The sequence below is a fragment of the Massilia aerilata genome (assembly GCF_042656905.1).
Lineage (GTDB): Bacteria > Pseudomonadota > Gammaproteobacteria > Burkholderiales > Burkholderiaceae_D > Telluria > Telluria aerilata.
The window spans coordinates 112,044-224,203 of record NZ_JBHSMZ010000005.1; the positions used below are offsets into that span (position 1 = coordinate 112,044).

A 112,160-nucleotide genomic window follows, 5' to 3' on the forward strand; every position below is an offset into this window, starting at 1 on the left:
CTGGATCGACCGTGTCATCTCGGCGGCCGGCCATTGCACCGCGCTCAGGCGCGCCGGCCCCGTGAAGCGTGCACGGCACAGCACTTCGGACGAGGCGGTGAGCGGACGCAGGGCGAAGCCGGCCTTGGCGGCCGACAGCACGCCATTGGCCGCCTCATGGGAGGCGCTGCCCAGCGATGCCAGGCTGGCGGCATCCCAGCAGCTGATATCGATCGCGTGACGCGAAGGGAACTCGATGACCTGGGGGCCGCCCGGCAGGTCGCGGGGCCGCACCGCAAACCAGACAGGCGTTTCGGCCAGGTGGGTGTCGTAGCGCTCGACCGCGGGCACGCCGGCCAGTTCGCGCAGTGCGGATGCGGGGTCGAGCGGGCCGCCGCTCTCGGCGAGTACACGCACCGGCAGCGCGACATCGCCGCTGGCCACGTAATGGTTATTCCAGGAAGCGTAGGCCAGCACGGAAACCAGCAGCACGCCGACCGGCACGAAGTAGACCGAGAGCAGGCGCATCATGGCCCGCAGCAGGCGGTCAGGATAGGCGGAGATCGGTATTCGTGCTGGACTGGGCGGCTGGGGCATAAACTGTATCGGTCGGACGAACGGACGCCGGCTTTGTGCCGGCGCCTGGCATTTCCGTAAGGATACAGCCTGCCGCTAATGCGGTCAGCAATATTTTGTTCAGGCAGCTGCGAACTGGGTCAGCGGCATTGCCGCGGGCGCGCGCATGGCGCTTTGTGTGGTGGGCAGACCACGCTGCGGCAAGACCAGGCCGATGTCGATGTCCGGGTGATGGGTCTCGCGGAAAAACTTCAGCAGCGGGTGATTGGCGGCGCGCCAGCGTTCCTCGGCAGTGGCGATCTCGAAGGCCATGACGCGGTGCGGGATATTGCCCGTATTGCGCAGCGGGACCATTTCATTTTCGCCGAAAACATCCTTGAACAGCAGTTGCTCGTACTGGCGGTCGACCGGATTGCGGCCGGCGACCACGGCGAAATCGGTGCCGCTCTGTTCCCAGAAGTCGAAAAAGGCTTTCATCAACGCGACTTTGACCATATGGCCGATGCGCCCTTCACCCACGCCCAGGCGCTCGACTTCGCACAGGGCACGGCCCTGCAGCCAGTCCGGCAGTTGCACCGACTCTTCCAGATGCAGCGGACGGTAGATATTGGTTTGCAGGCGCGCGGTGCCGATCGCCGTGCCATCGAGCTTGGACTCCGCCAGCAGCACGACGGTATCTTCTTCGTAATCGCAGGCTTCCGGCACCATCAGGGTGCGCGCGAATTCGGGGACATGGCGCGCATAGGCCGCATGGCGGATCGCGACGGCCTTCTTCAATGCGGCCTCGGTTTCGACGCGGCGGACCGTGAACGGCAGGCGTTCAGTCTTCATGCCTTCGCGGAGAAAATTTGCGGACAGGGCGGCGGGTGGGCGCATTTCCATGGCGGGCTTCCTTGAGTAATTGAATAACGTTTTCTCGTTAAGAGAATTATCAAACCTTCAAATGAAAACCTAAGCTTTAAGGAAAGGCGCTTTTTACCCCCTATTCATGAATTTCCGAACATCCGTACGTTTAGTTTCCAGGCATTACATGAAGCGCGCCGTGCCCGCCACCCGGATCGAGCCGCCCTTCGTCGCGCCGATCTCCGCGCGCAGGCGCGAACGCATGCCCATGTCCTCGCCCTGCACCACGTCGATGGCGCCGCCGTGCGGCCAGCCGAGGTCGCGCAGATAGCCGGCCAGGGCGGCGGTGCCGGAACCGGTGGCCGGGTCCTCGTAGACGCCGCCGAAGGCGAAGGGGTTACGGGTATGGAACAGGCGCGCGCTCTCCGCCCAGGCCAGCACGATGGTCGGCATGTTCCAGGTTCGCATCAATGTGCGGCCCGCCTCCAGGTCGTAGCGCATCGCGGCTAGCAGCTCGCGGCTTTGCAGGGCCAGCACCAGGTGGTCATTGCCGGCATGCGCCAGGCCGGGCGGCAACCGCGAATCGAGGTCGGCCTCCCGATAGCCGAACAGGTCCAGCGCCTCGGCCACCAGTCGCGGATCCGCCGGCGCACTGCGGGTCGGCGGCGACTGCAGGGCGGCGGCGCTCAGGCCGCCCTCGCGCCGGCCCTCGACGGTGATGGCGGCCTGGTTCAGGGCCAGCGGATAGACGCCGTCGCCGGCTTCGCGCGCCAGCGCGGCGCCGAGGGCGATGGTGGCATGGCCGCAGAACGGCACCTCGGCCTCGGGCGAGAAGTAACGCACGCGGAACCCCTCCCCGCTGCGCGCGGCGAAGGCGGTTTCGGAAAAGCCCACGGCATGCGCCAGGCGCTGCATCTCCGCCTCGGGCGGCAGCGCAGGACCGATCCAGACCCCGGCCGGATTGCCGCCCCGGTCGCCGTCGGAAAAGGCGGCGATGCGCAGGACCTCGGTGATTGATATGGTCATGGAAGACGCCTCGATCTATTGAAAAGAAAAACATGATAATGCCGCGCTGAAAACCTTGCCGATGGCTTGACGAGGCCGGACTTCATGCCTATAGTTAGACAATCATCTAATTAGAAAAGAATCGAATATGACGGGCAAGCTTACCGGCGCCTTCAAAGCCATCGCCGATCCGACGCGCCGCGAGATCCTGCATCTGCTGCGCAAGGAAGAGATGACGGCCGGCGACGTCGCCGCCCGCTTCGACATGACCAAGCCGACCATGTCGCACCATTTCTCGGTGCTGAAGGAAGCCGGCCTGGTCAGCAGCCGGCGCGAGGGCCAGACCATCTGGTACGCGCTGAACACGACGGTCCTGGAGGATGTGCTGGCCTGGACCCTGGACATGGCGCGTGGCGCCAAAGGAGAAAAAGAATGACGAAGCAAGGTTTCATGTGGTGGTCGGTTCCGCTGTTCCTGCTGGTCCTGGCGGCGACCATCTTCGTGTACCCCGACCTGCCCGCCACCATTCCCACGCACTGGGACGCAGCCGGCCAGGTCAACGGCCACGGCCCGCGCGCCACGGTCTTCCTCGAGCCGCTGATCATGGGGCTGATGATCCTGTTGTGGCCGGGGCTGCCGCGGGTGTCGCCGGACAGGTATCGGGTCGAAGGCTTCAGCGGCAGCTGGTGGTTCAGCGGCCTGGTGACGGTCGGGCTGCTGGCCTACGTCCAGTGCATCCTGCTGGCGGTGCTGCGCGACGGATCGCTGGACATCGGCCGCGCCCTGTTCGGCGGCATCGGCGTCGCCATCGTCCTGCTGGGGAATGTGCTGGGCAAGGTCAAGCGCAATTTCTGGCTCGGCGTGCGCACCCCGTGGACCCTGGCCAGCGACCGGGTCTGGTATGCGACGCACCGGCTGGCCGGCAAGAGCATGGTCGCGGGCGGACTGGTGGTGGTGTTGTCCGCGCTGCTTGGCTTGCCCGGGTATGTGGCGACTGCGGCGCTGCTGGCGGGGGCCTTGGCGCCGGTGGTGTTTTCGCTGGTGTATTACAAGCGGCTGGAGCGGACTGGCGGGGCGTGATTTAAAACCCCGGCGGCCTTTCGCCCGCCACACCCGCCACCTTCTCCAGCGCCAGCCCCACGCGCCCTATCGTCCCCTCATCGAACAGGCGCCCGATCAGGGTCACGCCATGCGGCACGCGGCGCGGCGGCGAGAAGCCCGGTAGCGGCTGCGCCGGGTTCGGCGCCCAGTCGGACCTGGCCTGCGCCACCTCCACCGACCCCGTGCGCAGGGTCAGCGACGGATGGCCCGTGAAATTCGAGATCGTCAGCATCTCGTCGCGCAGCGAGGGCACCAGCAGCAGGTCGACCTGCTGGAAGATGCGCGACATCTCCAGCGCCACCTTGCGCCGCATGCGGTCGCCCTGCACGAAGTCGACCGCCGACAGGAAGCGGGCTTCGCGGAACAGGTTCGGCCAGGCATCCGGCACCTGGGCCTTCAGGCGGTCGACGCGGTGGTCCAGCGTGATCTCCTCGAAAGCCGCCGCCGCTTCCGCGAACAGCACCGCATTCAGCGACTGGTACGGCCAGTCCGGCAGGCTCACCGGCACCGGCGCCAGGCCCAGCTTCTTCAGGCTTTCCAGCGCGGCGCGGTCGACGTCGGTGGCCGGGGCTTCCTTCATCCAGTCGGCAAAGTAGCCGACCTTCAAACCGGCCAGCTTGGCATTCGCGTCGTAATCCAGCCTGGCCGGCACGCTCGCGGCATCGCCCGCGTCGACGCCGGAAATCGCCTTCAGCACCAGCATCGCATCCTCGACGCTGCGCGTCATCGGGCCGAGTTTATCCAGCGACCAGCACAAGGTCATGGCGCCGGTGCGCGGCACCCGGCCATAGGTCGGACGCAGGCCGGTCACGCCGCAGCGCATCGCCGGGCTGACGATGCTGCCGCCGGTCTCGCTGCCGATCGAGAAGCCGACCAGGCCCGCGGCCGTAGCCGCGCCCGGGCCGGCGCTCGAGCCAGAGGCGCCCTCTTCCAGCAGCCAAGGATTCATCGTTTGACCGCCGAACCAGATGTCGTTCAGCGCCAGCGCGCCCAGGCTCAGCTTCGCGAGCAGCACGGCGCCGGCGGCGTCCAGCTTCGCCACCACCGCGGCATCCCGGGCCGGCACGCGGTCCTGGTAGAAGTCCGCGCCCCAGGTGGTGCGGATGTCCTTGGTGTCCAGCAAGTCCTTCACGCCATACGGGATGCCGTGCAGCGGGCCGCGGTATTTGCCGGCGGCGATCTCCTTGTCGGCCAGGCGGGCGCGCGCCAATGCATGTTCCCCGGTGAGGGTGATCACGCTGCGCAGCTTGCCGTCAAGGCGCTTGATGCGCTCCATATAGATGCGGGTCAGGCGCTCGGACGTGATGGCGCGGCTCTCGATCCAGCGCGAGAGCCTGGTGACCGGGGCGAAGGCGATGTCTTCGTCCTTCTTCGGCAGCGGACCGGCGTCGTTGCGGCTGCGGACGAAGCGCTCCTGCGCAGGACCGGCCGGTGCGCCCACCGCGGCAGCGGGATGCCAGACCGTGGCCGGGGCCACGCTGTCCCCGATCGCCAGCTTGCGCGGGCCGGTGCGGCGCTCCATCGTCGATGCCAGCGACACGCGCCAGCTGCCGGCCGCCATCTGGCGCTCGGCCGGGCTCAATCGAACCTGCATCAGCTTTTCGGCTTCCGCGAAGGTCGCGGGCGTGACCTCCGGACCGACCGCCGGGGTGGCGCCGAAAGTGGGTGGGGCGCCGGGCGTGTCGGCGACCTGGGGGACGGGTTCGGCGCCGAATGTGGACGATGAGGCCCCGGCCACGGCGAGCAGGCCGAGCGGCGCATTGATCAGGAACTGGCGGCGTTGTGTCATGGATCCTCTGCTGGTTGGCATATTGGTCTGGCCAAAGGATGCTAACCCATGCATGAGCAAAACAACAAGCCGCCGTTCAGCGCGTTTCCAGCACGGCCGACAGGCGCTGCGCCAGGAAGTCGACCAGGGCCGCCACGCGCGGCGCCAGCGCCTCCTGCTTGTAGAACACCGCCCACACCGGCTGGCGCCAGGGCAGCGCGCACTGCTCCAGCACCGGCACCAGGCGGCCGGCGGCCACGTCCGCCTTGGTCAGGAAGTCCGACAGGCTGACGATGCCGGCCCCTTCCAGTGCCAGGTGGCGCAGGGTCTCGCCGCTGGACACCGTCACCTTCGGCCTGGCGGCCCAGCCTTCGTGCCCGCCGTCGCTCAGCGGCCAGGTATTCAGCGTGGCCGGCGACGTGAAGCCCAGCAGGCGGTGTGCGGCCAGGTCGGCCACCTTGCCGGGGCGGCCGTGGCGTTCGAGGTAGGAAGGCGCGGCCAGCACGCGGATGCGGCTATGGCCCAGCAGGCGCGCGTTCAGGCTGGAGTCGGGCAGGATGCCGATGCGGATCGCGACGTCGACTTTTTCCTCGATCAGGTCGACGTAGGTCTCGCCGCTGGTGAGCTCCAGCGACACTTGCGGGTACTGGTCGAGGAAGTCCGCCACCAGCGGCGCAATCAAATGGTCGAGCGTCGGCGTGGCGGCGTTCACGCGCACCAGTCCCGCCGGATGGCCGCGCCTTGCCGCCGCCTGGGCCTCGGTATCTTCCAGTTCCCCCAGCACCCGGCGCGCGCGCTCCAGCAGCCAGGCCCCTTCAGCGGTCAGGTCGAGGCGCCGCGTGGTGCGGTGCATGAGCGTCATCCCCAGCTCTTTTTCAAGCCGCGAGACGGTACGCGAGACGCCCGAGGGCGTCTGCCCCAGCTGCTGGGCGGCGGTCGAGAACGAGCCCGTTTCCGTGACGGTGACGAAGGTAATCAAGGCGCCGACATCGAGCATTTGTGACTCCGAGTCAAAAGTCTATTGTACGACGGCATGTTTTTCTTGCACGCCGCGGTCGGCAGAATGCTGGTTTCGATCAAAGGCAACAGGAGAATCCACCATGCCACTCGCACTCTGGGCGCTGACACTCAGCGCCTTCGCCATCGGGACCACCGAATTCGTGATCGTCGGCCTGATCCCCACCATCGCCGCCAGCCTGCAGGTGTCCGTGCCCTCGGCCGGCCTGCTGGTCAGCCTGTATGCGCTGGGCGTCGCCATCGGCGCGCCGGTGCTGACCGCCCTCACCGGCCGCGTGCCGCGCAAGCTGCTGCTGCTCGGCCTGATGCTGCTGTTCACGGCCGGGAACCTGGTCGCCTGGATGGCGCCCGGCTACGAAGCGCTGATGGCCGCGCGCGTGCTGACCGGCCTGGCGCACGGCGTGTTCTTCTCGATCGGCTCGACCATCGCCACCAGCCTGGTGCCGAAAGAGAAAGCGGCCAGCGCGATCGCCCTGATGTTCAGCGGCCTGACCGTCGCCCTGGTGACAGGCGTGCCGCTCGGGACCTTCATCGGCCAGCACTTCGGCTGGCAGATGACCTTCCTGGCGGTGGCCATGCTGGGCGTGATCGCCTTCATCGGCATCGCTTTGCTGGTCCCTCGCGCGATCGCCGGCAGCAAGCCATCCTCGCTGCTCACGCAAATGTCGGTGCTGAAGAAACCGCGCCTGCTGCTGGTGTATGCCATGACCACGCTGGGCTACGGCGGCACCTTCGTCGCCTTTACTTACCTGGCGCCGATCCTGCAGCAGGTGGCCGGCTTCTCGGCCGGTGCGGTCGGGCTGGTGATGCTGGTGTACGGCGTCTCGGTCGCCTTCGGGAATATCTGGGGCGGCAAGCTGGCCGACCGCAAGGGCCCGGTGCGCGCGCTCCAGATCGTGTTCGCGCTGCTGGCCGCCGTGCTGCTGGTGCTGCAGTTCACCGCCGCCAACAAGATCGCGGTACTCGTCACCGTGCTGGCCTGGGGCGCGGTCGCCTTCGGCAATGTGCCGGGCCTGCAGGTGTATGTGGTGCAGCGCGCCGGCCGCGATGCGCCGCAGGCGGTGGACGTGGCCTCGGGCCTGAACATCGCCGCCTTCAACGTCGGCATCGCGCTGGGCGCCTGGGGCGGCGGCATCATCGTCGACCGCATCGGCCTGATGGCCACGCCCTGGATCGGCGCCCTGGTGGTGCTGGGCGCGCTGCTTCTCACCACCCTGGCCGGCCGCCTGGACCGGCGCGACGCGGCGCGCGGCATCGCGGCGCCTGCCGCTTCGGACACCGCCGTCCTTACCCACTAAATTCTTCTCGGGAGATTAGTCATGAACACCATTCCGCAACTCGGCCTCGGCACCTTCCGCCTGCAGGGCCAGCAAGCCATCGATTCCGTCAGTAACGGCCTGGAACTGGGCTACCGCCACGTCGACACCGCCCAGATCTACGGCAACGAGGCCGAGGTCGGCGCGGCGCTGCAGGCCGCCGAGGTGCCGCGCCGCGAGGTCTTCGTCACCACCAAGATCTGGACCGAGAACCTGGGCGGCGACAAGCTGATTGCCAGCCTGAAGGACAGCCTGCACAAGCTGCGCCTCGAGCAGGTCGACCTGACCCTGATCCACTGGCCTTCGCCGCAGGGCGCGGTGCCGGTGGCCGAATCGATGCAGGCTTTACTTGAAGCGCGCGCGCAGGGGCTGAGCGCTGCGGTCGGCGTGTCGAATTTTACGAAGGCGCTGCTGGCGCAGGCGATCGACGCCGTCGGCGCGTCGAACATCGCCACCAATCAGGTGGAGCTGCATCCGTTCCTGCAGAACCGTGGCGTGGCCGGTTTTGCGCGCGAACACGGGATTCATGTGACGGCCTACATGCCGCTGGCGTACGGGAAGGTGCTGGCCGATCCTGCGGTCCTGTCGATTGCCGCGCGCTTGAACGCGACGCCGGCGCAGGCGGCGCTGGCGTGGTCGATGGCGAAGGGGTATGCGGTGATTCCTTCGTCGACGAAGCGGGAGAACCTGGCCGCCAATCTGGGGGCATTGGCGCTTCGCTTGTCGGCGGAGGATATCGCCGCGATCGATGGGCTGGAGCGTGGTGAACGCTTGGTCAGCCCGGACTTTGCGCCAGCCTGGGACCGCTAAACCGTCATTCCCGCGCTTGCTCGTCGTTCCCGCGCAGGCGGGAAACCAAGTTTGTGTGCGTACTGTTGGCGCAAGCAGGACTTGGGTCCCCGCCTTCGCGGGAACAAAGGCTAAAAAGCAGGAATGAGGTGCTACTTCTCCTGCTGCTCCAACTCCGGATAATGCCGGAAAATCCCCTCCTCATTGAACGCGATCCGCCGCTTCGATTTCAGGTAAGCCGCAATCCGCGGCCTCGCCGCCACGCGGTCGCGCAAGGCCCCGAGCAGCGGATAGCCCGCATCGATCCGCCCCATGGTCGCCGGGAAGGCATAGCGCAAACCCTCGACCAGCTGGAACAGCGACAGGTCGGCATAGGTGAGCGTATCGCCCGTCAAATAATCCTTGGGCTCGGGCCGCGCCAGGATCCCTTCGAAGTAATCGAGGAATTTCGGGATGCGGGTCTCGATGAAGTCGGCCGAACGGCGCTTGGCTTCCGGGCGCTGGTCCTCGTAGTACAGCGAAGTCGCGATCGGATGGTGGGTCTCGTGCACTTCGGCGACCAGGTCGGCGATCGTCAGCTGCAGCTGGTGCACCCACAGGCCGCCGGCCTCCTCGCTGGGCGCCAGCCCATGATGCTGGCCGAGGAACAGCAGGATGTTGGCGGTCTGGCCGATCGTCAGTCCGTTCGCCTTCAGGAAGGGCGGCGCAAAGGGCGGATGATCCGGGCCGTCCATCGCCGCCATCAGTCGCGCCATGCCGCCCGGCTCGCGGGCCACGTCGATGTAGTCGACGCCGGCTTCTTCCAGCGCCAGCCGGACGAATTCGCCACGCCCCTGGATCGTCGGCCAGTAAAAAAGTTCGTAGGGTCGCACCATGATGAAATTCTTCCTCGTATGGTTGAAGGGCTATAGTAGACCGCTCTACCGTTTTGCGAGGCACGACAGGCTTGAGATCGATGCAAGTGGTTTGCTAAAAAAAGGTGGAAACGGGACACTTTCCGGGCAGCTCATTGAATCTCGTTGAAGCAGACTCAGGTGACAGATGAGTGGTCAGAGCAAAGGCGGAACACCTGACGCGCGAAAACTCAGACGGCCACCTGGTCGTTGGCAAAAAGTTTCTTCAGGGGTAGCATGAAGGGCGGCGTAAGCTGCCTTTTTACAATGAACAAAATTCTGCAGATTACCGTCGCCTGCGGATTAACGCTATGGATGTAACGACTGCCGATCCGACAAATGCGGCGCAAAGGATGTTGAAGGCCTTTTCTGCATACATAGTCGGCGCCAGGAGGAGCATCGCCAAATAGGTAATCACAGCCATCAGAAAGGCAGCACCAAGAGAAATGAGGGCTGTCCGCATCATGCAAAAGCCTCCGCTCGAGGGCAGTTAAGATACATGCCTGCGTTGCTCCCACCGGCCTTCATGACTTCCTCAACAAACGAAGCACAATTGTGAGGCAAAACACCCCATAACCACGGCTTTTTCATCAGTTCATGCAACTTTAGATGAGCGCCTACAGGGTCAGCCAGTTTGACAATCCACCGTCGAATTTCGCGCTTACCGTTCTCCTTCAAGTATCGCTGATAACCGCTCTCATGCATGAATTTGGGTAGGTCGTAAACGCCTGCCACGTGGGAGTACCAGGCATCGCCCACGTGAAGGAGCGCATGACCGCAAGCATTGATGCCGTCACCCGATACGATGACAGCACAAGTGCGTTTAAAGTCGGTAAAGTCGAGCGGGCAGACGACCATGTCATCGCCGTGATAGGGTTCGGCCATGTTCGCCTCCGCTTAGCACACTTTGTTAGCGTTACAGTCCCAGCCGCCCGACGAATTGCCCTGCGCACCGCCCTTGATGCTTTGGCGGGTGTAAGTCCACTTGATCTTTGCATAGGCTAGTTGCACTCGTTCGCTTATGAGTCCGCCCTCACCGCTATCCGGCGTCATGTTCGCGATCATCAAATGTTCAAGTTCGATCTTGAAGTAAGGGATGGGCTTGCCTTCACCGTCAGCCCGCATGAACTCAAAAGTAGCTTTGGGGATCGTTTTGCCAGCTGCGCAGGTTTGCAGCAGAACCGGGGACGCGATATCGGCCAACTTCCTGAAGGTGAGCGGGTACAGCTCTGCCCTTCCACTCGTCATCCCGCCAGCAGTCGATATGCTTTCGGCTCTGGGCTGATTGACCGCGTAAAGGACGTTGAAAACCTCGATCCAGTCCTTATGGCGTTCATCGGTCGATTCCCCATTGATGCCCTCAATTTTGAGGTAAGCGTCTACAGCCATGTTTCTCTCCGTGCGGATTGAGCAAGGGGGGATTCTTGCTCGACTGCACAGGGGCAGCGTTGGCAGATGTCAGAAGCTTGAGGGAACTAGATCAACAGTCCGCTCCAACGGAATAACTCGCGTTGAGGTACCTCGCCATGACCCTTGCCAAGAATGGCTGACGGCAACAGTTAATAAGAGTTCTCGCTAGGCCTCATTGCCCATGATTCCGGCCCAGTAAAAAAGTTCGTACATCATTCCCCACTTCTCAACTTATTCAGGATGACTCAATTATTCATGAGGTTTTCGATGTTCGGCGCGGCAATCGTGCTAGTCTTGCAAATGGCGATATTTGCCTGACAAAAAATCAACAAGAGACATCGTGATCACAAAGAAAAATACAAAAGGGATGCGTTATCGAGCGTGCCGATCTTGACCTGCCCAGCATTTTATTTCCGTTGAGCAATATCACCGTGCCGACCGGGCCGGTGAGTCAAGATAGAACCACCCCGATAATGAACGCCCGGAGCGCACCATGATTTTCGCTCACCTCAGCAAGCACTGGATGGCCCGCCGCAGCCAGTACAGCCTCACTTCCTGGATCCTGTGCATCGCACGCAGCCTGCGCGTGCTGGCCTACATGCGCGACCACCGCGCCCTGTGCCAGCTCGGCGTCTACCGCAATCACGTGGCGCTGCCGCCGAACGACGACGCCTTCCACCACCTGAGTCACCGCGACTACCTGGTCAAGGGCATGTCGGCGCGCCGGCGCGTGCAGGCGGTCCTGAGCCACTACCGCTTCGAGGAAACCACCTTCAACGAAGCCTACAAGCAGGCCGTCTACGGCGCCCGCTGCCTGCCGCTGTGGCAGATTGATGCCGAAGGCAGCAGCTTCATGATCCAGCTCGAAATGGCCTCGCGCAGCAATGCCGAGGGCGACCTGACCCTGGCCCTGGTCGCCGACGGCAAATGCCTGCACCGCCTTTCCTTCAGCTGGCTCGAAGGCCACATGGTCGGCGTCGACGCGCCTGTGGTCCCCTTCATCGCCCGTAACCAGGGCCGCTGGATCGATTCCGGCGCCGCCTTCGAAGCCTTCGAGCGCGTGTTCCCGAACAACTCGCCCAGCTTCTTCTGCTTCGCCGCGATGCAGGGCGTGGCGCAGGCGGTCGGCATCGACCAGGTGGTCGCGATCCGCAGCGAAGACCACCTCGCCTACGATCCGGACCCCGAAAAGCACTTCGCCAACGCCTACGACGGCTTCTGGAAAATCCTGGGCGGCGAAGAGATGCCTGGCAAGCAGGGCTACCGTATCGCGCTGCCCTTCTACGTCAAGCCGCTGTCCGAGATGCCGTCCAAGCACCGCAAGCGCGCGGCCCAGCGCCGCGAGCACTGGCGCCTGATCGGCGAATCTGCCCGCAGCACCCTGCAGCGCCACCTGATGCACGCACGCGCCCATGTCGAACATGCGGCGCCGGTGCTGGAGCCGGCGCAGATCTGAGTTCAAGCAGAGTCATATTTGTCACCTGGGCCGCTGAAGTTTCAGCGGCCTTTTTCATTCGCCGTCTTCAGTGACCTTGACGCCATTTGTCATCTTAGTGCTGTCAACTCGTCGCAACAATTGGTGAGATTCATAGAGGAAATTAAGCGTACGCTAGAACGCTGTACGACGAAGCCCGGGCGAGGAAAGCTCCCACTTCCAGGAATTCATCAAATGTGGAGGATGCATAATGAATATCGACTATCGACCTTACTATCGTTTTACCGGCCGAGCACGCCTGGAGAAAGCTATTAACTCGCTGATCGGTCTAATTGAAGGCATCGCGATCGATGGCACGGTCAATGAGAAAGAACTGGCCTACGTTGAAGCTTGGTTGAACGAAAACCGCCAACTGCAGTACAGCCATCCTTTCAATGAACTGATTCCAGTAGTCGACGCAGCGATTGCCGACGGCATCCTCACCGATGACGAAAGGCAGAACATACTTTGGCTGTGTGAGAAGTTGATGTCAGCAGATTTTTTCGACACGGCCACTGCCGATATGCAGCGCCTTCACGGCCTAATGGGGGGAATCGCCGCAGACGGGGAAATCAACGAGACGGAACTTCGCGGCTTGGCCGACTGGCTATATGAACACGAACACCTGAAGACTCGTTGGCCATATGAAGAGGTCGAAAGCGTCATCACGACCGTATTGAGGGATAAGACGATAATGGCAAGCAGTCACGAACTACTTCTCAATTTTTTTGCCGAGTTCACAGCCATTTCGGAAAGTCGATCGGTAGCAACTTCACATAAAGCACTCTCTACGACTGCCGTCTGTGCAGTGTGTCCAGACGTGACTTTTGAAGGGAAAGTCTTTGGCTTTACCGGATCTTCGGCCAAGTATTCACGAGATGAGTTACGCGAAATCGTCGAGGGTCTCGGCGCTACATTCACAAACTCAGTATCAAAAAAGCTCGACTATCTCATTATCGGGGCCGATGGAAATCCGTGCTGGGCATATGCATGCTACGGTCGAAAAGTCGAAATGGCTGTGGCGTTAAGAAAAGCTGGGGCCAGAATCCTGCTAGTGCACGAGCACGACTTTCATGATGCTGTAGCCGACTGCACCTAGCGTTTCGTCTGGCCTGCAATTAGCTGCCGACGAGCCTTTCCCCAAGAGCCCGCAGCAGCCGCGCCCCATCCCCGCTCCAGGCGTTGCCATGCATGCAGGCCAGGGTCCAGGGTGCTTCGGCGGCGAGGTGCTCGATCAATTGCCTGGTATTCGTCGAGTGCGAAAAGTAATCCATGGGTTTGCGGAAGGCTTCGCTGTGCTCCAGGATGTCATCCGAGGTCAGGACATCGGCGCCCGTGCCGCCCTGGGTGAACAGGTCGCCGCAAAACATCGTCAGGGTGTGCGTGTCCATCAGGAAGCCGGTTTCCCAGCCGTGCGGCAAATGCGGCGCATCCAGCCATTTGACCGAACGTTTCCCCAGGCTGAGCTCGGCGCCATCCGCCATTGCGTGGGCCGGCCGGTCCGCGAAATCGTTCACCGACACCATGGCCGCAACCTGGCTGCACAGCGGCACGGCGTGGGGCGCGGCGGCCAGCCACTCGTTCAGCGAACCGCATTCGTCCGCTTCGAAATGCGACAAGGCAATGAAGCGCAGCTGGCTGGCCGGCATGATGCTGGCGACCGCTTCCCGCACCAGCGGGAACATCTTTCGCGGTCCCGTGTGAAACAGCAGCGGCTGCTCGTCGACGATCAGGTACTGGTTGAAGGAGAAGCCGCCCGGCACGATGTCGACCGGGGTATTGATACGGTAGACACCGTCGGCGATCTCGTGGACATTGGTGCCGGCAGAAGCATTGGTGACGGACATCGTGGCCTCCATCTGCGGTTGGGAGTCTGTGCATAGCATACGCCCTTCCCCCCCGCCGAAACGCGTGCACCCCGACTTTTGTTGCCGAGCCAGGCTGCTACCGATGAACAGCGCCTGGGGCGCCCGTTGCGCGAAGCCTGCGTTACGGCTTGCCACAAGCACCACGCCCGTTCGCTTCCGTGCTACACTCGCGCCTTCGCTAGGGGTCCTGGCAGCAGATGTTCGCTGCCGGGTGAGAGATACCCTTCGTACCTGATCTGGATAATGCCAGCGAAGGAAAGCGCAAAGCGGTGCCTGAGATGGCGCCCATCCCTGTTTGCCCTTCCCCCAGTTGGCTCCGGCTTTTTTTAAAAGCAGCGACGCCAAACGGCGCGCGATGACGAGCAAACGAATGAAACCTGAACTGAAGTATTCCCTCCTGGCCTGCGCCATCGCGCAAGCCTTCGCTTTCAACGCCCACGCGCAAGAACAAGGCCAGCCGATCGCCGAAGTGGTCGTCACCGGCGCCCGGGCGCCCAACCTGGAGCGTGCCGCCGTCGGCGGTTTCGCCGACACCGCCATCGTCGACACCCCGGCCTCGATCACCGCCATCGGCCGCAGCCAGATGCAGGACTTGTCGATCCGCTCGGCCACCGAGGCCATGCGCTACGACGCCTCGGTCAGCGACGCCTACAACGCGGTCGGCTATGCCGAGCAGTTCTCGATCCGCGGCTTCGCCCTCGATAACAACTACAGCTACCGCAAGGACGGCTTCGCGATCCCGGGCGACACCCAGATCGCGCTCGAGAACAAGGAACGCATCGAGGTGCTGAAGGGCCTGGCCGGCCTCAGCGCCGGCGTCGCCACGCCGGGCGGCATCGTCAACTACGTGACCAAGCGCCCGACCAATACGCCGCTGCGCTCCGCCACCGTGGAAGTCAGCGAGCGCGGCACCCTGTACGGCACCGTCGACCTGGGCGGCCGCTTCGAGGACCGCCGCTTCGGCTATCGCATCAACGCCGCCGCGGCCGACCTGCACTCCTATGTGCGCGGCGCGAACGGCGAGCGCCAGTTCGTCTCCGGCGCCTTCGACTGGCAGATCAGTCCCGATGCGAAACTGGAGCTGGACATGGATTACCAGCACAAGGCCCAGCTCACGGCGCCGGGCTACCAGCTGATCCGCGGCGAAGTGCTGCCGAGCGGCGTCTCCAGCAAGCTGCTGATGAACGACCAGCCCTGGGCGCGCCCGGTCGACACCCGCGACACCAATCTCGGCCTGCGCTTCGAATACCGGCTGGCCGATGGCTGGAAGGCGACCATCGCCGGCAACAAGCACTGGTTCAAGCGCGACGACTACACCGCCTTCCCCTACGGCTGCAGCAACGAGGGCGATGGCTACTATCCGGGCTACTGCTCGAACGGCGACTACGACGTCTACGATTACCAGAGCGTGGGCGAGCGCAAGAGCCCGTGGGGCGTGCAGGCCATGCTGCAGGGCCGCTTCGCCACCGGCGCGCTGCGCCACCAGTTGACCGTGGGCGCGTCCTGGGCCGAACGCCACGACAGCTTCGGCGACTACGTCTACGACTACGTCGGCTACAGCAATATCTGGCATCCGCTGGACACGCCGCACGTCGGTCCGGAGCGCGTCACCGGGCCGGTATTCGAGCGCCGCAGCGACCAGGAAAGCGCGCTGTTCGCCCAGGACATCGTCGGCATCACGTCGCAGCTGACACTGCACGGCGGCCTGCGTTATGTGCAAACCAAACGCCGCGACTACATCGATCCGGACTACGTCGCCAGCCGCGATTCCTTCCTGCTGCCGAGCGTCGCGCTGGTGTATGGCCTGAACCGCGACTGGAACGTCTACGGCGCGGTGAGCCATGGGCTGCAGCACGGCGGCATCGCGCCGATGGAAACCGCGAACGAAAACCAGGTGATGGAGCCGGGCCGGTCGAAGCAGTTCGAGATCGGCATGAAAGGCTCGATGGCCGGCCTGAACCTGTCGGCATCGCTGTTCCAGATTCGCCAGGGCCTCGAGTACACGGACCCGAACCGCACGCTGCCCGTCGTCGTCGACGGCGAGACCGAGCAGCGCCACCCGTATGTGCGCGGCGGCCGCGAGACGCATCGCGGCCTCGAGCTGGCGGCGGACGGCAAGCTGGGCGCCGGCCTGCAGGCGGGCGTCTCGCTGATGGCGCTGAACACGCGCCAGGACGGCACCGGCGACGCCGCCATCGACGGCAAGCGCGTCACCGACGCCCCCAACTTCAAGTCGACCACCTGGATCGAATACGCCGTGCCGCGGCTGCCCGGCCTGAAGCTGGACGCCAACTGGCAGTATGCGGGCAGGAAGGCCTTCGACGTCGAGAACCGCGTGCTGGTGCCCGGCTACCACGTGTTCGGCCTGGGCGCCGCCTACGGCCTGAAGGTGGGCGCGACGAAGATCACGCTGCGCGCCCGCGTCGACAACCTCTTCGACAAGTTCTACTGGCGCGACGTCACGCCGGCGCTGGGCGGCTACCTGCTGCCGGGCGCGCCGCGCACCTTCCGCCTCTCCGGCCAGTTCGACTTCTAAGCGAGCAGCGCCTCCACCTGCCGCATGCGCCGCGGCAGGTCGCCCTCCAGCAGCGTGAACGGGATGCACCGTTCGCGCAGCACCGCCAGCAGGCATTCGTGCACCTGCTTGCGCACCTCTTCCGATTCCCGCTGCAGGCCGTCCGGCACCCAGGGCAGGTCCAGGCCCGCGACCAGGGTCGCCGCGTAATCGTGCCGTGCTTCCAGCGCCAGCAGCTCGGGTGGCACCCGGCCCCAGTAGATGCGGCTGTAGACCGCGGTCAGCAGCGGCGTGGTGTCGCAGAACAGGAAGTCCTGCGCTTCCGGCGATGCCGCCATCGCCTCCTCGCGCGCGAGCTGGGTGCGCGCGATGCCCGGCTGGTCGTCCTCGAAGGGCACCCGGTTCTGGGCCTCGACGAATTCGCGCAGGTATTCCGGCACCCACAGCGTGCCGTAGCGCGCCGCCAGCGCGGGCGCGAGGGTCGACTTGCCGGTCGATTCGGCGCCGAGGATGGCGATCCGCTTCGGTGACGAACCCCGGCTCATCGCACGCCCTCGCGCGCCGCGCGCGCCCAGGTGCGCAGGCCCAGCGCCGCCATGATCACGAACACCGCGTACAGGATCGCGGTCAGGTGCAGGTTCTTGTAGACATACAGGCCGACGTAGAGCACGTCGACCGCGATCCACACATGCCAGTTCTCGACTTTCTTGCGCGCCGCGAGCACGGTGCCGAGCAGGCTGCCGGCGGTCAGGAAGCCGTCCATGTGCGGCACGTCGGTGTCCGTGAAGGCGTGCAGGAACCAGGACAGCGCCAGGAAACCGAGCGCCCAGCCGGCCAGCGACCAGGTCCAGCCGGCGCGATCCAGGCGCGTCACCACCAGCGGCTGGTCGTCCTCGCCTTTCCCGCGCAGCCATTCGTACCAGCCCCAGATCGAGGCGGCGATGAAGACGGCCTGCAGGCCTGCGTCGCCGTACAGGCGGGCCTTGAAGAACACGATGCCGTAGGTCGCCGACGACACGATGGCGAACAGCCAGGCCCAGTGGATGCGGCGGATGTTCAGCAGCACCGTCACGATCGCCAGGACGAAGGAGATGAGTTCGAGGGATGTGGTCGGAAAACCGAGAAGGGTGAGCGGCTCATTCATAACAGTCGATTATCGAAGCTGGCGCGTGAATGCGCAAGGCGCGGTTTGAGAATTGGTGAGTATTTTGGGCGGCGCGTGCATACATAATGGCTGGACCGTCCCACCTCGACCGACCGGAGCTTCCATGCGCCTGCGATCCCTGTTCCTGTGCACCTTCCTGCTGGCGGCCCGGGCCGCGCCCGTGCTTGCCGCGCCCGGCGTGCCGCTGGCCGCCTTTGTCTACGAAGACCAGTTCTCGCGCCCGCGCCTGGCCCCGGATGGCAAGCACCTCGCCCTCACCGTGCGCGTTCCCGACGGCGACCGCTTCGTGCCGGTGGTGATGGTGTATTCGGTGCCGGAGATGCAGACGACGGGCGCGATCCGCATGCCGGCCTTCGAGGTGCCGCTCGATTACCGCTGGCTGAGCACCACCCGCCTCGCCATCGCCAAGGGCAAGGAGCTGGGTTCGCGCGAAAAGCCGGTGCCCACCGGCGAAGTGCTGGCCGCGGAACTCGACGGCAGCAAGCAGGAATACCTGTACGGCTACCGCATGCGCCTGTTCTCCAGCCGCGGGGACCGCTACGGCAACGACGAGGGCTTCGGCTACGTCGAAGACATCCCGCGCAGCCACAACAGCCGCCTGTTCCTGACCGCCCATCCCTGGGAGGGCAGCCACAGCATGCTGTACGACGTCGATTCGCGCAGCGCCGTGCGGACCCTGGTGGCCGACCTGTCGGCGCCGGACCTGGGCTTCGTCATCCAGAACAGCGGCCAGCCGCGCTATGCCTACGGCGCCGACGAGAACGCCGAAGTCCTGCTGATGCGCTACGACGACGCCGGCAAGCGCTGGCAGAAGGCCGGCGGGCAGCTCGGGCGCCGCTACGTGCCGCTGGTCTTCAGCGCCGACGACCGCGCCCTGTACGTGACCTATTCCGAGGACGGCGGTCCCGACCAGCTGATCCGGGAAGACATCGCGAGCGGCAAGCGCACCATCCTGTTCGCCGACAAGGCCGGCAGCTTCAGCGACGTCATGTTCGCCTCCAACCTGGGCGAACCTTTCGGCGCCCACTCGGCGGTCGGACGACCGCGCGCGGTCTACTTCGACGAGAAGAGCGAGGAAGCGCGCCTGCACAAAACCCTGAGCGCGCAGTTCCCCGACCACTACCTGCACTTCGTCGACTTCAGCGACGACGGCGGCGTGCTGCTGTTCGGCGTGTCGAGCGACCGCGATCCTGGTTCCTACTACCTTTTGGACCGCAAGACCATGAAGGCGAACCTGCTGTTTTCCTCGCTCGAGACCATCGACCCGGACAGGATGGCGCCGCGCCGGCCGGTCGCTTTCCACGCGCGCGACGGCCTCGAACTGCACGGCTACCTGACGATGCCGGCCCACGCGCCCGGCGTCAAGCCGCCGCTGGTGCTGATGCCGCACGGCGGCCCCTTCGGCATATCGGACGGCTGGTTCTACGACAACGACGCGCAGTTCCTGGCCAGCCGCGGCTACGCCGTCCTGCAGGTGAACTTCCGCGGCTCCGGCGGGCGCGGCCCCGACTTCAAGGAAGCCGGCTACCGCGAATGGGGCGGCAAGATCCAGGACGACCTGGTCGACGGCGTGCGCTGGACCGTGGCGCAAGGAGAAGTCGACGGCACGCGCATGTGCGTGTACGGCGCCAGCTTCGGCGGCTATTCGGCCCTGATGCTGGCCGCGCGCGAACCGTCGCTGTTCAAGTGCGCGGTCGGCTACCTGGGCGTGTACGACCTGAACCTGCTGGCCAGGCCCGAGAACAACCGCCTGGACGCCTACCGCGCCGCCTACATCGGCAAGACCGTGGGCGCCGGCAAGGCCGAACTGGACAAGGCCTCGCCGGTGGCGCTGGCGGCCAGGATCACCGTGCCGGTGCTGCTGGTCCACGGCGGCAAGGACAAGCGCGCCCCGGTCGAACATGCCGAGGCGATGCGCGCGGCGCTGGTCAAGGCCGGCCATCCGCCCGAGTGGTTCCTCGCGCCCAACGAGGGCCACGGCTTCTACGATACGAAGAACGTGACCGAGTTCTACCAGCGGCTCGAAAGCTTCCTGGGCAAACACCTGGGCCAGTAAAGCGCCGCGGCGCCATACCGGACTGCCCGGATCCGGACACCCATGCCCGCGTGCGGGCAAGGCGGCGGCGGGCCCGGGGCCTCGCTCCCTGTGAAAGCGCCCTGGCACGATGCTTGCAATAAGGAAGGCATTGTCACTCCTTCATCGCAAGCATCCCATGGACCAAGCCATCGGCATCGACATCCTGCGCCGCCGCCGCCACTTCCGGCTCGCCACCGGCATCCTCCTGTGCGCCGGCATCCTGGCCGCGGCCTGGGGCATCAACCGCATCGTGCGACCCAGCGTGGCGGCCCGCGATGTCGTCATCGCCGAAGTCCGCCGCGGCAGCGTCGACAACACCATCAATGCCGCCGGCGTGGTCATTCCGGTCCACGAGGAAGTGGTGTCCAGCCCCGGCGCGAGCCGCATCGCCAAGGTCCACGCCAAGCCGGGCCAGCAGGTGAAACAGGGCGAGCTGCTGCTCGAACTGGACGACCGCGAAATCCGCCTGGCGCTGGAAGCGCTGAAGGAGCAGCTGGCGCAGCAGGACAACAAGGTGCTCACGCTCAAGCTCGAGATGGACCAGAAGCACAAGCAGATCGCCTCCGCCATCGAACTGCTGGAGATCGACCTGCAGGCCAGCCGTGCGCTGCGCGAGCGTAACCGCAAGCTGCGCGAAAGCGGCCTGGTGTCGGGCCAGGACCTGCTGACTTCCGAACTGAACGTGCAGCGCAACGAGGTCCAGTTGCGCCAGCAGCGCGAGCTGATCGAGGACACGCGGCGCGCCACCGCCAGCAACATCGCCGCGGCCAAGCTGCAACAGGCCATCCTGCAAAAGCAGATCGCGCGCCAGCAAGGCCTGCTCGAACAGACCCGCGTGACCGCGCCCTTCTCCGGCATGCTGACCTCCCTGGTCGAAGAGGAAGGCGCCAGCGTGGCGGCCGGCCAGCTGGTGGCGCGCGTCTCGGAACTGAACAACTACCGCGTCGAGGCGACCCTGTCCGACTTCCACGCACGCCAGCTGGCGGCCGGCCAGCCGGTGCGCGTCGAGCAGAACGGCGAAGTCCTGCAAGGGCGCGTGCACACCATCCTGCCCGAAATCCAGAACGGCACCATCAAGCTGCTGGTCGACCTGGAGCAGCCGCACAACCCGCACCTGCGCAACAAGATGCGCGTCGACGCGAATATCGTCACCGACCGCCGCGCCAGCGTGCTGGTCATCGACAGCGGCGCCGCCTTCAACGGCAAGGGCCGCCAGCCCGCCTTCAAGGTGATGGACGGCGCCGCCCGCAAGACCCTGCTGGACCTGGGCGCCAGCGACGGCAAGGTGGTCGAAGTCGCCGGCGGTGCGCAGCCGGGCGACCGCTTCATCGTGTCCGACACCAGCGCCTTCAAGGAACTGGACAGCATCCGCATTTCACAATAAGGAGAAGAACATGATCAAACTGGAAAAAGTCAGCAAGACCTACCGCACCGACAAGGTCGAAACCCTGGCGCTGAAGGACATCGACCTGCATGTCGGCAAAGGCGAATTCGTCGCCATGATGGGCCCCAGCGGCTGCGGCAAGAGCACGCTGCTCAACATCATCGGCCTGCTCGACCGCCCGGGCCAGGGTCGCGTGCACATCGACGGCGTGGCCCTGTCCTCCTACCGCGACAAGGACGTGGCGCGCCTGCGCAACAAGACCTTCGGCTTCATCTTCCAGAGCTTCCACCTGATCCCCGACCTGCGCGTGATCGACAACGTCGAGCTGCCCCTGCTCTACCGCAGCATGGGCAACGGCGAGCGCAGCCGCCTGGCGCGCGAAGCGCTCGAGCGGGTCGGCCTCGGTGCGCGCATGGAGCACTTCCCGAACCAGCTCTCGGGCGGCCAGCAGCAGCGCGTGGCGATCGCGCGCGCCATCGTCGGCCGGCCGCAGATCCTGCTTGCCGACGAGCCGACCGGTAACCTCGACAGCAAGATGAGCGCCGAGGTGATGGACATCCTGCTCAAGCTGAACAGCGAAGGCACGACCATCGTGATGGTGACCCACGACGAGCAGGAAGCGCGCCGCGTGGGCCGCATCGTGCGCGTGTTCGACGGCCAGCTGGTCGGCAAGGAGCACGCCCATGCTGCGTAACTACCTGCTGACGGCCTGGAAGGTCTTCATGCGCCGCAAGCTGTTCACGGCGATCAACCTGGTCTGCATCGTGCTCACGCTGGTGGTGCTGATGGTGATCACCGCCCTGCTCGAAGCCGCCTTCTGGCCGAGCGGCGTGGAGGGCAAGAGCGAACGCTTCCTGCAGGTGTATGGCATCCGCAGCGAAAGCGCCGATCACCACTCCGTTCGCACCACCCTGCTCGGCTACAAGACCATCGACCAGTACCTGAAGCCGATCGCTGGCCTGGAGCGCGTGTCGGCCTTCACCACGCCGGCCTCGGTGTCGGTCTACCAGGGCGACCGCGTCAGCGAACTGGAGATGCGCCGCGTCGACGCCGACTACTGGCGCATCCTCGACTTCAAGCTGCTGGCGGGGCGCCTGCCGAATGCCGGCGACGACGCCAACGGCCGCTTCGTCGCCGTCATCAACGCCACCACCGCGCGCCGGCTGTTCGGCGATGCCGCGGCGCCCGGACAGAAGATCAGCATCGGCGGCCAGGTGTTCGAAGTCATTGGCGTGGTCGAAGACGTCATCCACATGAACGCCTACGCCGACATCTGGGCGCCGCTGTACACCTTCCCGTCCGGGACCTGGCGCGATGAGCAGACCGGCTCCTTTGCCGCCATGCTGCTGGCGAAGCAGGCGTCCGACCTGCCCCGCGTCAAGCGCGAGGTCGAGCGGGCAGCGAAGCGCTTCGTTGACAAGGATCCGGCGGCCTACGCAGTTCATACCTTCTGGGCCGACAGCAAGCTGGATCTGTTTGCGCGCGGGCTGCTGAGCAAGAGCGAGGAGGCCGACTCCGGCGGCACCACGCTGCTGCTGTCCATCGGCGCCGCCATGCTGGTCTTCATGCTGCTGCCGGCGCTGAACCTGGTCAACCTGAACACCGGCCGCATCCTCGAGCGCAGCTCGGAGATCGGGGTGCGCAAGGCCTTCGGCGCGACCAGCATGCAGCTGGCCGGCCAGCTGGTGGTCGAGAACGTGCTGCTGTCGCTGGCCGGCGGCCTGATCGGCCTGGCGTGCACCCGCCTGGTGCTGTGGTGGCTGGAGAGCGCCCAGCTGATTCCTTACCTGAAGGTGGGACTCAACCCGACCGTGTTCGCCTGCGGCATGCTGCTGGCCTTCGTGTTCGGCCTGCTGTCCGGCCTGATCCCGGCCTGGAAGATGTCCCGCCTCGATCCCGTCCATGCCCTGAAAGGAGCCGCGTGATGCTGCGCCACCTGTTGAAACTGACCTGGAAGCGCAAGTCCAGGAACCTGATGCTGAGCCTGGAGATCCTGCTCGCCTTCGCGATCGTGTTCGGCATTGCCGCCTTTGGCGTGCGCAACTGGCAGCTGTACCGGGAGACGATCGGCTTCGACGGCGCCGACACCTGGTCCGTCAGGTTGGTGCTGGGCGACGTGCCCGACGAGGCGATCCCGGCCGAGGTGTACGACACGCTGCGCCGCGGCCTGCTGGAACTGCCTGAGGTGCGCGAAGTGGGCTTTGCCGCCTACTCGCCCTACACCATGTCGACCTGGACCACCAGCTTCAAGTCGCCGCAGACCGGCGCCAGCGTGAACACCAGCATCTTGGAGGCCAGCGACGGCGTCGCTGCGGCGCTGGGCATCAAGCTGGTCGCGGGCCGCTGGTTCAACGCGCAGGACAATGGCCAGGCCGTGCGGCCGGCGGTGCTGAACCGGCGCATGGCGGCCGCGATGTTCCCCGGACGCCAGGCGCTGGGCCAGCAATTCACCGACAAGACCTCGAACGACAAGGGCAACGGCGAGGTGCCGAAAACCTACCGCGTGATCGGCCTGGTCGAGGACTTCCGCAACAAGGGACCGCTGATGGCGCCCGTGAATTTCGTGATGACGCGCTTCGATCCGCTGGCCGGCAAGTCGCGCGTGCGGGTCGTCCTGCTGAAGGTGGCGCCGGGCACCCCGCGCGGCTTCGAGGCGGAACTCAACCGCCGGCTCAAGCTGGTCCGCAACGACTGGGCCTACGAGATCGCGCCGCTGTCGGCGATGCGCGCCAGCGTGCTGAAGGAACAGCTGGTGCCCTTCATCGTCGTGAGCGTGATCGCCGCCTTCATGGTCGCGATGGTGGCCTTCGGCCTGTTCGGGGTACTGTGGCAGAACACCACGCGGCGGATTCCGGAAATCGGCCTGCGCCGCGCGATCGGCGCCAGCGCCGGCGACATCTACCGCCAGATCATCGCCGAACAGCTGCTGCTCAGTTCCACCGCGATGGTGGTGGGGCTGGTCCTGCTGGTCCAGCTGCCGCTCACCGGCGCGCTCGGCGAGGGCCTCGGCTGGGGCGTCTTCATCAGCGCCGCGGGGCTGTCGATGGGCGTGATCTATCTGCTATCCTTGCTTTGCGCGCTCTACCCGGGATGGCGCGCCAGCCGCCTGAGCCCGACCGAAGCGCTGCACTACGAATAAAACAAGATTTGAAACGCATGGAACCAACACGCAAGCGGCGCATCCTCATCGTCGACGACGACAGCGCAGTCCAGGTCTCGCTGGCCCTGCTGCTCAAGCAGTCCGGCTTCGACGCGGCCTGCGCCGACGGCCCGCAGCAAGCCCTCGGACAGCTGCAGGCCGGCCCGGTCGATCTGGTCCTTCAGGACATGAACTTCTCGCTGCAAACCAGCGGCGAGGAAGGACTGGACCTGCTGGCCCGCATCAAGCAGCTGCAGCCCGCCCTGCCGGTGCTGCTGATGACGGCCTGGGGCTCGATCTCGCTGGCGGTGCGCGGTGTAAAAGCCGGCGCCGCCAATTTCTTCACCAAGCCCTGGGACAATGCCCAGCTGATCGCGCTGGTCGAGGCCACGCTCGACATGGCCGCGCCGGCCACGGCGCCGAAGCTCACGCGGCGCTCGCTCGATGCGCAATGCGATTTTTCCGGCATCGTCGGCGAGCATCCGAAGCTGCTGAAGGTGCTGGAGACGATCGCCCAGGTCGCGCGCACCCGCGCGCCGGTGCTGATCCTGGGCGAGAGCGGCACCGGCAAGGAACTGATCGCCGACGCGATCCACCGCAACAGCCCGCGCGCGGCGCAGCCCATCGTCAAGATCAACATGGGCGCGATCACCAGTTCGCTGTTCGAGAGCGAGATGTTCGGCCACGTGCGCGGCGCCTTCACCGATGCGCGCAGCGACCGCAAGGGCCACATCGCCGCGGCCTCCGGCGGCACCCTCTTCCTCGACGAGATCGGCGAACTGCAGCGCGGCGACCAGGTCAAGCTGCTGCGCGTGCTGCAGGACCAGCGCTACCAGCCGGTCGGCGCCAGCACGGCGTCCCAGGCCGACCTGCGCGTGGTCTCGGCCACCAACCGCGAGCTGGCGGAACTGGTGGCCGCCGGCGACTTCCGCGAAGACCTGTTCTACCGGCTGAACCTGATCACGATCCGCCTGCCGCCGCTGCGCGAACGCCGCAGCGACATCCCGCTGCTGGCGCGCCACGTCGCCGCCAGGGTCGCGGACGGCTACGGCCTCGGCGAAGTCGTGCTGGCGCCGGATGCTCTGGACTGGCTGTCGAACCAGCCCTGGCCGGGGAACATCCGCCAGCTGAAGCAGACCCTGGAACGGGCCCTGCTCCTGGCCGGCAAGCAGCACCTGGGCCAGGCCGACTTCCTGGCCGCGAACGCGGTCGACCAAGGCGCGCCCGGCGCACGCCTGGGCGTGGACGGCATGACGCTGGAACAGGTCGAGCGCCACATGATCGAACAGGCGCTGCAGCAGCACACGGGGAACATCTCGCGGATGGCGAAGGCGCTGGGCCTGTCGCGCACCGCGCTGTACCGGCGCCTCGAACGCCATGGTCTAGGCAGCGGCGTGCGCGAGGAATGAGGCTGCCGTCCTTGAAATTGCAGGCGCGGCTCACGGCCTACCTGGCGCTGCTGCACCTTCTGCTTGCCGGCTGCGCGATCCTGCTGCTGCTGCAGCAGCCGATCCTGTTCATCGGCGCCGAGCTTCTCCTCGTCGCCAGCATGGCGCTGGGCTGGTGGCTGGTGCGGCGCGCCCTGGAACCGCTCGGCTACACGCGCCGCTTCCACGACCTGCTGCAGGACCAGCAGTACGCTTCGCGCCTGGCCGCGCCGGGCGTGACGGAACTCGACGACCTGGTCGGCATGTTCAACGGCATGCTGACCGCCCTGCACCGCGAACGGCTGGCGATCGGCGAGCAGCAGGGCTTCCTGGAACGCCTGCTGGAAGCGACGCCGAGCGCGGTGCTGGTGTTCGACTTCGACCACGCGATCAGCCTGGTGAACGCGAGCGCCTCTTCGCTGCTGGGACTGGGTGCGCCGCTGGGCAAGCCGCTGTCGGCCTGGCTTGGCGCAGGCGATGATGGCGAGGCTGCCTTCGACCCGGCGCTCGATGAACGCGGCCGCGCGCGCAGCCGCGACCTGGTGCGCCAGTTGGACGCGCTGGCCCTGGGCGAGAGCCGGCTGCTGGTCGACATGGAAGGCCGGCGCTATCGCGCGCAGCGCAGCCGCTTCTACGACCGCGGCTTCGCGCGCCACTTCCTGATCGTCGAGGAGCTGACCGCCGAACTCGAAGACTCCGAACGCGCCACCTACGCGCGCCTGATCCGCGTGCTGGCCCACGAGGTGAACAACACGGTGGCCGCCACCGGCTCGGTACTGGATTCCCTGCTGACCTACCGCGGCCAGCTCGAGGAGCGCGACGCCGGCGACTTCGTCACCGCCATCGTCGCCGTCAAGCGCCGCAACATCAGCCTGGGCGAATTCATCGACCGCTTCACGCGGGTGGTCAAGATGCCGGCCCCGGAGCTGCGCCCGACCCGCCTGCAGGACGTGGTCGACGACATCCTGTGGCTGAACCGCGAACAATGCAATGCACGCGGCATCCAGCTAGGCTGGAGCCGCTGCGACGCCGCCGGGCCGCTGCAGCTGGACGTGCAGCTGATCGAGCAGGCGCTGCTGAACATCGTCAAGAACGCGGTCGAGGCGGTCGATGAGCGCAATGCGCGCGACGCTTCAAAAGGCGGGACGATCCGGGTCGAGCTGGAGGACCTGGGCGAGCGCGTGCGCCTGTCGGTGACGGATTCCGGCGGCCTGCTCGAGAATGCGCCTCCGCACCGTTTGTTCACGCCTTTCGTCAGCACCAAGAAGGGCGGCCAGGGCATCGGCCTGATGTTCGTGCGCGAGGTGCTGGGGCGGCATGGCTGCACGTATGCGCTGGCGCCTGCGGGGGCGGGCGAGACGCGTTTCGATATCTGGTTTCCGCAGTCGTAACGCATACAGAACTTGGGTCCCCGCCTGCGCGGGGACGACGAGGCTGCCCCTTACTTCTTCGGATACTTGATCGTCATTTCCTTCAACAGGTTGTCGGCATGGTCGACTTCCTTCATCACCCACAGCATGTAGCGGATGTCGACGTGGATCGCGCGGGTGATCACCGGGTCGAAGTACCAGTCCTTGGTGATCGACTCGTAGGTCGAGTCGAAGTTCAGGCCGACCAGTTCGCCGCGCTTGTTCATCACCGCGGAACCCGAGTTGCCGCCGGTGGTGTCGGCGCTCGACAGGAAGTTGACCGGCACGGTGCCCAGCACCGGATCCTTGAACACGCCGTAGCGTTTCTCGCGGATCGCCTGCAGCAGGTTAGCGGGCGCGTTAAACGGTTCCTTGTTGGTGGCCTTCTGCACGATGCCTTCGACGGTCGAGAACGGGCCCTTGATGATGCCGTCACGCGGGGTGTAGGGCGCCACGGTGCCGTAGGTCACGCGCAGGGTCGAGTTGGCGTCCGGGTAGACCGGCTTGCCCTGCGACTTCTTCCAGGCGATGACGGCTTCCATGTATTGCGGGATCACGCGTTCCAGGTTGCCGTCGACTTCCTTGCGGTGGTTTTCCAGCGCCATGCCGGTGTCCTGCAGGCGCACGGCCAGCTGGATGAAAGGATCGTGCGAGCTGCGGAAGGCTTCCGGATCCTTGCCGATCCAGGCCAGGCGCTTGCTCGTGTCGGCCAGCTCGGTAGCCTTGTACATGCCCGGGAGCGCGTCGGCCTTCGGCAGCAGCGCGTCCAGGCCATGCGGATGGTTCTTCGCGTCGACCTTGGCGTAGCGGTTCAGGGCCGCGGTCCAGCGGGCCTGGTCGACGCTGGGCACGAAGGACTGCTCCAGGCGGGTCAGGCGCGCCTTGATGAAGGAGAGATCGCGTTCCTGGTAGCCGGCTTCGCGCTGGGCGTCCGGCTTCTGGCGCTCGAGCGACAGGCGGTACAGGGTGCGCGCGCTCTTCAGCAGGTCGCTGTGGGTCGCTTCCGCCCATGCGGCTTCCTGCTGCGAACCGGCCATGTCGGCGCCGATCGCGGTGTCGAGGTCGGACAGCAGGCTGCCGCCCTTGCCGTGTTGCTTGTACCAGCCGCGGAACTCGGCGTCCTGCTTGTCCTTGATGGCGGCGATGTCGGTGCGTGCGAAGCCATCCATCAGGCCCTGGGTCTTCTTCAGCACATTGTTCAGGCTCTTGGCCACGCTGGCGTAGCGCACGTCGTAGCCCGGATTGCCCATGGTGGCGGCTGCGATCACGGACAGGTCGGCGGTGATCGATGCGGCCTTGGCCGGGTAGTCGACGTCGCGCGCGAAGCGGATCTCGGACGGCAGCTTGTAGCGGCTGGTGCGGCCCGGGTAGCCGGCCAGCAGGATCGGGTCGCCGTTCTTCAGGCCTTCGGCCGAGACGACCAGGAAGTCCTTCGAGTGGTAAGGCACGTTGTCCGGCGATGGATCGGCGGGGCGGCCATCCTTGCCGACGTAGGCGCGCAGGAAGGAGAAGTCGCCGGCCTGGCGCGGGAATTCGTAGTTGTCGATGTCGCCGCCGAAGTTGCCGACGCTGTCGGCCGGCGCGTACACCAGGCGCACGTCGCGGATCATCAGCTGGCGGATGCGGTAGTACTCGCCGCCGCGGTGGAAGGCCGGCACCGAGCAGCGGTAAGCTTTATCGCTTTCGCATTCGGCGATCAGGGCCTTGATGCGGGATTCGACCTGCTCGTGGCGTTCTTTACCGGACAGGCTCGGGGAGAGACCCTTGAGGACGCGGTCGGTCACGTTCTCGACCTTCTCGGTCACGTAGACCAGGGTGCTCGGGCCGCCCGGCAGTTCGGCGTCGCGGGTCTTGGCCAGGTAGCCGTTGACGATGTAATTGTGTTCCGGGGTCGCGTTGCGCTGCACGGCGCCGTAAGCGCAGTGGTGATTCGTTACGATCAGGCCGTCCGGCGAGACGAAGGACGCCGAGCAGCCGCCCAGCGACACCATGGCGCTCATCGGGTGCTTGGACAGGTCGGCCAGTTTCTCGGCCGGGATGGTGATGCCGATGCGCTTGAGTTCGGACTTCAGCTGCGGCAGCTGGTGCGGCTGCCACTGGCCTTCGTCGGCGTTGGCGGAGGCGATAACCCCCATGACCGCGACGACAGGCAGGACGATGGATTTGAACACGTTTGACCCCAGGGTGATTAAAAAGCAAGCGCGAGTATATCTTTCCTGCTTATGACAGGAAATAGTTTTCTCACCGATACTCACGCTGTGGTCTTATCCCGTATTTACGTCCTGCCCGGGTCCCGGCGGCATCCGCGGCAAAGGGCTAAAATAGATGGTTGCCCTTCCGCAGTCTTCGACATCCGCCCATGCTTTCTCTCATCGCCCCGCTCCGCCGCCTGATCCCCGATGCGTTTACCGGCTGGCTGCTGTGCAGCGTCGCACTGGCCAGCGTGCTGCCCTGCCAGGGACAGGCCGCGCTGGTATTCGGCAAGATCACGACGGTCGCGATCGGCCTGCTGTTCTTCCTGCACGGCGCCAAGCTGTCGCGCGAGGCCATGGTGTCGGGGCTGACCAACTGGCGCCTGCACCTGGTGGTGCTGGCCTCCACCTTCGTGATGTTCCCGCTGCTCGGGCTGGCAATGAAACCGCTGGCCGGGACCGTGCTGCCGCCCGACCTCTATGTCGGCATCCTGTTCCTGTGCACCCTGCCCTCGACCGTGCAATCCTCGATCGCCTTCACCTCGGTGGCGCGCGGGAACGTGGCGGCCGCCGTATGCAGCGCCTCGGCCTCGAACTTCGTCGGCATCTTCGTCACGCCGCTGCTGGTGGGGACGCTGATCGTGCAGGGCGCCGCCGCACCCGGCGCATCGACGCTGGACGCGGTGCTATCGATCGTCAAGCTGCTGCTGCTGCCCTTCCTTGCCGGCCAGTTCCTCCGCCCGTGGATCGGCGCCTGGATCGACCGCCACAAGCCGATGCTGAAGATCGTCGACCAGGGCTCGATCCTGCTGGTGGTGTACACGGCCTTCAGCGAATCGGTCAACGAAGGCCTGTGGCACAAGCTGTCGCTGCCGACGCTGATCGGCCTCGGCCTGCTGTGTTGCGTGCTGCTGGCGATCGCGCTCGGCCTGGCCACCTGGGCCAGCCGCCGCCTCGGGTTCTCGCGCGAGGACGAGATCACGATCGTCTTCTGCGGCTCCAAGAAAAGCCTGTCGAGCGGCGTGCCGATGGCCAAAGTCCTGTTCGCGCCGGGCGCGCTGGGGATGGTGATCCTGCCGGTGATGCTCTTCCACCAGATCCAGCTGATGGTCTGCGCCGTCCTGGCCGCCCGCTGGGCCCAGCGCCGCGACTTAAGCTGAATCAAACCGGGGTCAGACCCCGATTTTGGGCAATTTCTTCAGGGGTCGCGTGCTGATGGACTAATGCTTCCGCGCCCCACCAGACTTCGAGCGTGGATGGCAGCAGCACCGCCGCGGCGCCGATGGCGGCAAAACGGCGGCGCTGGCGCTCGTTCAGGCGCGGATGGCGCAGCATGGCGCGCGCGTCGTGGACGACGAAGCTGAACAGGCCCAGCAGGCCGAGCACGAACAGCAGGCGCAGCAGACCATCGCCGAGCCGCGCACCCAGATGCGCATTCCAGTAGGCCAGCGCGGGCATCGCCAGGCTGATGCTGCTGAGCAGGTCGAGCATCGCCACGCCCGCAGCCCGTCCGCCACGCCTGAATTCCGCCCGCCGCAGCCAGGCCGTCAACACGACGGTGCCTGCGATGTAGAGCACGGCGCCGGCCGAGGTATCGTTACCCGGCAGGGAAAAGCCCCAGGCCGCGCCTGTCATTTCCACTTGGACCTTTCCAAAAATCGGGCTCTGACCCCGGTTTGATGCAGGTCATTCGGCATGCCAGCCGCCACCCAGGGCCTGGACCAGGGCCACGGCCGTGGTCTGGCGCGTGGATTGGGTCGTGATCAGGTTGCGGCGGGCGTTCAGCGCGGTGATCTGGGCTTGCACCACTTCCGTGTAGCTGACCTGGCCGGCGTTGTAGCGGTTCGTCACCTGCTGCTCGACCTTGTCCGCGGCTTCGGAGGCGCGGCGCTGCAGATCTTGCTGCTGGGACAGCACGCGGGTCGCGGACAGCTGGTCTTCGACGTCGGCGAAGGCGGTCAGTACGGTCTGGCGGTAGCGCGCCACCGCTTCCTCGTGCGCCGCGCGCGCGCCTTCCACGCGGGCGCGGGTGGCGCCGGCGTCGAACAGGGTCTGGGCCGCCGACAGGCCGAAGGACCAGGCGGCGTTCGACACATTGAACAGGTCGGCCACGCGGCTGCCATTGCTGCCCAGCGATGCGCTCAGGCCGATGTTCGGGAAATAGGCCGAGCGCGCGATGCCGATCTGCTCGTTGGCGGCGGCCACGCGGCGCTCGGCGGCGGCGATGTCCGGACGGCGCTGCAGCAGCGTCGCCGGCACGCCGACCGGCACCTCGGGCACCGTCACCTGCCAGTTCGGCAGCGGCGCGATCGCCAGGTCGGCCGGGGTCTTGCCGACCAGGACCGCGATCGCATGCTCGAGCTGCGCACGCTGGCGCGCCAGGCTCAGATCGTCGCTCTGGGCGCTGGCCAGCTGGGTTTCGCCCTGGTAGACGTCCGAGTGCGGGATGATCCCCACGTTGTAGCGGTTCTGCAGGATGCGCAGTTCGCGCTGGTAGCCTTCGATGGTGGTGGCCAGCAGCGCGCGCTGGGCGTCGATGGCGCGCAGTTGCAGGTAATCCGAGGCGACTTCGCCCTGGGCCGACAGCCGCGCTGACGCCAGATCCGCCGCGCTGGCCTGGGCGCTGGCGCCGGCCGCCGTCACGCCGGCGCGCAGGCGGCCCCACACGTCCGGCTCCCAGCTGGTGCCCAGCGACAGGCGGTAGGCGTTACGCACGCTGCCGCCTTCGCTGCCGCCGCCGATGATGTTGCCGTTGGCGTCCACGGTGGCATTGCCGCTGCCGCCGCCCCGCGTGCCGGAGCGCGTGCCCGAGGCGTTCAGGGTCAGCGAAGGGAACAGCGAGGCGCGCTGTTCGGTGACGAGGGCGCGGGCCTGGGCGTAGGCTGCCACCGCCGCCGCCACGTTCTGGTTCGAGACCTCGACGCTGGCCGCCAGTTCGTTGAGTTGCGGGTCGCCGAACAGGGTCCACCACGGTCCGCGTTCGAGCGCGTCGGCGGGCGCCGCCGGCACCCAGCCCTGCAGCTCCTTGTAAGCCACCGGCTCGGGCGCGCTCGGGCGCTGGTAGGCCGGACCGACGGCGCAGCCGGCCAGCGCAGCCGCGGCGGCCAGCGCAATCAGGGAGGGACGCAGGATAGGAATTCGCATAGTCATGGATGGGAAATGGAAGCTTCGTGTTCGTGTGGATGGCGTGCCAGCTCGTGCTCGTCGTCCTTGACGGTGCGCAGCTTGTCCATGTAGACGTAGACCACGGGCGTGGTCAGGAGCGTCAGCAGCTGGCTGGCGATCAGGCCGCCGATGATGGCGATGCCGAGCGGCTGGCGCAGCTCCGAGCCTTCGCCGAAGCCGATCGCCAGCGGCAGCGCGCCGAGGGCCGCGGCCAGGGTCGTCATCAGGATGGGCCGGAAGCGCAGCAGGCAGGCCTCGCGCACCGCCTCGGTGGCGGACAGGCCGCGCGCCCTTTCCGCTTCCAGCGCGAAGTCGATGATCAGGATGGCGTTCTTCTTGACGATACCGATCAGCAGGAACACGCCGATCAGCGCGATGATCGAGAACTCCATGTGGAACATCAGCAGCGCCAGCACCGCGCCCACGCCGGCCGACGGCAAGGTCGACAGCACCGTGATCGGATGCACCAGGCTCTCGTACAGGATGCCCAGCACGATGTAGATGACGACGATGGCGGCCAGGATCAGCAGCGGCTGCTGCTGGCTCGATTCCTGCGCCTGCTTGGCCTGGCCCTGGAAGCTGCCGCGCACGTTGACCGGCATGCCGATGGCGTTTTCGGCGTCGCGCACCGCGGCCTGGCCGTCCGACAGCGAGTAGCCCTCGGCCAGGTTGAAGGAGACGGTGGTGGCCAGCTCGCCATCCTGGTGGTTGACCGAGCTGGGGGTCGAGCGCTCGGCGAATTTCGAAATGGCCGACAGGGGCACCATGGTGGTGGCGCCGGTCGACAGCGCGGAGCCGCTGGAAGGGTCGCGGGCGGCGGTCAGGTTGCTTGGCGCGGCCGGGGTGCCGCCCGAACCGCCGCTACTGGAACTGGTGCCGCCGGAGCCCGCGCCCACCGTGCCTGCCACCGCGGTGACGCCGGTACTGGTCGCAGTGGAGCTGCTGCCCGCGGCGGCGGTCGCCGTCGACGAGGATGCATTCTTGGCCGGCACATACACATCCTTCAGCGACTCCGGCGACTGCGCATACTTCTGCGCCACGCCCATGATCACGTGGTACTGGTTCAGCTCATCGTAGATGTTCGCGACCTGGCGCTGGCCGAAGGAGTTGTACAGGGCGTTGTCGACGTCCTTCGCGCTGATGCCCAGGCGCGCCGCGCTTTCCTTGTCGATGTCGACATAGGTCTCGACGCCGTTCTCGGCCTGGTCGGTGTCGACGTCGGTCAACGCCTTCTGCTGCTTCATGGCGTCGGCAAGCTTGCTCGCCCATGCCTTCAGGTCGTTGCGGTTGTCGCTCTTCAGCGTGTACTGGTAGGTCGAGTTGCTCTGCCGGCCGCCCATGCGCAAGTCCTGCACCGGGTTCAGGAACAGCTGCACGCCGGTGACGCGCGCCAGCTTCGGCCGCAGGCGGGCGATCACGGCCTGGCCGCTCTCCCCTTTCGCGCGCTGGCTGACCGGCTTCAAATTCATGAACATGAAGCCGCCGCCCGCGCGCGAGCCGCCGGTGAAGCCGACCACGGTATCGACCGCCGGATCGCTCTTGATGATGTTGACCAGCTGGTGCAGCTTCTGCTGCATGGCCTGGAAGGAGATGCTCTGGTCGGCGCGCATGCCGCCGTTGATCTGGCCGGTATCCTGCTGCGGGAAGAAGCCCTTGGGCGCGGCCGAGAACAGGTAGACGTTCAGGCCCACCACGAAGGCCAGGATCAGCATCACCAGCGGCTTGGCGTCCAGCGCCCAGTCCAGCGCGTGCTCGTAGGCCTTCAGGATGCGATTGAAGCCGCGCTCCGACCACTGCGCCAGCTTGCCCGGCTGGCGCTTCAGCTGCTCGTCCTTGTCATGCTCTTTCAGCAGCAGCGCGCACAGCATGGGCGTGGTGGTCAGCGAGATCACCAGCGAGATCATCACCGCCGCGCTCAAGGTCACCGCGAATTCGCGGAACAGCCGTCCGACCTGGCCGCCCATGAACAGCAGCGGGATGAACACCGCCACCAGCGACAGGCTGATCGACAGCACCGTGAAACCGACCTCGCTGGCGCCCAGCAGGGCCGCCTTCATGCGCTCCATGCCCTGCTCGACGTGGCGGCTGGTGTTCTCCAGCACCACGATGGCGTCGTCGACCACGAAGCCGGTCGCCACCGTCAGCGCCATCAGCGACAAATTGTTCATCGAGAAGCCCAGCATGTACATCACGCCGAAGGTGCCCAGCAGCGAAACGACGGTCGCCACCGCCGGCACCACGGTCGCGCGCACGCTGCGCAGGAACACGCTCACCACCAGCACCACCAGCACGATCGAGATCATCAGGGTCAGCTCGATCTCGTGCAGCGAGGCGCGGATCGAATTGGTGCGGTCCGAGGCCACCTGCATGCTGACGTCCTGCGGCAGCTGGGCCTGCAGAATCGGCAGCAGCGCGCGCACGCCGTCGACGGTCTCGATCACGTTGGCGCCAGGCTGGCTGGTCACCAGCACGATGACGGCCGGCTCGCCGTTGAACAGGCCCAGGGTATTGATGTTCTCGACGCCATCCGTCACGTCCGCGATGTCCTGCAGGCGGATCGCCGCGCCGTCGCGCCAGGCCACCACCAGGCCGCGGTAGTCGGCGGCGGTGCGGCCGTTGGTCGGCGTGTTCGCCTGCGAATAAATTTGAAGGCGCATGCCGCTGCCTTCCAGCGCGCCCTTGGGACGGTTCGGATTGGATGCCTGGATGGCCGCGCGCACGTCCTCGCTGGACAGGCCGTAGCGGTTCATCTGGAAGGGATTCAGGTCGACCCGCACCGCCGGCAGCGAGCCGCCGCCGATCTCGACGTCGCCGACGCCGCGCACCTGGGCCAGCTTCTGCTGGACCACGTTCGAGACCTCGTCGTAGATCTGGCCCGGGCTGCGCGTCTTCGAAGTCAGCGCCAGGATGATCACCGGCGAGTCCGACGGATTGGCCTTGCGGTAGGTCGGATTGCTCTTCAGCGTGGCCGGCAGGTCGGCGCGCGAAGCGTTGATCGCCGCCTGCACTTCGCGCGCGGCGGAATCGATCTGGCGGTTCAGGTCGAACTGCAGGTTGATGCGGGTCGAGCCGTTGCCGCTGTTCGAGGTGATCTCGTTGACGCCGGCGATGGTCGCCAGCCGCCGTTCCAGCGGCGTCGCGACCGAGGACGCCATCGTGTCCGGGCTCGCCCCCGGCAGGCTGGCGGACACCGACACCGCCGGGTAGTCCACCTGCGGCAGCGGCGAGACGGGCAGCACGAAGAAGGCGGCGATGCCGGCCAGCGCAATGCCGATCGTCAGCAGCACGGTGGCGATCGGGCGCCTGACAAAGGGCTGCGAAAGATTCATGCGCCGGCTCCGTGCGGACCGTCGATCTGCTTGGCAGTGGTCTGCGGCTGCGGCGTCAGCAAGGCAGGCTGCTGCGGCGCCGGCCTGGCGCCGGGGTGACCATTATCGCCACCATCGCCCGAGCCCGGACCGTGCGGCTTGGCCGGTTCCTGCCCGCCCCAGCGCCGCGCCAGGCGGTCGAAGGCCAGGTAGATCACCGGCGTGGTGAACAGGGTCAGCATCTGGCTGACGATCAAGCCGCCGAAGATCGCCAGGCCCAGTGGACGCCGCAATTCCGCGCCTTCGCCCCAGCCCAGCATCAGCGGGACCGCCGCGAACAGCGCCGCCAGGGTCGTCATGATGATGGGGCGGAAGCGCAGCATCGCGGCCTGGTGGATGGCGGTGCGCGGGTCCTTGCCCTCGTCCCGCTCGGCCTCGATGGCGAAGTCGATCATCATGATGGCGTTCTTCTTGACGATGCCGATCAGGAGGATGATGCCGATGATGCCGATCACGCCCAGCCCCTGCCCCGTCACCATCAGCGCCAGCAGCGCGCCGACGCCGGCCGAAGGCAGGGTCGACAGGATGGTCAGCGGGTGGATGTAGCTTTCATAGAGGACGCCCAGCACGATGTAGACGCAGACCACCGCCGCCAGGATCAGCCACAGCTGGTTCGACAGCGAGTTCTGGTAGGCGCCGGAGGCGCCGAGGAAGGTCATTGTCACCGAGGCCGGCAGCTTGATCGCCGAGGCCACTTCCTTGATCGCGTTGACGGCGGTGCCCAGCTTGACCCCCGCGGCCGCGTCGAAGCCGACCGTGGTGGCCGGGTACTGGGCGACGTGGGTGATCTGCAGCGGCGCCGCCTGCTCGGTGATGGAGGCGATCGCGGACAGGGGCGTCGGCTGGCCCGAGCCGGTGCGCAGCTGCAGGTTCGAGAGCGCGTCCAGCGACATGTTCTCGGGCTGCTGGGCTTCCAGGATCACGCGGTACTGGTTCGTTTCGGTGAAGATGGTCGAGACGATGCGCTGGCCGAAGGCGCTGTACAGGGCGTCGTCGATGTTCGAGGCCGTCACCGACAGGCGCGAGGCGCTGTCGCGGTCGATGTTGACGTAGGCCGCGGCGCCGCTGGCGCCGGCGTCGGTGACCACGTTGCGCAGCTCTTTGCGTTGGCTCATCGCCTCGGCCAGCTTGCGCGACCATTCGGTCACGGTCTTGGTGTCCGCGCCCTCGATCGACAGGCGATACTGGGTCGGGCCGCTTTCGGCGTCGATGGTCAGGTCCTGGGTCGGCTGCAGGTAGAGATTGACGCCAGCGACGTTGCGCCTGACCCGTTCGCGCAGCCGGTTCATCAGCTCTTCCTGGTCGCCGCGGCCTTCCTTCAGGTTGATCAGCATGGTGCCGGTGTGGAGCATGGTGTTGTTGGCGGCGTCCACGCCGACGGTGGAGCTGAGCGAAGCCACTTCCGGGTCGGCCAGGATTTCGCGCGCGGCGGCCTGCTGCATCTCGGTCATGGCCTGGTAGGAGATGGCCTGGCGCGCTTCCACGCGCGCTTGCAGCTGGCCCGTGTTCTGGGTCGGGAACAGCGACTTCGGGATGAAGGTCCACAGCAGCGCCGTCAGCAGCAGCGTGCCGAGCGCCACCAGCAGCGTGAGGCCCTGGCGCTCCAGCACCCAGTTCAGCGAGCGGTCGTAGTAGCCGACGGTGTTGTCGAAAGTCGCCTGGAACCAGCGCGCGAAACGCGAGTTGTGCGACTCGTCGTGCTGGCGCAGCCAGCGCGCCGACATCATCGGCACCAGGGTCAGCGACACCACCGCGGAAATCAGAATCGTGATCGCCAGCGACACCGCGAACTCCCTGAACAGGCGTCCCACCACGTCGCCCATGAACAGCAGCGGAATCAGGACCGCGATCAGCGACACCGTCAGCGAGATGATGGTGAAGCCGATCTGGGTCGCCCCCTTGAGCGCCGCCTCCATCGGCTTCTCGCCCTCCTCGATGTAGCGCGAGATGTTCTCGATCATGACGATGGCGTCGTCGACCACGAAGCCGGTGGCGATGGTCAGGGCCATCAGCGACAGGTTGTTCAGGCTGTAGCCGAGCAGGTACATGATGCCGAAGGTGCCGACCAGGGAGATCGGCACCGCCAGGCTGGCGATCACGGTGGCGCGGATGCTGTGCAGGAAGGCGAAGATCACCAGCACCACCAGCAGCACCGCCAGCACCAGCTCGATCTGCACGTGCTCGACCGAGGCGCGGATGCCGGTGGTGCGGTCGGACAGCACGTCCACGCGCAGGGTCGGCGGCAGGCTGGCCTGCAGCTCGGGCAGGCGCTCCTTGATGGCGTCGACGGTGGCGATCACGTTGGCGCCCGGCTGGCGCTGCACGTTCAGGATGATCGCCGGCTTCATGTTGGCCCAGGCGCCCAGCTTGACGTTCTCGGCGCTGTCGACCACGCGGGCGACGTCGCCCAGGCGCACCGGCGCGCCGTTGCGGTAGGAGACGATCAGGTTCGTGTAGTCCGGCACCGTCACCAGCTGGTCGTTGGCGTTGATGGTGTAGGCGCGCGCCGGGCCGTCGAAGCTGCCCTTGGCGCTGTTGGCGTTGGCGGCCGTGATGGCGGTGCGCAGGGTGTCCAGGCCCAGGCCGTTCGCGGCCAGGGCTTCGGTATTCGCCTGGATCCGCACCGCCGGGCGCTGGCCGCCCTGCAGGGTCACCAGGCCGACGCCGGTGACCTGGCTGATTTTCAAGGCCAGGCGCGTATTCACGAGATTCTGCACCTCGGTCAGCGGCATCGTGTCCGAAGTGATGGCCAGGGTCAGCACCGGCGCGTCGGCAGGATTCACCTTGGCGTAGACCGGCGGCGCCGGCAGGTCGGTCGGCAGCAGCGAGCCGCCGGCATTGATCGCGGCCTGCACTTCCTGCTCGGCCACGTCCAGGGTCTGGCCCAGGCTGAACTGCAGGGTGACCACGGACACCCCGGCCGCGCTGGTGGAACTCATGCGCGAGAGGCCGGACATCTGGCCGAACTGGCGCTCCAGCGGCGCGGTCACGGTGCGCGCCATCACTTCCGGGCTCGCGCCCGGGTACAGGGTCTGGACCTGGATGGTCGGGAAGTCGACCTGGGGCAGCGCCGAGAGCGGCAGGAATTTATAGCCGACCAAGCCGGCCAGCACGATGGCCAGCATCAGGAGCGAGGTGGCGACCGGGCGGCGGATGAAGGGGGCGGATGGGCTCATGCAGTTACCTCGCGCAGACCACGTCGTTCCCCCCTGCGCGGGAACGACAAGTAGGTGGTGCTCATCATTGCGCAGCCCCTGCAGCCTGCTGCTGGCGGCGCTGGCGGCGTTCGCCCTGCTGCCCCTGCTCCGGCGTCGCGCCCGGCGCCGCGGCGGCGCCCTGCCCGCCCTGTCCACGCCGTCCACCGGCGCCCGCCGGCCGATCGCCCGGCAAGCTCACCTTCGCCCCATCCTTCAGGCGGTCGGCGCCCTCGGTAATCACGGTCTCGCCACCCTGCAGCCCCTCGGTAATCTGCACGCGCTCGGCGTTCGCCTGGCCGCGCTTCACGTTGGTCAGGGCCACGGTCTTGGCCTGCGGGTTCAGCACGTAGACGAAGTCGCCGTTGGCGCCGTGGCGCAGGGCCGTCACCGGCACCGTCACGGCGTTCTTGATGGTGTCGACCTCGAGACGCACGTTGACGAACTGGCTGGGGAAAAGCTTGCCGCCGTCGTTGGTGAAGCGGGCCTTGGCGCGCACGGTGCCGGTCTGGGTGTCGACCTGGTTGTCCATCGCGAAGAAGCGGCCGGTGGCCAGGTTCTGGGTGCGGGTGCGGTCCATCGCGATGGCTTGCATGCTGGCGTTCTGGTTGACGCGCTGCTGCAGCGCCGGCAGCTGGTCCTGGGGCACCGCGAATTCGACGTCGATCGGCGAGGTCTGAGTGATCACGGCGATGCCGTTGGCGTCGCCGCTGTTGACCAGGTTGCCGATGTCGACGGTACGCAGGCCGACGCGGCCGGAGATCGGCGCACGCACCTGGGTGTAGCCGAGGTTGATGCGGGCGATGCCTTCGGCGGCCTTGTCGGTGGTGACCGTGCCTTCGAGCTGCTTGACCAGGGCCGCTTGCGTATCGACGTCCTGGCGTGCGATCGAATCCTGTTCGAGCAGGGTACGGTAGCGCTGCAGCAGCACGCGCGCGCTTTCCAGCTGGGCTTCGTCGCGCTGGCGCTGGCCGGTGGCCTGCAGCAGGCTCATTTGCGCCGGGCGCGCGTCGATGGTGGCCAGCACCTGGCCTTCCTTGACCAGCTGGCCTTCGGTGAAGGTGATCTTCTGCAGCACGCCGCCGACCTGGGGACGCACGGTCGCCACCGCGGCCGGGGTCACGGTGCCCAGCGCTTCCAGCGTGATCGGGATGTCGGCGCGCTCGGCCTTGCCGACGCCGACCGTGGTGGCCGTCTGGCCGCCGCGCCCGCCCCGTCCGCCGCCGCCGCCGGGGCCGCCGCCACCCTGTCCGCGCGCACCCGCCGCACCCGCTGCGCGGCCGGGACCGGCGCCCGCACCGCCTGCCGGCTGGTGGGTCAGGTGCCAGGCCAGCCAGCCCAGGCCGGCCATGCAGAGGATGGCAACGATTGCGCCGATCACGCGCGAGCGGCGTGTGCGCTGGGGACGGGTGGTGGTCTTTTCCTTGTCGGGGGTGACGGTCGGGTTCATGCTGATCCTTGGTAGTTTGCTCACGAATGTAGCACGGCGCGTCTTGTCTTTATGTTTCGTAACGTACCAAGTAACCGAAGTCGCGCCCGCTGGATGCGAAGCGAAAAACCCGGGAGACCAACGAAAAACGGGCGCGGATCCGATCCGCGCCCGTTCAAGGAAGAGTTGCTATGAGGTACAACTTGTTACAAACCTCAAGGAATGTCGCACAGGCAGTGGGTCACCGCGGCGAAAGGCTGGCGGCGCGAGGCCACCTGCGACAGCCAGCCCAGGTCCTTGGCCACGCCGGCGGTGGCGCCGGCCGGCAACGCATCGAGCGCCAGGCCGGCCGGCAGCAGGCCCAGCCTGACCTGCACGTTCAGGATCTGCGCGTCCGAGACGCCCATGCGTTCCAGCAGGCGCTCGAACAGGGTGTCCGCGCGCTCGGTGTAGGCGACGCGGAAGTCGCCTTCCAGGTGGGCGCGCTTGGCGGCCGAAGCCAGCGCGTCGCCGTAGCTGCCGAGGCGGTCGACCAGGCCGCGTTCCTTGGCCTGGCCGCCGGTCCACACGCGGCCCTGCCCCACGGCGTCGATCTTTTCCGGCGTGGTGCGGCGCGCGATGGCGGCCTTGGTGGTGAACTCGTCGTAGATGTGGTTGATGCTGGACTGGATCAGCTGGCCGAAGCGCGGGTCGAGCGGGCGCAGCGGGTTGTAGGCGTCGGCCAGCCAGGTGGTGGTCACGCCGGCCGTGTGGATGCCCAGCTTGTCGACCACCTTGTCGGCGGTCGGCAGGATCGCGAACACGCCGATCGAGCCGGTCACGGTGTTCGGGTCGGCGATCACCTCGTCGGCCGCCATCGAGATCCAGTAGCCGCCGGATGCCGCGACGTCGCCCATCGACACCACCACCGGCTTGCCGGCGCTGCGCGTGAGTTCCAGCTCGCGCCGGATCAGCTCCGAGCCGTAGGCGCTGCCGCCCGGCGAGTTGACGCGCAGGACCAGGGCCTTGACCTGCTTGTCCTCGCGCGCGGCGCGGATCATGTTGGCGGTGGAGATGCCGCCGACCATGCCGGGGCCGCCCGTGCCTTCGGTGATGTCGCCGGCCGCGACGACCACGGCGACGGCGTCGCCGAGCAGCTTGGGCGGGTGGCGCTCCAGGTAGTCCTGGAAGGCCACGTGGCGGTAGGTCTTGCTGGACTCGTCGTATTCGCCGCGCTTGACCATCAGGGCGCGCACTTCGTCGCGGGTCTTGAGGCCGTCGATCAGCTTCCAGTCCAGCGCCACCTTGCCGGCGTTGCCGTTGGCGGCCGCCATGCGCTGCGGCAGTTCCTCGATGCCCTTGGCGATGGCGCCGGCCGGCAGCCTGCGCGCCTTCTCGACTTCCGCCGTGTAGTTGGCCCACAGGGCGTTGTACAGGACGCTGTCGGCCTCCTGCGCCGCCGGCGAAGGGCCGTTGCCGATATAGGGCTCGGCAAAGCTTTTATAGGTGCCGACCTTCATCAGGTTGACCGTCACGCCGACCTTGTCGAGGGCGTCGCGGTAGTAGTTGCGGTGGCGGCCGAAGCCTTCGATCAGGACCATGCCCATCGGGTGCAGGTAGACCTCGCTGGCGTGGGAGGCGACCATGTAGCGCTTCTGGTCGTAGCTGCCGCCCCAGGCGACCACGGTCTTGCCGGCCGCCTTGACGCGCTCGACGGCGGCGCCGAATTCGCGCAGCGAGGCCAGGCCGCCGCCATCCATCTCGTCGAGGAGCAGCACGACGCTGGAAATGTTCGAGTCCTTGGCGGCCGCATCCAGCGCGCTCAGGACGTCGCGCAGCTGGATCACCCGGCGCGCATTGCCGCTCAAGGCCGCGACCGCGGAATCGCGCACGCTGCCGGCCTTCTCTTCGACCAGCTCGCCCTTCAGGTCCATCACCAGGGTGGTCTTCGGCGCCAGCGGCTTGAGGCCGCCGCCGAACATCGCCCACAGCAGCAGGATCACGACGATCAGGAACAGCAGGTTCAGCACGAAGCGTCGGGTGGCGTCGATACCGCGCCACAGCGAACCGAAGCCGCGGCGCAGACCAGAAATTGGCTTGAATGGCATTCTGATTTCCTCTGTTTTTGAATCCAAATCAAACCGGGGTCAGACCCCGGTTTTGGGCAATTTCCTAAAATCGGGGTCTGACCCCGGTTTTGGGAAATTAATTATAGGTTAGGCCGTGGCAGCGGCCGGCTTGATGGTCGCGCGGCGCGAGATGGCGAACAAGCCGATAAACACGACGGCACCATTGATCATAAGCAACTCCAGGCCCAATCGGTAATGGCCGAGCAGGTAATGCTGGTTGTATTCCAGCAGCGCGCACAGGATGGGCGAGACGATGGTCACCACCGGCACCAGGCGGTCGTTCAGGGTGCGCGTCGTCATCATGCCGAAGGCGAACAGGCCCAGCAGCGGTCCGTAGGTATAGCTGGCCAGCTTCAGGATCACGCCGATCATGCTGGAATTGTCGACCCATTTGAAGAACAGCACCATCAGCAGGAACAGCAGCGCGAAGCCGAGGTGGACGTGGCGGCGCAGGCGCTGCTTGGCGTCTTCCGACAAGTCCTGGCGGCGCTTGATGCCGAGGATGTCGATGCAGAAGGTGGACGTCAGCGCGGTGATGGCGCCGTCGGCGCTGGGGAACAGCGCCGAGATCAGCGCGATCAGGAAGACGATCTGCACCGCGGCCGGCAAATGGCCCATGACCACGGTCGAGAAGATCTTGTCGCCGGTGGCGGTGACGCCGGCCACCGGGGCGTACAAATACAGCAGGCCGCCCAGGAACAGGAAGGCGGACAGCACGACCACCAGCACCGCGGTCAGGCTCAGCAGGTTCTTCTGCGAGTCGCCCAGGGTCTTCACGGAGATCGTCTTCTGCATCATCTCCTGGTCCATGCCGGTCATGGTCAGCACGATGAAGGCGCCGGCCACGATCTGCTTCAGCCAGAAGCTGGGGCTGTTGGGGTCGAGGGTGAACACGCGCGACAGGCCGCGCTCGTGCATCTGCTGCAGCGCCTGCGGAATCGTCAGGTCGAGCTGGCCCAGCATGTAGCCGACGCAGGCGAACAGGCCGGCCAGCATGCAGGTGGTCTGCAGGGTGTCGGTCCAGACGATGGTCTTCACGCCGCCCTGGTAGGTGTACATCAGGATCATGCCGAGGATGACGAAGGTGGTCAGCCAGAACGGCACGCCCAGGCTGTCCAGGATGATGCTCTGCAGGACCGCCACCACCAGATACAGGCGCGCGGTGGCGCCGAACAGGCGCGACAGGATGAAGAAGCCGGCCCCGCTCTGGTAGGCGCGGCGCCCCAGGCGGCCGTCGAGGTAGGTGTAGATCGAGGTCAGCTTCAGCCGGTAATACAGCGGCAGCAGCAGGTAGACCACGGCGACGTAGCCGAACACGTAGCCGATCAGCACCTGGCCGTAGCCGAAGGCGTCGCTGCCGACCGCGCCCGGCACGCTGATGAAGGTCGCGCCCGAGAGCGTGGTGCCGACCATGCCGAAGGCGACCAGCATCCAGTTGCTGCTCTTGTTACCGATGAAGAAGCTGTCGTTGTTGGCGTTGCGCGAAGTCGCCCAGGCGACGCCGAGGAGCAGTGCGAAATACGCGATGAGGATGCAGAAGAGAAGTGCCGGGGACATCAGGGATCCGATAATGAATGACTAAGCGCCGAGCAATATACACCCAAGCGGCACAGCCAGCCATCTTTCGGCGGATCAAATCCCCTGCGCCGGCATCCGTTCGAAGGGCCCGATGCAAGCCTCCATCGACTCCTCCCGGCACATCACGAAGCGCGCGCCCGAGGGGTGGAAGCGCAGGTAGTTGGTGGCGCGGGTGCCGATCTGCATGACTTCGCCCGAGCAGTCCTGCTTGCCGTTGTCCTTCACCACCCGGTCTTCCAGCTTGTAGAAGCCCTTGGCGCTGGGCTTTTCGGCCACCGTGAACTCGCTTTCCGAGACCTCGGCGGCGCTCTTGACCAGGGTCGTGCCGTCGCCGCGGAAGTGGTAGGTCTCGGAGCAGCCGAGCTGGGGGATGCTGAGGATCCAGATCCCCAGCAGCGGATGGGAGGCCGACGGCGAAGGTGGCGGCGCAGCCGCGGCCGCGAGCGGCGCCGCAAGGGCAGCGGAGACGATGAGCAGTCCGGAGAGCGGTCGCATGATGTCGGTCCTTTACGCGGGCGGGCAAGCCAGGATGTGCGTTGTCAGTATTGCACAATCCCGGCTTGACCCGGCGCGCGCAAGAACCGGATCAGGCGCCTTCAGGCGTCTTGGGCTTGGCCGGGCGGCGCGCGCGCGCGGCCGGCTTGCGCGACGGTGCCTTGTGGGCCGGACGCGAGGACTTCTTGCGATCCTTGGCGGCCTGGTCGTCGGCCTGCTCGCCGGCTTCGGCATCGGCCGGCGCCGGATCGGACGGGTCGGCGTCGGTCATGCCGTCGTCGGCGGGCGCCGCTGCCGCATCGGCGGCGACGGCTGCGTTTTCGGCGCCGGGCGCAGGCGCCGCAGCCGCTTCGGCCGTGGCCTGGGCCGCGCTGCTCTTGCGGGTGGATGGCTTGCGCGGCGCGCGGCGGCGTTCCTTCACCGGGGCGGCCGGCTGTTCTGCAGCGGCTTCCGGTTCGGTTTCGGGCGCGACTGCCGGCGCGGCTTCGGCCGCATCGGACGCCTCGGCAGCCTGCAGCTGCGCCGTCACGCTCGCGGATGCGGCGTCATCGGATTCGGCCAGGTCCGGGGTCGGCGCCGGCCAGCTGGCCATGCCGGCTTCTTCCTGTGCCGCCTGCTCCTGCGCGAATGCGGCCTGCTCGGCGGCCAGGTCGCTGCCTTGCTCACGGCCTTTGCGTCCGCGTCCGCCACGGCGGCGCGAGGATTCGCGGGCCGGTGCCGCCGCAGGAAGCTCGCTCGGCTGCTCGCCTTGCGTCTCCGCGGCCAGCTCGTCGTTGGCCTCCTGGATGACCGCCTCGAACGCCGCCTGCCCCGGATCGACTTCCGCGACGGCGCGCAGCGCTTCATTGGCCTGGGTGCGGTAGACATAGGTGCCCGACTTCTCGTCGCGGCCGAACTCGAACAGGCCGCGGGTCTGCGCCTCTTCCAGCAGGTTGCCGAAGGTGCGGAAACCGTAATAGGTCTCGGAGAAATCCGGACGGCGGCGCTTCAAGGTATCTTTCAGCAGCGACGCCCAGATCTTGCCGGTGTCGCCGCGTTCGGAAACCAGCGCGTCGAAGGTCTCGACCACCATCTCCAGCGCCTGCAGCTTGCGCGTCTCCATCTCTTCCTTCTTGCGGTTGCTCTCGTCGGAAGGACGGCCGCCCCGCTGCTGCGGCTGGCTCTTGCGCTCGTCGCGCTTGGCGGCGGCGCGGCGCACTTCGCGCACCAGGTCGTCGTAGAAGATGAATTCGTCGCAGTTGGCGACCAGCAGGTCCGAGGTCGAATTCTTGACGCCGACGCCGATCACGCGCTTGGCGTTCTCGCGCAGCTTCGACACCAGCGGCGAGAAGTCGGAGTCGCCGGAAATGATCACGAAGGTGTCGACGTGGGCCTTGGTGTAGCAGAGGTCGAGCGCGTCCACCACCATGCGGATGTCGGCCGAATTCTTGCCCGACTGGCGTACGTGCGGGATCTCGATCAGTTCGAAATTCGCTTCATGCATCGTCGCCTTGAAGCCTTTGTAGCGGTCCCAGTCGCAATAGGCTTTCTTGACCACGATACTGCCCTTGAGCAGCAGGCGTTCGAGGACGGGCTTGATGTCGAATTTCTCGTAATTCGCATCGCGCACGCCGAGTGCGACGTTTTCGAAGTCGCAGAACACCGCCATGCTGATGTTTTCTGAAGATGAAGCCATAGTTGTTATTGAGATGTGTTGGTGAACGAGCGATCCGGCGGATTATACGCAACAACGGCAAATCCACCTCAGCTCGCACGACCGGGCAGCAGGCAGGCGGCGTAGGGACTGACGAAAGGCGTGGCGCGGCCCGCATCGTCGTAGCGCGAGCGTTCGATGCTGCCGATGTCGCCGCCATACACGTGGATGCTGACCGAAGTGCCGTCCGCCAGCGCATTCGATACGCGATGTATATCACCGATCGTGGGTGATACAAAGTCGATATCACCCGGCGCCAGCTCGTGCACCTGCCCGCTGACCAGCGGCCCGCCCCGCTCCAGCAGGGGCGCGAATTCCTCGCAGCGTTCCCGTCCGCGCAGCACGCCCACCATGCCCCAGACCGTGTGATCGTGGATGGGCGTGCCCTGCCCCGGTCCCCAGACCATGGCCGATACCGAAAAGCGGCCGGCCGGGTCGACGTGCAACTGGTGGATGCGGTAGCTGTCCGGATCCGGCTCGGCCAGCGCCGGCGGCAGCCAGTCGTCGCGGGCGATCAGGTCCGCCAGCAGCGCGCCGCCCTCGCGCCGGATCGTGGCTTCGTCGGCGCCGCGGTCGACCAGCGCTTCCAGGCCGCGCACGAAGGCCGGCAGCGCCTCGCTCCGATTCGTGTTCATGACAGCCTCGCCATCGTGCCCGCATCCGGCCTGCCGTCGAAGAAGCGGTCCAGGCAGTCCTGGAACAGCGCCTCGTCCGGGGCGACGTCGGCGAACAAAGTCATACTGGAGTGGAATTTCAGGTCGTCGGGATGGCCGAAGATCTCGTCGGCGCCGCGGTCCTCGTGCATGGCGACGCTGGCGGTGCATTCGCGCAGGCGCTTGCCGAGCACCGGGTGCGCGAGGTAGGCCGCGGCTTCGTCGGCGGAGCGGATCGCGTAGCGGCGCGCCATCTCGCTATGCCCCAGGCCTTCGACCTGCGGGAAAATGAACCACATCCAGTGGGTGCGCTTGTGGCCGGCGCGCAGCTCGGCCAGCGCGGTGGCGTAGATGCCCTCCTGGGCGTCGACGAAGCGCTGCAGGTTGTGCTCAAGGTCCATGACGGTGCCCTCCTCCTCCGGCCATGCTACTACAATGGCGCCACCATGAAACCAGAACACCTGCAACTGCTCCTCGTCCGCGAAATGCCCTTCGGTAAATACCAGGGGAAGAAGATTGCGGAACTTCCCGGCCACTATCTTGCGTGGTTTGCGCGCGAGGGCTTTCCTCGCGGGGAACTGGGCGAGTTGCTGGAGCTGATGTATGAGATCGACCATAACGCGCTGCGCGGGCTGCTGGATCCGCTGCGCGGATGATCATCGATTTTTTCGATCCTAACCCGCAAAACTACTCGTTTTTCTTCCTGAACCGGTCTCGCTATACTGGCTTCCATCGAGAACGCACACAGGAGCCAACCATGATCGAAATTCGCAAAAGTGAAGACCGCGGCCACGCCAGCCACGGCTGGCTGAATTCCCAGCACAGCTTTTCGTTTGCCGACTACTACGACCCGCGCCACGTCGGTTTCGGCCCGCTGCGGGTGATCAACGAAGACCGCGTCGCTCCCGGTGCCGGCTTCGGCACCCACGGCCACCGCGACATGGAGATCATCTCCTACGTGCTGGACGGCGCGCTGGAGCACAAGGACAGCATGGGCACCGGTTCGGTGCTGCACTACGGCGACGTACAGCGCATGAGCGCCGGCAGCGGCGTGCGGCACAGCGAGTTCAATGGTTCGAAGACGGCGCCGGTGCACTTCCTGCAGATCTGGATCCAGCCCGGCCAGCAAGGCATCCCGCCGAGCTACGAGGAAAAGCACTTCCCGATCGAGGAAAAGCAGGGCAAGCTGCGCCTGATCGCCTCCGGCGACGGCCGCGAAGGCTCGGTGCTGATCCACCAGGACGCTTCGCTGTACGCCGCCATCCTGGACGGCGACGATCAGGCCGAACATGCACTGGCCGCCGGGCGTCTGGCTTACGTCCACGTGATCCGCGGCCGGGTCGAGGTGAACGGCGTGGTCCTGAACACCGGCGACGCCATGAAGATCGCCGACGAGGAGCGCGTCACGCTGGCAAAGGCCGAGGCGGCCGAGCTGCTGCTGTTCGACCTGCCGCGCTGATCGCCGCGGGCCGGAATCGGCGGCCCACAGTTGGCAGGCTGCCCACGAAACTGGACAGCCTGCCAAGCTTGCTCGGGAAATGTGACAGCCGGTAGTCGCTTGCGGACCACAATTTAGCGGGAACAGACGGCGCTTTGCCCGCAGCTCGGTATAAAATGGAGCCTTAAAGCAACTTTTTCGCGGCCACTCCATGAGCGCACACGCCACCGTCCTCGTCGTCGAGGATGACGTCCACATTGCCCACGTCCTGACCTTCATGCTGGAGCGCCAGGGCTACCAGGTCACCCACGTCGCCGACGGCCGCGCCGCGACCGCCCACGTCCTCGCCAGTCCGGCGCCCGACCTGGTGCTGCTCGACGTGATGCTGCCCTACGTGGACGGCTTCGAGATCGTGGCCCTGATCCGCGCCCAGGACACCTGGCGCGAAACGCCAGTCATCATGCTGACCGCCAAGAACACCGAACGCGACACCGTGCGCGCCCTCGACGCCGGCGCCGACGACTTCATCATCAAACCCTTCCAGCCGCAAGAACTGCTGGCGCGCCTGCGCCGCTTCCTCAAAACAGCCGCATGAGCTTTGACGGGGACCCGATCCTGGCGGCGGCGTTCTGGACCGGCATCGCCGCCCTGCTCCTGACCCTCTTGCTCGGCCTGCAGATCGTCCGCCTGCGCATCGGCCTGCGCGCCAGTGAACGCCGCAAGGCGCGCACGCTCGCGCGCTGGCGCCCGCTGCTGAACGCCGCCATCGTCGGCGACATCCCGCAACAGCTGCCGCCCTTGCGCGGCGCCGAGCGCCTGCACTTCATCAAGCTGTGGGTGCACCTGCAAGCCTCGCTGCGCGGCGACGCCGGCGCGGCCCTGAATGCCATCGCCTGCCGCCTCGGCCTCGACGGCGAAGCGCGCGCCATGCTGGGCCGGCGCGCGCGCACCGAGCGCCTGCTGGCCGCGCTGATGCTGGGCCACCTGGGCGACCGCCAGGCCTGGCCGCAGCTGCTGCGCCTGGCCGGCATGGATGACCCGACCCTGTCGCTGACCGCGCTGTGGGCGCTGGTGCGTATCGATCCGCAGGCCGCCGCCGAATACCTGACGCCGCTGTTCATCGAGCGCGAAGACTGGGCCATGTCGCACGTGGCCGGCATCCTGCAGCAGGCCGGCACGCCGGTGGCGGCGGTGCTGGCCGGGATGCTGCCGCGCCTGAATGCGCAGCGCCTGCCGCGCGCGCTGCGCATCGCCGAAGCCCTGCGCATCGAGCTGCCGGCCGAGTCCCTGGCTGCCGCGCTGGCCAGCGGCGAGGTCGCCATCGTCACCGCCGCCCTGCGCATCGTGAACACGCCGCTGCTGCAGGCGCAGGTGCGCACGCTCCTGTCGGACGAAGACTGGCAGGTGCGGGTGCAGGCCGCCAAGGCGCTGGGCCGCATCGGCGAGCGCGGCGACGTCGAACGCCTGGTCGCCATGCTGGCCGACCGCGAATGGTGGGTGCGCTACCGCGCGGCCCAGGCCCTGGTCGAACTGCCCTGGCTGAAGCGCGCCGACCTCGACGCGCTGCACGCCACCTTGGACGACCGCTACGCCGCCGACATGCTGGCCCAGGTGATGGCCGAGCAGGATGCGCTGGCCGAAGAAACGGAGACCGCATGAACTCGCACCACCTGCTGCTCGATTTCGTCACCTGGTTCGTGCTGGGCTACTTCGTGCTGCTGAACGGGGGCTACCTCGTTTTGAATTTGCTGTCGCTGCGCACCCTGCACCGCAAGGGCCAGGAAGAGATGCTGGACGACCTGCCGCGCGCCTACTCGGGCCTGGAGCCGCCGGTCAGCATCCTGGTGCCTGCCTATAACGAGGAAGCGAGCATCGCCGCCTCGGTGCGTTCGATGCTGCAGCTGACCTATTCCGAATACGAGCTGGTGGTGGTCAACGACGGCTCGAAGGACGGCACCCTGGATGTGCTGAAGCGCGAGTTCGGCCTGCTGCCCTTCCCGGAAGCCTACCGCCGCCAGATCCCGACCAGGGAGATCAAGGCAATTTACCGGTCGACGAAATTCCCGAACCTGCGCGTGATCGACAAGTTCAACGGCGGCAAGGCGGACTCGCTCAACGCCGGCATCAACGCCGCCCGCTATCCGCTGTTCTGCGGCGTCGACGCCGACTCGATCCTGCAGCGCGACAGCCTGGAGCGCGTGACCCAGCCCTTCCTGCGCGACCCGACCGTGGTCGCCACCGGCGGCACCATCCGCATCGCCAACGGCTGCGAAGTGGCCGGCGGCTTCCTCACGAAGGTCGGCCTGCCGCGCAATCCCTGGGCCCTGTTCCAGGTGGTCGAGTACCTGCGCGCCTTCCTGTTCGGGCGCCTCGGCTGGTCGGCCGTGAACGGCATGCTGATCATCTCCGGCGCTTTCGGCGTGTTCCGCAAGGACGCCGTGGTGAGCGTGGGCGGCTACCGCCCCGACACCATCGGCGAGGACATGGAACTGATCGTGCGCCTGCACCGCCTGTTGCGCGCGCGGCGCCAGCCCTACCGCATCGAATTCGTGCCGGACCCGGTGTGCTGGACCGAGGCGCCGGAAGACCTGAAGACCCTGAAGAACCAGCGCATCCGCTGGCAGCGCGGCCTGGCCGAGAGCCTGAACGCCAACTGGGGCCTGTTCTTCTCGAAGAACGGCGGCGTGCCGGGCTGGCTGGCCTTCCCGTTCATGCTGCTGTTCGAGTGGCTGGGGCCGGTGGTCGAAGTGGGCGGCTACCTTTTCATGATCGTGTCCTTCCTGAGCGGCGCGATTTCCTGGCAGGCCTTCTCGACCTTCATGTTCGTCGCGATCGGCCTCGGCATCCTGCTGTCCGCCTCCGGCCTGCTGCTGGAAGAGATGTCCTTCCACATCTACCCGCGCGGCAAGCAGCTGCTGGCGCTGGGCTTCATCGTTCTGATCGAGAACCTCGGCTACCGCCAGCTGAACACCTGGTGGCGCCTGATCGGCCTGTTCCGCTGGGCGACCCAGAAGGAAGCCAGCTGGGGCGCCATGAAGCGCAAGGGCAGCCTTGGCGCCTGAGCCGCGATGCGCCGACTTCTTTTGACGCTGCTGCTGGCGATGACCGCCCCCGCCCACGCCGCCTGGCTGCACCTGTGCCCAAAGGCGGATGCGCCGGCGCAGCAGCAGCCTTATGCCGACACCGCCGGCGCCGATGGCGCGCCGCTGCGCTGGCTGACCAGCGAACACGTCGAGCGCCCCGGCTGCCGCAGCCTGGCCCTGCCCGCCGGCGCCCGCGTCGAGACCCTGTTCCCGCTCGCGCCCGGCGAAGAACCCGAGCGCACCATCTTGCTGCACGGCCGCGTGCGCGAAGGCCGCTTCGCCGTCAGCGAGCACGTGCTGCCCTCTTCCCACCAGGGTGCGCCCCGGCCCGGTCCGATGCCCTTGCGCGCCAACCTGCTGGAGCGCATGCAGGCGCGCGCCTTCGGGGTCGAGGAGCGGGTGCGCGCCAGGCTCGAAGGCGGCGCGCTGACGATCGATTGCGCCGCCGGCACGCGCCCGGCCGGAGTCCTTCTCACCGGCCCCTGGTTCCTGCCGCGTGCGCGCCTGCGCATCGCCGCTTCCTACTCTGGTGGCGCGGGTTTCATCCTGCAGGTGGCCGACGCCGCGCAGGCCGCACGTGAAAGCGCGCTCGGGCTCGGCCAGCTGGCGGCCCGCGAAGCCGCCGGCACCGAGCCTATGCGGCTCGCGCTGCCGAAAGCGCTCGATCCCGCCGCCTGGCGCCACTTCGTCCTGCAATGCCCGGCGCAGGCGGCGAGCATGACGATCGCCTCGCTGGCTCTCGAGCCCGACCCGGCGGCGGACACGCAAGCCGCTGCGCGCTCGACCTGGGTGTGGAAGGCGGCCGACTGGCGCGAGCATGGCGACCGGCTGCTGGACTGGGCCGCGGCGCAGCAGGTGCGCGATCTCTTCATCACCGTGCCCTTCAAGAACGGCGCGGTGCGCGAGCCGGCCGCGCTGGCAGCCTTCATCCGCGCCGCGGGCAAGCGCGGCATCCGCGTGCTGAGCGTGGACGGCGACCCGCACATGGTCCTGCCCGAACAGCAGCCGGCGCTGGCAAGCCTGGTGCGCGCCTACGCCGCCTACAACGCCGGCGTGGAAGCGGCCGCGCGCCTGGCCGGCCTGCAGTTCGACGTCGAGCCCTATCTGCTGCCGGAGTACGGCAGCGGCAGGGTCGACTGGGACGCGCGCTACCTGGCCATGGCGCGCAGCCTGCGCAGCGCTGCCGGCAGCCTGCGGTTGGAACTGGTCGTGCCCTTCTGGTGGGATGGCAAAACGGCCCTGCTGGACGGCCTGGCGCCGCTGGTCGACGCGCTGGCCGTGATGGATTACCGCACCGACCCGGCCCAGGTGACGGCATTCGCCCTGCCCTTCCTCGACTGGGGCGCGCGCCACCGCAAGCAGGTGCGGATCGCACTGGAAGCCGGCGAGATCGCAGCCGAGACCCAGCGCCGCTATGTGCGCGCCGAGGCCGGCGAAGCGGTCCAGCTGCTGCGCCTGAAGCTCGACGGCCAGCAGGTGCTGGCTCTCTTGAAAGAAGCGGTCAAGAACGAACAGGGCGTGGAGTCGTTCCGCCTCCAGTCGACCCGCGAGATCGACGGCAGCGCCACCACCTTTCACAAGGACAAGCCGGCCCTGCTGCGCCTGCTGCCGGGACTGGAAAGCGATTTCTCTGCCTGGGACCAGGCCTTCGGCGGGATCGCTCTGCATGAGCTGCGCTGATACCTTGGATTCCCGCCTGCGCGGGAATGACGGTGCGTCATTACGGCGCGAAAACAACGTTGTCCCATGTATATAGAACGCCAAGATGTTTCCGTGTATTATTAATTTCCAGGCATAAATCCGCCCGGCATAACGACAAGGAGACGCGCATGACGATCCTGAAATTCAAGCAAAGCTGTGCAAGCCTGGCCCTGGTCGCAGCGGCCTGCCTCTCCACCACCACCGCCATCGCCGGCCCGCTGGACGAAGCCAAGGCGCGCGCCCACCTGGACGCGGTTGCCGCCGGCGACCTCGACGCGCTGATGAAGGATTACGCCGACGACGCCTATATGGAATGGGTCGGCGGTCCGCTCGACGGCCGCTACCGCGGCAAGGAAGCGATCCGCGCGGTGTGGCAGAAATTCATCGCCGCGAACGACGGCAAGCCGCGTCCTGTCCAATTCGGCAAGCTGGGCGCCTTCGCCAACGCGAAGGGCGCCTCGGTGCAGCAGCGCGCCGACTACGGCGGCAAGCTGCCGCTCAAGGTCCTGCACGTGCTGACCTACCGCGAGGGCGACCTCACCACCGAACTCTGGCAGATCGCGCCAGCCATGCAGCTCGACCAGTAAGGAAAACGATGTCCGTGCGTGCGCTGTTGCCGGCACTGTGGGCCCTGTCCTTCGCCGCCAGTCCGGCCGGCGCCGCCACACTCGAGGCGCTGGTGGTGACGCCGGCCGGCAAGCCGCTGGCCGACGCCGCCGTGCTGCTCGAGCCGCTGGGCGGTCCGGCAGCCGCACCGAAGAACCGTCCGCATGCCGTCATCGAGCAGCGCGGCCAGGAATTCGCGCCCTGGGTGACCGTGGTCCAGACCGGGGCCTCGGTCGACTTCCCGAACAAGGACACGGTGCGCCACCACGTCTACTCCTTCTCCCAGCCCAAGCGCTTCGAGATCAAGCTGTACGCGGGCAAGCCCGGCCAGCCGATCACCTTCGACAAGCCGGGTGAAGTCATCATCGGCTGCAATATCCACGACTGGATGGAAGCCTATGTGCTGGTGGTCGAGACGCCCTGGTTCGGCAAGACCGGGCCGGACGGACGGGTAGCCATCGCCAGCCTGCCGGCCGGCCGCTACCGCCTGCGGCTATGGCACCCGCTGCAGAACGCGCAGGCCGCCGCCGGCGAAATCGAGCTGGGCGCCGCCGCGCAAAAACTCAGGCTGGTGCTGGATGCGCGGGCCCGCGAGCCCAAGCCGCACACGGCGGTCGACCAGGACCAATACTAATCAATACTCAGCACAACCAGGCATCACCCATGGTCCCGACTTCGCTCCAGCGCCGCATCGTCCTCGTCTTCGTGGGGCTGCTGGTATTGGTCATGGCCCTGGTGCTGGCCCTGGTGCGCGACAGCAGCGCGCGCATCGTCGGCAGCGAAGGCCAAAGCGAGCTGGCGGTCGGCGCCAAGGTCTTCCAGCGCCTGCTCGAACAGAACCAGCGCCAGCTGGAAACCGCGGCCGCCGTGCTGTCCGCCGACTTCGCCTTCCGCGAGGCGATCGCGACCCAGGACCAGCCCACCATGCGCTCGGTGATCGGCAACCACGGCCAGCGCATCCACGCCCAGGTCATGATGGTGGCCGGCATCGACGGCGCCCTGATCGCCAGCTCGCAGCGTCCGACCGGCCCCGGCGAGGCATTCCCCTTCCCCGACCTGCTGCTCGAGGCCGAGCGGAGCGGACGCAGCGCGGGCTTCCGCCAGATGCGCAACGGCCAGCTGTACCAGGTGGTGCTGGTGCCGATCATGGCGCCGCGCCGCATCGCCTGGGTGGCGATGGCCTTCCAGGTCGACGACCGCTGGGCGCGCGACATGGCCGAGGTGACCGGACTGGCGGTGCACATGGTGCGCTTCGGCGCGCGCGGCCCGGTCCTGCTGGCTTCCTCGTTCGACGCGCCGCGCCGCGCCGACCTGGCCCTGAACCATCTGCCGGCCGCGGGCCAGCAGGAGCTGCTCGAGGTCGGCGGCGAACCTTACCGCACCATGCGGCTGCCGTTGGATGGAGCGATGCAGGCCGTGCTGCAGCTGCCGGTGGCCCAGGTCCAGGCGCCGTTCAACCTGCTGCAGGCGCGCCTGCTGGGCGTGATCGGCACCGCCATCCTGGTTTTCGCGCTCGGCAGCTTCACGCTGGCGCGGCGCATCGTCCGGCCGCTGGACCAGCTGTCGACCGCGGCGCACCGCATCGCCCAGGGCGACTACGGCCAGGCCCTGCCGGCCCTGCCGCAGGACGAAATCGGCCGGCTGGCCACCAGCTTCGCCCATATGCGCGACGGCATCGCCAGCCGCGAAGAGCGCATCGTGCGCCTCGCTTACGTCGACAGCCTGACCGACCTGCCCAACCGCACGCGCTTCCTCGAAACATTCGCGCGCCTGCCGGCCGGCGTCCCGCGCGCGGTGGCGGTGCTGAACATCGACCGCTTCGCCATGATCAACAACGCGCTCGGCTACCAGGTCGGCGACCGCCTGCTGCGCGAGGTGGGCGAGCGCATCTCGACCCTCGAGCGGCCGCCCATCATGGTGGCGCGCCTGTGGGGCGACCACTTCGCCTTCCTGCTCGAGATCGAGACCCAGGATTGCGCGCGCGGCTTTGCCGGCGCCGTGCTGGAGCAGCTGCGCGACCCGATCACGCTGGACGGCCAGCGCCTCGACATCGGCGGCAGCATCGGCATCTCCCTGTATCCGCAGGACGGTCTTGATGCCAGCACCCTGCTGCGGCGCGCCGAGCTGGCGCTGGCCGCGGCCAAGCGGCGCCGCTCCGGCCTGGCCTTCGCCCACGAAGCCGGCGCCGAGCCCGCGCCGGAACAGCTGTCCCTGATCGGCGACATGCGCGCCGCCATGGAGCGCGGCGAATTCACGCTGGCCTACCAGCCGAAGCTCGACTTCAGGAGCGGGCGCATTGTCGCGGTGGAGGCCCTGCTGCGCTGGCGCCATCCGGAGCGCGGCATGGTCCCGCCGGGCAGCTTCATCCCCTTTGCCGAGCAGACCGGTTTCATCCGCGAAGTCACGCCCTGGGTGCTGGACGCCGCGATCCGCCAGCTGGCGCAGTGGCGCAAGGAAGGCCTGGAGATTGCGGTGTCGGCCAACCTGTCGACGCTGGACCTGCTCGATCCGGAGCTGCCGCGGCGCGTGCATGCCCTGCTCGAATTCCACCGGGTGCCGGCTTCCAGCCTGTGCCTCGAGATCACGGAAAGCGCCCTGATGGACGAGCCGGCGCTGGCGCTGGCCCACCTGAACGCGCTGGCGGCACTCGGCGTGAAGCTGTCGATCGACGACTACGGCGTCGGCCAGGCCTCGCTGGCCTACCTGAAAAGCCTGCCGGTGAACGAACTGAAGCTCGACCGCAGCTTCGTCACCGCGATCGCCGATTCGCCGCGCAACGCCGCCATCGTCCAGTCGACCATCATGCTCAGCCACGCGCTGGGGCTGTCGGTGGTAGCCGAAGGCGTCGAGACGGAACAGGAACTGGCGTGGTTGCGCGCCAACGGCTGCGACGTGGCCCAGGGCTACTTCATCGCCAAGCCGGCGCCGGCCGCCGAGCTGGCGGCCCGGATTGCGGCGCAGGGCGTGGCGGCCGCGTAAGGCGCCGGCTACACGGTAGCCGGGATCCTGCGCGTCGCCGGCTCGGCGCCATGCTGGCCATAGCGGCCGGACCACAGGGCGCTGCAGGTCGTGCGGCATTCCCGGAGCAGGCCCTGTTCCGTCGCATACCCGGCCAGCTCGCGCGGCGTCGCCAGTCCCAGCCGCGCCAGCACGCTGTCCCTGAAGGCGCCCACGGTTTCCGTGCTCACCTCCAGGATGTGCGCGCTTTCGATCGGCGTCATGCCGCACACCGCCAGCGAAAAGACCTGGAACTCGCGCTTGCTGAGGTTTTCGTGCGGCTTGTTGCGGGCGTCGTATTTGCGCGCGCCGCGTTCGAACTCCGCCGCCAGCGCCTTGCTGAGATAGAGCTTGCCGCCGGTGACGCGCTTGACCGCGGTGCGCAATTCGTCGCGCGTGGCGGTTTTCATCAGGTAGCCCCTGGCGCCGCTGCGGATCGCGTCGACCCCGAAGCTCAGTTCGTCGAGCGCCGTGAAGACCAGGATGTCGGACCAGGGGGAGAGTTCACGCAGGCGGCCGACCAGCGCTGCGCCGGCGCCGCACATCGCCGGCTCGACGATGATGAATTCGTAGTAGCGTTCGCGCAGCTTGCCCAGCAGCTCGTCGAGGCTGCCGGCTTCGTCGATTTCCAGCGCGTCCGCATGCGTACCAAGTATCGAGCGCATGCCCAGCCGCGCAACAGGGTTTGCTTCCGCCATCAGGGTCCGGATCATCGCTTTGCTCCAGGTCGATCTGCACGAAGAATGATGCCGAATAATTATATCGTTAGAAATTTGCGTTAAAGCAGGCGATCAACAATTTCCGCATTTCCGGCAACACCGCCGGTCGGCTCAATCCCACCGTTGGACCACGCGCTCGGTCCTTTCGTCAGATTCGGCGTGCATCCGGCCATGCAAGTTCGGCATAGTCAGGACTTTCCCTGAAAGGAGATCTGAATGAACAAAGCGATGGTGGCGCTCTGCCTGGTGGCGGCCTGCACGGCGGCAACGGCGGCCCCAAAAGATCCGGCGCGAGCCCAACTGGAAGCCGAGATCACGGCCGCGGACGCGCGCCTGTTCGGCGGCCTGAACGAGCGCGACATCAGCCCCATGAAGGAAGGCTTCAGCCCGCGCCTGGAGTTCTACCACGACCGCAGCGGCGTCACCGGCTATGCCGACAACATCGCCATCTTCGAAAAGAATTTCAGGGCGCCGAACCGGGTGCGCCGCATCGCCATGCCCGAGACCGTGGAAATCTTTCCCGCCGGCCCGGACCACGCCATGCACATCGGGCAGCACAGGTTCTGCAACAAGCCGCCGGGTCCGGCGCCGGAGGAATGCAGCGTCTACCGCTTCTCGATGGTGTGGGAGCGCGAGGGCGGGCAGTGGAAGCTGCTACGGGTGCTCAGCTACGACCATTGAGACACTAAGCGCGTAACAGCTTCAGCACGTGTTCAATCCGATAGGGCTTTTCCGCGAATGAATAAGCCCGCTCCTCCGCATTTAATTGTTCGGGAGCTGCATATCCCGACATCAAGACGATCTTGATCTGCGGATATTCTTGATGAATAGCTTTTGCCAACTCCAGTCCACCCATGGTGGGCATCATTACATCGGTCAATACGGCATCGATGTCGTTTTGATCATGCAGAATTTGAAGCGCCTCCTGTGCGGAATGCGCAACAAGCACAATCAAGCCATGGGCACCAAACAATGTCGCCGCAAATTCCGCACCGTCCGGTTCGTCATCGACGAGTAGAATTTTGGAGCAAACGTGCCCAGACATACCGCTCATTTCGAGTTCCTGCAATTGGATTAGCATGTTCATTAACTAATGAACCCGGACTGCATAAAGATGATAACTGCTAACCCTCCCAAAAAACCAGTTTATTTTCCACGCAATCGTTTTCCGTTGCAGTAATTACGACGAGCGAGCGATCAGGGGCTGCCCCTGTAAATGCGGTTTTAAGAATCGGGCTCCTGTGCTATCTTTACCATTAAAGAAAAATAATGTGCACATACTTAATCTCACATAATCGATAAGTATTCGAGGGATGGAAGTATGAGATACGCTTTAGTCTTGGAAAAGAATTCGGAACTCTGCAATAAGACTGCGAATATCGTTTCATCAATTGGCTATTTGGTAACGCCTGTATTCAGTCCTAAAAAGGCTTTGCATGCGGCACACATGATTCAATTTGATCTGATCCTGACCTGTACGGCGGTGAATCATGATGACCGACGCTCTTTGACAGGGGAATTGAAACGCTGTTCGCCGGAAGCCTTCATCGTGCTGCTGTCCGATCCGGAACCGGCGTCACAGGCCAGCCGAGGGAATCAAGGGGTCAACGCAGTCCTCTATCGGCCCTTTGCCATCGATGAACTCAACAAGATCATCGATGCCGGTCTGCCCCGCAGCGGACACCTTCTTCTGCCGTCCTGTACTGATACCGAGCGGCGAAGACGGGCGGTCGACTAGAAGAGGACAGTCACCGGCAACTCCACGAAGAAGCGCGTGCCGACGCCTTCTTCCGTTTCGAACCAGATCCGGCCGCCATGCTCCTCGACGATGGTCTGGCAGATGCTCAGGCCCAGTCCGGTGCCGCCCTTCTTGCGCGAGTCCGCCGAATCGGCCTGGGCGAAGCGCTGGAAGATTCGTTCGCGGAAGGCTTCCGGGATGCCGGCGCCGTGGTCGATCACGGCGATCCTCAAGGCCCCGCCTTCATCGCTGAGGCGGGTCAGGACCTTGCTGCCCGTCTCGGAAAACTTGATCGCGTTCGACAGCAGGTTGGTCAGCACCTGGGTAATGCGGTCGCGGTCGACTTCGGCGCGCAGCTTGCCGGCGCCTGCCCCGGCCTCGAAGGCCAGCGTAACGCCGGCCTGGGCCGCAAAGCTGTCCATGGCCGCCACCGCGCCCTCGACGATGCGCAGCATCGGCTGGTCCTCGCGCCGGTAGTCCATCTGCCCGGCTTCCATCTTCTGGATGTCGAGCACGTCGCCGATCAGGCGCACCAGGCGCTCCGAACTGGCGCTGGCGACGTCGACCAGACCCTTGGCGTCCGCCGGCAACTCGCCCGCCATGCCCATGGCCAGCAGCGACAGCGAGGCGCTGATCGCGGTCAGCGGCGTGCGCAGCTCGTGCGAGACGGTGGAGACGAACTCGTTCTTCATGCGCTCGACTTCCTTGCGTTGTGAAACGTCGTGCAGGAACACGCTGAAGAACACGCCTTCGCCGGTGCCGACCAGGCCGACCGTCATCTCGGCCGTGATCTCGACGCCGTCGCGCCTGACCAGGGTGCGCTCGACGCGGCCGTCGAGCAGGTCGAGCAGGCCCGTGTTCCGGAAATTCTCCAGGGCCTGGCGCGCCGCGGGCCGGTGGCGCTCGGCGATTGCCATGTCGAACAGCAGCCGGCCGACGGCCTCCTGGCGGCTCCAGCCCAGCAGCGCCTGCGCGGCCGTGTTCCAGTCGGTGATGCGGCCGTCGAGGTCGACGCTGATGAAGGCGTCCTGGGCGGTCTCGATGATGTTCACGATGCGCTGCTGGCTGGCGCGCACGGTCGCCAGGGCCTGTTCCAGCTCGACCGTGCGCTGCTGTACGCGCAGCTCCAGCGTGGCGTTCAGGTCTTCCAGCTCACTGCGCCGGCGCACCAGATCTTCGACCAGCACGTTCAGGGTGCCGGACAGGGCTTCGACTTCTTCATACCCGCCGCGTCCCGAGCCGATCGTCACGGGCTCCCCTTTGCGGATGCGCTGCGCCGAATGCGCCAGCTGGTCCAGCGGACGGGTGATGCGGCGCGCGACGACGACGCCCGCCAGCGAGCACAGGGCCGCCAGCAGCACGCCGGCGGCCAGGCCGTATTCGCTCAGGCGGCGCACCGGCGCGTAGGCGTCGTCGACCTTCTGGCGCACCAGCACGGTCCAGCCCATGCCGGGATATTCGGCGTGGCCGTGGCCGCGCGCGTAACCGACCAGCCAGGATTCGCCGTCCGGCCACTTCTCGACCAGGTAGCCGGCGCCGCTGCCGGTCCGCGCCGCCTTCAGGCTGGCCAGCGACAGCGTGCCGCCCTGCGCGCCGGGCGGGCCGAGCAGGACGCTACCTTTGGCGTCGACGATCAGGGCCTCGACCTGGCGCCGCGCCGCGATCGGCGCGATGACCGAGCGCTCGACGTCGCGCGCCCATTGCCAGGACAGGTGCACGCCCAGCACGCCCTGCGGCAGGCCGTGGTCGTCCGGCACCAGGAAGGCGACGTCGACGAAGCGCCAGGGCTCGGTCTGCTGCGGCAGGAGCTTGGCCAGCAGCACCGCCTCGTGCACGTCGCCGGCATGCTTGCCGTTCAACGCATCCTTGAACCACGGCCGCTTCGACACGTCGGCGCCTTCCAGCAGGCCCTTGGCCGCGACCTGCACCTTGCCGTCCAGGCCGGCGATGCCGATCCAGCTGTAGTAGCCGTAACTGTCCTGCAACTGGTCGAGGGTCTCGCGGCGGCGCGTCACCGGCGTCTCCGGGCGCAGGCCGCGGCGCTGGGAAATCAGGCGCACTTCGCGGTAGCGTTCGTACATGCCGCGCTCGAGCTTGTCGGAGGTCTGCAGGGCCAGCTCTTCGAGGCCGTGGCCGATGCTGGACTTGACCTGCTCCGTGTTGCGGCGCTCGATCACGGTGACGAGCAGCACCGACAGCAGGAAGGACAGCAGGGTGAAGGCAAGCGCCAGCCAGGCGGCGAGGCGGCGCGGCAGCAGATTGCGGGGAAAGGGTCGGGAGGTCGGCATCGCGGTCATCGAGGAAAAAGCCGCCGCCAGCCTAGCATATGATGATGCCGCACGGATACTAATCCTTCCGGCGCGGGCCTGGGCCGTACGGGAGTGTCGGATTTCCGGTAAACTCGAGGTTTACTTTGGGGGCCAAACCCCAGGTTGATAACGTCATTGTTCCAGGAACCAGTCATGCAAGACAACGCCGCCGCTTCGTCCAACCTCGTCGACTACGTCACCTCGTGCACCCTGCCGACGCCGTGGGCGCAGTTCACGCTGCACGCGTTCGTGGAACACGCGACCGGCAAGGAGCACCTGGCCATGACCCTGGGCGACCTGTCCACGGGCGAACCGCCGCTGATGCGCATCCATTCCGAGTGCCTGACCGGCGACGTGATGTTCTCGCAGCGCTGCGACTGCGGCGCCCAGCTGGAAGGCGCGCTGAAGAAGATCGCCGCCGAAGGCCGCGGCATCCTGCTCTACCTGCGCCAGGAAGGCCGCGGCATCGGCCTGGTGAACAAGATCCGCGCCTACCGCCTGCAGGAAGCCGGCGCCGACACCGTCGAAGCCAACCTGCAGCTGGGCTTCCACGCCGACGCCCGCAACTACGAGCTGGTGCGGCCGATGCTGCAGCATTTCGGCATCGAAGCCGTGCGCCTGATGACCAACAACCCGCGCAAGATCGACGCTTTGACCCGCCTGGGCTTCGACGTCGCCGAGCGCGTGCCGCTGCTGGTGAACCGCAATGCCTTCAACAACGGCTATCTGAACACCAAGCAGGCGAAGCTGGGGCATATGATGACGCCGGCGGCGGAGCCGGTGCTGGACGGCGAACTCTGATAGCAGCTGCCGTCGTCCCCGCGCAGGCGGAAGAGTGCCCCCGGCACTCTCCCCCCAAGTTCTGCCAGCGTCACCTTAGCTCTGCCAGACTTGGGTTCCCGCCTTCGCGGGAACGACGAGGTGGCGCTGCCTTCCTGACACTTCTGGCAAGATCGCAGGCATGCGCCTGCCATCGTTCGCCATCCTCCTGTGCCTCGCCTGCGCCATCGCCGGCGCGGCCCCGGTCGCGCAAAAGATTCCCTCCACCGGCGGCGCAGCCAGGCCGGCGCCCCAGCCGCCGCTGGTGATCCCGCCGGCCACCCCGCCCGCCACCACCCCGCCCGCCCCCGGCCCCGGCGAAACCGACGAAACCACCGCCCTGCCCACGCCGTCCACCGCGGCCCAGGACCTGTACTCGTCCGCCAAGGGCGACCTGCTGCAGATCCGCATGCTGCTGAAGAACGGCCGCAGCCAGTCGACGGTGGGCTCGGGCTTCCTGGTCGGCACCGGCAACCTGGTGCTGACCAATTACCACGTGGTGTCGCAGATGGCGCTGGATCCGGACGTCTACATCGGCGAATACGTCGACACCGACGGCAAGACCGGACCGGTGGAGTTGATGGCGGTCGACGTGCTGCACGACCTGGCCGTGGTGCGCGTGAACCGGGCCGGCACCGGTTTCCTCCAGGTGCCGGACCATCCGGTCAAGCTGACCCAGGGCCAGTACCTCTACTCCCTGGGCAACCCGCTCGATCTCGGCTTCGCGATCTCGGAAGGTGCGTACAACGGCGTGGTCAGGCGCAGCTTCTACGACCAGCTGGTCTTCACCGGCCCGATCAACTCCGGCATGAGCGGCGGCCCGAGCGTGACGGTGTCCGGCACCGTGGCCGGCATCAACGTCTCCAAGCGCCTGGACGGCGAGTCGGTCAGCTTCCTGGTGCCGGTGCGTTATGCCCAGGAGCTGCTGCGCAAGGTCGCCGCGCAAGCGCACCCGCCGAAGAACTTCAACCCGCTGATCGCCCAGCAGCTGCTGGCCCACCAGCGCGAGATGATAGCCCGGCTGCTGGCCGAGCCGCTGTCGATCAAGACCATGGGGCCCTACCACGTGCCGGTGCGCGAATCGCAGCAGTTGCGATGCTGGGGGCGCTCGAATTTCCGCCTGGAGGCCGAGTACACCGGCGATTCCGTCAGTTGCGCGATGGAGGTCGCGGTCTATGTTTCGGACAGCCAGCAGACCGGGCACGTGTCGATGTCCCACCTCTACCTGCGTTCGGCAGGCATGCATCCGCTGCAGTTTGCCGCGCTGGCCAGCGGCCGCTTCCGGGTCGACCGCATCGGCGCCTCGCGCGACACCCGCCTGACCCGCCCGTCCTGCACCGAGATGTTCGTGCACACGGCCAGCCTGCCGCTGCGCGCCGTCACCTGCGTGCGCGCCTACCGCAAGTTTGCCGGCCTGTACAACTTCACCCTGCTCACCGCCAGCACCGGCGACGCCCAGGCCAGCCTGCAGAGCCGCCTCGACCTGGCCGGCGTCTCCTTCGACAATGGCATGCGCGCCACCCGCGCCTTCCTGTCCGCGCTGGGAAGGAGCCGGGCGCGATGACTGGTCCCTGGTTCATCGAGACCCTGGCGCGCAACGGCGACGTGCTGCAGCGCCGCTGCATCGACACCCTGCCGATCCGCCTGGGACGCGGCTACGACAACGACTTCATCGTCGACGACGACTACGTCGCCGCCAGCCACGCGCGCATCGATCTGGACGCCGCCGGGCGCCTGGTGCTGCGCGACCTGGGCAGCAGGAACGGCCTGAATCACCGCGGCAAGCGGCTGCAGGAAGTGGTGCTGTCGGGCGACACCGTGGTGCGCATCGGCCATACCTCGCTGCGCGTGCGCGCGGCCAGCTTTCCGGTCGCGCCCGAACTCGAGGACCGCACCTTCCACCGCTGGGAAGGCGCGCTGCCCGGGGCGGCGGGCATCCTGCTGGCCGCGGGCTGCGCCCTGTTCGCGCGCTGGCTCAGCGACACCCAGTACTTCGAATTCGTGCGCTACTTCGAGGCCCTGGCCTGGGGCGCCGGCGCGGCCCTGCTGTGGAGCGGCGGCTGGGCCTTCGCCAACCGCCTGTTCGGACGCCACGCGCGCCTGGGCCGCCACCTGTTCGTGTTCGGCTGCGGCCTGGCCGTGCTGGCCGTCACCAGCCTGCTGGCGGCCACCATCGCCTATGCCTTCTCGCTCGAAGCCGTCACCCGCTACGCCTCGCATGCGGCGACGCTGCTGGTGGCCGGCGTGGTCTACTTCCACCTGGGCACGATCGACCCGCAGAACCGGCGCCGCTACCGCTGGATCGCGGCCGGCATGGCGGTGCTGGGCTCCGGCCTGGTCCTGGCCTACAACCTGCAGCGCACCGGCCGCCTGTCGGACGAGCTCTACATGGCGGTGCTGCTGCCGCCGTCGGTGCGGGTCAGCCAGGACCATGGCATCGACGAATTCATGCGCGAAGTCGAGGGCATGAAGCCGGCGCTGGACCGCGGGCGGGACCGCAAGCCAGGGGAAGATGAGCTGGAGAACTGAGTATTGCAAAGCCTGTAAGCAGCTGTCAGCCTCGTAAGCGTTTGTAAAGTGCGTCAACACACGGTAGCGGACTCACGTTTGATGAAGAGTGCTACCTACCGATAAACAGCTAAGGACCCTTCACCATGAAAAAAACCATCGTTACCGTGATCGCAGGCCTGTTCGCCACCGCAGCCTTTGCCCAGACGCCCGCCCCGGCTGCTTCGAAACCTGCCGCGAAGCAAGCCGTGCTGGTCAACAACGCCGACCTGAAGGCAGCGAAGACCGAGACCATGGCCGCGCACCCCGCCCCGCAGGCGGCGCCAGCCGAGGTGAAAGAGGCGCCGGCCAAGGAAGCGAAAGCAAGCGCCAAGCACAAGAAGAGCAAGGCGAAGCATGTTGCGAAAACCGACACCATGAAGGACAGCCAGGATAACGCCGCGACCCCGGCAACGCCTGCAACCCCGGCAACCCCGGCCGCTCCGGCGACACCGGAAGCGAGCCCGGCGCCGGTCGACACCCCGGCCCCGGCCCCGGTTCAGAGCATGACGCCGCCCCCGGAAGTCACCCCGGCGCCTGCCACGCCCCCGGTCACTGGCACCACCCCGGCGCCTGCCGCGCCCATCACCCAGTAAGTCCGCCGCCCAGGGACGCGCCGGCGCATCCGGCGGGCCCCTGGCGCCGCGCCTTGTTTTGACATTCAGGCAAGCTTGGGACATTATCCCGGCATGCCCAAAGTCCTGCCGACCGCTTCCCGCCGCAGCTTCATCTTCATCCTGGTCTGGACCTTGTTCTGGACCCTGATGGTGCTGGTGGCCATCCAGGACTTCCAGCGCAACGAGCACAGTCCCGAGCTGTGGAAGCCGATCCTGTGGGAAGGCTCATCGGCCCTGGTGGCGACGGCCATGGTGCTGCTGCAGCTGCGCTTCTCGCGCAGCCACGACCACCTGCTCGGCAGCCCGCTGCGCTGGTTCGCACGCGAAGCGCTGTGGCTGCCCTTGTGGTGGCTCGTGTTCACCCCGTTCGCCTTCGGCATCCGCCACGCCGTGTATGCGCTGGTCGGCGACACCTATCGGCACGACCCCTGGCCCCAGCTCTTCCTCTACGAGTCGATGAAGATCTCGATCTTCGTCGGCCTGTTCACCGCGGTGCGCTTCGGCATCAAGTCCTACCAGGCCCTGGTCGAAGCCCAGCTGCGCGCGCAGCAGGCGATCGCTCTGCAGCAGCAGGCCCAGCTGCAGCGCCTGGCCCAGCAGATGCAGCCTCACTTCCTGTTCAATTCCCTCAACACGATCTCCTCGCTGATGCACGAGGATGTCGAGAAAGCCGACGCCACCCTGATGCAGCTGGCCGGCGTGCTGCGCACCACGCTGTCCCTGGGCGAGGCGATCGAGGCGCCGCTGCAGGCCGAGCTCGACATCGCGCGCGGCTACGCCGGCGTGATGGCGGAGCGCTTCGCCGGCCGGGTCGAGATCGCCTGGCGCATCGACGAAACCCTGCTGGCCCAGCCGCTGCCGGTGATGAGCCTGCAGCCGCTGCTGGAAAACGTGTTCCGGCACACGGTCGAGAAGCGGCGCGGGATGACGCATATCGAAGTTTCGGCGCAGCGCGAGCTCGGCAAGCTGGTGCTGCGCGTCGACGACGACGGCCGCCTCGATGAAGGCAGCGGCGATTCCTCGACCAAGGGCTGCGGCATCAGCCTGGCCAACCTGCGCGCCCGCCTGGCGGCGCTGCATGGGCCGCGCGCCTCGCTGTCCCTGGCGGCCCGCGACGGCGGCGGCGTGCGCGCCGAGCTGAGGCTGCCATGCGCATCCTGATCGTCGACGACGAGAAGCCGGCGCGCGACAAGCTGCGGCGCCTGCTGGCTGCGGAAGCCGGCGTCACCGGCATCATTGAGGCGGCAGACGGCTTCGAGGCGCTCGAACGCGTGGCCGCATGCAAGCCGGACGCGATCCTGCTCGACATCGCCATGCCGGAACTGTCGGGCATCGAGCTGGCGGCTTCGCTGCCGGAACCGGCGCCCGCCATCGTGTTCGTGACGGCCTGGGACCAGTACGCGATCCAGGCCTTCGACGCCGGCGCCGTCGACTACCTGCTGAAACCCTATGACGCGGCGCGGCTGGCGCGGGCTGTGCAAAGACTGCAGGTGCGGCTGCATGAGCGCCTGCAGCCGCCGGCGCCGCAAGCCTTGCCGGCCCTGCCCTTGCATCAGCTGCTGGTGTCGGAGCGCGGCGCCACGCGCGTGGTGCCGGTGCTTGAGATCGGCTGGATCGAAAGCGCGGACAACTACGTGGTGCTGCACACGCCGTCGGGCAGCCCGCTGCTGCGCCAGACCCTGGGCGGCCTGGCCGAGCGCCTCGGTCCCGCTTTCCTGCGCTGCCACCGGCGCGCCGCCGTGCAGCTGGCCTGCATCGAGCGGGTGGTCCCGCTCGACAAGGGCGACTGCGAACTGGTGCTGCGCAGCGGCGCCCGCGTGCCCTGCAGCCGCCAGTACCGCGCCGCCGTGATGGAACGGCTGGGGACGCCGCCTGCCTGAAACTCAATGCGTGGTCGCGCCGCGTTCGCCGCGTTCGCTACGCTGGCTGGCCTGGCTGGCTGGCGGCTGTGCGCCGCCCTGGGTATGCTGCTGCCCTGCCTGGGCATCGCCGGCGCCGCCCTGGGCGCCATTGCCGGCGCGGGCGAACGGATCGGTAAACTGGCGCACGGTTTCCTGCTGCGCGCGCAGGCTGCGCTCGGTCTGCTCGGTGGCGTCGCGCGCGACTTCGTCGGCCAGGGCGCGCGCGGTGCGCGCGGTGGTCTGCACGTGCTGCTCGGTGACGCGGGTCAGCTCCACCTGGGCGTCGGCGGCAAGGCGGGTGATGTGCTGCTGGTAGGCGCGCAGCTTGTCGCTGGTCGGCTGGACCCGTGCGGTGGCGGCGCTCAACAGCTCGGTCTGGCGGTCCGCGCTCAGCACGTGCTTGCTCGCCAGCGTGGACTCCTCGATCAGGGTCTGCATCAGCTGGATGTTCAGGTCGCAGATCTGCGAGAAGGATTTGAACAGCGATTTCGACATGTCGTTCAGGAAGGCAGTCTGGGCATCGACGTGGGTGCGCACTGCCGGGGTGACGTTCTGCGGGAACGGATACATATGCTTGCCTCTTGTGGTTTGGTTGGACATGAAGGTAGAAGCCTAAAGACCTGAGGCTATGCGCGTTTGATATGCGCCAAGGGTGAAGCCCTTGAAAACCGGGGGTTCAAAGAGACGCGCCGCAATCCTTGCAGAAGCGGGACGCAGCCTCATGGCCGCTGCTGCCGCAGGACGGGCAGTCGCGCGCGGCCAGGATACGCGCCGCGCCTTGGCGGCGGTCGGCATGGCGGGCCGACAGTTCGGCCGTCACGATGCCGGTCGGGACCGCCAGGATGCCCCAGCCCATCAGCATCATGAAGGAGGCGATCGCCTTGCCGAGGTGGGTGTGCGGGGTGATGTCGCCGTAGCCGACCGTGGTCATGGTCACGGTGGCCCAGTACATGGCCACCGGAATGCTGGTGTAGCCGTTCTGCGGCCCTTCGACCACGTACATCACGGTGCCGAGGATCAGGATCGCCATCAGCACCACCGACAGGAACACCATGATCTTGCGGCGGCTGGCGGACAGGGCTTCGCCCAGGCGCGTGTATTCCTCGATGTAGAGGGTCAGCTTGAAGATGCGGAACACGCGCAGCAGGCGCAGGATGCGGATGTCGAGGAACAGGTTACTGCCCGGCACCAGCAGCGAGAAATAGGTCGGCAGCACGGCCAGCAGGTCGATCACGCCGTAAAAGCCGGCGGCATAGCGCCAGGGCCGCTGCACGCAAATGACGCGCGCCAGGTATTCGATGCTGAACAGCACCGTGAAGCTCCATTCGACCAGGTTCAGGGTCGTGCCGTATTCGCGGTGCAGGCCCGGCACGCTGTCCAGCACCACCACCAGGATGCTGAGCATGATGGCGAACACCAGCGCGATGTCGAAACGGCGCCCGGCCGGCGTGTCGGCCTCGAAGATGACGTCGAACATGTGCCGCCGCAGTCCCGGCGGCGGCTTGCCGTAGGACTCCGGGACTTGGGAAACGTAGTGCTGGTCGGCGCGCTGTTGCGGCTTCACGTTGCGGCCGGCCCCTTCAGTTCGATCATGTTGCCCTCCGGGTCGTGCAGGTAGATCGACGGCCCTTCGCCCTCGGCGCCGAAGCGCGATTCGCCCGGCCCCGCGTCCACGCCGTGGGCCGCCAGGTGGGCGCGGATCGCGGCCTCGTCGAAGGGCTCGACGCGGAAGCAGACATGGTCGACGTTGTGCCCTTCCTTCCCGGGCGCGGCGCCTTTGACGCGCCCCAGCTTGCCGTCCACCGGCACCAGGTCCAGCATGGCGCTGCCGGCGCGCAGCTGCACCAGGCCAATCTCATCCTGGCGCCGTACCTCGGCGCAGCCCAGCACCTCATGGTAGAAGCGCTGCATGCGCGCGAGGTCGATCACGCGCAAGACCACATGGTCGATCTCGCGAATGGCGATCGGGCCGCGCGCTGCTTCAGTCCGCATGGCGCTCGACCCAGGTCGCGAAGCATTCCATGAACTGCTGCAGGAAGCCGTTCAGCGATTCGTCGGTGAGCTTGTCGCCGTCGAACTTGTTGCCGATGCCGCCGATATAGGCCTCGGGCGACTGCATGCAGGGCATGTTGAGGAACACCAGGCACTGGCGCACCGCGTGGTTGGCGCCGAAGCCGCCCAGCGCGCCCGGCGAGTTGCTGACCACGGCGCAGGGCTTGCCGCTCCAGACCGCCTTGCCGTAGGGGCGCGAGCCGACATCGATGGCGTTCTTCAGCGCGCCCGGCAGCGAGCGGTTGTACTCGGGCGTACAGAACAGCACGCCGTCGACGTCGCGGATACGGTCGCGGAACTCGGTCCAGCGCGGCGGCGGCGTGTCGGTCTCGTCATCCTGGTTGTACATCGGCAGCCCGGCGATGTTGACGATCTCCAGTTCCAGCGTGGGCGGGGCCACCAGCATCAGCTGCTTGGCCAGCTTGCGGGTGAAGGACTCCTTGCGGAGGCTGCCGACCAGTACTGCAATCTTGCGAGTTGCCATGACGATCCTCTCATGTGTGCACAATAGCCACATAATAACCGCGAAGCCGGGAGCGGGTTGCCGGCCTTGTACTGGCCTGTGCGCTTACTGAGTCAGCTTCAGGACCGCGTTCTCGCTTTGCAGGTAAAGGGCGCCATCGTCGCCGACCGTCAGCGCGCTGACCTCGTTGAGGCTGCCTGGCAGCGCACCCAGCCTGACCCCGAGCACGCCCGGCGTGCCGGCGACGATACTCACGGTCCCGGCCGGCGTGATCTTGCGCAGGACGCCCTCGCTGGCAATGTACAGGTTGCCGCTGCGGTCGAGCGCCATCGGGCCATAAAATGCGAGCGGGGCGAGATCGGCGGGCCGCGCGTACAGGGTCGAGACAGCGCCGTCGGGCGTCATCCGCTTCACACCGTCGGCGCTTCCAAAGAGGATATTGCCGTCCTTGTCGGCAAGCCAGTGGAGGATGGCGTCCTGGCTTGCGTCGCGCAAGGTGGTAATGGCGCCGTCCGGGCTGATCCTGCGGACATAGGTCCAGGCAGGCTGCGTGACGATCGTTGGGACGTGTCCCACGACCGTATCCAGGAAGTAGATATTGCCCTTGGAATCGGCGAGGAAATTGGAAGGAGAATACACGCTGCCGACTCCCCTGGGGCCGTCGCGCAGGCCGTCGTTGCTCACCGAGGCAAGGATGGCGGTCGTATTGCCGAAGTTGTCGACACTCTTGAGTGTGCCGTTCGAGTAGGCCAGCAGGTCTCTGCCGTAAGCGAGCCCGGACACGCTGTAGGCGTTGGGAAAGGCATTGTCGTCGAACGCCGGTCCCGCGAGCGTGGTGACGACGCCGCCTGCGGTGGTCCTGCGGACTTTGCCGCCGCCGACAAAGGTGACATTGCCCTGTGCATCCGCATACAGACCTGCCCTGCCAAACCTGATGCGCTGCGCAATGTTGTATCCATACGTGTCTTCAGCCGCGGCCGGCAGTCCTGCGAACGCACTGATCACGCCTGCCGGCGCCACCCGGAACACAACTGGCTGATTCGGGGCCACTACATACATATTGCCGGCAGCGTCCTGGCTCATGGTGGCGCCCGCGCGCCAGGTGAACGGGTCGCCGGCGAAATTCGTCACCGCACCGGCCGGGCTGACACGGCGGATGTTCCCGGACAGGACATAGACGCTGCCGTCGTCACCGACCGCCAGGCCGCCGACAACGGGGGCGCTGGAATTCGGCTCGGCCATGTCCGGATAGCCGCTGCTCGAGATCCAGCGCGGCACGGTCGCCACCGTGACCACGACGCCGGCCGGCGTCATCTTGCGCAGGACGGTATCGTCGTCGAGGACGTAGACGTTGCCTGCCTTGTCGAGCACCAGCGCGCCTGGCTTGCGGAAGCGCGCGGCGGCGCCCGTACCGTCCTGGCTGCCGCTGAGTCCTGCGCTGCCGGCCAGGGTCGTCACCACGCCGGCCGGGCTGACCTTGCGGATCGTCGCGTTCACGCGGTCGGCCACATACAGCGTGCCGCCGGCGTCGACCGCCATGCCGGAAATGGCCCCGAAGCCGGCGTCGATCCCGGCGCCATCGGCCGAACCGGGCGCGCGCGGATTCCCCGCCAGCAGGGTGCGCACACCGGCCGGCGTCGTCTTGTGGATCGCCAGGTACCAGTTTTCGTAGCGGTTGCCGGCGGCGTCGACGGCGCCGATCACGTTCACGAAGGGGTCCTTGTGCGGCAGCGTGGTAACGGTCGGGGAAGCGCCGGGCGCCTGGCTGACCTTCCTCAGTTCCATCGACTGGTTGGGAAGAAAGTAGTCGTTCAGCCACAATTCGCCCGAGGGGCTGGACACCACATTGGCCGGGTGGTTGAAACGGCCCACCGGCCCATCCATCTGCCCGGCGCCTCCGAGCGTGCCGGCCAGCAGGCTGAGCTGGCCCACCTTGACCTGCAGCGTCGCCGCGGCGCTGGTCGTGCTCCCGCCGGCATTGCGCACCACGACCGTGAAGCGGCTGCCGTCATCGGCCGCCTGCGCATTGTTGAGCACATAGCTGGCGCCGGTGGCGCCGGCGATGTCCGCGCCGTTGCGCTGCCATTGGTAGCTCAGGCCGTCGCCGGTCGCGGCGACGTTGAAGGTGGCCGCCTGGCCCACGGCAACGGACTGCGGCGCAGGCTGGGTCGCGATGACGGGAGCCTGCACGCTGGCGACGGGTGGCGGCGCTGCCGTGCTGCCCCCGCCTCCGCCGCCGCAGGCGCTCAAGGCAAGCATCATGGCAAACAGGCTAGCGCAGCTCAGGCTGCGGGGCGTGCGGACAGCAAGGGACGGGCACATGCGGATTCCTGAAGTGAGCTCGGCTCGACGAATGTTTCAGGATACCAGCAGCATGCCCATCGAAAATTCAACAATTGTCACCCGGCGCGCAGCGGCGTACTGCGCCAGTAGCGCTCCCAGATACGGTCGTGGTAGGCCGTCAATGCCGGCTGGGCCAGGGCAAAATCCTGCAGCGGGCCCGGGAAAGGATGCTTGAGCAGCGTGTGCAACTGGCCGAACACGCAGGCGTCGATGCTGCTGGGCGCATCGCCGAACAGGTAATCCTGGCTGCCGAGCAGCGTCACGATGGCGCGCAGGCCGGACTGGCCGATCGCCAGCACTTCGTCGGCACTGTGGCGGCCGATGCCCTGCTGCCAGACCTGGCGCTTCATGTAGCGCCGTATGCGCGGCGACAGCACCGGACTGAGCACAGGCACCAGCGGACGCTGCCAGACCGGCACGCTGCGCTGCGCGTAGTCGAGCAGCAGCGGCCGGTAGCGCGCGAAACTCTCGTCCACGCTCCAGCGCAGGTAGACGCCGACGAAATACAGCTGGCTTTCGGCCAGGGCCTTGATGGCCTCGGCCTGGGCCAGCTGCACGGGGCTCAGGTGCTCGTCGCGCAGCGCGCGCGGGTCGTGCCGCTGGAGATGGCCGATGATGAAGGAGGAGTCCGCGATCAGGCGCCCGTCGACCAGCGCGGTAGGCAGCTTGGCCTTGGGCATCTCGCGCGGGCCGCCGGGGTGTCGGTGCCGTGCGGATAACCGTATTTGTAGACGAGGATCACGGGGGCCTTTCGGGTCGCCAGGGTTGCAAGCCCCCTTAGCTTAGGCCTGAACCCGCTGCCGGTCACCCCTTCGGCCGGAGGATTGACGGCCCGGTCCGGACCAGGCCCTGAATGCGCGCTCGATCAGCAGGGTCTCGCGGGCATCCAGCACCTCGTCCGCATGCACGATGTCCAGCATCGCCTTCATGACCGAGATGCGCAGTGCCGGATCCTCGACTTCGCCGAGCAGGCTGTCGAGCAGGCGGCCGTCGATCTCGACTTCCGCGCTGCAGCGCCGCGCGGCGCTGGCAAGCAGGTCTTCGCACAGGTCGCGCACCACGTCGTCGAATTCGTCCTCGTCGAGCGCGGCACGCGGCAGCACGCCCGCCGCGCGCATGGCCTTGAGCTCGGACGGCGCCAGATGGCCGTCGACGATCATGGTCAGGGCCAGCAGTCGCGATACCGCTTTGGTGCTGTTGGTGGGATACGAACGCATATCGGATACTCCTCAGCTGATGGAGCCATCAGAGTAATGCCTGATCTGCAAAGTTAAAACCGCAGAAACCTTGATCGTTTCTCTGGTTTTTCCGAAGTCTGATTGATGCTGCTCAGATCCGCCGGCGCCGGTACTCGTCCAGGAATGACGCCAGCTCGCGGCCCGCCAGCACCTTCACCGCATCGCCGTGATGCGCATACAGGTAAGGCGCCCCGCCCTGCCGGTCGGTCAGCTTGGCGCGGACCAGGAAGCGGGTCCCGGCCGGATACAGGTCCGGGTCGCGCAGCGTGCGTGCGCACTGCACCCGCATCGAGGTCGCGTAGGCCTGGCCCGCCATCGGCCGGATCTTCAGGGCGCCGCTGCGCGGATCGATGAAGGACTCGACCGCGACGTCGCGGTAAGCCCAGGGGTCGCGCGCCATCTCAGGCTTTCGCCGCGGCTGCGGCGGACGTGCCGTGCGGGACCGCCTCGCGGATCGGCAGGTTGACCAGGGCCGCGGCCAGGGCCAGCAGGATGTCCGCGTACCACATCCACGAATAATCGCCGAACTTCACGAAGGCCAGGCCGCCCAGCCAGGCGCCGAAGAAGCCGCCGACCTGGTGCGACAGCAGGGTCAGGCCGAACAGGGTCGACAGGTAGCGCGTGCCGAACAGCTTGCCGACCAGCCCGGCCGTCGGCGGTACGGTGGCAAGCCAGCTGAAGCCGAGCGCCGCCGCGAAGACATAGAAGGTCAGCGCCGTCTTCGGCGCCAGCAGGTAGCCGGCGATGATCAGCGCCCGGCCGCCGTAGATCGCGGCCAGCAGCCACTTCATGCGGTAGCGCTGTCCCAAGGCCCCCGCGACCAGCGAGCCGGCGATGTTGAACAGGCCGATCAGGGCCAACGCGTTGGCGGACACGCCCGCCGGCAGGCCGCACAGCGCGACCTCGCCCGGCAGGTGGGTGACCAGGAAGGCGATGTGGAAGCCGCAGGTGAAGAAGCCGGCGTGCAGGCAGAGATAACTCTTGTCGCGCAGGGCCGCGCGCACCTGGCGGCCGAGCGTGAACTCGTCGGCGGCCGCGGTAGCCGCATGCACCGGCGCTTTCTGGCCGCGCATCAGGAAAGCCAGCGGGATGGTCAGCAGCGTGGTGGCCGCCAGCGAGATCATCGCCACGACCCAGCCGCTGGCCTGGATGATCGCCTGCACCAGCGGCGAGAACACGAACTGCCCGAAGGAGCCGCCGGCGTTGATGAAGCCGGCCGCGAAGGGACGGCGCTCGACCGGCAGGCGCTGGGCGGTGGCGCCGATCAGGATCGAGAAACTGCCGGCGCCGGCCCCGGCCGCGGACAGCACGCCCAGGGTCAGCATCAGGCCGAACTGCGAGGAGACGAAGGGTGTGGCGGCCAGGCCGATCGCCAGCATCACGCCGCCCAGCACGATCACGCGCGCCGGGCCGTACTTGTCGGCGACGGCGCCGAAGATGGGCTGCGAAGCGCCCCACATGAACTGGCCGACCGCCATCGCCAGGCTGATCGAGGCGACGCCGAGGCCGGTGGAGGTGTTGATGGGCGAGAGGAACAGGCCGGTGGTCAGGCGCGCCGCCATCGTGATCATCAGGATCGCGCTGGCGGAGAGGATCAGGAGCCAGGCTGCGCGCGGGCTCATCGGGGTCTGGGTTGTCACTCTTGGCTCCCTGGTTGTCGTTTTATTTTCGACAGTGTCGCATGGAGCGTAAATGCCTGCAGAGGACGGCCCAAATTCGAGCAGCACAGCCGTCGTTCCCGCGAAGGCGGGAACCCAAGTTGCAAGCGCTCACGTAACGCCGACAGAACTTGGATCCCCGCCTGCGCGGGGATGACGATCAGACCTTCACCAGCAACGCAGTCGCCTGCGCCGCCATCCCCTCTTCGCGCCCGAGGAAGCCCAGCTTCTCGTTGGTCTTGGCCTTGATGTTCACCTGCTGCGGCGAGACGCCCAGGTCCTCCGCGATCCGCGACACCATCTGCGGAATATGCGGCGCCATCTTCGGTTGCTGGGCGATGATGGTGGCGTCGATGTTGCCGATGGTGTAGCCGGTGGCGATCACGCGCGAGGCGACTTCGCGCAGCAGGGTGCGCGAGTCGGCGCCGGCGAACATCGGGTCGGTATCCGGAAAGTGCTTGCCGATGTCGCCCAGCGCGGCGGCGCCCAGCAGGGAGTCGATGATGGCGTGCAACAGCACGTCGGCATCCGAGTGGCCCAGCAGGCCGAGGCGGTGCGGGATGGTGACGCCGCCGACGATCAGCTTGCGGCCCTCGACCAGGGCGTGGCAGTCATAGCCGGTCCCGATGCGGAACGGCGGAGTGGGGTTATACGATGCAAGAGCCATGGTGTTCACACGAGTTCAGGTTGGGACACTGCCAGGTACAGCTCGGCGATCCGGATATCTTCCGGCAGCGTCACTTTCAGGTTGCGGGGATGCCCTTCGACCAACTTGGGGGTCAATCCGAGGGCTTCAACCGCACTGGCGTCATCGGTAATCGTATTCGGGTCCGTCGCCGCCGTCAGGGCTTCGCGCAGCAATTGATAGCGGAACATTTGCGGGGTTTGCGCCAGCCACAGGCCGTTGCGCGGAATGGTGCCGCAGGCCTCGCCTTCGATGCAGCGCTTGACGGTGTCGACCACCGGCAGGCCCAGCAGGCCGCCGACCGGGTGTTCGGCGGTCGCGGTGATCAGCTTCTCGATCAGCCCGGCGGTGAGGCCGGGACGGGCGGCGTCATGCACCAGCACCCAGTCCGTGGGCGCGAGCGTATTCGCCAGCACGGCCAGGCCGTTGCGCACCGATTCCATGCGGCTGTCGCCGCCGCAGCGCAGCACGGTCACCCCATGGTGCGGGGCGACGCTGTCGATGTAGGGGTCGTCGGGGCTCACGACCACGAAGGTGTGGGCGATCAGGTCGCTGGACTGGAAGGCGTCGAGGGTGTGGCGCAGCATCGGCTTGCCGCCGAGTTTGAGGTACTGCTTGGGACTGCCAGCACCCATGCGGGCGCCGACGCCGGCGGCGGGAATTAAGGCAAAGTAACGTGGTGCTTGGTTCATTTATGAGCTTGTTGTTGAAGGTTCGCGTCTTGTCGATCCAATAAGAGACTGTACCTCACCTTGGCAAACTTTGCTGAGACGCGCGTACTCGCCGGGACTGTCGATGCCCGATTGCAGGGCCTTGGCCTTGCCCATCTCGCGCTTGATGAAGGGCATCCAGCGACCGTCCAGTTCCGCCTGCACGCGCGCCAGCGCCTGGCCGCGTGCAGCATACACTGGACGGGCGTCGAAACGCCGTCCCAATGTTTCCCGCACCCTGCTTTCCACTTTCGGCAGGTAGTCGATGTAGGCCTTGAGATGGCGCATCTCATGCGCAAGTATCTCGCGATACGCACAGCGGCCCGGCGCGAACTCGCTCCCCACATGGATAACGATCGGAAGGTAGGAAAGGCTGACGCCAAGCTGCGGCAGCATGCATTCTTCCCCCGTGTCGGGGTTGCTGACGATGGCGCCTTCGAGGCTGATCGCCACGCGCGACTCGGCGCGCGTCAGGCCCAGCACGAAGTCGCCCGCGCGGCCGCGCTTGATGCGGGTGAGACTGCGCCAGGACAGGCTGTTGTCGACGCGGTAGCCGCTGTCGTGCGATTCGACCCTGACCCAGGTCGGGCGGCTGTCGGTATCGAGTCCCAGCTGGCGCGCCTCGCAGCGCGCCTGGAAAGGCGTGCGCGCCGCCGCTTCATCCGCCGCCGTCAGCAGCATCAGCGCAAGCAGCGGCGCAGGTAGCCGCATCTCAGCCGGGGGTCCAGGTGCCGGCGGCGTATTTTTCCAGCCAGAAGCTGCCGATGATGGTCTTGACGTCGGTGATCTGCCCGGTGCGCACCATCTCCAGCAGTTCCGGTACGGTGGCGCTGAAGAGTTCGAGGAACTCGCCTTCGTCGAGCTTCGCTTCGCCCTTGGTCAGGTCGCGCGCCAGGAAGATGTCCAGGTGCTCGTCCGAGTAGGCGATGGCGTTGTGGATGGTGCAGACGAAGTTCCATTCCTTCGCCGTGTAGCCGGTTTCTTCTTCCAGCTCGCGTTTGGCGGTGGCCAGGGCTTCCTCGCCCGGATCGATTTTGCCGGCCGGGAATTCGATGAAGACGCGGTCGTTCGGGTAGCGGAACTGGCGCTCCAGCAGCACGCGGCCGTCCGGCAGCAGCGGCAGGATCACGACGGCGCCCGGATGGCGGATGAACTCGCGCTGGGTCTCTTTGCCGTCGGGCAGCTTGATGCGGTCGCGGGTGACTTTGAGGAAATGGCCATCGTAGGCCAGCTCGCCGTCGATGCGCGTTTCTTTCAGGTGGGAATCTTGGGAATCCATGGTAGCTCCGGTGATGCGTTGATTATTCGACAGCACCGGCGCCATGGACGAGGGTGCTCAATGCCGGCGCTTGCGGAGATATTTGAATACGAAACCGGGAAAGGCCAGCACGACGAACATACAGCCCGAAATTGCGTAGAACTCCCAGGTTTGCGGAAACGTGTTTCCGATCCGGGATTCCAGCAAATAGGCGAGTGCGCCGACGAGAAAGTATAAAACAAACAACTCGAGAAGGCGCACGACGAAGAACTTCGTGTGCGCCCTGCCCTGCGCTGGCTTCAGGGGAATGAAGCCGAGCACGCTCTCGTTCAGGAAAGGCAGGTTGGCGAACGCGACCGCGACCGCGATCACCAACCAGGTAGCCAGGGACAGGTCCACAGGCAGGTCTTACGAACCCAGGGTCTGGGTCATGGCGCTCAGGCAGGCTGCCAGCAGCGAGCCCGGCATCACACCCAGCAGCACCACCAGGATGCCGTTCAGCGACAGGGCCACGCGCATGTCCATCGGGGTCTTGATCGGCGAGACATCCACCGCTTCATCGAACCAGATGGTCTTCACGACGCGCAGGTAATAGAAGGCGCCGATCAGCGAGAACAGCACGGCGACCACGGCCAGCCAGTACTGGCCGGTTGCGACCACCGCCTGCAGGACCGCCCACTTGGCCATGAAGCCCATCATCGGCGGCACGCCGGCCAGCGAGAACATCAGCACGGTCATGACCAGGGCGTACCACGGGCTGCGCTTGGCCAGGCCCTTGAAGTCGGCGATTTCTTCCGCTTCGAAGCCCGAGCGCGCCAGCATCATGATCAGGCCGAAGCTGCCCAGGGTGGTCAGCACGTAGGTGATCGTGTAGTACATGGCGGCGCTGTAGGCCGGGGCCGCGCTGGCGGCGTTCATCGCATCGCGCGGACCGGTGGTGCCGGCCATCATGCCGAGCAGGACGAAGCCGAGCTGGGCGATGGTCGAGTAGGCCAGCATACGCTTGATGTTGGTCTGCGAGATCGCGGTCAGGTTACCGACGGCCAGCGACAGCACGGCCAGGGCCAGCAGCATCTGCTGCCAGTCGAAGGCCATCGGCAGCAGGCCTTCGACCAGGATGCGGATCATCATCGCGAACGAAGCCAGCTTCGGCGCGGCGCCCAGCAGCAGGGTCACGCCGGTCGGCGCACCCTGGTAGACGTCCGGCACCCACATGTGGAAGGGCACGGCGCCCAGCTTGAAGGCCATGCCGGCGACGACGAACACCAGGCCGAACACCAGGATGGTGTGATTGGCGGCGTTGGCGGCGCTCAGCTTGGCGATGGTGCCGATGTCCAGCGAACCGGTGGCGCCGTAGATCATCGACATGCCGTACAGCAGGAAGCCCGAGGCCAGCGAACCCAGGATGAAGTACTTCATCGCGGCTTCGGTCGAGATTGCATGGTCACGGCGCATGGCCACCAGCGCGTACAGCGACAGCGACATCAGTTCCAGGCCCAGGTAGATCGGCAGCATGTTGTTGCCGGAGATCATAATCATCTGGCCCAGCATGGTGAACAGGGCCAGCACGTAGATCTCGCCGCCCATGTTACCGGACATCATGCCGCGGTCGCTCGAGTACTGGCGCGAATACACCAGGGTGATGCCGACCGCCAGGTAGGTGAACAGCTTCAGCAGGTTGGCCATCGGGTCCGACACGAACATGTTGAAGAACGTGTAGGTCGTGGTGCCGGCCTTGAAATCGCCATAGGTGATCACTGCGCAGCCGACCAGGGTCAGCAGCGACAGGACGTAGGTGATGTTCCGCTTCCCTTCCTTCAGGAACATGTCGATCAGGAGAATCGCGCAGGACGCGACCACCAGGAAGATTTCCGCGGACAACGGCGCCATGTTGATGGACGCCGCCGAAAGAGTCGTATTAATCATCGGATTCATATCTTTTTAGTTTCCTGCTTAGTGCATCGGCAGCTTGCTGACCGACACGTGCTGCAGCAGGTCGGCCACCGACACTTGCAGCGAGTCGGTGAACGGCGCCGGATACAGGCCCATGTAGATGGTCAGGATCGCCAGCACGCCCAGCATGAAGAACTCGCGGCCGTTCAGGTCGGTTAGTTCGGCCACGTGCTTGTTGCCGATCTTGCCGAAGATGACGCGCTTGACCATCCACAGCGAGTAGGCCGCGCCCAGGATCAGGGCGGTGGCGGCCAGCAGGCCGGTCCAGAAGTTGAACTGGACGGCGCCCAGGATGACCATGAACTCGCCCACGAAGCCCGAGGTCGCCGGCAGGCCGCAGTTGGCCATCGCGAACAGGACCGAGAAAGCGGCGAACTTCGGCATGCGGTTCACGACGCCGCCGTAGTCGGCGATTTCGCGCGAGTGCATGCGGTCATACAGCACGCCGATGCACAGGAACATGGCGCCCGACACGAAGCCGTGCGAGATCATCTGGACGATACCGCCCTGCACGCCGATCTCGTTGAAGATGAAGAAGCCGAGGGTGACGAAGCCCATGTGGGCGATCGACGAGTAGGCGACCAGTTTCTTCATGTCCTTCTGGACCATCGCCACCAGGCCGATGTAGATCACGGCGATCAGCGACAGCACGATGATCAGCGGCGCCAGGTAGTGCGAGGCGTCCGGCGCGATCGGCAGCGAGAATCGCAGGAAACCGTAGCCGCCCAGCTTCAGCATGATCGCGGCCAGGACCACCGAACCGCCGGTCGGCGCTTCCACGTGGGCGTCCGGCAGCCAGGTGTGGACCGGGAACATCGGCACCTTGACGGCGAAGGCCATCAGGAAGGCGATGAAGATCAGGACCTGCTCGGTCATGTCCAGCTTTGCCGCGTGCCATGTCAGGATGTCGAAGGACCCGCCCGTCTTGTTGTACAGGTAGATGATCGCGATCAGGGTCAGCAGCGAACCCATGAAGGTGTACAGGAAGAACTTGAATGCCGCGTACACCCGGTTCGGGCCGCCGAACACGCCGATGATGATGAACATCGGGATCAGGGTGGCTTCGAAGAAGAAGTAGAACAGCAGGCCGTCCAGGGCGACGAAGACGCCGATCATCAGGCCCGACAGCATCAGGAAGGAGCCCATGTACTGGGCCACGCGTTCCTCGATCACCTGCCATGCGGAGATGACGACGATGATCGTGATGAAGGCGGTCAGCGGCACGAACCAGAGGCTCAGGCCGTCGATACCCAGGTAGTACTGGATGTTGAAGCGCTCGATCCAGGCCGCCTTTTCGACGAACTGGGGACCGTGGGCGGTATTGCTGAACTGGGTGAACAGCGGGATGGTCGGCAGGAAGCTGACCACCGCGCCGATCAGCGACAGCACGCGGGTGAAGCCCGCCTTGCTGTCACGGCCGACGGCCAGCACGATCACACCGAAGATGATCGGAAGCCAGACCGAAAGGCTCAGGTACGGGTAGGAGGAAATCGTGGACTGCATCTTGTTTTTCTCTCTGTTTAAGCGTGCCAGAACGGGAAGAAGTACAGCAGCGTACCCAGCACGCCCAGGATCATCACGAACGCATAGTGGTAGATATAACCAGTCTGGAACGTGCGGACGATGGTCGAGAACCAGCCCACCAGCTTGGCGGAACCGTTGACGACCAGACCGTCGATCAGCACGCGGTCACCCACCTGCCACAAGGCCTTGCCAACACCGCGTGCGCCGCCGGCGAACACGACTTCGTTGAACTTGTCCATGTAGTACTTGTTGTCCAGCAGGGTGTGGATCGGGCGCAGCTTGGCGTAGAACCAGGCCGGCACGCGCGGGTTGATCATGTAGCAGTAGTAGGCCGCGACCACGCCGGCCAGGGCCAGCCAGAACGGCACGCTGGTGAAGGCGTGCACGCCCATCGCGGCGGCACCGTGGAACTCGTGCGCCAGTTCTTCCATCGCCGGGTGGTTCTCGCCGACGGCGATGACACCCTTGAAGAAGTCGCCGAACAGCATCGGCTGGATCGCGAAGAAACCGATGACGACCGACGGGATCGCGAGCAGGATCAGCGGCAGGGTCACCACCAGCGGCGACTCGTGCGGCTTCTGGCCCGGGGCCAGGCCGTGGTGGCCGTGATCGTCCTCGTCTTCTTCGTGATGCGCGGTGGCTTCGTGCAGCGCGGTTGGGTCAATGCCTTCGTTACCCTGGTTGGTATCGGCGTGATGCGCGTGGTGATCGTCATGTGCATGCTCATGTGCGTGCGCCTTGCCGAAACGCTCTTCACCGTGGAACACCAGGAAGTACATGCGGAAGGAGTAGAAGGCAGTGATGAACACGCCCGCGGTCACCGCGAACGAAGCGAAGCCCGAACCCCACAGGTGGGACGCGTGCACGGCCTCGATGATCGAATCCTTCGAGTAGAAACCGGCGAAGAACGGGGTGCCGATCAGGGCCAGCGAACCGAGCAGCGAGGTGATCCAGGTGATCGGCATGTACTTGCGCAGGCCGCCCATGTTGCGCATGTCCTGGTCGTGGTGCATGCCGATGATGACCGAACCCGCGCCGAGGAACAGCAGGGCCTTGAAGAAGGCGTGGGTCATCAGGTGGAACACGGCGACGTTATACGCCGACACGCCCAGTGCGACCGTCATGTAGCCCAGCTGCGAAAGCGTGGAATAAGCAACGACGCGCTTGATGTCATTTTGAATGATGCCCAGGAAGCCCATGAACAGCGCGGTGATCGAGCCGATCACGATGATGAAGGACAGCGCGGTGTCCGACAGCTCGAACAGCGGCGACATGCGGGTCACCATGAAGATGCCTGCGGTCACCATGGTCGCGGCGTGGATCAGTGCCGAGATCGGGGTCGGGCCTTCCATCGAGTCCGGCAGCCAGACGTGCAGCGGGAACTGCGCCGACTTGCCCATCGCGCCGATGAACAGGCAGATGCAGGCGGCGGTCAGCAGCGGCCAGTTGGTGCCGGCGACCGTCAGCGTCGACAGGTGATCGGCTGCCTTGAAGGTTTCCTGATAGTCCATCGAGCCAGTGGCGGCCAGCAGCAGGCCGATGCCGAGGATGAAGCCGAAGTCGCCGACGCGGTTCACCAGGAAGGCCTTCATGTTCGCGAAGATGGCCGTCGGACGGGTGTACCAGAAGCCGATCAGCAGGTAGGAGACCAGGCCCACCGCTTCCCAGCCGAAGAACAGCTGCAGGAAGTTGTTGGACATGACCAGCATCAGCATCGAGAACGTGAACAGCGAGATGTACGAGAAGAAGCGGTTGTAGCCTTCATCCTCGGCCATGTAGCCGATCGTGTAGATGTGCACCATCAGCGACACCGAGGTCACCACGCACATCATCATCGCGGACAGCGCGTCGATCTGGAAGCCGACCGCCATCTTCATGCCGCCGATGGTCATCCAGGTGTAGACGTTCTGGTTGAAAGTCTCGCCGCCGAGCACGTCCATCAGGGTCATGATCGAGAGGACCATGGCGATGAACACGCCGGCGATGGTCGCGGTATGCGACACCTTGCGGCCGACCACGTTCCCGAAGAACTTGGTGCCGAGCAGGCCGGCGATTGCCGAACCCGCGAGCGGAGCGAGTGGCACCGCCAGCAAGATATTAGGGTTAATTGGCCCCGTCATTTTCTATAGCCTTATGTCTTGTTTATCGAGGAGTTCACAGAACAAACCGATTAGCCCTTCAGGCTGTCGAGGTCTTCCACGTTGATCGTGTCCAGGTTACGGAACAGGACCACCAGGATCGCCAGGCCGATCGCCGATTCGGCGGCCGCGACAGTCAGGATGAAGAACACGAAGATCTGCCCTGCTGCATCACCCAGATAGTGCGAGAAGGCGACGAAGTTCAGGTTCACTGCCAGCAGCATCAGTTCGATGGCCATCAGCAGGATGATGATGTTCTTCCGGTTCAGGAAAATACCGACCACCGAGATCGCGAACAGGATCGCGCCCAGGATCAGGTAGTGAGCGAGCGACAGAGTCATGGATTCTCCTTGTTGGCTGCCTCGGCCTTCGCGGCAACGGCTGCAACAGCCGCGGCGTCGATCGCCTTCTGGTCGATGGCCTGCATCTTGACGATGCGCAGGCGGTCGTTACGCTTGACGCTGACGGCCAGGGCCGGGTCGATGGCCTTGGTGTCCTTGCGCTTGCGCAGGGTCAGGGCGACGGCGGCGATGATCGCAACCAGCAGGATCAGGCCGGCGATTTCGAAGCCGTAGATGTACTGGGTATAGATCAGGCGGCCCAGTTCGCGGGTGCCGCCGATGTGGCCGACGGCTGCTTCAGCCGGGGCTTCGCCCTGGCCCAGGAAACCGCGCCACAGCACGGCGGCCATCTCGACCACCACCAGCGCGCCGATGCCGGAGGCGATCGGGAGGTAGCCCCAGAAGCCTTCGCGCATGCGGTCGACATTAATATCGAGCATCATCACGACGAACAGGAACAGCACCATCACGGCGCCGACATAGACCAGCACCAGCACGATGGCGAGGAACTCGGCCTTCAGCAGCATCCAGATGCCGGCGGCGTTGAAGAACGCGAGCACCAGGAACAGCGCGGCGTGAACCGGGTTCTTGGCGGTAATGACGCGCAACCCGGCGACGATCATGATCGCCGAGAACACGTAGAACAGAACAGTTGTGAATTCCATGACTTACGCAGGAGCCCTCTTGTTATTAGCGGGATTAACGATATTTGGCGTCGGCGTTGCGCGCCGCCGCAATATCATCTTCGTAGCGATCGCCCACGGCCAGGAGCATCTCCTTGGTGTAGTACAGGTCGCCGCGCTTTTCGCCGTGGTATTCCAGCACCTGGGTCTCGACGATCGAATCGACCGGGCAGGATTCTTCGCAGAAGCCGCAGAAGATGCACTTGGTCAGGTCGATGTCGTAGCGCGTGGTGCGGCGGGTGCCGTCTTCGCGCTGCGCCGATTCGATCGTGATCGCCATTGCCGGGCACACCGCTTCGCACAGCTTGCAGGCGATGCAGCGCTCTTCCCCGTTGGGGTAGCGGCGCAGCGCGTGCAGGCCGCGGAAACGCGGCGAGATCGGGGTCTTTTCTTCCGGGTACTGCACCGTGATCTTGCGCGAGAACGCGTATTTTCCGGTCAGCGCCAGGCCCTTGATCAGTTCGGACAGCATCAGGCTGCCGAAAAAGTCTTTTACTCGAGTCATTTCTTGCGCCTCTTTACTTCCAGGGGTTCCAGGACGTCTGCATGACGCCGGCGACCAGGACCAGATACACCAGGGTCAGCGGGATGAACACTTTCCAGCCCAGGCGCATGATCTGGTCATAGCGGTAGCGCGGGAAGGTGCCACGCACCCACACGAACAGCGACACGACCAGGAAGGCCTTCGCGAACAGCCAGAAGAAGCCGCCCAGCGCGCCGAACTCCAGGAAGGAGAACGGTGCCTGCCAGCCGCCCAGGAACATGATCGATGCCAGGGTCGCGACCAGGATCATGTTGGCGTATTCGGCCAGCATGAACATCGCGTAGGACATGCCCGAATACTCGACCATGTGGCCGGCCACGATTTCCGATTCGCCTTCCACCACGTCGAACGGGTGGCGGTTGCACTCGGCCAGGCCGGAGGTGATGTAGACGACGAACAGCGGCAGCAGCGGCAGCCAGTTCCACGACAGCAGGTTCACGCCCATGCCGGCGAAGTAGCCGCGGGTCTGCGCGCCGACGATGTCCGAGAAGTTCAGCGAACCGGACACCATCAGGATCACGACCATCACGAAGCCCATCGGGATTTCATACGAAATCATCTGGGCCGAGGCGCGCATCGCGCCCATGAACGAGTACTTCGAGTTCGAAGCCCAGCCGGCGATGATGATGCCGTAGACTTCCATCGAGGTGATCGCCAGCAGCAGCAGCAGGCCGGCGTTGACGTTGGCCAGCGCCGATTCCGGACCGAAGGGAATGACTGCCCATGCGGCCAGGGCCGGCATGATGGTCATGATCGGACCGATGATGAACAGGCTCGGGGTGGCTTTCGCCGGGACCACGATTTCCTTGAGCAGCAGCTTGAGCGCGTCGGCGATCGGCTGCAGCAGGCCCAGCGGGCCCACGCGGTTCGGACCCACGCGGATGTGGATCCAGCCGATCAGCTTGCGCTCCCACAGCACCAGATAGGCCACCAGGCCCATCAGCGGCAGCAGCACGCAGACGATTTTCAGCAGCGTCCACGCGAAGGTCCAGACGGTCGGACCCACCAGGGTTTCGCCGCCGGCATAAAAACTATTGAGTACGTCAGGCATCGACATTTTTATTAAGCCTTTTCAATCGAAATCGGACCGAACATGGCGCCCAGCGACGAGGTCAGCTGGTGAGCCGCGGCCACGCGCACGACGTTGGCCGGCAGGCGCACGTCGATGGCGGCGACCAGGGTCGCACTGCCCTCCCCTTGCTGCACGGTGACCATGTCGCCGGCCTGCACGCCCAGCACCTCGGCCAGCTTGTGCGAGATGGTCGCCAGCGGGGCCTGTGCGTCGGCGGTGCGCAGCAGCGGTTCCGAACGGCGCGCGATGGCGTCGGCGAAATAGATCGGCACGTCGGCCAGGCGCTCCAGTTTCAGGTCGGCTTCATTGCCGAACTTGGCCGAAACCAGGGCCTGCTTGGCGACGTTGTTCAGCCTGGACGACAGGTCGGTGACACCCTTGCCCAGCGCTTCGTCGCGGATCGATTCCGAATTCTCGTAATCGAAGCCCGACAGGCCCAGCAGGTTGCCCAGCACGCGCAGCACTTTCCAGGCGGGTCGCGTTTCGCCCAGCGGCTTGACGGTGCCGTTGAAGCTCTGTGCGCGGCCTTCGCAGTTGACGAAGGTGCCGGCGGTCTCGCTGAACGGCGAGATCGGCAGCAGCACGTCGGCGTAGTCCATGCCGTGCTTGAAGGCCGACATCGCGACGACCATCTCGGCGCCCTGCAGGGCCTTGATGGCTTGCTGCGGGTTGGCGGCGTCCAGTTCCGGCTCGGCGTTCAGCAGCACGTAGGCCTTCTTCGGCTGGGCGAACAGGTTCGCCGCATTCTTCGAAGTCGCGTTGACCAGGTAGCCGCCGACGGTGTTGGCGGCGTCGACGAAGTAGCCGAACTTGGCGCCGGTCTGCTCGGCGATCCACTGGGCGGCGGCGTGCAGCGCCGAGCCTTGCGGATGCTGCATGACGGCGTTACCCAGCAGGACGGCGCCCGGCAGGTCGCCGGCGTTTTCCACGACCAGGGTCGCGGCGATCGCCTTCGCCGCATCCGACGCCTCGATGCCTTCGAAGCCGTCCGGGGCTGCGATGCCCTTGGCGGCGGCGACAGCGACGACGATGCCGGACAGCGCAGCCAGCCATTCCGACGGCGACACGATCATGCGGCCGGCGGTCGGGATCAGGTTGTCCTCGTCCGAACCGTGGACGATGTTCAGCTTGGCGCCCGACTTGACGGCGGCGCGCAGGCGAGTCGCGGCCAGCGGGTGGTCCTTGCGCAGGAAGGAACCGACCACCAGCACGCGCTTGAGCGTCGACAGTTCGGCGATCGGCATGCCCAGGTGCGGGACGACGGCGCCGTCCAGCGCGAAGTCGCTCTGGCGCAGGCGGAAGTCGACGTTCTCGATGCCGAAGCCGCGCATGGCTTTTTGCAGCAGGAACAGTTCTTCGACGGTCGAGTGCGGGGTCGCGACGGCGGCGATGCTGTCGGCGCCGTGTTCGTGGCGGATGTTACGCAGGCCGTGGGCGACGTACTCGAGGGCGGTCTGCCACTCGGTCTCGATCCACTTGCCGTCCTGCTTGACCATCGGCTTGACCAGGCGGTCGGCGTTGTCCAGCGCTTCGTAGGCGAAGCGGTCCTTGTCCGAGATCCAGCACTCGTTGATGTTTTCGTTTTCCAGCGGCAGCACGCGCATCACCTTGCCGCCCTTGACCTGGACGATCAGGTTGGTGCCCAGCGAGTCGTGCGGCGAGACCGACTTGCGGCGCTGCAGTTCCCACGGACGTGCCGAGTAGCGGAAAGGCTTGCTGGTCAGCGCGCCGACCGGGCACAGGTCGATCATGTTGCCCGACACTTCCGAGTCGACGGTCTTGCCGACGAAGGTGGTGATCTCCGAGTGCTCGCCGCGGCCGACCATGCCGAATTCCATCACGCCGGCCACTTCCTGGCCGAAACGCACGCAGCGGGTGCACTGGATGCAGCGCGACATCTCTTCCATCGAGATCAGCGGGCCGGCTTCCTTCGGCGTCACCACGCGCTTTTCTTCTTCGTAGCGCGAGTTGCTCTTGCCGTAGCCGACAGCCAGATCCTGTAGCTGGCATTCGCCGCCCTGGTCGCAGATCGGGCAATCCAGCGGGTGGTTAATCAGCAGGAATTCCATGACCGACTTCTGTGCGGCCACGGCCTTGTCGCTGTGGGTGCGCACGATCATGCCCGGCGAGACCGGGGTCGCGCAGGCAGGCATCGGCTTCGGTGCTTTTTCCACTTCGACCAGGCACATGCGGCAGTTCGCTGCGATCGACAGTTTCTTGTGATAGCAGAAGTGCGGGACGTAGGTTCCCAGTTTATTCGCGGCGTCCATCACCATGGAACCTGGCGGGACTTCTACTTTCTTGCCGTCTAATTCAATTTCAACCATTTGATCGTTACCTGACCTGGTTTAAAGGTATGCGGGCACCAAGCATTGCTTGTGCTCGATGTGATGAATGAATTCCTCACGGAAGTTCTTGATCATGGCTTCCACAGGCATCGCGGCGGCTTCGCCGAGCGCGCAAATGGTACGGCCCTTGATGTTGAACGCGACATTGTTCAGCAGCTCGATGTCGTCCGGACGGCCCTGGCCGTTTTCGATACGGTGCACCATGCGGTACAGCCAGCCGGTGCCTTCGCGGCACGGCGTGCACTGGCCGCAGGATTCTTCGTAATAGAAGTAGGACAGGCGCAGCAGCGACTTGACCATGCAGCGGGTTTCGTCCATGACGATCACCGCGCCCGAACCGAGCATCGAACCGGCTTTCGCGATCGAGTCGTAGTCCATGTCGGTTTCCATCATGACTTCACCGCGGATCACCGGCGCCGACGAGCCGCCAGGAATCACGGCCTTGATCTTCTTGCCGCCGCGCATGCCGCCGGCGAGTTCCAGCAGCTTGGCGAACGGCGTGCCCAGCGGGATCTCGTAGTTGCCTGGACGCTCGACGTCGCCCGAGATCGAGAAGATCTTGGTGCCGCCGTTGTTCGGCTTGCCCATGCCCATGTAGTTCTCGGGGCCGACGTTCATGATGAACGGGACAGCTGCGAAGGTTTCGGTGTTGTTGATCGTGGTCGGCTTGCCGTACAGGCCGAACGAGGCCGGGAACGGCGGCTTGAAGCGCGGCTGTCCCTTCTTGCCTTCGAGCGATTCGAGCAGCGCGGTTTCTTCGCCGCAGATATAGGCGCCGTAACCGTGGGCCGCGTGCAACTGGAAGTTGAAGGTGCTGCCCATGATGCCATCGCCCAGGAAACCGGCGGCGCGCGCCTCTTCCAGCGCTTCTTCGAAACGCAGGTATTCCTGGAAGATCTCGCCGTGGATGTAGTTGTAGCCCACGGTGATGCCCATCGCGTAGGCGCCGATGGCCATGCCTTCGATCAGCGCGTGCGGGTTGTAGCGGATGATGTCGCGGTCCTTGAAGGTGCCCGGCTCGCCTTCGTCGGTGTTGCAGACGAGGTATTTCTGGCCCGGGAACTGGCGCGGCATGAAGCTCCACTTCAGGCCGGTCGGGAAACCGGCGCCGCCGCGGCCGCGCAGGCCCGAGGCCTTCAGGTCGGCAATGACCTGTTCCGGCGTGACGCCGCCTTCGAGGATACGGCGCAGGGCCGAATAGCCGCCGCGCTTGACGTAGTCGGCCAGGTGCCAGTTTTCGCCGTCCAGGTCTTTCAGGATCAGCGGGTTGATGTGGCGGTTGTGCAGGCTGGTCATTTGTTCAGTTCCTCCAGCAGGGCGTCGATTTTCTCGTCGCTCATGAACGAGCACATCTGGTGATTGTTCAGCAGCATCACGGGTGCGTCGCCGCAGGCGCCCATGCACTCGCCTTCGAGCAGGGTGAACTTCCCGTCTTCGGTGGTGCCGCGGAAATCGATGCCGAGCGCGTCCTTGATGCGCTGGGCGGCGCGTTCGCCGCCCGACAGTGCGCACGGCAGGTTGGTGCACACGGTGATCTTGTGCTTGCCGACCGGCTTCAGGTTGTACATGTTGTAGAAGGTGGCCACTTCCTGGACGGCGATCGCCGGCATGCCGATGTAGTCGGCAATTTCCTGCATCGTTTCCGGCGCCAGCCATCCCTTTTCGACCTGGGCGTGGGCCAGCGCGGCCATCACGGCCGACTGGCGCTGGTCAGCCGGGTACTTGGCCAGCTCGCGGTCGATTTTTTTTAAGCACTGCTCAGATAACATTTTTCTCTTCCTTACGTCGCTTATCGACCGGTTTAGCGGTCGATCGAACCGAACACGATGTCCTGCGTACCGATGATGGTCACGGCGTCGGCGATCATGTGGCCGCGCGCCATTTCATCCAGGCTCTGCAGGTGCACGTAGTCCGGGGTGCGGATCTTCAGGCGGTAGGGCTTGTTGGCGCCGTCCGACACGATATAGATGCCGAACTCGCCCTTCGGGTGCTCGATGCCGGTGTAGACCTCGCCCGGCGGCACGTGGAAGCCTTCGGTGAACAGCTTGAAGTGGTGGATCAGCGATTCCATGTTCGACTTCATGTCGACGCGCGACGGCGGCGCGATCTTGTGATTGTCGATCATGACCGGACCCGGGTTCGCACGCAGCCAGGCGATGCACTGCTTGATGATGCGGTTCGACTGGCGCAGCTCTTCGATACGGACCAGGTAGCGGTCGTAGGAGTCGCCATTGGTGCCGACCGGGATGTCGAAGTCCATCTTGTCGTAGACCGCGTACGGCTGGGTCTTGCGCAGGTCCCAGGCGATGCCCGAGCCGCGCAGCATCGGACCGCTGAAGCCCATGCCCTTCGCGTCTTCCGGGCTCACCACGCCGATGCCGACGGTACGCTGTTTCCAGATCCGGTTGTCGGTCAGCAGGGTCTCGTACTCGTCCACGTAGCCGTCGAAACGCTTGGTGAAACCATCGATGAAGTCGAGCACCGAACCCTGGCGGATTTCGTTCAGCTCATCTACAGCGCGCTGGCTGCGCACCAGCGACGGCTTGTGCTGCGGCATGACGTCCGGCAAATCGCGGTACACGCCGCCCGGGCGGTAGTAGGCTGCGTGCATGCGCGCGCCCGACACCGCTTCATAGACGTCGAACAGGTCTTCACGGTCGCGGAAGGCGTACAGGAAAGGACCCATGGCGCCGATGTCCAGCGCGTGCGCGCCCAGCCACATCAGGTGGTTCAGGATGCGGGTGATCTCGTCGAACATCACGCGGATGTACTGCGCGCGGACCGGGGCTTCGATGCCCAGCAGCTTCTCGATCGCCAGCACGTAGCCGTGCTCGTTGCACATCATCGACACGTAGTCGAGGCGGTCCATGTAAGGCACGGACTGCAGGTAGGTGCGGGTCTCGGCCAGCTTCTCGGTGCCGCGGTGCAGCAGGCCGATGTGCGGGTCGGCGCGCTGGATGACCTCGCCGTCCAGCTCCAGCACGAGGCGCAGCACGCCGTGCGCTGCCGGGTGCTGCGGACCAAAGTTCAGGGTGTAATTCTTAAGCTCAGCCATTATTTCATCCCGTAGGTTTCTTCGCGGATCACGCGCGGAATGTTTTCACGCGGTTCGATCGTGACCGGTTGGTAGATCACGCGCTTCTGCTCGGGGTCGTAGCGCATCTCGACATAGCCCGAAATCGGGAAGTCCTTGCGGAACGGGTGGCCGATGAAGCCATAGTCGGTCAGGATGCGGCGCAGGTCGCCGTGGCCTTCGAACAGGATGCCGAACAGGTCGAACGCTTCGCGCTCGAACCAGTTGGCGTTGCGCCAGATGCCGGTGATCGACTGGACCAGGGGCATCTCGTCGTCCGGGCAGAACACGCGGACGCGCACGCGCCAGTTGTGCTCGATCGACAGCAGGTGGGTCACCACCGCGAAGCGCAGGCCGTCCCAGCTACCTTCGCCGTAGTTCAGGTAGTCGACGCCGCACAGGTCGATCATTTCTTCGAAAGCGAGCGACTTGTCGTCGCGCAGGGTCTGCATCGCTGCAAGATAGTCGGCGGCCTTGACTACCACGGTTACTTCGCCGAGCGCCGACGAAATGGCAGCGCGCTCGCCGAGCGCATTCTTCAGGGCGAGCTCAAGGACTTCGAGTTTTGTCGTCATGGTGTTAGCTGCTTGGTTTTATCGCGCGATGGTGTTGGTGCGCTTGATCTTGTTCTGGAGCTGGATGATGCCGTACAGCAGAGCTTCAGCGGTCGGCGGGCAGCCCGGGACGTAGACGTCGACCGGCACGATGCGGTCGCAGCCGCGCACGACGGAGTACGAGTAGTGGTAGTAGCCGCCGCCGTTGGCGCAGGAACCCATCGAGATCACCCAGCGCGGCTCGGCCATCTGGTCGTAGACCTTGCGCAGCGCCGGCGCCATCTTGTTGCACAGGGTGCCGGCGACGATCATCACGTCGGACTGGCGCGGCGACGGACGGAACACGACGCCGAAGCGGTCCAGGTCGTAGCGGGCCGCGCCGGCGTGCATCATCTCGACCGCGCAGCAGGCCAGACCGAACGTCATCGGCCACATCGAACCGGTGCGGGCCCAGTTGATCAGCTTATCGGCTGTGGTGGTAACAAAACCTTCGTTTAAAACGCCTTCAATAGCCATGGCTTATTCCCAATCAAGGGCACCTTTCTTCCAGATGTACCAGAAACCGACGACGAATTCGGCGATGAACACCATCATCGTGACGAACGCAGGCCAGCCCAGGTCGCGCATCGAGACGCCCCAAGGGAAGAAGAATGCCGTTTCCAGATCAAACAAAATAAACAGGATCGCGACCAGGTAGTACCGGACGTCGAATTTCATGCGCGCATCTTCGAATGCTTCGAAACCGCATTCGTACGGCGACAGCTTGGCGGCGTCGGGACGGTGCGGCGCAATGATGCGGCCAAGGACTTGCGGAGCGACGCCAACGCCGATGCCGACAAGAAGGAACAAAAGGACGGGGAAGTAATTCTCGAGGTTCACAGCAGAGAAGCCTTATTGAACGATCGGTTGATAAAACACTGCAGGGGTGCAGCACCGCATCGAACAATCCTGGCTTTGGGCCTACCACCAGGATCGTACGACCGGAGGCCCAGGCAAACCCACTGCGCGCTGCGGCAGGCTTTCCAGGACCCCCAGAGATCCTCGTAAAAAAAGCCAGCTAAGGCAAGGAGCGGAGCTCATGCGCCCTAGCTGGCTTCTGTATCTTGGTGCCGACGGCGAGACTCGAACTCGCACAGCTTGCGCCACTACCCCCTCAAGATAGCGTGTCTACCAATTTCACCACGTCGGCTGGAGACCAGTATTCTACCCTGCCTTAGCACTATTTTTCAATGCTCAAATTGCGCTAGCACAAGGATTTCACTGTTTTTCTCTACTTTGTTTTCGCTGTATTCACAGCCTGGCGGGTCGAGAAGCCGCCAGGGCTTGCTGGCGGAGAGAACCCGCCGATACTACACCACCCCGCGCAAGCCTGCACGGAGGGGCCCGCTTTTGCCGTGCGGATCGGAAGCTTGCCTTACTTGGCCGGAGCCGGAGCCGGAGCCGGAGCCGGAGCCGGGGCGGCCGGAACCGCGGCAGCCGGCGCCGACGGCACATCCTGGGTCGCAGCCGGCGCGGCGGCCGGCGCTGCCGCTGCCGGCGCCGTGTTCGGAACGGCATTGCCCGCGTTGTTCGCCGGCGCGGTGGCAGGCGCCGGAGCACGCTCCATCACGCCGCCGCCCACACTGGCCGCCGGACGGTTGGTGCCGAAGTAGGCCAGCGCCAGGGTCGAGGCGAAGAAGATCGCTGCGGCAACGGCGGTGGACTTCGACAGGAAGTTCGAAGAACCGCTGGCGCCGAACAGGCTGCCGGAAGCGCCGGAACCGAAAGCGGCGCCCATGTCGGCACCCTTACCGTGCTGGACGAGCACCAGGCCGATGATGGCCAGTGCGGACAGGACCTGCAGGACAACGATCAGATTGAACAACACGTTCATTATTATTCCATTCCAAGGTTAACTACGTTGCAAATTCTTTATTCATGCGGCATTCCGGTGGCGTGAATGATAGCGAGAAAATCCTGCGCCTTCAACGCCGCCCCACCGATCAGCCCGCCATCGATATCGGGCTGCGCCAGCAGTTCGCGCGCATTGTCCGGCTTCATGCTGCCGCCGTAGAGGATGGCCACGCCATCCGCCGCCTCGCCATTGCGCGCCTTCAGTTGCGCGCGCAGGCGGGCATGGACTTCCTGCGCCATCTCCGGCGTCGCCGTCTTGCCGGTACCGATCGCCCACACGGGTTCGTAGGCGACCACGATCTTTGCTACCGCGTCCAGCGGCAGCAGCTCGAGCACCGTGCCGAGCTGGTCGCCGACCACGTCGAAGGTCTGCCCCGCTTCGCGCTCTTCGAGCGTTTCGCCGACGCAGATAATCGGGGTCATGCCTTCCTTCAGCACCGCAAGCGTCTTGCGTGCCACCAGCCCGCTGCTTTCCAGATGGTAGGCGCGGCGTTCCGAGTGACCGACGATCACGTAGCGGCAGGCGAAGTCGGACAGCATCTTCGCACACACCTCACCGGTGTAGGCGCCGCCTTCATACGCGGACACATCCTGCGCGCCCCAGGCGATCGGGCTGCCTTTCAGCGCCTCTTCGCACTGCTGCAGATACGGCGCCGGCACGCACACGGCGCATTCCGCCCTGGCGCCATCCAGTCCCGCCACGATGCCCTCGAGCAGCGCGGCATTGGCTGCGCGGCTGCCGTTCATCTTCCAGTTGCCTACGATGAGCTTGGGCCGCATCAGAACCTCACGGTCAAATAACCCGCTATTTTAGCGGTCGTAGCCGGGACGGTCAAACGATGCTTGACCAGGTGCATGTTATTCATGGTTGCTTCCAGAGTAGTGGGTATTCTTTGTCAGGCTGAGGCGACGTCGAGCATGATCTTGCCGACGTGGGTGCTGCTCTCCATCAGCGCGTGGGCTTCGGCCGCCTGGTCCAGCGGGAACACGCGGTGGATCACCGGCCTGATTTTGCCGGCCTCGACCAGCGGCCAGACGCGTTCGCGCAATTCGCGTGCGATCCGGGCCTTGAAGGCGACCGGGCGCGGGCGCAGAGTCGAGCCGGTGACCGTCAGGCGGCGGCGCAGCACCTGCCCGAGGTCGACCTCGGCGCGGGCGCCGCCCAGCAGGGCGATCAGGTTGAGCCGGCCGTCATCGGCCAGGCAGGCGATCTCGCGCTTGACGTAGTCGCCGCCGACCATGTCGAGGATGACGTCGACGCCCTTCCCGCCCGTCAGTTCCTTGACGATGCTTGAGAAATCCTCGGTCCTGTAATTGATGGCGCGCTCGGCGCCCAGCTGCTCGCAGGCACGGCATTTGTCTTCGCTGCCGGCGGTGGCGAACACACGGTGGCCCATGGCCGCGGCGAGCTGGATCGCGGTCACGCCGATGCCCGAGCTGCCGCCCTGCACCAGCAGGGTCTCGCCCGGCTGCAGGGCCGAGCGCTGGAACACATTGCTCCACACGGTAAAGAAGGTCTCGGGCAGCGAAGCCGCCTCGATCGGGCTCAGGCCCCTGGGCGCCGGCAGGCATTGTTCGAGCGGCGCCGCGCAGTACTCGGCATAGCCGCCGCCCTGCACCAATGCGCAGACCAGGTCGCCCTTTTCGAACCCGCTGTCCTGCAGGTCGCCGTCGACGATCTCGCCGGCCACTTCGAGGCCCGGCAGGTCGGAGGCGCCCGGCGGCACCGGGTACTGGCCGAGGCGCTGGAACACGTCCGGGCGGTTGACGCCGGCGGCCAGCACGCGAATCAATACTTCGCCGGACTTCAGGACGGGCAGCGGACGCTCGCAGGGCTGCAAGACTTCGGGACCGCCGGACTGGGTGATTTCGATGGCGCGCATGGCTGGGCTCTCGACGTGGAAACGCTTGTTGAACAAGTGGCAATTGTACGCCACCGCCAACCCGCCACCAAGCGAACAGCCGCGCGAAGATTGCTGATAACGCTATCATTGCGCAACTTAATGCCGAGTTGAATCCAAAATGCGACGCGGGTTAGCGCCAGCTCAACAAAAGGGTTTTGCCGCCTTGTCGTCACAGTCGAGACTGCTAGATTGGCTCAGCGGGCTCATGCATATTGCATTGCCCATCACTAAGGAGCCAGACATGAAGTTGAGCTTTCCTGCCCTGCTGGACGCCGGGCGCCGCACCTTCCTCGTCGCCGGCCTGGCGCTGGCGGCCACCCTTGCCATCGCCCCCACCGGCGCGCAGGCCCAGAACTGGCCGAATGAGCGCTGGGTCGGCACCTGGGGCGCGGGTCCAGGCGGTCCGCCGCTGCCGGCCAACACCCAGACCTTCACCGACCAGACCCTGCGCCTGATCGTGCACTCCAGTATCGGAGGGAATCGGGTCCGGATTCGTATCGAACGAGATGGGCAGCACGCCGCTGCGTATCGGTTCCGCTCACATCGCCTTGCGCGCCGGGGGAGCGGCGAATGGCGCAGATACGCAGGCCGGCACCGACCGGCCGCTGACCTTCAGCGGCAACACGGCGATCACGATCCCGCCCGGCGCGCCGGCACTGTCCGAGCCGGTCGACCTGAACGTGCCGGCGCTGTCCGACCTGGCGGTCAGCATCTACCTGCCGGGCACGGTGGGCGCGACCACCATCCACGGCACCGCCAGCCAGACGAATTACGTCTCGCTGCCGGGCGACTTCACGGGCGCCGCCTCGTTGCCGACCCAGCGCACCATCCTGTCCTGGCCCTTCCTGACCGAAGTGGACGTCGACGGCGGCCAGGCCGCGGGCGGCGCCGCCATCGTCGCCCTGGGCGACTCGATCACCGACGGCACCCGCAGCACGCCCGATACCAACAACCGCTGGCCCGACTGGCTGGCGCGGCGCCTGCAGACCGTGCGCGACCCGATCCTGGGCATCAACACCCGCCTGGGCGTGGTCAACCGCGGCATCAGCGGCAACCGCCTGCTGTCGAATCCGCCGGAAGGCTCGCTGGCCGGCCGCAGCATCCAGGAACGCTTCGACCGCGACGTGCTGGCCGCGGCGGGCGTGCGCTACATGACCCTGATGATCGGCATTAACGACATCGGCAACAGCTCGGCCGCCAATCCGGTGTCCGCCGACGACCTGATCGCCGGCTACCGCCAGGTGATCGCGCGCGCGCACGCCAAGGGCATCGCCGTGTACGGCGCGACCCTGACGCCGTTCGAGGGCGCCGGTTATTACTCGCCGGAGAAGGATGTGGTGCGCCAGGCCGTCAACAACTGGATCCGCTCGAGCGACGAGTTCGACGGCGTGATCGACTTCGACCGCGTGACCCGCGACCCGGCCCACCCGACGCGCTTCCTGCCGGCCTACGACAGCGGGGATCACCTGCATCCGAACGACCTGGGGTATCAGGCGATGGGGGGTGCGGTGCCGCTGGAGTTGTTCAGGTCGGTGGGTGCGGGGTATCTGAAGGCGCCTGAGGCGAAGTAAAACTGACCGTCGTTCCCGCGATCCAAAAACGTCGTCCCCGCGCAGGCGGGGACCCAAGTTTGCCAGCGTTTCGATAGCTCATGCAGAACTTGGGTCCCCGCCTTCGCGGGGACGACGGATGGGCGCGGGGACGACGGACCAATCAGGAGCTGGCGCCCCCGGTCTTCGACTGGGTCGGCAGCGCCGTGCCCGGCTTCCAGTTGCGCGACAGCGACTGCGCTTCCTCGATCTGTTCCTGGGTCATCTGGCGCGCGATGATGGCGCGCTGCTCGGTCGCGCTGCGGTGGCCGTTGGCGGCCGCGAGGTTCCACAGCATGTAGGCGATCACCATATCCTGCGGCATGCCGGCGACGTGGTAGCGGTACATCAGGCCGAGCGCGTGCTGGGCATCCGGGTGGCCCTGCTCGGCCGCCTTGCGGAACCAGGTCACGGCCAGCTTCTGGTCCTGCGGCACCGCGTTGCCGGTGTAGTACATGGCGCCGATCACGTACTGGGCGTCGGCCTTGCCCTGCGCCGCCGCCTTGTAGTGCCAGGCGAAGGCCTGCTTGTAGTCGCGCTGCACGCCGCGGCCCATGTAGTACATCAGGCCCAGCAAATGCTGCGCATCCGCGTTGCCGGCCTTGGCAAGCGGCGTGATCTCCTTCAGCGCCAGCGCGTAATTGCGGGCGTTGTAGGCATTGGCGCCTTCCGTGAAGCCTGCCATCGCACTGCTGTGCAGCCCCAGGGCCAGCAGGATGGCAACGATGTGTTTTCTCATTGTCTCGTTCGGAACGGGTCTTCTTATTGTTGTTCTGTGTGTTGTCGGTGTCTTACTTCCAGCTGACCTTGCCCAGCCCGTCGACCGCCACCTTGCGGTTCAGGGGCTTGCCGTACACCGTCACCGAGCCCATGCCGGACAGGTTCAGGCTGGCGTTCTGGTGCGCCGTGACGCTGGCGTTGCCCAGGCCGGACAGGTCGACGTTGACGCTGTCGGTGACGAACTCCTTCGCATCCAGGCTGCCCAGGCCGCCGAGGTCGGCTTTCAGCCATTTGGCGCGCCCGCTGATGTTCACGAAGCCGGCGCCGCGCAGGTTCAGGTCCACGCCCTCGCCATTCAGGCTCTGCAGGTGCATGCTGCCGATGCCGCCCAGGCTGGCCGACACCAGCTTGTAATTACAGGATATCCGCATCGAGCCGGCGCCATCCAGGCTCAGTTCGAGCTCGTCGCCGGAGAAGCCGGAGACGTCGGTCGAGCCCACGCTTTCCGAGCTCACCTCGCGCAGCGCGGGCAGGGTCAGCTCGGCATGCAGGGAACCCAGGCGCACGCGGCCGTGGATGTCGGTATCGATGTTCAGCGTATCGCCGCTCTGCACGGTGACGGTCTTGGCCAGCCAGCGCGGATCGCCGCTCAGGGTCAGCGTGGCGGTGCTGCCCTGCCGGATCCGCAAATCGACTGCGCCGTCCAGCTTGACGCGCACCACGCGCGCATCGATGGGCCGTGTCTCGGTGGCGACCTCGGGCGCTGCCTGCGCCAGTCCGAAGCCGGCCCAGAAAATGGCGGCCGCCGTGCCGAGAGTGAAAACCTTGTTCATCCAAATCTCCGATTCATGTTCTTGTAAAGCAAGCTTAGCATTTACACATGGTCAGGGTAATCCCCCCGCTCGTCCATGCCCACGGGATTGCGACGAACTGCAGAAATCGCGGTCCCAGCGACGCATAGCCTGGATCGGCATGCAGATGAATAAACAGCGAAACCGATAATTATGCATATAAGTTACTGATAAAACTGTACTTTTTTGTCGCAAAAGTTACTTATTTGCATGACATTGCGCTAATATAAACTGCTGCCTGGATACGATCCGGACAGATGAACGCAGTTTCGAACCAGCCTAAAATCAGAGGTTATCAATGCGCATGCGCCTATTACCCGCCCTGCTGGCCGGAGTATCGCTGTCGATGTCCGCGTACGCCGCGAACAGCGACCAGTGGACCCTGCCGGTCAACGTCAAGAAGCTCGACAACGGCCTGACGGTCATTGTCTCCGAAGACCATACTTCGCCCACCGTCGGCGTCTCGGTCGTCTACCACGTCGGCATGCGCCTCGAGCCGCGCAACCGCACCGGCTTCGCCCACCTGTTCGAACACCTGATGTTCCAGGGCACCCCGAATGCGCCGAAGGGCGTGTTCGACCGCACCATCACCGGCGGCGGCGGCCAGAACAACGGCTCGACCCGTCCCGACTTCACCAACTACATCGAGACCGCGCCGGTGTCCTCGCTCGAGCCCATCCTGTGGCTGGAAGCGGACCGCATGAAGACCCTCGACTTCAATCCGGCCACGCTGAAGAACCAGCAGGACGTGGTGAAGGAAGAGATCCGCGTGAACGTGAAGAACCAGCCTTACGGCGGTTTCAACTGGATCGACATCAGCAAGCTGGCCTTCAACAAGTGGGAGAACAACCACGACGGCTACGGCAGCTTCGAAGACCTCGAAGGCGCCAGCCTGGACGACGTGCGCGGCTTCCACCGCGATTACTACGGCCCGAACAACGCGGTGCTGGCGATCGCCGGCGACGTGACCCCGGCCCAGGGCTTTGCGCTGGCCCAGAAATACTTCGGCGGCATCGCCAGGCGCGCAACCCCGAAGGCCACCGATTTCACCGAAGGCCCGAACACCCAGGAAAAACGCATCGAGCAGAGCGACGCCCTGGCCCAGGTGCCGGCCGTGGCCGCCGCCTGGAAAGTGCCGGCCCGCGGTTCGGCCGACCAGGCCCCGATGGCCGTGCTGTCCGAACTGCTGGCAGGCAGCGACGCCTCCCTGTTCTACCAGGGCATGGTGAAAGGCCGCGAGATCGCGCTGAACATCTCCGGCGGTTTCGGCCTGACCGGCCCGTTCGAATACGATGGCCCGACCCTGTTCACGGTCACCGGCCTGTACAAGCCGAACAGCAGCGCCGATGCGATGCTGGCCGCGATGGACGAAGAGATCGCCAAGGTCGCGAAGGACGGCGTCGACGACGCCACGCTGAAGCGCGTCAAGACCAGCATGGTCGCCGACTGGAACAACAGCCTCGAAAACATCCTGCGCCGCGCCGATACCCTGGCCAAGCTGCAGACCCTGTGGGGCGACGCCAATGTCGTCAACAAGGTGCCGGGCTGGATCGAAGGCGTGACGTCGAAGGATATCCAGCGCGTCGCCGCGACCTACCTGGTGAAGACCAACCGTACCGTGATCGACCGTAAGCCGGTGGCGAAACCCGCGCCGGCGGCCGCGCCGCAGCCGGCCAACAAGGCCGTCACCACCCCGGCCCCAACTGAAAAGAAATAAGGAGCCGCATCATGAAAAAACTGATGCTCATCGCCGCCATCTCGGCGGCCTTCACGACGTCGGCCTTCGCCGCCGAAGCCGCCGCCCCGGCCAAGCCGGCCGGCATGCCCGCCTATGGCAAGGACAAGCCCCTGCCCTCCCCGCACATCGCCAAGAAGACCCTGGCCAACGGCCTGCAGGTCTGGGTCGTGCCGCGCAACGGCGTGCCGCGGGTCGACATGGTGCTGGCCGTGCGCAACGCCGGCTACATCGCCGACGACGCCGCCCATCCGGGCTTCGCCAACATGATGGCAGGCCTGCTGAACGAAGGCACCGCCAGGCATGACTCGCGCGCCATCGCCGAACTGGCCCAGGGCCTGGGCGGCTCGGTGGGCGGCGGCGCGGGCGCCGACGGCATCACCGTCAGCGCCAACGCCCTGGCTTCGCAGGCCGGTCCGATGATGCAGCTGCTGGCCGAAGTCGCGCGCACGCCGGTCTTCCCGGCCAAGGAAGTGGCGCTGGCCAAGGCCAATGCGCTGCAGGCCCTGCGCGTGCAGGAAACCCAGCCGCGCTTCCGCGCCGAGCGCGCCCTCAACCGCGCCGTGTTTGGCGAGCACCCCTATGGCCACACCACGCCGACCGTCGAAGGCATCAATTCGGTCGACGAAGCGCTGCTGAAGGCGGAACACGCCAAGCGCTTCCGTCCGGACCAGGCGCTGCTGGTGATCGCCGGCCGCATCAAGGAAGCCGACGCCATGAAACTGGCCCAGCAAGCCTTCGGCGACTGGAAGGCCGAAGGCGCCGCGCCGGCAGCGGGCGCGAAGGCGCCAGCCGCCGCCAAGCCGGTCCATGTCCTGCTGGAGCGTCCGGGCAGCGTGCAGTCGACCATCCGCCTGGGCGGTTCGGGCATCGCCGCCACCGCCGACGACCAGGTGCCGCTGCGCCTGGCCAGCACCATCCTGGGCGGCGGCTTCTCGAGCCGCGTCAACATCAAGCTGCGCGAAGAAAAGGGCTACACCTACGGCGCCTCGGCCGGCGCGCGCATGATGCGCGAAGGTGGCAGCATCGTCGGCGGCGCCGACGTGCGCAACGAAGTCACCGGCGCGGCCCTGACCGAGTACTTCAACGAGTACAAGCGCATCGGCGGCGAACTGATCTCGCCGCAGGAAATGGAGATGCACAAGCGCTACGTGGCCGGCGGCTACGTGCTGGCCAACCAGATGCAACGCGCGGTGGCGGCGACCCTGGCGTCGAACTGGCTGGTCGGCCTGCCGCCCGAGTACCTGTCGCAGTACGTGCCGCTGATCCAGAAGGTCACGCCGGAACAGGTGCGCGACGTGTCGAAGAAGTACTTCAACCCCGAGAACCAGTCCATCGTGGTGGTCGGCGACAGCAAGTCCGTCGGCGAGCAGCTGAAGGCCTTCGGCGACTTCACCGTCACCGACAAGTAATCGAGCGCGCCTTGCGGGCGTGACCGAGCCTCCCGGGTGCGAGCCCGGGAGGCTTTTTATATTGACGACTTACTTTTTGGCGGACTGCTTGTTGCCGCTGTGCGAAGACTGCTTGGTCTCGCCATGCTCGGCGCGCTGCTTGTTGACGACGCGCGCCGCGACCTCTTCCTCGCGGCCGGGATAGCGGTGTTCCTTCTTGAACTCGGTCTCGAGCTTCTTGAATTCGCGCTCGCGCTTCGGGCTGGCTCCCTTGGGCATGTTGGCCTCCGTCTGGTGGGTTGGTGCCGCCAGATTAGACCCGTCGCGGGCGCCGGTTCGGTGCGTTGACGCACGCAATGCACGTGGGCACAGGGTGCCCACTCTACGATCAGCTGTAGGGTGGGCTCCCCGAGCCCACGTAGCATTCAATCAGCCCTGCAGCGCCTTCTCCAGGTCGTCCAGCTCCGCCGGCTTCACCAGGTGCGCATCGAAGCCTGCCTCCTGCGCCTTGCGGCGGTCTTCCGGCGAGCCGTAGCCGGTATGCGCCACCAGGCGGATGGACTGCAGCGCCGGATGGCGCTTGATCATGCGCGCGACCTCGTAGCCGTCGACGTTCGGCAGGCCGATGTCGAGCACGATCACGTCGGGCTGCTGCGCCAGCGCCAGCTCGACGATGTCGGCGGCGTCGGCGGTGGTGTGGGCCTCGTAGCCCATCTCGGCCAGCAGGAAGGCCATCATCTCCATGGCATCGACGTTGTCGTCGACCAGCAGCACGCGGCGGCCTTTCTGCTCCGCCTGGCCGGCATCGGCGTTGCCGGCGGGCGCCGGATCCTGTGGCGCCGAGGTGCGCAGCACCGGCAGCTCGACCGTGAAGGTGCTGCCCATGCCGATCCCGGGGCTGCTCGCCGTCAGGTGGCCGCCGTGCATCTCGAGCAGGCGCGAGACCAGCGACAGGCCGATGCCCAGGCCTTCCGGCGCGCGGTCCGGCGGCACCGCGGCCTGCGTGAACATGCCGAAGATGCGCGGCAGGTTGTCCTCGGCGATGCCGATGCCGTTGTCCCGGACCGCAATCCGGACCAGATCGCCGTCCAGCTTCACTTCGACCCGGATATGGCCGCCCTTCGGCGTGAACTTGGCGGCGTTGTGCAGCAGGTTGCCCATCGACTGGGCCAGCCGCACCGGGTCGCCCGAGACCCAGATCTGGCGCTCCGGCTGGATCACTTCGAGGTGGTGCGCACGCGCCGCGATCAGCGGGCCGGCGGTCTCGATCGCCTGCGCGATCACGCCGTTCATGTCGACCTCCTCCTTGCGCAGCGCGATCTTGCCTTCCGAGATGCGCGCCACGTCCAGGAGGTCGTCCACCAGGTGCGCCAGGTGGTCGACCTGGCGCGTGATGACTTCGCGCGCGCGCGCCTGGTGCTCGGCCGCGCCGGCGCCGCTCGCGCCCAGCAGCGCGGCCGCATTGCGGATCGGCGACAGTGGATTGCGCAGCTCGTGCGCCAGCGTCGCCAGGAACTCGTTCTTGTTGCTGTCGGCCGCGCGCAGCAGGCTTTCCATCTCCTTGCGCCGGGTGATGTCGCTGGTCACGCGCGCCACCCGGTAGACCTCGTCGCGCGCGTCGCGCACCGGAAACAGGCGGTCGCGTACCCAGCGCGTCGAACCGTCGTCCAGGACGATGCGGAACTCGGCTTCGTAGTGCGGATGCTCCTGCAGGCCGCGCCACATGCCCTCGACCCAGGCGCGGTCTTCGGGATGCACGGCGTCCAGCCAGCTGCCCGGCTCGCGTTCCAGCGACTCGGCGCTGCGGCCCCAGTTCCTGGCATAGGCCGGGCTGACGTATTCGAGCGCACGCGCCGGCACCGAGAACATCCAGAACACGTCTTCGATGTTCTCGGTCAGCTGGCGGAAGCGTTCCTCGCTGTCGCGCAGCGCGTTCTGGGTCTGGCGCATGCGCAGCAGCGCGTTGACGTTGGCGATCAGCTCGTCGGCTTCGATCGGCGCCGCCAGGTAGTTGTCGGCGCCGCCTTCCAGGCCGCGGATCTTGTCGGCGCGGCCGGTCAGCGCGGCGGAAGTCTGCAGCACCAGCACCAGCGCGCTGTCGGGGTCGGCCTTGATGCGGCGGCAGACCTCGATGCCGTTGATGTCCGGGAGCTTGACGTCCAGCAGGACCAGCGCGATGGCACGGCGCTTGACGGCCACGAGCGCATCGGTGCCGTTGGTGGCTTCCATGACCTCGAACCCGGCGCTCTGCAGGATCCGGGTCTTGGCGTAGCGGGCGCCATCGTTGTCGTCGACGTTGAGGATCAGGGTTGGGGTAGTCATCTTCTATCCATCGATGTGCGGAAAACTGCGCGGCAGGATCAGGCTGAAGGTGGAGCCGGCGCCGACCTGGCTCTCGACCTCGACCCGCCCGCCGAGCAGTTCGGCCAGCTTGCGGCACAGCGGCAGGCCGAGTCCCGTGCCCTTACTGCGGCGTTGCAGCGGGTGCTCGATCTGGCTGAATTCTTCGAAAATCAGTTGCAGGTTGTCCGGGCCGATGCCGATCCCGGTGTCGCTCACCGCAAAGGTAATGGTATCGCGCTCGCGGTCCAGGTGGGCGCGCACGCGGACCGCGCCCTGCTCGGTGAACTTCAGCGCGTTCGAGATGAAGTTGCGCAGCACCTGGGCGATCTTGCCCTCGTCCGACTCGAAGGCTTCCTCGAAGTCCGGGGTCTCGAACACCAGCTCGACCCGGGCCTCGTCCACCAGCGGGCGCAGCATGCCCTTGAGCGCGCGGAACAGGTTCTCGGGCACCACCGGCGCCAGCTGCAATTCGACCTTGCCGGCCTCGATCTTGGCCAGGTCGAGCAGGTCGTTGACCAGTTCCGACAGGTCGTTGGCGGCCTTCTCGATGAACTTCACCTGGCGCTCCTGCTCCTCGGTCAGGTCGCCGTCCAGGCGGGCCAGCAGCAGCCCCGCCAGCGCGCGGATCGAGGACAGCGGCGTGCGCAGCTCGTGGCTGGTGTTCGACAGGAAGCGCGACTTCATCTCGTCGGCCTTGCGCAGGCGCTCGGCCTTGTCTTCGATCTCGGCGTACAGCGCGACGATGCCGCGGTTGGTGTCCTCCAGTTCGCGCGTCAGCCCGAGCAGGTCTTCCTGGCGTTCGCGCAGCTCGGCCAGGGTGGCCACCAGTTCCTGGTTCTGCTGGTGCACCTCCAGGTAGCTGTTGGCGACCGGGCTGTCCTTGGCCAGCTGGGCGCTCAGCGCGGCCAGGCGCGGCCCGTCGATCCAGGCCTGGAGCGGCAGGAGCTTGCACATCGTGACCGTCGGCGCGCCATGCGTGTCAAACCCGATGTCGCACTCGTCCATCAGGCGGTGCGCCGTCACCACGGCGTCGTCCGGCAGGGTCTTGCCGGCCGCGGCGGCGCCGGCGGTGATCGTCATCTCCAGGCACTGGCGGGTGGCGCTATGGTCGCGCAACTGGAACAGCGCGCGCCCGCCGAAGCCCAGCTGGCAGGCGCCGCGCGCGACTTCCGACACCGCGGTGGCGATGCGCACCTGCTCCTGCTGCGAAAAGCCGAGCAGCTTCGATACCTGGCGCGCGCGCTGGCGCACCAGCACCACGTCCTGCTCGCCCGACAGGCGGACGTTGAGAATCCGCTGCGCGTTCATGCGTGCTCCTCATGGCGCCGGCCGACCAGCACCAGCGCATCGTCGCGGCCGCGGATGAAATCGCGCATCAGGATGCCGGCCACCAGCAGCGGTGCGCGCCCATGCAGGCCGGGATAGTCGTTCAGGTCCCACTGGGTCTGCACGCCGTCGGAATGCAGGATGACCAGCGCGCCCGGCGGGCAGTCGGCGGTGAATTCCTGCACCTTGCGCATGTTGGCGCCGACGATGCCATTGTGCGAGACCAGCGCGCGGCGCGCGGCGCCGTCGTGGACCACGCAGCTGACGTTGCCGATGCCGGCAAAGCGCACCTCGTTGCCCGAGTAGTCGATGCGCGCCACCGACAGCGCCGCGCCGCGCGTGATGCGCAGCGCCTCGTGCGCGGTGTGCAGCACTTCGGATGGGCTTGAAGCCGGCCGGCGCTCGAGCGCGTGGACGGCCGCGCGCGCGGCCTTGGCCGCTTCCGGGCCGTGGCCCAGGCCGTCGACGCCGAGCAGCGTGGCGCCGTCGAGATCGCAGCTGGCGGCCCAGCCGTCGCCACAGGCTTCTTCGCCGGCCAGCGGCACGAACAGCGCCCCGACCTCGATCCCGCAGGGAACCGGCGGCGGACTGCCGCGCCACAGGCGCATGAAGAAGGCCGCGCCCTTGCCGGGCAGGGACCAGACGTCGAATTCGTCGGACTGGCGCTGCAGCGCGCCGAGGCCGTTGCCGGCGGTGCCGGCGGTCGAGACGCCGTCGCGCAGGCTGGCTTCGAAGTCCAGGATGCCGGGCCCCTTGTCGATCGCCAGCACGTCGATGCCCGCCATCGCCGCGCCGGATTGCGCGCGCATGACGTAGAGCGTGCCCTCGCCGGCATGCTTGAGGATATTGGTGCCGGCCTCGGTGATCACGATCGCCAGGCGGCCCGCCTGGACGTCGTCGAAGCCCAGTTCGTCGGCCAGCTTCTGGCCGGCGCGCCGGGCGGCGGCGATGTCACTGGCGTGATTGATCGGGAAGACGAGTTGCGGGTGCAGAGAACTGATCAGCGTTTCCATTTGACGATAGACACTGCCGTGCCCTCTCCCGGCCGGGAATCGATCTCGAACTCGTCCGCCAGGCGCTTGGAGCCGCTCAGGCCGAGGCCCAGGCCGCCGCCGGTCGTGTAGCCATCGCGCAGGGCCAGCTCGAGGTCGGGAATGCCCGGCCCATTATCCACGAAGATCAGGCCGACCCCGCGTTTGAATCCATCTTCCAGCGCGTCGAGGTGAACCTCGCCGCCGCCGCCGTACTTGATCGTGTTGCGCCCGAGTTCGCTGGCGGCGGTCACCAGCTTGGTCTGGTCGACCAGCGACAGCCCGATCGCCACCGCGCGCTCGCGCACGTGCTTGCGCAGCCCGACCACGTCCTCGTCGGAACGCAGGGGCAGCGTCAAGCGCGCAGTGCGAAGCCGGGCATGCAGCTCGAGCAGCGCGGTATCGAAAGTCACAGTGGAACTGAGAGCTGCGCTCATCAAAAATGGGTCTTTCCTAACAGGGCCATGCCTTTTTCGACGTTCAGCGCCGTCTTCACGCCATGCAGGGTCAGGCCCAGCTCCACCAGCGTGATCGCGACCGCCGGCTGCATGCCGACCACCACGGTCTGGGCGTCCAGCACGCGCGCCATCGCGGCGGTGTTGCTGATCATACGCCCGATGAAGGAGTCGACCAGGTCCAGCGCCGAGATGTCGATCAGCACGCCCTTGGCGTTGTCGCGCACGATGCGCTCGGTCAGGTCGTCCTGCAGGGTCATGGCCAGGCGGTCATGCATGTCGACCTGGATCGTCACCAGCAGCAGGTCGCCCATGCGGAGAATCGGGATGCGTTCCATGCGGATCTCAGCCCTTCTTCACGATCGCGGTGCCGGTGCGCTCGAGCGCGACCACGAAGGCGTCGGCCAGGCTGGCCTTGGTGGTCACGTCTTCCAGGTTGACGCCGAGGTGGACGATGGTCTGGGCGATCTGCGGGCGGATGCCGCTGATGATGCAGTCCGCGCCCATCAGGCGGGCGGCGGCGATGGTCTTCATCAGGTGCTGGGCGACCAGGGTGTCCACGGTCGGCACGCCGGTGATGTCGATGATCGCGATGGCCGCGCCGGTGTCGACGATCTTCTGCAGGATGTTTTCCATCACCACCTGGGTACGCGCCGAGTCCAGGGTGCCGATCAGCGGCAGCGCCAGGATGCCGTTCCACAGCTTCACGACCGGGGTCGACAGCTCCAGCAGTTCCTGCTGCTGGCGCACGATGATCTGGTCGCGCGCGCGCTGGAACACTTCGATGGTGTACAGGCCGAACTTGTCGAGCAGCGAGCTGATGGCCCAGGAAGCGTTGGCCAGCACCGCCGGCTCGCCGGCGAAGCCCGCGTTCAGATGCTTGAACAGCGGCTGCTTGAGCGAGAACACGAAGGTCGCGGTTTCGCTCGGCGTCGAGCCGCCCTTGGCGCGCGAGGACGAGATTTCGGACAGGATGTCGCGCGCTTCGTCCCACGAGCGGTGCTCGATGTTCTGCAGCTCGCCGCCGCGGGTACCCTTGGCGAAGGCGGCCAGGAATTGCTGGCAGTGCCTGCGCAGCTGCTCCTTCGAGACCACGTTCGAGCGGACCGTCAGCGCTTCCAGCTGCGCCACCCATTCGGCGCCGATGTCGGCCTCATGTTCCTGAATGATCTGGCTGATGCTGGCCGCGTAGTCCTGAGTGGTCATCTTGCTTTCCTTTGTCTTGGAAGGTGGTTAAGGCCCTTTCAATATTGCAACTAGGGCCATTCTGTTAAATGGCCCACTATACCATTCATTTCCTGGATGCTACGGCACGTTTGCAGGCGCGTGCCGGCGCCGTGCTGCGTTGAACGCGAGCACGCAAAAGGAATTGGTGGAAGTGAGCGTGATGAATCGGTTTTGCCGGCGCACAGGGATCGGGTGGCCGGGATTTGAGGAATTTGATTTTACTGAGATTTTCCGATTTGGGCAGCAATAATTTGTATGCACGTTGCACAATTTGCTAAGCAGCGAACCAAGCGCGCCGCCCGGCAGTGTTACAGTCGGGCACGCCATACCACTCAACCGGATAACATAGATGAGCCTACAAAATCTGCTGGAGATCGGCAGCCTCGACGAAGCCAGGCCGGACCGCGCCGATATCCAGCGCTTGCTGGCGGCAGCCGAACGCAACCTGGATGATGCCGGCGTGACCGCCATCAGCAACGAAAACCGCTTCGACGCCGCCTACAAGTGTGTCATGCAATGCGCGATTGCCGGACTGCTCGCGAATGGCTATCGCACTTCCACCAGCAAACCCGGACATCACCAGACCGCAATCCAGTCACTGCCGGTTTCGATCGGCCTGGACAAGAGCACCGTGGTGCAACTCGACGATTTGCGGGAGCTTCGGAACTGCGACGATTATGAAGGCGTGCCGGTCAGCGCCGCCGCGCTCGAGGACGCGCAGAAGCAGGCGGGCGCGCTGCTCGACCACTTCAGGAGCTGGCTCAGGGAGCATCATCCGGAGCTCGCTTGACGCGTGAAAAAATCGCCAACGGGCCCGGCAAACTCAACTTTACTTGTCCTGCACCGGTGGCACCAGAATAACTTCACGAACTTTTCCGCTATTTTTGTCCGTCATGAAGACCCACAGATAGCTGCTGCCGTACTCAGTCCTCACCGTGCCCGGCCCAACGAGATAGGCCGGATATTCGTCGTAGTCGTAATAGCCTGTCGAAGGCCCAAGCAAATCCTTCACTTGTTTGCCGGTAAGCTCGGTAACGACATGTTTGCCAAGGAAGGACGCGATCATTTGACCGCGCTCTTCCTGCGTCCCGCCCCTCCATGCCTGCGCGGTGAATTCTCGTGTACCCAGCTTTTTCGCCTGCTTCTCGATGGATTCACCTGAACATCCAGAGAGCACAGCAATCGATAGCACTGCCGCAGACAGGAAACGCATCTTCACCCTCATTCGTCGAGCACCTTGAGTTGTCCTGAGTTCAAGGCGAAGTCCGATCCTTTGCTCCGGCGAATCTTGAGCCCGATCGAATTGTTATGCATCTCCATTACCTTCTCGGCTGGATCATTTGTCGGCGATGATTCGTGCGCTGTCGTGAACCTTAGCGCACCCGCGTATCCGATATCACGCGACAGCAATGCGGACTAAAAACAATGGCGAAATGCATCCGAGCGGTCATTGTGTCCATTTCTTCCAAAGCGCCGCCGGGTTTCCGCGTATGCCGTGTCTTTTGATGTCTTGATAGCAGCCGCATGTTCCGGATACATGAAAATATAAACCTTCTCATCCCTTGTCAGCTGAAGAAACTGTTGGATGGCAGATGAAGACGCCATGTGGACTCCTGAGGTCGATTGGACCTGACAAGTCTTCCCTTACTTCGCCGCACCGTATTGCCGCTTCTCAACGACATCCCCATCCGATCGCTTCCTTCATGGGCTTCACCGTCGACTGCTTGTGATCTGGTCGAAAATAAAAAAACCACCAGGCTCACGCACTGGCGGTTTTTTTATAGATAGCCGCCGAAGCGGCCAAAGCAGGCAGAATTACTGCGCAGCACCCGCCGCGGCATCATCCGCGGCAGCAGCCTTCATCGACAGCTTCAGGCGGCCGCGCTCGTCGGTCTCGAGGACCTTCACGCGCACTTGCTGGCCTTCCTTCAGGTAATCGGCCACGGCGTTGACGCGCTCGTTGGCGATCTGCGAGATGTGCAGCAGGCCATCCTTGCCCGGCATGACTTGCACGATGGCGCCGAAGTCCAGCAGCTTCAGCACGGTGCCGTCGTAGGTCTTGCCCACTTCGACCGATGCGGTCAGCTCTTCGATACGGCGCTTGGCTTCCTGGCCGGCGGCGGCGTCGACCGACGCGATGGTCACGATGCCTTCGTCGGTGATGTCGATCTGGGTGCCGGTTTCTTCGGTCAGCGCGCGGATGACGGCGCCGCCCTTGCCGATCACGTCACGGATCTTTTCCGGGTTGATCTTGATGGTGATCAGGCGCGGTGCGAAGTCCGACAGCTCGGTCTTCACGGTCGGCATGGCCTTCTGCATTTCGCCCAGGATGTGCTGGCGGGCTTCCTTGGCCTGGGCCAGTGCCACCTGCATGATTTCCTTGGTGATGCCCTGGATCTTGATGTCCATCTGCAGGGCGGTGATGCCCGAGGTGGTGCCGGCGACCTTGAAGTCCATGTCGCCCAGGTGGTCTTCATCGCCCAGGATGTCGGTCAGGACCGCGAACTTGCCGCCTTCCTTGATCAGGCCCATGGCGATGCCGGCCACGTGCGCCTTCATCGGCACGCCCGCGTCCATCAGCGCCAGGCAGCCGCCGCAGACGGAGGCCATCGACGAGGAACCGTTCGACTCGGTGATTTCCGAGACCAGGCGCACCGAGTAGCTGAAATCTTCCGGGTTGGGCAGCGCAGCGACCAGCGCGCGCTTGGCCAGGCGGCCGTGGCCGATTTCGCGGCGCTTCGGGGTGCCCACGCGGCCGGTTTCGCCGGTGGCGAACGGCGGCATGTTGTAGTGCATCATGAAGTCGTCGGTGTACTCGCCCATCAGCGCGTCGATCTTCTGACTGTCGCGGCCGGTACCGAGGGTGGCGATGACCAGCGCCTGGGTTTCGCCGCGGGTGAACAGGGCCGAGCCGTGGGTACGCGGCAGGACGCTGGTGCGGATCTCGATCGGACGCACGGTGCGGGTGTCGCGGCCGTCGATGCGCGGCTCGCCTTCCAGGATCTGCGAACGCACGACCTTGGCTTCCATGTCGAACAGGATGTTGCCGACTTCGGCGCTGTCCGCGGCAATTCCCTGCTCCTGCAGGCCGGCCATGACTTCGCCCGACAGCGACTTCAGCTTCTGCTGGCGCGCCGCCTTTTCGCGGGTCTGGTAAGCGTCACGGACCTTGGCTTCCGCCAGTTGCGCGACTTGCGCGATCAGGGTTTCGTTCTTCGGCGCCGGGCTCCACTCGACTTCCGGCTTGCCGCCTTCTTCGACCAGGGCGTGGATCGCGTCGATCACGGCCTTCATCTGCTCGTGGCCGTAGACGACCGCGCCCAGCATGACTTCTTCAGACAGTTGCTGCGCTTCCGATTCGACCATCAGCACGGCGTGCTCGGTACCGGCGACGACCAGGTCCATCTGCGAGGTCTTGAGCTGGGTGGTGGTCGGGTTCAGGATGTACTGGCCGTTGGCGTAGCCGACGCGGGCGGCGCCGATCGGGCCGCTGAACGGGATGCCGGCCACGCACAGGGCGGCCGAGGCGCCGATCATCGCAGGGATGTCCGGA

Annotated in this window: 105 protein-coding genes, 1 tRNA gene and 1 riboswitch (2 of these 107 cut by a window edge); of the genes, 36 read left to right on the plus strand and 70 right to left on the minus strand. The window is 65.9% G+C overall.

Going from position 1 to position 112,160, the window contains the following annotated elements; translation table 11 throughout:
- The 3 genes from ACFPO9_RS08455 to ACFPO9_RS08465 form a co-directional block, all read right to left on the minus strand.
- Window positions 1-576: the beginning of an EAL domain-containing protein gene (locus ACFPO9_RS08455; protein WP_379769429.1), read on the minus strand. 2,379 nt of this gene lie to the left of the window's left edge; 576 of the gene's 2,955 nt are visible here — the first part of the coding sequence; its start codon is at window positions 574-576; its stop codon lies off the left edge, out of view.
- Window positions 577-675: 99 nt separating this feature from the next.
- On the minus strand, window positions 676-1,386 hold the full coding sequence (locus ACFPO9_RS08460; RefSeq protein WP_379769431.1) for a hypothetical protein: 711 nt from the start codon (window positions 1,384-1,386) through the stop codon (window positions 676-678).
- Window positions 1,387-1,581: 195 nt separating this feature from the next.
- On the minus strand, window positions 1,582-2,424 hold the full coding sequence (locus ACFPO9_RS08465) for a PhzF family phenazine biosynthesis protein (protein ID WP_379769433.1): 843 nt from the start codon (window positions 2,422-2,424) through the stop codon (window positions 1,582-1,584).
- Window positions 2,425-2,551: 127 nt separating this feature from the next.
- On the opposite strand from ACFPO9_RS08465, the gene ACFPO9_RS08470 reads away from it, so the two are divergent.
- The gene (locus ACFPO9_RS08470; RefSeq protein ID WP_379769436.1) at window positions 2,552-2,839 is read left to right on the plus strand and encodes an autorepressor SdpR family transcription factor; all 288 of its coding nucleotides are present in this window, start codon (window positions 2,552-2,554) and stop codon (window positions 2,837-2,839) included.
- Window positions 2,836-3,483, plus strand: a complete 648-nt coding sequence (locus tag ACFPO9_RS08475) for an SdpI family protein (protein ID WP_379769438.1) — start codon at window positions 2,836-2,838, stop codon at window positions 3,481-3,483. The genes ACFPO9_RS08470 and ACFPO9_RS08475 overlap by 4 nt, the downstream gene beginning before the upstream one ends.
- Window position 3,484: 1 nt before the next feature.
- On the opposite strand, the gene ACFPO9_RS08480 is transcribed toward ACFPO9_RS08475, so the two are convergent.
- Both ACFPO9_RS08480 and ACFPO9_RS08485 read right to left on the minus strand, forming a co-directional pair.
- Window positions 3,485-5,293, minus strand: coding sequence for an amidase (locus ACFPO9_RS08480; protein WP_379769440.1), 1,809 nt, complete (start codon window positions 5,291-5,293; stop codon window positions 3,485-3,487).
- 76 nt (window positions 5,294-5,369) lie between these two features.
- Window positions 5,370-6,269, minus strand: a complete 900-nt coding sequence (locus ACFPO9_RS08485; protein ID WP_379769442.1) for a LysR family transcriptional regulator — start codon at window positions 6,267-6,269, stop codon at window positions 5,370-5,372.
- Between the two features lie 103 nt (window positions 6,270-6,372).
- On the opposite strand from ACFPO9_RS08485, the gene ACFPO9_RS08490 reads away from it, so the two are divergent.
- Together ACFPO9_RS08490 and dkgB are read left to right on the plus strand one after the other, a co-directional pair.
- Window positions 6,373-7,587, plus strand: coding sequence for an MFS transporter (locus tag ACFPO9_RS08490; protein WP_379769444.1), 1,215 nt, complete (start codon window positions 6,373-6,375; stop codon window positions 7,585-7,587).
- 21 nt (window positions 7,588-7,608) lie between these two features.
- On the plus strand, window positions 7,609-8,415 hold the full coding sequence (gene dkgB, locus ACFPO9_RS08495; protein WP_379769446.1) for a 2,5-didehydrogluconate reductase DkgB: 807 nt from the start codon (window positions 7,609-7,611) through the stop codon (window positions 8,413-8,415).
- A gap of 131 nt (window positions 8,416-8,546) precedes the next feature.
- On the opposite strand, the gene ACFPO9_RS08500 is transcribed toward dkgB, so the two are convergent.
- The 3 genes from ACFPO9_RS08500 to ACFPO9_RS08510 all read right to left on the minus strand — a co-directional run bounded on the left by ACFPO9_RS08500 (window position 8,547) and on the right by ACFPO9_RS08510 (window position 10,676).
- A complete protein-coding gene (locus tag ACFPO9_RS08500) occupies window positions 8,547-9,269 on the minus strand; it encodes a glutathione S-transferase (RefSeq protein ID WP_379769448.1) in 723 nt (240 codons plus the stop codon).
- A 480-nt stretch (window positions 9,270-9,749) separates the two neighbouring features.
- Window positions 9,750-10,172 carry a hypothetical protein gene (locus tag ACFPO9_RS08505; RefSeq protein WP_379769451.1) on the minus strand — a complete coding sequence of 141 codons (423 nt, stop codon included), beginning with the start codon at window positions 10,170-10,172 and terminating at the stop codon, window positions 9,750-9,752.
- 12 nt (window positions 10,173-10,184) lie between these two features.
- Complete coding sequence (locus tag ACFPO9_RS08510; protein ID WP_379769453.1) at window positions 10,185-10,676, minus strand: Hcp family type VI secretion system effector; 492 nt, start codon at window positions 10,674-10,676, stop codon at window positions 10,185-10,187.
- 514 nt (window positions 10,677-11,190) lie between these two features.
- Between ACFPO9_RS08510 and ACFPO9_RS08515 the strand changes: the two genes are divergently transcribed.
- Together ACFPO9_RS08515 and ACFPO9_RS08520 are read left to right on the plus strand one after the other, a co-directional pair.
- Window positions 11,191-12,153, plus strand: coding sequence for a DUF535 family protein (locus ACFPO9_RS08515; RefSeq protein WP_379769455.1), 963 nt, complete (start codon window positions 11,191-11,193; stop codon window positions 12,151-12,153).
- 229 nt (window positions 12,154-12,382) lie between these two features.
- Window positions 12,383-13,270: a BRCT domain-containing protein gene (locus ACFPO9_RS08520; RefSeq protein ID WP_379769457.1), complete on the plus strand. Its 888-nt coding sequence runs from the start codon at window positions 12,383-12,385 to the stop codon at window positions 13,268-13,270.
- Between the two features lie 19 nt (window positions 13,271-13,289).
- Here ACFPO9_RS08520 and ACFPO9_RS08525 read toward each other — a convergent pair whose 3' ends face one another.
- Complete coding sequence (locus ACFPO9_RS08525; RefSeq protein WP_379769459.1) at window positions 13,290-14,018, minus strand: oxygen-binding di-iron domain-containing protein; 729 nt, start codon at window positions 14,016-14,018, stop codon at window positions 13,290-13,292.
- A 191-nt stretch (window positions 14,019-14,209) separates the two neighbouring features.
- Window positions 14,210-14,314, plus strand: a riboswitch (TPP riboswitch).
- A 95-nt stretch (window positions 14,315-14,409) separates the two neighbouring features.
- On the opposite strand from ACFPO9_RS08525, the gene ACFPO9_RS08530 reads away from it, so the two are divergent.
- Entirely contained in the window at window positions 14,410-16,575 is a 2,166-nt protein-coding gene (locus ACFPO9_RS08530) for a TonB-dependent siderophore receptor (protein WP_379769461.1), read from the plus strand.
- On the opposite strand, the gene ACFPO9_RS08535 is transcribed toward ACFPO9_RS08530, so the two are convergent.
- Together ACFPO9_RS08535 and pnuC are read right to left on the minus strand one after the other, a co-directional pair.
- Entirely contained in the window at window positions 16,572-17,099 is a 528-nt protein-coding gene (locus ACFPO9_RS08535) for an AAA family ATPase (RefSeq protein ID WP_379769463.1), read from the minus strand. The two genes, ACFPO9_RS08530 and ACFPO9_RS08535, sit on opposite strands and share 4 nt — an antisense overlap.
- The gene (pnuC, locus tag ACFPO9_RS08540; protein ID WP_379769465.1) at window positions 17,096-17,698 is read right to left on the minus strand and encodes a nicotinamide riboside transporter PnuC; all 603 of its coding nucleotides are present in this window, start codon (window positions 17,696-17,698) and stop codon (window positions 17,096-17,098) included. Before pnuC ends, ACFPO9_RS08535 begins: the two co-directional genes overlap by 4 nt.
- Window positions 17,699-17,822: 124 nt before the next feature.
- Here pnuC and ACFPO9_RS08545 point away from each other — a divergent pair, with 124 nt between their 5' ends.
- The 7 genes from ACFPO9_RS08545 (at window position 17,823) to ACFPO9_RS08575 (ending at window position 27,137) form a co-directional block, all read left to right on the plus strand.
- The gene (locus tag ACFPO9_RS08545) at window positions 17,823-19,775 is read left to right on the plus strand and encodes an alpha/beta hydrolase family protein (RefSeq protein WP_379769467.1); all 1,953 of its coding nucleotides are present in this window, start codon (window positions 17,823-17,825) and stop codon (window positions 19,773-19,775) included.
- Between the two features lie 157 nt (window positions 19,776-19,932).
- A complete protein-coding gene (locus ACFPO9_RS08550; RefSeq protein ID WP_379769469.1) occupies window positions 19,933-21,180 on the plus strand; it encodes an efflux RND transporter periplasmic adaptor subunit in 1,248 nt (415 codons plus the stop codon).
- 10 nt (window positions 21,181-21,190) lie between these two features.
- The gene (locus ACFPO9_RS08555; RefSeq protein ID WP_379769471.1) at window positions 21,191-21,874 is read left to right on the plus strand and encodes an ABC transporter ATP-binding protein; all 684 of its coding nucleotides are present in this window, start codon (window positions 21,191-21,193) and stop codon (window positions 21,872-21,874) included.
- Window positions 21,864-23,105, plus strand: a complete 1,242-nt coding sequence (locus ACFPO9_RS08560) for an ABC transporter permease (protein WP_379769473.1) — start codon at window positions 21,864-21,866, stop codon at window positions 23,103-23,105. Before ACFPO9_RS08555 ends, ACFPO9_RS08560 begins: the two co-directional genes overlap by 11 nt.
- Window positions 23,105-24,319, plus strand: a complete 1,215-nt coding sequence (locus tag ACFPO9_RS08565; RefSeq protein WP_379769475.1) for an ABC transporter permease — start codon at window positions 23,105-23,107, stop codon at window positions 24,317-24,319. Before ACFPO9_RS08560 ends, ACFPO9_RS08565 begins: the two co-directional genes overlap by 1 nt.
- A gap of 17 nt (window positions 24,320-24,336) precedes the next feature.
- Window positions 24,337-25,728 (plus strand): sigma-54-dependent transcriptional regulator, encoded by a 1,392-nt coding sequence (locus ACFPO9_RS08570; RefSeq protein ID WP_379769477.1) that lies wholly within the window; start codon window positions 24,337-24,339, stop codon window positions 25,726-25,728.
- On the plus strand, window positions 25,725-27,137 hold the full coding sequence (locus ACFPO9_RS08575; protein ID WP_379769479.1) for a sensor histidine kinase: 1,413 nt from the start codon (window positions 25,725-25,727) through the stop codon (window positions 27,135-27,137). Before ACFPO9_RS08570 ends, ACFPO9_RS08575 begins: the two co-directional genes overlap by 4 nt.
- Before the next feature lie 50 nt (window positions 27,138-27,187).
- Here ACFPO9_RS08575 and ACFPO9_RS08580 read toward each other — a convergent pair whose 3' ends face one another.
- Window positions 27,188-29,326 (minus strand): S46 family peptidase, encoded by a 2,139-nt coding sequence (locus ACFPO9_RS08580; protein WP_379769481.1) that lies wholly within the window; start codon window positions 29,324-29,326, stop codon window positions 27,188-27,190.
- 188 nt (window positions 29,327-29,514) lie between these two features.
- Here ACFPO9_RS08580 and ACFPO9_RS08585 point away from each other — a divergent pair, with 188 nt between their 5' ends.
- Window positions 29,515-30,507, plus strand: coding sequence for a bile acid:sodium symporter family protein (locus tag ACFPO9_RS08585; protein ID WP_379769483.1), 993 nt, complete (start codon window positions 29,515-29,517; stop codon window positions 30,505-30,507).
- Between the two features lies 1 nt (window position 30,508).
- Here ACFPO9_RS08585 and ACFPO9_RS08590 read toward each other — a convergent pair whose 3' ends face one another.
- The 11 genes from ACFPO9_RS08590 to ACFPO9_RS08640 form a co-directional block, all read right to left on the minus strand.
- Window positions 30,509-30,988, minus strand: a complete 480-nt coding sequence (locus tag ACFPO9_RS08590; RefSeq protein ID WP_379769486.1) for a hypothetical protein — start codon at window positions 30,986-30,988, stop codon at window positions 30,509-30,511.
- A gap of 45 nt (window positions 30,989-31,033) precedes the next feature.
- Complete coding sequence (locus ACFPO9_RS08595; RefSeq protein ID WP_379769489.1) at window positions 31,034-32,497, minus strand: efflux transporter outer membrane subunit; 1,464 nt, start codon at window positions 32,495-32,497, stop codon at window positions 31,034-31,036.
- A complete protein-coding gene (locus ACFPO9_RS08600) occupies window positions 32,494-35,841 on the minus strand; it encodes an efflux RND transporter permease subunit (protein ID WP_379769491.1) in 3,348 nt (1,115 codons plus the stop codon). Before ACFPO9_RS08600 ends, ACFPO9_RS08595 begins: the two co-directional genes overlap by 4 nt.
- Window positions 35,838-39,056, minus strand: coding sequence for an efflux RND transporter permease subunit (locus ACFPO9_RS08605; RefSeq protein ID WP_379769494.1), 3,219 nt, complete (start codon window positions 39,054-39,056; stop codon window positions 35,838-35,840). Before ACFPO9_RS08605 ends, ACFPO9_RS08600 begins: the two co-directional genes overlap by 4 nt.
- Window positions 39,057-39,120: 64 nt before the next feature.
- Window positions 39,121-40,524, minus strand: a complete 1,404-nt coding sequence (locus ACFPO9_RS08610; RefSeq protein ID WP_379769497.1) for an efflux RND transporter periplasmic adaptor subunit — start codon at window positions 40,522-40,524, stop codon at window positions 39,121-39,123.
- A 194-nt stretch (window positions 40,525-40,718) separates the two neighbouring features.
- Window positions 40,719-42,590, minus strand: coding sequence for a signal peptide peptidase SppA (gene sppA / locus ACFPO9_RS08615; RefSeq protein ID WP_379769500.1), 1,872 nt, complete (start codon window positions 42,588-42,590; stop codon window positions 40,719-40,721).
- A 108-nt stretch (window positions 42,591-42,698) separates the two neighbouring features.
- Window positions 42,699-44,168 carry a sodium:solute symporter gene (locus tag ACFPO9_RS08620; RefSeq protein ID WP_379769503.1) on the minus strand — a complete coding sequence of 490 codons (1,470 nt, stop codon included), beginning with the start codon at window positions 44,166-44,168 and terminating at the stop codon, window positions 42,699-42,701.
- Window positions 44,169-44,243: 75 nt separating this feature from the next.
- Window positions 44,244-44,684 carry a hypothetical protein gene (locus tag ACFPO9_RS08625; protein WP_379769505.1) on the minus strand — a complete coding sequence of 147 codons (441 nt, stop codon included), beginning with the start codon at window positions 44,682-44,684 and terminating at the stop codon, window positions 44,244-44,246.
- A gap of 91 nt (window positions 44,685-44,775) precedes the next feature.
- On the minus strand, window positions 44,776-46,359 hold the full coding sequence (locus tag ACFPO9_RS08630; protein WP_379769507.1) for an NYN domain-containing protein: 1,584 nt from the start codon (window positions 46,357-46,359) through the stop codon (window positions 44,776-44,778).
- A 68-nt stretch (window positions 46,360-46,427) separates the two neighbouring features.
- On the minus strand, window positions 46,428-47,012 hold the full coding sequence (locus tag ACFPO9_RS08635) for a cysteine dioxygenase family protein (protein WP_379769510.1): 585 nt from the start codon (window positions 47,010-47,012) through the stop codon (window positions 46,428-46,430).
- A complete protein-coding gene (locus ACFPO9_RS08640) occupies window positions 47,009-47,431 on the minus strand; it encodes a DUF1810 domain-containing protein (protein ID WP_379769512.1) in 423 nt (140 codons plus the stop codon). Before ACFPO9_RS08640 ends, ACFPO9_RS08635 begins: the two co-directional genes overlap by 4 nt.
- A 45-nt stretch (window positions 47,432-47,476) precedes the next feature.
- On the opposite strand from ACFPO9_RS08640, the gene ACFPO9_RS08645 reads away from it, so the two are divergent.
- The 9 genes from ACFPO9_RS08645 to ACFPO9_RS08685 all read left to right on the plus strand — a co-directional run bounded on the left by ACFPO9_RS08645 (window position 47,477) and on the right by ACFPO9_RS08685 (window position 56,837).
- Window positions 47,477-47,686 (plus strand): DUF3820 family protein, encoded by a 210-nt coding sequence (locus tag ACFPO9_RS08645; RefSeq protein WP_379769515.1) that lies wholly within the window; start codon window positions 47,477-47,479, stop codon window positions 47,684-47,686.
- 101 nt (window positions 47,687-47,787) lie between these two features.
- Window positions 47,788-48,489 (plus strand): pirin family protein, encoded by a 702-nt coding sequence (locus ACFPO9_RS08650; RefSeq protein WP_379769517.1) that lies wholly within the window; start codon window positions 47,788-47,790, stop codon window positions 48,487-48,489.
- A gap of 190 nt (window positions 48,490-48,679) precedes the next feature.
- Window positions 48,680-49,063, plus strand: coding sequence for a response regulator transcription factor (locus ACFPO9_RS08655; RefSeq protein WP_379769519.1), 384 nt, complete (start codon window positions 48,680-48,682; stop codon window positions 49,061-49,063).
- The gene (locus ACFPO9_RS08660) at window positions 49,060-50,127 is read left to right on the plus strand and encodes a HEAT repeat domain-containing protein (RefSeq protein ID WP_379769521.1); all 1,068 of its coding nucleotides are present in this window, start codon (window positions 49,060-49,062) and stop codon (window positions 50,125-50,127) included. Before ACFPO9_RS08655 ends, ACFPO9_RS08660 begins: the two co-directional genes overlap by 4 nt.
- Entirely contained in the window at window positions 50,124-51,530 is a 1,407-nt protein-coding gene (locus tag ACFPO9_RS08665; protein ID WP_379769523.1) for a glycosyltransferase family 2 protein, read from the plus strand. Before ACFPO9_RS08660 ends, ACFPO9_RS08665 begins: the two co-directional genes overlap by 4 nt.
- 6 nt (window positions 51,531-51,536) lie before the next feature.
- On the plus strand, window positions 51,537-53,231 hold the full coding sequence (locus ACFPO9_RS08670; protein ID WP_379769525.1) for a hypothetical protein: 1,695 nt from the start codon (window positions 51,537-51,539) through the stop codon (window positions 53,229-53,231).
- Between the two features lie 149 nt (window positions 53,232-53,380).
- Window positions 53,381-53,839 (plus strand): nuclear transport factor 2 family protein, encoded by a 459-nt coding sequence (locus ACFPO9_RS08675; protein ID WP_379769527.1) that lies wholly within the window; start codon window positions 53,381-53,383, stop codon window positions 53,837-53,839.
- Window positions 53,840-53,847: 8 nt separating this feature from the next.
- Window positions 53,848-54,492: a methylamine utilization protein gene (locus ACFPO9_RS08680; RefSeq protein WP_379769529.1), complete on the plus strand. Its 645-nt coding sequence runs from the start codon at window positions 53,848-53,850 to the stop codon at window positions 54,490-54,492.
- A gap of 29 nt (window positions 54,493-54,521) precedes the next feature.
- Window positions 54,522-56,837: a putative bifunctional diguanylate cyclase/phosphodiesterase gene (locus ACFPO9_RS08685; RefSeq protein ID WP_379769532.1), complete on the plus strand. Its 2,316-nt coding sequence runs from the start codon at window positions 54,522-54,524 to the stop codon at window positions 56,835-56,837.
- Between the two features lie 8 nt (window positions 56,838-56,845).
- Here ACFPO9_RS08685 and ACFPO9_RS08690 read toward each other — a convergent pair whose 3' ends face one another.
- Entirely contained in the window at window positions 56,846-57,568 is a 723-nt protein-coding gene (locus tag ACFPO9_RS08690) for a response regulator (RefSeq protein ID WP_379769535.1), read from the minus strand.
- Between the two features lie 222 nt (window positions 57,569-57,790).
- Here ACFPO9_RS08690 and ACFPO9_RS08695 point away from each other — a divergent pair, with 222 nt between their 5' ends.
- Window positions 57,791-58,255: a nuclear transport factor 2 family protein gene (locus ACFPO9_RS08695; RefSeq protein WP_379769537.1), complete on the plus strand. Its 465-nt coding sequence runs from the start codon at window positions 57,791-57,793 to the stop codon at window positions 58,253-58,255.
- A 4-nt stretch (window positions 58,256-58,259) separates the two neighbouring features.
- Here ACFPO9_RS08695 and ACFPO9_RS08700 read toward each other — a convergent pair whose 3' ends face one another.
- Window positions 58,260-58,628, minus strand: a complete 369-nt coding sequence (locus ACFPO9_RS08700; protein ID WP_379769539.1) for a response regulator — start codon at window positions 58,626-58,628, stop codon at window positions 58,260-58,262.
- Between the two features lie 285 nt (window positions 58,629-58,913).
- On the opposite strand from ACFPO9_RS08700, the gene ACFPO9_RS08705 reads away from it, so the two are divergent.
- Complete coding sequence (locus ACFPO9_RS08705; protein WP_379769541.1) at window positions 58,914-59,312, plus strand: response regulator; 399 nt, start codon at window positions 58,914-58,916, stop codon at window positions 59,310-59,312.
- On the opposite strand, the gene ACFPO9_RS08710 is transcribed toward ACFPO9_RS08705, so the two are convergent.
- Window positions 59,309-61,600 (minus strand): ATP-binding protein, encoded by a 2,292-nt coding sequence (locus ACFPO9_RS08710; protein ID WP_379769544.1) that lies wholly within the window; start codon window positions 61,598-61,600, stop codon window positions 59,309-59,311. The two genes, ACFPO9_RS08705 and ACFPO9_RS08710, sit on opposite strands and share 4 nt — an antisense overlap.
- A 174-nt stretch (window positions 61,601-61,774) precedes the next feature.
- Between ACFPO9_RS08710 and ribA the strand changes: the two genes are divergently transcribed.
- From ribA to ACFPO9_RS08740, 6 genes are all read left to right on the plus strand, one after another.
- Entirely contained in the window at window positions 61,775-62,422 is a 648-nt protein-coding gene (gene ribA / locus ACFPO9_RS08715; RefSeq protein ID WP_379769546.1) for a GTP cyclohydrolase II, read from the plus strand.
- A gap of 160 nt (window positions 62,423-62,582) precedes the next feature.
- Window positions 62,583-64,004, plus strand: a complete 1,422-nt coding sequence (locus ACFPO9_RS08720; protein ID WP_379769548.1) for a S1 family peptidase — start codon at window positions 62,583-62,585, stop codon at window positions 64,002-64,004.
- The gene (locus tag ACFPO9_RS08725; protein ID WP_379769550.1) at window positions 64,001-64,969 is read left to right on the plus strand and encodes an FHA domain-containing protein; all 969 of its coding nucleotides are present in this window, start codon (window positions 64,001-64,003) and stop codon (window positions 64,967-64,969) included. The genes ACFPO9_RS08720 and ACFPO9_RS08725 overlap by 4 nt, the downstream gene beginning before the upstream one ends.
- Window positions 64,970-65,094: 125 nt before the next feature.
- Entirely contained in the window at window positions 65,095-65,583 is a 489-nt protein-coding gene (locus tag ACFPO9_RS08730) for a hypothetical protein (RefSeq protein ID WP_379769552.1), read from the plus strand.
- A gap of 93 nt (window positions 65,584-65,676) precedes the next feature.
- Window positions 65,677-66,765 (plus strand): sensor histidine kinase, encoded by a 1,089-nt coding sequence (locus ACFPO9_RS08735; protein ID WP_379769554.1) that lies wholly within the window; start codon window positions 65,677-65,679, stop codon window positions 66,763-66,765.
- Window positions 66,753-67,484, plus strand: coding sequence for a LytR/AlgR family response regulator transcription factor (locus ACFPO9_RS08740; RefSeq protein WP_379769557.1), 732 nt, complete (start codon window positions 66,753-66,755; stop codon window positions 67,482-67,484). The genes ACFPO9_RS08735 and ACFPO9_RS08740 overlap by 13 nt, the downstream gene beginning before the upstream one ends.
- Window positions 67,485-67,487: 3 nt before the next feature.
- On the opposite strand, the gene ACFPO9_RS08745 is transcribed toward ACFPO9_RS08740, so the two are convergent.
- From ACFPO9_RS08745 to ACFPO9_RS08900, 32 genes are all read right to left on the minus strand, one after another.
- The gene (locus tag ACFPO9_RS08745; protein ID WP_379769560.1) at window positions 67,488-68,105 is read right to left on the minus strand and encodes a phasin family protein; all 618 of its coding nucleotides are present in this window, start codon (window positions 68,103-68,105) and stop codon (window positions 67,488-67,490) included.
- A 76-nt stretch (window positions 68,106-68,181) separates the two neighbouring features.
- Window positions 68,182-69,069 (minus strand): ion transporter, encoded by an 888-nt coding sequence (locus ACFPO9_RS08750; protein WP_379769562.1) that lies wholly within the window; start codon window positions 69,067-69,069, stop codon window positions 68,182-68,184.
- Window positions 69,066-69,497 (minus strand): VOC family protein, encoded by a 432-nt coding sequence (locus ACFPO9_RS08755; protein WP_379769565.1) that lies wholly within the window; start codon window positions 69,495-69,497, stop codon window positions 69,066-69,068. Before ACFPO9_RS08755 ends, ACFPO9_RS08750 begins: the two co-directional genes overlap by 4 nt.
- Window positions 69,487-70,041: an NADPH-dependent FMN reductase gene (locus tag ACFPO9_RS08760; protein WP_379769567.1), complete on the minus strand. Its 555-nt coding sequence runs from the start codon at window positions 70,039-70,041 to the stop codon at window positions 69,487-69,489. Before ACFPO9_RS08760 ends, ACFPO9_RS08755 begins: the two co-directional genes overlap by 11 nt.
- 84 nt (window positions 70,042-70,125) lie before the next feature.
- Complete coding sequence (locus tag ACFPO9_RS08765) at window positions 70,126-72,282, minus strand: hypothetical protein (RefSeq protein ID WP_379769569.1); 2,157 nt, start codon at window positions 72,280-72,282, stop codon at window positions 70,126-70,128.
- A gap of 137 nt (window positions 72,283-72,419) precedes the next feature.
- Window positions 72,420-73,043: a glutathione S-transferase family protein gene (locus ACFPO9_RS08770; RefSeq protein ID WP_379769572.1), complete on the minus strand. Its 624-nt coding sequence runs from the start codon at window positions 73,041-73,043 to the stop codon at window positions 72,420-72,422.
- Between the two features lie 102 nt (window positions 73,044-73,145).
- Window positions 73,146-73,580: a tellurite resistance TerB family protein gene (locus ACFPO9_RS08775; protein WP_379769574.1), complete on the minus strand. Its 435-nt coding sequence runs from the start codon at window positions 73,578-73,580 to the stop codon at window positions 73,146-73,148.
- A gap of 112 nt (window positions 73,581-73,692) precedes the next feature.
- On the minus strand, window positions 73,693-74,001 hold the full coding sequence (locus ACFPO9_RS08780) for a hypothetical protein (RefSeq protein ID WP_379769576.1): 309 nt from the start codon (window positions 73,999-74,001) through the stop codon (window positions 73,693-73,695).
- Window position 74,002: 1 nt separating this feature from the next.
- Entirely contained in the window at window positions 74,003-75,223 is a 1,221-nt protein-coding gene (locus tag ACFPO9_RS08785; protein WP_379769756.1) for an MFS transporter, read from the minus strand.
- A 196-nt stretch (window positions 75,224-75,419) separates the two neighbouring features.
- Entirely contained in the window at window positions 75,420-75,926 is a 507-nt protein-coding gene (gene ispF / locus ACFPO9_RS08790) for a 2-C-methyl-D-erythritol 2,4-cyclodiphosphate synthase (RefSeq protein ID WP_379769579.1), read from the minus strand.
- A 5-nt stretch (window positions 75,927-75,931) separates the two neighbouring features.
- Window positions 75,932-76,636 carry a 2-C-methyl-D-erythritol 4-phosphate cytidylyltransferase gene (gene ispD / locus ACFPO9_RS08795; RefSeq protein WP_379769581.1) on the minus strand — a complete coding sequence of 235 codons (705 nt, stop codon included), beginning with the start codon at window positions 76,634-76,636 and terminating at the stop codon, window positions 75,932-75,934.
- Window positions 76,637-77,365 carry a hypothetical protein gene (locus ACFPO9_RS08800; protein WP_379769583.1) on the minus strand — a complete coding sequence of 243 codons (729 nt, stop codon included), beginning with the start codon at window positions 77,363-77,365 and terminating at the stop codon, window positions 76,637-76,639.
- A gap of 1 nt (window position 77,366) precedes the next feature.
- Window positions 77,367-77,933, minus strand: a complete 567-nt coding sequence (locus tag ACFPO9_RS08805; protein WP_379769585.1) for an NUDIX domain-containing protein — start codon at window positions 77,931-77,933, stop codon at window positions 77,367-77,369.
- A 57-nt stretch (window positions 77,934-77,990) separates the two neighbouring features.
- Entirely contained in the window at window positions 77,991-78,311 is a 321-nt protein-coding gene (locus tag ACFPO9_RS08810) for a DUF2818 family protein (protein ID WP_379769588.1), read from the minus strand.
- Between the two features lie 9 nt (window positions 78,312-78,320).
- Window positions 78,321-79,838, minus strand: a complete 1,518-nt coding sequence (gene nuoN / locus ACFPO9_RS08815) for an NADH-quinone oxidoreductase subunit NuoN (protein ID WP_379769591.1) — start codon at window positions 79,836-79,838, stop codon at window positions 78,321-78,323.
- A gap of 27 nt (window positions 79,839-79,865) precedes the next feature.
- A complete protein-coding gene (locus ACFPO9_RS08820; protein ID WP_379769593.1) occupies window positions 79,866-81,368 on the minus strand; it encodes an NADH-quinone oxidoreductase subunit M in 1,503 nt (500 codons plus the stop codon).
- Between the two features lie 17 nt (window positions 81,369-81,385).
- Complete coding sequence (gene nuoL / locus ACFPO9_RS08825; RefSeq protein ID WP_379769595.1) at window positions 81,386-83,509, minus strand: NADH-quinone oxidoreductase subunit L; 2,124 nt, start codon at window positions 83,507-83,509, stop codon at window positions 81,386-81,388.
- A 50-nt stretch (window positions 83,510-83,559) separates the two neighbouring features.
- Entirely contained in the window at window positions 83,560-83,868 is a 309-nt protein-coding gene (nuoK, locus tag ACFPO9_RS08830) for an NADH-quinone oxidoreductase subunit NuoK (RefSeq protein ID WP_036168632.1), read from the minus strand.
- On the minus strand, window positions 83,865-84,533 hold the full coding sequence (locus ACFPO9_RS08835) for an NADH-quinone oxidoreductase subunit J (protein WP_379769598.1): 669 nt from the start codon (window positions 84,531-84,533) through the stop codon (window positions 83,865-83,867). Before ACFPO9_RS08835 ends, nuoK begins: the two co-directional genes overlap by 4 nt.
- Before the next feature lie 34 nt (window positions 84,534-84,567).
- On the minus strand, window positions 84,568-85,056 hold the full coding sequence (nuoI, locus tag ACFPO9_RS08840; protein WP_379769601.1) for an NADH-quinone oxidoreductase subunit NuoI: 489 nt from the start codon (window positions 85,054-85,056) through the stop codon (window positions 84,568-84,570).
- A gap of 13 nt (window positions 85,057-85,069) precedes the next feature.
- Window positions 85,070-86,152, minus strand: coding sequence for an NADH-quinone oxidoreductase subunit NuoH (gene nuoH, locus ACFPO9_RS08845; protein ID WP_230029832.1), 1,083 nt, complete (start codon window positions 86,150-86,152; stop codon window positions 85,070-85,072).
- A gap of 5 nt (window positions 86,153-86,157) precedes the next feature.
- Window positions 86,158-88,494: an NADH-quinone oxidoreductase subunit NuoG gene (gene nuoG, locus ACFPO9_RS08850; protein ID WP_379769604.1), complete on the minus strand. Its 2,337-nt coding sequence runs from the start codon at window positions 88,492-88,494 to the stop codon at window positions 86,158-86,160.
- A 21-nt stretch (window positions 88,495-88,515) separates the two neighbouring features.
- Entirely contained in the window at window positions 88,516-89,811 is a 1,296-nt protein-coding gene (gene nuoF, locus ACFPO9_RS08855; RefSeq protein WP_379769606.1) for an NADH-quinone oxidoreductase subunit NuoF, read from the minus strand.
- Window positions 89,808-90,284 (minus strand): NADH-quinone oxidoreductase subunit NuoE, encoded by a 477-nt coding sequence (nuoE, locus tag ACFPO9_RS08860; RefSeq protein ID WP_379769608.1) that lies wholly within the window; start codon window positions 90,282-90,284, stop codon window positions 89,808-89,810. The genes nuoF and nuoE overlap by 4 nt, the downstream gene beginning before the upstream one ends.
- Before the next feature lie 32 nt (window positions 90,285-90,316).
- Window positions 90,317-91,570, minus strand: coding sequence for an NADH-quinone oxidoreductase subunit D (locus ACFPO9_RS08865; protein WP_379769610.1), 1,254 nt, complete (start codon window positions 91,568-91,570; stop codon window positions 90,317-90,319).
- A complete protein-coding gene (locus ACFPO9_RS08870) occupies window positions 91,570-92,163 on the minus strand; it encodes an NADH-quinone oxidoreductase subunit C (RefSeq protein ID WP_379769612.1) in 594 nt (197 codons plus the stop codon). Before ACFPO9_RS08870 ends, ACFPO9_RS08865 begins: the two co-directional genes overlap by 1 nt.
- 18 nt (window positions 92,164-92,181) lie before the next feature.
- Window positions 92,182-92,658 (minus strand): NuoB/complex I 20 kDa subunit family protein, encoded by a 477-nt coding sequence (locus tag ACFPO9_RS08875; RefSeq protein ID WP_135190173.1) that lies wholly within the window; start codon window positions 92,656-92,658, stop codon window positions 92,182-92,184.
- Window positions 92,659-92,661: 3 nt separating this feature from the next.
- On the minus strand, window positions 92,662-93,021 hold the full coding sequence (locus ACFPO9_RS08880; RefSeq protein WP_230029838.1) for an NADH-quinone oxidoreductase subunit A: 360 nt from the start codon (window positions 93,019-93,021) through the stop codon (window positions 92,662-92,664).
- A 225-nt stretch (window positions 93,022-93,246) separates the two neighbouring features.
- Window positions 93,247-93,331 (minus strand) — tRNA-Leu (locus ACFPO9_RS08885).
- Between the two features lie 225 nt (window positions 93,332-93,556).
- Entirely contained in the window at window positions 93,557-94,015 is a 459-nt protein-coding gene (gene secG / locus ACFPO9_RS08890) for a preprotein translocase subunit SecG (protein WP_379769614.1), read from the minus strand.
- A gap of 38 nt (window positions 94,016-94,053) precedes the next feature.
- Window positions 94,054-94,815: a triose-phosphate isomerase gene (tpiA, locus tag ACFPO9_RS08895; protein WP_379769616.1), complete on the minus strand. Its 762-nt coding sequence runs from the start codon at window positions 94,813-94,815 to the stop codon at window positions 94,054-94,056.
- 116 nt (window positions 94,816-94,931) lie between these two features.
- Complete coding sequence (locus ACFPO9_RS08900) at window positions 94,932-95,918, minus strand: NAD(P)H-quinone oxidoreductase (RefSeq protein WP_379769618.1); 987 nt, start codon at window positions 95,916-95,918, stop codon at window positions 94,932-94,934.
- 527 nt (window positions 95,919-96,445) lie between these two features.
- Here ACFPO9_RS08900 and ACFPO9_RS08905 point away from each other — a divergent pair.
- Window positions 96,446-97,510, plus strand: coding sequence for an SGNH/GDSL hydrolase family protein (locus ACFPO9_RS08905; protein ID WP_379769621.1), 1,065 nt, complete (start codon window positions 96,446-96,448; stop codon window positions 97,508-97,510).
- Window positions 97,511-97,652: 142 nt separating this feature from the next.
- On the opposite strand, the gene ACFPO9_RS08910 is transcribed toward ACFPO9_RS08905, so the two are convergent.
- Together ACFPO9_RS08910 and ACFPO9_RS08915 are read right to left on the minus strand one after the other, a co-directional pair.
- Window positions 97,653-98,267, minus strand: a complete 615-nt coding sequence (locus ACFPO9_RS08910; protein ID WP_379769623.1) for a tetratricopeptide repeat protein — start codon at window positions 98,265-98,267, stop codon at window positions 97,653-97,655.
- Between the two features lie 52 nt (window positions 98,268-98,319).
- Window positions 98,320-99,081, minus strand: coding sequence for a GIN domain-containing protein (locus ACFPO9_RS08915; protein WP_230029845.1), 762 nt, complete (start codon window positions 99,079-99,081; stop codon window positions 98,320-98,322).
- A 322-nt stretch (window positions 99,082-99,403) separates the two neighbouring features.
- Between ACFPO9_RS08915 and ACFPO9_RS08920 the strand changes: the two genes are divergently transcribed.
- Window positions 99,404-100,816: a M16 family metallopeptidase gene (locus ACFPO9_RS08920; RefSeq protein WP_379769626.1), complete on the plus strand. Its 1,413-nt coding sequence runs from the start codon at window positions 99,404-99,406 to the stop codon at window positions 100,814-100,816.
- Between the two features lie 11 nt (window positions 100,817-100,827).
- Window positions 100,828-102,246 carry a M16 family metallopeptidase gene (locus tag ACFPO9_RS08925; RefSeq protein ID WP_379769629.1) on the plus strand — a complete coding sequence of 473 codons (1,419 nt, stop codon included), beginning with the start codon at window positions 100,828-100,830 and terminating at the stop codon, window positions 102,244-102,246.
- 69 nt (window positions 102,247-102,315) lie between these two features.
- On the opposite strand, the gene ACFPO9_RS08930 is transcribed toward ACFPO9_RS08925, so the two are convergent.
- From ACFPO9_RS08930 to ACFPO9_RS08960, 7 genes are all read right to left on the minus strand, one after another.
- A complete protein-coding gene (locus tag ACFPO9_RS08930; RefSeq protein WP_379769631.1) occupies window positions 102,316-102,504 on the minus strand; it encodes a hypothetical protein in 189 nt (62 codons plus the stop codon).
- A 150-nt stretch (window positions 102,505-102,654) separates the two neighbouring features.
- Window positions 102,655-104,547: an ATP-binding response regulator gene (locus ACFPO9_RS08935; protein WP_379769634.1), complete on the minus strand. Its 1,893-nt coding sequence runs from the start codon at window positions 104,545-104,547 to the stop codon at window positions 102,655-102,657.
- A 3-nt stretch (window positions 104,548-104,550) separates the two neighbouring features.
- A complete protein-coding gene (locus tag ACFPO9_RS08940; RefSeq protein ID WP_379769637.1) occupies window positions 104,551-105,876 on the minus strand; it encodes an ATP-binding protein in 1,326 nt (441 codons plus the stop codon).
- On the minus strand, window positions 105,873-106,907 hold the full coding sequence (locus ACFPO9_RS08945) for a SpoIIE family protein phosphatase (RefSeq protein WP_379769640.1): 1,035 nt from the start codon (window positions 106,905-106,907) through the stop codon (window positions 105,873-105,875). The genes ACFPO9_RS08940 and ACFPO9_RS08945 overlap by 4 nt, the downstream gene beginning before the upstream one ends.
- Window positions 106,895-107,362 (minus strand): anti-sigma regulatory factor, encoded by a 468-nt coding sequence (locus ACFPO9_RS08950; RefSeq protein ID WP_379769643.1) that lies wholly within the window; start codon window positions 107,360-107,362, stop codon window positions 106,895-106,897. Before ACFPO9_RS08950 ends, ACFPO9_RS08945 begins: the two co-directional genes overlap by 13 nt.
- Window positions 107,362-107,718 carry an STAS domain-containing protein gene (locus ACFPO9_RS08955; protein WP_379769646.1) on the minus strand — a complete coding sequence of 119 codons (357 nt, stop codon included), beginning with the start codon at window positions 107,716-107,718 and terminating at the stop codon, window positions 107,362-107,364. The genes ACFPO9_RS08950 and ACFPO9_RS08955 overlap by 1 nt, the downstream gene beginning before the upstream one ends.
- Before the next feature lie 7 nt (window positions 107,719-107,725).
- Window positions 107,726-108,586, minus strand: coding sequence for an STAS domain-containing protein (locus tag ACFPO9_RS08960; RefSeq protein WP_379769648.1), 861 nt, complete (start codon window positions 108,584-108,586; stop codon window positions 107,726-107,728).
- Window positions 108,587-108,956: 370 nt separating this feature from the next.
- On the opposite strand from ACFPO9_RS08960, the gene ACFPO9_RS08965 reads away from it, so the two are divergent.
- Window positions 108,957-109,397, plus strand: a complete 441-nt coding sequence (locus tag ACFPO9_RS08965) for a DNA-binding protein (protein ID WP_379769651.1) — start codon at window positions 108,957-108,959, stop codon at window positions 109,395-109,397.
- A 39-nt stretch (window positions 109,398-109,436) separates the two neighbouring features.
- Here the strand turns inward: ACFPO9_RS08965 and ACFPO9_RS08970 are convergent, their stop codons facing one another.
- From ACFPO9_RS08970 to pnp, 3 genes are all read right to left on the minus strand, one after another.
- A complete protein-coding gene (locus ACFPO9_RS08970) occupies window positions 109,437-109,820 on the minus strand; it encodes a hypothetical protein (RefSeq protein WP_379769653.1) in 384 nt (127 codons plus the stop codon).
- A gap of 8 nt (window positions 109,821-109,828) precedes the next feature.
- Entirely contained in the window at window positions 109,829-110,017 is a 189-nt protein-coding gene (locus ACFPO9_RS08975) for a DUF6973 domain-containing protein (RefSeq protein WP_379769656.1), read from the minus strand.
- A 405-nt stretch (window positions 110,018-110,422) separates the two neighbouring features.
- On the minus strand, window positions 110,423-112,160 hold the 3' portion of the coding sequence (pnp, locus tag ACFPO9_RS08980) for a polyribonucleotide nucleotidyltransferase (RefSeq protein WP_379769659.1). Its footprint extends 374 nt past the window's final position; only the last 1,738 of its 2,112 coding nucleotides appear in the window; the start codon falls outside the window, past its right edge; it ends in the stop codon at window positions 110,423-110,425.

Bases quoted from the DNA above. Each gene is read 5' to 3' on its own strand.
- ACFPO9_RS08460 (WP_379769431.1), bottom strand. From the start codon at position 1,386: ATGAAGACTGAACGCCTGCCGTTCACGGTCCGCCGCGTCGAAACCGAG.
- ACFPO9_RS08465 (WP_379769433.1), bottom strand. From the start codon at position 2,424: ATGACCATATCAATCACCGAGGTCCTGCGCATCGCCGCCTTTTCCGAC.
- ACFPO9_RS08470 (WP_379769436.1), top strand. From the start codon at position 2,552: ATGACGGGCAAGCTTACCGGCGCCTTCAAAGCCATCGCCGATCCGACG.
- ACFPO9_RS08475 (WP_379769438.1), top strand. From the start codon at position 2,836: ATGACGAAGCAAGGTTTCATGTGGTGGTCGGTTCCGCTGTTCCTGCTG.
- ACFPO9_RS08480 (WP_379769440.1), bottom strand. From the start codon at position 5,293: ATGACACAACGCCGCCAGTTCCTGATCAATGCGCCGCTCGGCCTGCTC.
- ACFPO9_RS08485 (WP_379769442.1), bottom strand. From the start codon at position 6,269: ATGCTCGATGTCGGCGCCTTGATTACCTTCGTCACCGTCACGGAAACG.
- ACFPO9_RS08490 (WP_379769444.1), top strand. From the start codon at position 6,373: ATGCCACTCGCACTCTGGGCGCTGACACTCAGCGCCTTCGCCATCGGG.
- dkgB (WP_379769446.1), top strand. From the start codon at position 7,609: ATGAACACCATTCCGCAACTCGGCCTCGGCACCTTCCGCCTGCAGGGC.
- ACFPO9_RS08500 (WP_379769448.1), bottom strand. From the start codon at position 9,269: ATGGTGCGACCCTACGAACTTTTTTACTGGCCGACGATCCAGGGGCGT.
- ACFPO9_RS08505 (WP_379769451.1), bottom strand. From the start codon at position 10,172: ATGGCCGAACCCTATCACGGCGATGACATGGTCGTCTGCCCGCTCGAC.
- ACFPO9_RS08510 (WP_379769453.1), bottom strand. From the start codon at position 10,676: ATGGCTGTAGACGCTTACCTCAAAATTGAGGGCATCAATGGGGAATCG.
- ACFPO9_RS08515 (WP_379769455.1), top strand. From the start codon at position 11,191: ATGATTTTCGCTCACCTCAGCAAGCACTGGATGGCCCGCCGCAGCCAG.
- ACFPO9_RS08520 (WP_379769457.1), top strand. From the start codon at position 12,383: ATGAATATCGACTATCGACCTTACTATCGTTTTACCGGCCGAGCACGC.
- ACFPO9_RS08525 (WP_379769459.1), bottom strand. From the start codon at position 14,018: ATGTCCGTCACCAATGCTTCTGCCGGCACCAATGTCCACGAGATCGCC.
- ACFPO9_RS08530 (WP_379769461.1), top strand. From the start codon at position 14,410: ATGAAACCTGAACTGAAGTATTCCCTCCTGGCCTGCGCCATCGCGCAA.
- ACFPO9_RS08535 (WP_379769463.1), bottom strand. From the start codon at position 17,099: ATGAGCCGGGGTTCGTCACCGAAGCGGATCGCCATCCTCGGCGCCGAA.
- pnuC (WP_379769465.1), bottom strand. From the start codon at position 17,698: ATGAATGAGCCGCTCACCCTTCTCGGTTTTCCGACCACATCCCTCGAA.
- ACFPO9_RS08545 (WP_379769467.1), top strand. From the start codon at position 17,823: ATGCGCCTGCGATCCCTGTTCCTGTGCACCTTCCTGCTGGCGGCCCGG.
- ACFPO9_RS08550 (WP_379769469.1), top strand. From the start codon at position 19,933: ATGGACCAAGCCATCGGCATCGACATCCTGCGCCGCCGCCGCCACTTC.
- ACFPO9_RS08555 (WP_379769471.1), top strand. From the start codon at position 21,191: ATGATCAAACTGGAAAAAGTCAGCAAGACCTACCGCACCGACAAGGTC.
- ACFPO9_RS08560 (WP_379769473.1), top strand. From the start codon at position 21,864: ATGCTGCGTAACTACCTGCTGACGGCCTGGAAGGTCTTCATGCGCCGC.
- ACFPO9_RS08565 (WP_379769475.1), top strand. From the start codon at position 23,105: ATGCTGCGCCACCTGTTGAAACTGACCTGGAAGCGCAAGTCCAGGAAC.
- ACFPO9_RS08570 (WP_379769477.1), top strand. From the start codon at position 24,337: ATGGAACCAACACGCAAGCGGCGCATCCTCATCGTCGACGACGACAGC.
- ACFPO9_RS08575 (WP_379769479.1), top strand. From the start codon at position 25,725: ATGAGGCTGCCGTCCTTGAAATTGCAGGCGCGGCTCACGGCCTACCTG.
- ACFPO9_RS08585 (WP_379769483.1), top strand. From the start codon at position 29,515: ATGCTTTCTCTCATCGCCCCGCTCCGCCGCCTGATCCCCGATGCGTTT.
- ACFPO9_RS08595 (WP_379769489.1), bottom strand. From the start codon at position 32,497: ATGACTATGCGAATTCCTATCCTGCGTCCCTCCCTGATTGCGCTGGCC.
- ACFPO9_RS08600 (WP_379769491.1), bottom strand. From the start codon at position 35,841: ATGAATCTTTCGCAGCCCTTTGTCAGGCGCCCGATCGCCACCGTGCTG.
- ACFPO9_RS08605 (WP_379769494.1), bottom strand. From the start codon at position 39,056: ATGAGCCCATCCGCCCCCTTCATCCGCCGCCCGGTCGCCACCTCGCTC.
- ACFPO9_RS08610 (WP_379769497.1), bottom strand. From the start codon at position 40,524: ATGAACCCGACCGTCACCCCCGACAAGGAAAAGACCACCACCCGTCCC.
- sppA (WP_379769500.1), bottom strand. From the start codon at position 42,590: ATGCCATTCAAGCCAATTTCTGGTCTGCGCCGCGGCTTCGGTTCGCTG.
- ACFPO9_RS08620 (WP_379769503.1), bottom strand. From the start codon at position 44,168: ATGTCCCCGGCACTTCTCTTCTGCATCCTCATCGCGTATTTCGCACTG.
- ACFPO9_RS08625 (WP_379769505.1), bottom strand. From the start codon at position 44,684: ATGCGACCGCTCTCCGGACTGCTCATCGTCTCCGCTGCCCTTGCGGCG.
- ACFPO9_RS08630 (WP_379769507.1), bottom strand. From the start codon at position 46,359: ATGGCTTCATCTTCAGAAAACATCAGCATGGCGGTGTTCTGCGACTTC.
- ACFPO9_RS08635 (WP_379769510.1), bottom strand. From the start codon at position 47,012: ATGAACACGAATCGGAGCGAGGCGCTGCCGGCCTTCGTGCGCGGCCTG.
- ACFPO9_RS08640 (WP_379769512.1), bottom strand. From the start codon at position 47,431: ATGGACCTTGAGCACAACCTGCAGCGCTTCGTCGACGCCCAGGAGGGC.
- ACFPO9_RS08645 (WP_379769515.1), top strand. From the start codon at position 47,477: ATGAAACCAGAACACCTGCAACTGCTCCTCGTCCGCGAAATGCCCTTC.
- ACFPO9_RS08650 (WP_379769517.1), top strand. From the start codon at position 47,788: ATGATCGAAATTCGCAAAAGTGAAGACCGCGGCCACGCCAGCCACGGC.
- ACFPO9_RS08655 (WP_379769519.1), top strand. From the start codon at position 48,680: ATGAGCGCACACGCCACCGTCCTCGTCGTCGAGGATGACGTCCACATT.
- ACFPO9_RS08660 (WP_379769521.1), top strand. From the start codon at position 49,060: ATGAGCTTTGACGGGGACCCGATCCTGGCGGCGGCGTTCTGGACCGGC.
- ACFPO9_RS08665 (WP_379769523.1), top strand. From the start codon at position 50,124: ATGAACTCGCACCACCTGCTGCTCGATTTCGTCACCTGGTTCGTGCTG.
- ACFPO9_RS08670 (WP_379769525.1), top strand. From the start codon at position 51,537: ATGCGCCGACTTCTTTTGACGCTGCTGCTGGCGATGACCGCCCCCGCC.
- ACFPO9_RS08675 (WP_379769527.1), top strand. From the start codon at position 53,381: ATGACGATCCTGAAATTCAAGCAAAGCTGTGCAAGCCTGGCCCTGGTC.
- ACFPO9_RS08680 (WP_379769529.1), top strand. From the start codon at position 53,848: ATGTCCGTGCGTGCGCTGTTGCCGGCACTGTGGGCCCTGTCCTTCGCC.
- ACFPO9_RS08685 (WP_379769532.1), top strand. From the start codon at position 54,522: ATGGTCCCGACTTCGCTCCAGCGCCGCATCGTCCTCGTCTTCGTGGGG.
- ACFPO9_RS08690 (WP_379769535.1), bottom strand. From the start codon at position 57,568: ATGATCCGGACCCTGATGGCGGAAGCAAACCCTGTTGCGCGGCTGGGC.
- ACFPO9_RS08695 (WP_379769537.1), top strand. From the start codon at position 57,791: ATGAACAAAGCGATGGTGGCGCTCTGCCTGGTGGCGGCCTGCACGGCG.
- ACFPO9_RS08700 (WP_379769539.1), bottom strand. From the start codon at position 58,628: ATGAGCGGTATGTCTGGGCACGTTTGCTCCAAAATTCTACTCGTCGAT.
- ACFPO9_RS08710 (WP_379769544.1), bottom strand. From the start codon at position 61,600: ATGCCGACCTCCCGACCCTTTCCCCGCAATCTGCTGCCGCGCCGCCTC.
- ribA (WP_379769546.1), top strand. From the start codon at position 61,775: ATGCAAGACAACGCCGCCGCTTCGTCCAACCTCGTCGACTACGTCACC.
- ACFPO9_RS08720 (WP_379769548.1), top strand. From the start codon at position 62,583: ATGCGCCTGCCATCGTTCGCCATCCTCCTGTGCCTCGCCTGCGCCATC.
- ACFPO9_RS08725 (WP_379769550.1), top strand. From the start codon at position 64,001: ATGACTGGTCCCTGGTTCATCGAGACCCTGGCGCGCAACGGCGACGTG.
- ACFPO9_RS08730 (WP_379769552.1), top strand. From the start codon at position 65,095: ATGAAAAAAACCATCGTTACCGTGATCGCAGGCCTGTTCGCCACCGCA.
- ACFPO9_RS08735 (WP_379769554.1), top strand. From the start codon at position 65,677: ATGCCCAAAGTCCTGCCGACCGCTTCCCGCCGCAGCTTCATCTTCATC.
- ACFPO9_RS08740 (WP_379769557.1), top strand. From the start codon at position 66,753: ATGCGCATCCTGATCGTCGACGACGAGAAGCCGGCGCGCGACAAGCTG.
- ACFPO9_RS08745 (WP_379769560.1), bottom strand. From the start codon at position 68,105: ATGTCCAACCAAACCACAAGAGGCAAGCATATGTATCCGTTCCCGCAG.
- ACFPO9_RS08755 (WP_379769565.1), bottom strand. From the start codon at position 69,497: ATGCGGACTGAAGCAGCGCGCGGCCCGATCGCCATTCGCGAGATCGAC.
- ACFPO9_RS08760 (WP_379769567.1), bottom strand. From the start codon at position 70,041: ATGGCAACTCGCAAGATTGCAGTACTGGTCGGCAGCCTCCGCAAGGAG.
- ACFPO9_RS08765 (WP_379769569.1), bottom strand. From the start codon at position 72,282: ATGATGCTTGCCTTGAGCGCCTGCGGCGGCGGAGGCGGGGGCAGCACG.
- ACFPO9_RS08770 (WP_379769572.1), bottom strand. From the start codon at position 73,043: ATGCCCAAGGCCAAGCTGCCTACCGCGCTGGTCGACGGGCGCCTGATC.
- ACFPO9_RS08775 (WP_379769574.1), bottom strand. From the start codon at position 73,580: ATGCGTTCGTATCCCACCAACAGCACCAAAGCGGTATCGCGACTGCTG.
- ACFPO9_RS08780 (WP_379769576.1), bottom strand. From the start codon at position 74,001: ATGGCGCGCGACCCCTGGGCTTACCGCGACGTCGCGGTCGAGTCCTTC.
- ACFPO9_RS08785 (WP_379769756.1), bottom strand. From the start codon at position 75,223: ATGAGCCCGCGCGCAGCCTGGCTCCTGATCCTCTCCGCCAGCGCGATC.
- ispF (WP_379769579.1), bottom strand. From the start codon at position 75,926: ATGGCTCTTGCATCGTATAACCCCACTCCGCCGTTCCGCATCGGGACC.
- ispD (WP_379769581.1), bottom strand. From the start codon at position 76,636: ATGAACCAAGCACCACGTTACTTTGCCTTAATTCCCGCCGCCGGCGTC.
- ACFPO9_RS08800 (WP_379769583.1), bottom strand. From the start codon at position 77,365: ATGCGGCTACCTGCGCCGCTGCTTGCGCTGATGCTGCTGACGGCGGCG.
- ACFPO9_RS08805 (WP_379769585.1), bottom strand. From the start codon at position 77,933: ATGGATTCCCAAGATTCCCACCTGAAAGAAACGCGCATCGACGGCGAG.
- nuoN (WP_379769591.1), bottom strand. From the start codon at position 79,838: ATGATTAATACGACTCTTTCGGCGGCGTCCATCAACATGGCGCCGTTG.
- ACFPO9_RS08820 (WP_379769593.1), bottom strand. From the start codon at position 81,368: ATGCAGTCCACGATTTCCTCCTACCCGTACCTGAGCCTTTCGGTCTGG.
- nuoL (WP_379769595.1), bottom strand. From the start codon at position 83,509: ATGACGGGGCCAATTAACCCTAATATCTTGCTGGCGGTGCCACTCGCT.
- nuoK (WP_036168632.1), bottom strand. From the start codon at position 83,868: ATGACTCTGTCGCTCGCTCACTACCTGATCCTGGGCGCGATCCTGTTC.
- ACFPO9_RS08835 (WP_379769598.1), bottom strand. From the start codon at position 84,533: ATGGAATTCACAACTGTTCTGTTCTACGTGTTCTCGGCGATCATGATC.
- nuoI (WP_379769601.1), bottom strand. From the start codon at position 85,056: ATGACTCGAGTAAAAGACTTTTTCGGCAGCCTGATGCTGTCCGAACTG.
- nuoH (WP_230029832.1), bottom strand. From the start codon at position 86,152: ATGTCGATGCCTGACGTACTCAATAGTTTTTATGCCGGCGGCGAAACC.
- nuoG (WP_379769604.1), bottom strand. From the start codon at position 88,494: ATGGTTGAAATTGAATTAGACGGCAAGAAAGTAGAAGTCCCGCCAGGT.
- nuoF (WP_379769606.1), bottom strand. From the start codon at position 89,811: ATGACCAGCCTGCACAACCGCCACATCAACCCGCTGATCCTGAAAGAC.
- nuoE (WP_379769608.1), bottom strand. From the start codon at position 90,284: ATGTTATCTGAGCAGTGCTTAAAAAAAATCGACCGCGAGCTGGCCAAG.
- ACFPO9_RS08865 (WP_379769610.1), bottom strand. From the start codon at position 91,570: ATGGCTGAGCTTAAGAATTACACCCTGAACTTTGGTCCGCAGCACCCG.
- ACFPO9_RS08870 (WP_379769612.1), bottom strand. From the start codon at position 92,163: ATGACGACAAAACTCGAAGTCCTTGAGCTCGCCCTGAAGAATGCGCTC.
- ACFPO9_RS08875 (WP_135190173.1), bottom strand. From the start codon at position 92,658: ATGGCTATTGAAGGCGTTTTAAACGAAGGTTTTGTTACCACCACAGCC.
- secG (WP_379769614.1), bottom strand. From the start codon at position 94,015: ATGAACGTGTTGTTCAATCTGATCGTTGTCCTGCAGGTCCTGTCCGCA.
- tpiA (WP_379769616.1), bottom strand. From the start codon at position 94,815: ATGCGGCCCAAGCTCATCGTAGGCAACTGGAAGATGAACGGCAGCCGC.
- ACFPO9_RS08900 (WP_379769618.1), bottom strand. From the start codon at position 95,918: ATGCGCGCCATCGAAATCACCCAGTCCGGCGGTCCCGAAGTCTTGCAG.
- ACFPO9_RS08905 (WP_379769621.1), top strand. From the start codon at position 96,446: ATGGGCAGCACGCCGCTGCGTATCGGTTCCGCTCACATCGCCTTGCGC.
- ACFPO9_RS08910 (WP_379769623.1), bottom strand. From the start codon at position 98,267: ATGAGAAAACACATCGTTGCCATCCTGCTGGCCCTGGGGCTGCACAGC.
- ACFPO9_RS08915 (WP_230029845.1), bottom strand. From the start codon at position 99,081: ATGAACAAGGTTTTCACTCTCGGCACGGCGGCCGCCATTTTCTGGGCC.
- ACFPO9_RS08920 (WP_379769626.1), top strand. From the start codon at position 99,404: ATGCGCCTATTACCCGCCCTGCTGGCCGGAGTATCGCTGTCGATGTCC.
- ACFPO9_RS08925 (WP_379769629.1), top strand. From the start codon at position 100,828: ATGAAAAAACTGATGCTCATCGCCGCCATCTCGGCGGCCTTCACGACG.
- ACFPO9_RS08930 (WP_379769631.1), bottom strand. From the start codon at position 102,504: ATGCCCAAGGGAGCCAGCCCGAAGCGCGAGCGCGAATTCAAGAAGCTC.
- ACFPO9_RS08935 (WP_379769634.1), bottom strand. From the start codon at position 104,547: ATGACTACCCCAACCCTGATCCTCAACGTCGACGACAACGATGGCGCC.
- ACFPO9_RS08940 (WP_379769637.1), bottom strand. From the start codon at position 105,876: ATGAACGCGCAGCGGATTCTCAACGTCCGCCTGTCGGGCGAGCAGGAC.
- ACFPO9_RS08945 (WP_379769640.1), bottom strand. From the start codon at position 106,907: ATGGAAACGCTGATCAGTTCTCTGCACCCGCAACTCGTCTTCCCGATC.
- ACFPO9_RS08950 (WP_379769643.1), bottom strand. From the start codon at position 107,362: ATGAGCGCAGCTCTCAGTTCCACTGTGACTTTCGATACCGCGCTGCTC.
- ACFPO9_RS08955 (WP_379769646.1), bottom strand. From the start codon at position 107,718: ATGGAACGCATCCCGATTCTCCGCATGGGCGACCTGCTGCTGGTGACG.
- ACFPO9_RS08960 (WP_379769648.1), bottom strand. From the start codon at position 108,586: ATGACCACTCAGGACTACGCGGCCAGCATCAGCCAGATCATTCAGGAA.
- ACFPO9_RS08965 (WP_379769651.1), top strand. From the start codon at position 108,957: ATGAGCCTACAAAATCTGCTGGAGATCGGCAGCCTCGACGAAGCCAGG.
- ACFPO9_RS08970 (WP_379769653.1), bottom strand. From the start codon at position 109,820: ATGCGTTTCCTGTCTGCGGCAGTGCTATCGATTGCTGTGCTCTCTGGA.